Source organism: Achromobacter sp. F4_2707 (assembly GCF_047501535.1).
Lineage (GTDB): Bacteria > Pseudomonadota > Gammaproteobacteria > Burkholderiales > Burkholderiaceae_B > Yanghanlia.
The window spans coordinates 1-113994 of the sequence record NZ_JAZDRJ010000011.1 but is presented as its reverse complement, the minus strand read 5'-3'; the positions used below and the strand labels follow the sequence as shown (position 1 = coordinate 113994).

At 57.6% G+C, this 113994-nt stretch carries 106 protein-coding genes, 2 tRNA genes and 2 pseudogenes (1 of these 110 only partly in view); 54 read left to right on the top strand and 56 right to left on the bottom strand.

The window, feature by feature from the left end; translation table 11 throughout:
- A protein-coding gene (locus tag VRY85_RS11945) for an OmpA family protein (protein ID WP_414598823.1) crosses the window boundary here: on the top strand, window positions 1-203 show its 3' end. It extends 454 nt beyond the left edge of the window; only the last 203 of its 657 coding nucleotides appear in the window; its start codon lies beyond the left edge, outside the window; the stop codon is at window positions 201-203.
- A 96-nt stretch (window positions 204-299) separates the two neighbouring features.
- On the opposite strand, the gene thiC is transcribed toward VRY85_RS11945, so the two are convergent.
- Both thiC and VRY85_RS11935 read right to left on the bottom strand, forming a co-directional pair.
- Window positions 300-2213: a phosphomethylpyrimidine synthase ThiC gene (thiC, locus tag VRY85_RS11940; RefSeq protein WP_414598822.1), complete on the bottom strand. Its 1914-nt coding sequence runs from the start codon at window positions 2211-2213 to the stop codon at window positions 300-302.
- Between the two features lie 196 nt (window positions 2214-2409).
- Window positions 2410-2844 carry a helix-turn-helix domain-containing protein gene (locus VRY85_RS11935; protein ID WP_414598821.1) on the bottom strand — a complete coding sequence of 145 codons (435 nt, stop codon included), beginning with the start codon at window positions 2842-2844 and terminating at the stop codon, window positions 2410-2412.
- Window positions 2845-2937: 93 nt separating this feature from the next.
- Between VRY85_RS11935 and VRY85_RS11930 the strand changes: the two genes are divergently transcribed.
- Window positions 2938-3708, top strand: coding sequence for a helix-turn-helix domain-containing protein (locus tag VRY85_RS11930; RefSeq protein ID WP_414598820.1), 771 nt, complete (start codon window positions 2938-2940; stop codon window positions 3706-3708).
- Here VRY85_RS11930 and VRY85_RS11925 read toward each other — a convergent pair.
- The gene (locus VRY85_RS11925) at window positions 3657-4952 is read right to left on the bottom strand and encodes a D-amino acid dehydrogenase (protein ID WP_414598819.1); all 1296 of its coding nucleotides are present in this window, start codon (window positions 4950-4952) and stop codon (window positions 3657-3659) included. The two genes, VRY85_RS11930 and VRY85_RS11925, sit on opposite strands and share 52 nt — an antisense overlap.
- Window positions 4953-5117: 165 nt before the next feature.
- Between VRY85_RS11925 and VRY85_RS11920 the strand changes: the two genes are divergently transcribed.
- On the top strand, window positions 5118-5606 hold the full coding sequence (locus tag VRY85_RS11920; RefSeq protein WP_414598818.1) for an Lrp/AsnC ligand binding domain-containing protein: 489 nt from the start codon (window positions 5118-5120) through the stop codon (window positions 5604-5606).
- A gap of 71 nt (window positions 5607-5677) precedes the next feature.
- On the opposite strand, the gene proB is transcribed toward VRY85_RS11920, so the two are convergent.
- From proB to thiD, 13 genes and pseudogenes are all read right to left on the bottom strand, one after another.
- Window positions 5678-6841 carry a glutamate 5-kinase gene (gene proB / locus VRY85_RS11915; protein ID WP_414598817.1) on the bottom strand — a complete coding sequence of 388 codons (1164 nt, stop codon included), beginning with the start codon at window positions 6839-6841 and terminating at the stop codon, window positions 5678-5680.
- Window positions 6842-6919: 78 nt separating this feature from the next.
- On the bottom strand, window positions 6920-8044 hold the full coding sequence (gene obgE / locus VRY85_RS11910) for a GTPase ObgE (RefSeq protein WP_414598816.1): 1125 nt from the start codon (window positions 8042-8044) through the stop codon (window positions 6920-6922).
- Window positions 8045-8192: 148 nt separating this feature from the next.
- Window positions 8193-8453, bottom strand: coding sequence for a 50S ribosomal protein L27 (gene rpmA, locus VRY85_RS11905; RefSeq protein ID WP_414598815.1), 261 nt, complete (start codon window positions 8451-8453; stop codon window positions 8193-8195).
- Window positions 8454-8480: 27 nt separating this feature from the next.
- Window positions 8481-8792, bottom strand: coding sequence for a 50S ribosomal protein L21 (gene rplU / locus VRY85_RS11900; RefSeq protein WP_414598814.1), 312 nt, complete (start codon window positions 8790-8792; stop codon window positions 8481-8483).
- A 267-nt stretch (window positions 8793-9059) separates the two neighbouring features.
- Complete coding sequence (locus VRY85_RS11895) at window positions 9060-9263, bottom strand: YbdD/YjiX family protein (protein WP_414598813.1); 204 nt, start codon at window positions 9261-9263, stop codon at window positions 9060-9062.
- 1 nt (window position 9264) lies between these two features.
- Complete coding sequence (locus VRY85_RS11890; protein ID WP_414598862.1) at window positions 9265-9828, bottom strand: carbon starvation CstA family protein; 564 nt, start codon at window positions 9826-9828, stop codon at window positions 9265-9267.
- Window positions 9716-10582: a carbon starvation CstA family protein gene (locus VRY85_RS11885; protein WP_414598812.1), complete on the bottom strand. Its 867-nt coding sequence runs from the start codon at window positions 10580-10582 to the stop codon at window positions 9716-9718. Before VRY85_RS11885 ends, VRY85_RS11890 begins: the two co-directional genes overlap by 113 nt.
- Before the next feature lie 43 nt (window positions 10583-10625).
- Window positions 10626-10679: pseudogene (locus tag VRY85_RS11880) on the bottom strand (hypothetical protein); the annotation flags it as partial.
- Window positions 10680-10825: 146 nt separating this feature from the next.
- Window positions 10826-12052 (bottom strand): bifunctional glutamate N-acetyltransferase/amino-acid acetyltransferase ArgJ, encoded by a 1227-nt coding sequence (gene argJ / locus VRY85_RS11875; RefSeq protein WP_414598811.1) that lies wholly within the window; start codon window positions 12050-12052, stop codon window positions 10826-10828.
- Between the two features lie 170 nt (window positions 12053-12222).
- The gene (locus tag VRY85_RS11870; protein WP_414598810.1) at window positions 12223-12747 is read right to left on the bottom strand and encodes a MarR family winged helix-turn-helix transcriptional regulator; all 525 of its coding nucleotides are present in this window, start codon (window positions 12745-12747) and stop codon (window positions 12223-12225) included.
- 128 nt (window positions 12748-12875) lie between these two features.
- A complete protein-coding gene (gene hemL / locus VRY85_RS11865) occupies window positions 12876-14162 on the bottom strand; it encodes a glutamate-1-semialdehyde 2,1-aminomutase (RefSeq protein WP_414598809.1) in 1287 nt (428 codons plus the stop codon).
- 58 nt (window positions 14163-14220) lie between these two features.
- Window positions 14221-14868 (bottom strand): thiamine phosphate synthase, encoded by a 648-nt coding sequence (gene thiE / locus VRY85_RS11860; RefSeq protein ID WP_414598808.1) that lies wholly within the window; start codon window positions 14866-14868, stop codon window positions 14221-14223.
- The gene (gene thiD / locus VRY85_RS11855; RefSeq protein ID WP_414598807.1) at window positions 14865-15692 is read right to left on the bottom strand and encodes a bifunctional hydroxymethylpyrimidine kinase/phosphomethylpyrimidine kinase; all 828 of its coding nucleotides are present in this window, start codon (window positions 15690-15692) and stop codon (window positions 14865-14867) included. The genes thiE and thiD overlap by 4 nt, the downstream gene beginning before the upstream one ends.
- A gap of 96 nt (window positions 15693-15788) precedes the next feature.
- Here thiD and VRY85_RS11850 point away from each other — a divergent pair, with 96 nt between their 5' ends.
- From VRY85_RS11850 to VRY85_RS11835, 4 genes are read left to right on the top strand one after another with little or no spacing between them, the layout of a single operon-like run.
- A complete protein-coding gene (locus VRY85_RS11850; protein ID WP_102068856.1) occupies window positions 15789-15953 on the top strand; it encodes a rubredoxin in 165 nt (54 codons plus the stop codon).
- 59 nt (window positions 15954-16012) lie between these two features.
- Window positions 16013-16600 carry a YqgE/AlgH family protein gene (locus VRY85_RS11845; protein WP_414598806.1) on the top strand — a complete coding sequence of 196 codons (588 nt, stop codon included), beginning with the start codon at window positions 16013-16015 and terminating at the stop codon, window positions 16598-16600.
- Window positions 16593-17042: a Holliday junction resolvase RuvX gene (gene ruvX / locus VRY85_RS11840; protein ID WP_414598805.1), complete on the top strand. Its 450-nt coding sequence runs from the start codon at window positions 16593-16595 to the stop codon at window positions 17040-17042. The genes VRY85_RS11845 and ruvX overlap by 8 nt, the downstream gene beginning before the upstream one ends.
- A gap of 34 nt (window positions 17043-17076) precedes the next feature.
- On the top strand, window positions 17077-17802 hold the full coding sequence (locus VRY85_RS11835; RefSeq protein ID WP_414598804.1) for a lysophospholipid acyltransferase family protein: 726 nt from the start codon (window positions 17077-17079) through the stop codon (window positions 17800-17802).
- A gap of 21 nt (window positions 17803-17823) precedes the next feature.
- Here the strand turns inward: VRY85_RS11835 and VRY85_RS11830 are convergent, their stop codons facing one another.
- The 8 genes from VRY85_RS11830 to mpl form a co-directional block, all read right to left on the bottom strand.
- On the bottom strand, window positions 17824-18663 hold the full coding sequence (locus tag VRY85_RS11830; protein ID WP_414598803.1) for a symmetrical bis(5'-nucleosyl)-tetraphosphatase: 840 nt from the start codon (window positions 18661-18663) through the stop codon (window positions 17824-17826).
- Complete coding sequence (lptG, locus tag VRY85_RS11825) at window positions 18660-19838, bottom strand: LPS export ABC transporter permease LptG (RefSeq protein WP_414598802.1); 1179 nt, start codon at window positions 19836-19838, stop codon at window positions 18660-18662. The genes VRY85_RS11830 and lptG overlap by 4 nt, the downstream gene beginning before the upstream one ends.
- 74 nt (window positions 19839-19912) lie before the next feature.
- Window positions 19913-20617 (bottom strand): monofunctional biosynthetic peptidoglycan transglycosylase, encoded by a 705-nt coding sequence (gene mtgA / locus VRY85_RS11820; protein ID WP_414598801.1) that lies wholly within the window; start codon window positions 20615-20617, stop codon window positions 19913-19915.
- A 10-nt stretch (window positions 20618-20627) separates the two neighbouring features.
- Window positions 20628-21479, bottom strand: a complete 852-nt coding sequence (aroE, locus tag VRY85_RS11815) for a shikimate dehydrogenase (RefSeq protein ID WP_414598800.1) — start codon at window positions 21477-21479, stop codon at window positions 20628-20630.
- A 60-nt stretch (window positions 21480-21539) separates the two neighbouring features.
- Entirely contained in the window at window positions 21540-22421 is an 882-nt protein-coding gene (locus VRY85_RS11810; protein ID WP_414598799.1) for an energy transducer TonB, read from the bottom strand.
- 21 nt (window positions 22422-22442) lie between these two features.
- Entirely contained in the window at window positions 22443-24335 is a 1893-nt protein-coding gene (locus tag VRY85_RS11805; protein ID WP_414598798.1) for a ribonuclease catalytic domain-containing protein, read from the bottom strand.
- Window positions 24336-24374: 39 nt separating this feature from the next.
- Window positions 24375-24965, bottom strand: a complete 591-nt coding sequence (locus VRY85_RS11800) for a YqiA/YcfP family alpha/beta fold hydrolase (RefSeq protein WP_414598797.1) — start codon at window positions 24963-24965, stop codon at window positions 24375-24377.
- On the bottom strand, window positions 24962-26341 hold the full coding sequence (mpl, locus tag VRY85_RS11795; protein WP_414598796.1) for a UDP-N-acetylmuramate:L-alanyl-gamma-D-glutamyl-meso-diaminopimelate ligase: 1380 nt from the start codon (window positions 26339-26341) through the stop codon (window positions 24962-24964). Before mpl ends, VRY85_RS11800 begins: the two co-directional genes overlap by 4 nt.
- Window positions 26342-26454: 113 nt before the next feature.
- Here mpl and VRY85_RS11790 point away from each other — a divergent pair, with 113 nt between their 5' ends.
- The 8 genes from VRY85_RS11790 to VRY85_RS11755 all read left to right on the top strand — a co-directional run bounded on the left by VRY85_RS11790 (window position 26455) and on the right by VRY85_RS11755 (window position 33006).
- Complete coding sequence (locus VRY85_RS11790; RefSeq protein WP_414598795.1) at window positions 26455-26955, top strand: TlpA family protein disulfide reductase; 501 nt, start codon at window positions 26455-26457, stop codon at window positions 26953-26955.
- Window positions 26956-27036: 81 nt separating this feature from the next.
- The gene (aroQ, locus tag VRY85_RS11785) at window positions 27037-27471 is read left to right on the top strand and encodes a type II 3-dehydroquinate dehydratase (RefSeq protein ID WP_414598794.1); all 435 of its coding nucleotides are present in this window, start codon (window positions 27037-27039) and stop codon (window positions 27469-27471) included.
- 76 nt (window positions 27472-27547) lie between these two features.
- Window positions 27548-27994 (top strand): acetyl-CoA carboxylase biotin carboxyl carrier protein, encoded by a 447-nt coding sequence (gene accB / locus VRY85_RS11780; protein ID WP_414598793.1) that lies wholly within the window; start codon window positions 27548-27550, stop codon window positions 27992-27994.
- A 3-nt stretch (window positions 27995-27997) separates the two neighbouring features.
- Window positions 27998-29344: an acetyl-CoA carboxylase biotin carboxylase subunit gene (accC, locus tag VRY85_RS11775; protein ID WP_414598792.1), complete on the top strand. Its 1347-nt coding sequence runs from the start codon at window positions 27998-28000 to the stop codon at window positions 29342-29344.
- 59 nt (window positions 29345-29403) lie between these two features.
- On the top strand, window positions 29404-30327 hold the full coding sequence (gene prmA / locus VRY85_RS11770) for a 50S ribosomal protein L11 methyltransferase (RefSeq protein ID WP_414598791.1): 924 nt from the start codon (window positions 29404-29406) through the stop codon (window positions 30325-30327).
- A gap of 12 nt (window positions 30328-30339) precedes the next feature.
- Window positions 30340-31515, top strand: coding sequence for a zinc-ribbon and DUF3426 domain-containing protein (locus VRY85_RS11765; protein ID WP_414598790.1), 1176 nt, complete (start codon window positions 30340-30342; stop codon window positions 31513-31515).
- Between the two features lie 14 nt (window positions 31516-31529).
- The gene (locus VRY85_RS11760) at window positions 31530-32465 is read left to right on the top strand and encodes a carbohydrate kinase family protein (RefSeq protein ID WP_414598789.1); all 936 of its coding nucleotides are present in this window, start codon (window positions 31530-31532) and stop codon (window positions 32463-32465) included.
- 28 nt (window positions 32466-32493) lie between these two features.
- The gene (locus VRY85_RS11755) at window positions 32494-33006 is read left to right on the top strand and encodes a glycine zipper 2TM domain-containing protein (protein ID WP_414598788.1); all 513 of its coding nucleotides are present in this window, start codon (window positions 32494-32496) and stop codon (window positions 33004-33006) included.
- A 122-nt stretch (window positions 33007-33128) separates the two neighbouring features.
- Here VRY85_RS11755 and fahA read toward each other — a convergent pair whose 3' ends face one another.
- Window positions 33129-34412 (bottom strand): fumarylacetoacetase, encoded by a 1284-nt coding sequence (gene fahA, locus VRY85_RS11750; protein WP_414598787.1) that lies wholly within the window; start codon window positions 34410-34412, stop codon window positions 33129-33131.
- 43 nt (window positions 34413-34455) lie between these two features.
- Window positions 34456-35019 (bottom strand): YggT family protein, encoded by a 564-nt coding sequence (locus VRY85_RS11745; RefSeq protein ID WP_414598786.1) that lies wholly within the window; start codon window positions 35017-35019, stop codon window positions 34456-34458.
- 228 nt (window positions 35020-35247) lie between these two features.
- Here VRY85_RS11745 and VRY85_RS11740 point away from each other — a divergent pair, with 228 nt between their 5' ends.
- The 4 genes from VRY85_RS11740 to VRY85_RS11725 all read left to right on the top strand — a co-directional run bounded on the left by VRY85_RS11740 (window position 35248) and on the right by VRY85_RS11725 (window position 38935).
- The gene (locus tag VRY85_RS11740; RefSeq protein ID WP_414598785.1) at window positions 35248-36192 is read left to right on the top strand and encodes a siderophore ABC transporter substrate-binding protein; all 945 of its coding nucleotides are present in this window, start codon (window positions 35248-35250) and stop codon (window positions 36190-36192) included.
- Window positions 36193-36226: 34 nt separating this feature from the next.
- A complete protein-coding gene (locus VRY85_RS11735) occupies window positions 36227-37189 on the top strand; it encodes an ABC transporter permease (RefSeq protein WP_414598784.1) in 963 nt (320 codons plus the stop codon).
- Window positions 37190-37256: 67 nt separating this feature from the next.
- Window positions 37257-38180 carry an iron chelate uptake ABC transporter family permease subunit gene (locus VRY85_RS11730; RefSeq protein ID WP_414598783.1) on the top strand — a complete coding sequence of 308 codons (924 nt, stop codon included), beginning with the start codon at window positions 37257-37259 and terminating at the stop codon, window positions 38178-38180.
- Window positions 38177-38935 carry an ABC transporter ATP-binding protein gene (locus VRY85_RS11725; RefSeq protein ID WP_414598782.1) on the top strand — a complete coding sequence of 253 codons (759 nt, stop codon included), beginning with the start codon at window positions 38177-38179 and terminating at the stop codon, window positions 38933-38935. Before VRY85_RS11730 ends, VRY85_RS11725 begins: the two co-directional genes overlap by 4 nt.
- A gap of 138 nt (window positions 38936-39073) precedes the next feature.
- Here the strand turns inward: VRY85_RS11725 and VRY85_RS11720 are convergent, their stop codons facing one another.
- Window positions 39074-39631, bottom strand: a complete 558-nt coding sequence (locus VRY85_RS11720; protein WP_414598781.1) for a histone — start codon at window positions 39629-39631, stop codon at window positions 39074-39076.
- Window positions 39632-39850: 219 nt separating this feature from the next.
- Between VRY85_RS11720 and VRY85_RS11715 the strand changes: the two genes are divergently transcribed.
- A complete protein-coding gene (locus VRY85_RS11715; RefSeq protein WP_414598780.1) occupies window positions 39851-40327 on the top strand; it encodes a hypothetical protein in 477 nt (158 codons plus the stop codon).
- A 13-nt stretch (window positions 40328-40340) separates the two neighbouring features.
- Here the strand turns inward: VRY85_RS11715 and gltX are convergent, their stop codons facing one another.
- A complete protein-coding gene (gltX, locus tag VRY85_RS11710; protein WP_414598779.1) occupies window positions 40341-41744 on the bottom strand; it encodes a glutamate--tRNA ligase in 1404 nt (467 codons plus the stop codon).
- Window positions 41745-41844: 100 nt separating this feature from the next.
- Between gltX and VRY85_RS11705 the strand changes: the two genes are divergently transcribed.
- Window positions 41845-44307, top strand: a complete 2463-nt coding sequence (locus VRY85_RS11705) for a GNAT family N-acetyltransferase (RefSeq protein ID WP_414598778.1) — start codon at window positions 41845-41847, stop codon at window positions 44305-44307.
- Between the two features lie 5 nt (window positions 44308-44312).
- Here the strand turns inward: VRY85_RS11705 and VRY85_RS11700 are convergent, their stop codons facing one another.
- A complete protein-coding gene (locus VRY85_RS11700; RefSeq protein ID WP_414598777.1) occupies window positions 44313-44993 on the bottom strand; it encodes an alpha/beta hydrolase in 681 nt (226 codons plus the stop codon).
- Complete coding sequence (gene yjgA, locus VRY85_RS11695; RefSeq protein ID WP_414598776.1) at window positions 44990-45553, bottom strand: ribosome biogenesis factor YjgA; 564 nt, start codon at window positions 45551-45553, stop codon at window positions 44990-44992. The genes VRY85_RS11700 and yjgA overlap by 4 nt, the downstream gene beginning before the upstream one ends.
- A 135-nt stretch (window positions 45554-45688) precedes the next feature.
- Here yjgA and pmbA point away from each other — a divergent pair, with 135 nt between their 5' ends.
- The 4 genes from pmbA to rpsI all read left to right on the top strand — a co-directional run bounded on the left by pmbA (window position 45689) and on the right by rpsI (window position 49402).
- Window positions 45689-47059: a metalloprotease PmbA gene (gene pmbA / locus VRY85_RS11690; protein WP_414598775.1), complete on the top strand. Its 1371-nt coding sequence runs from the start codon at window positions 45689-45691 to the stop codon at window positions 47057-47059.
- A gap of 159 nt (window positions 47060-47218) precedes the next feature.
- Window positions 47219-48322: a TRAP transporter substrate-binding protein gene (locus tag VRY85_RS11685; RefSeq protein ID WP_414598774.1), complete on the top strand. Its 1104-nt coding sequence runs from the start codon at window positions 47219-47221 to the stop codon at window positions 48320-48322.
- A gap of 249 nt (window positions 48323-48571) precedes the next feature.
- Entirely contained in the window at window positions 48572-49000 is a 429-nt protein-coding gene (gene rplM / locus VRY85_RS11680) for a 50S ribosomal protein L13 (protein ID WP_414598773.1), read from the top strand.
- A 9-nt stretch (window positions 49001-49009) separates the two neighbouring features.
- Complete coding sequence (rpsI, locus tag VRY85_RS11675; RefSeq protein WP_414598772.1) at window positions 49010-49402, top strand: 30S ribosomal protein S9; 393 nt, start codon at window positions 49010-49012, stop codon at window positions 49400-49402.
- 193 nt (window positions 49403-49595) lie between these two features.
- Here rpsI and nirK read toward each other — a convergent pair whose 3' ends face one another.
- Window positions 49596-50768 (bottom strand): copper-containing nitrite reductase, encoded by a 1173-nt coding sequence (gene nirK / locus VRY85_RS11670; protein WP_414598771.1) that lies wholly within the window; start codon window positions 50766-50768, stop codon window positions 49596-49598.
- A gap of 205 nt (window positions 50769-50973) precedes the next feature.
- Here nirK and argC point away from each other — a divergent pair, with 205 nt between their 5' ends.
- From argC to erpA, 3 genes are all read left to right on the top strand, one after another.
- A complete protein-coding gene (gene argC, locus VRY85_RS11665; protein WP_414598770.1) occupies window positions 50974-52038 on the top strand; it encodes an N-acetyl-gamma-glutamyl-phosphate reductase in 1065 nt (354 codons plus the stop codon).
- A gap of 59 nt (window positions 52039-52097) precedes the next feature.
- Window positions 52098-52898 carry a DUF6776 family protein gene (locus VRY85_RS11660; RefSeq protein ID WP_414598769.1) on the top strand — a complete coding sequence of 267 codons (801 nt, stop codon included), beginning with the start codon at window positions 52098-52100 and terminating at the stop codon, window positions 52896-52898.
- A 78-nt stretch (window positions 52899-52976) separates the two neighbouring features.
- Window positions 52977-53345, top strand: coding sequence for an iron-sulfur cluster insertion protein ErpA (gene erpA / locus VRY85_RS11655; protein ID WP_414598768.1), 369 nt, complete (start codon window positions 52977-52979; stop codon window positions 53343-53345).
- 36 nt (window positions 53346-53381) lie between these two features.
- Here erpA and VRY85_RS11650 read toward each other — a convergent pair whose 3' ends face one another.
- Window positions 53382-54500: an anhydro-N-acetylmuramic acid kinase gene (locus VRY85_RS11650; RefSeq protein WP_414598767.1), complete on the bottom strand. Its 1119-nt coding sequence runs from the start codon at window positions 54498-54500 to the stop codon at window positions 53382-53384.
- Between the two features lie 12 nt (window positions 54501-54512).
- Window positions 54513-55862 (bottom strand): peptidoglycan DD-metalloendopeptidase family protein, encoded by a 1350-nt coding sequence (locus VRY85_RS11645; protein ID WP_414598861.1) that lies wholly within the window; start codon window positions 55860-55862, stop codon window positions 54513-54515.
- A gap of 235 nt (window positions 55863-56097) precedes the next feature.
- On the opposite strand from VRY85_RS11645, the gene tyrS reads away from it, so the two are divergent.
- From tyrS to VRY85_RS11600, 9 genes are all read left to right on the top strand, one after another.
- Window positions 56098-57327 carry a tyrosine--tRNA ligase gene (tyrS, locus tag VRY85_RS11640; RefSeq protein ID WP_414598766.1) on the top strand — a complete coding sequence of 410 codons (1230 nt, stop codon included), beginning with the start codon at window positions 56098-56100 and terminating at the stop codon, window positions 57325-57327.
- A gap of 14 nt (window positions 57328-57341) precedes the next feature.
- Window positions 57342-57974, top strand: coding sequence for a YbhB/YbcL family Raf kinase inhibitor-like protein (locus tag VRY85_RS11635; protein ID WP_414598765.1), 633 nt, complete (start codon window positions 57342-57344; stop codon window positions 57972-57974).
- Between the two features lie 177 nt (window positions 57975-58151).
- Entirely contained in the window at window positions 58152-59396 is a 1245-nt protein-coding gene (glyA, locus tag VRY85_RS11630; protein WP_414598764.1) for a serine hydroxymethyltransferase, read from the top strand.
- 24 nt (window positions 59397-59420) lie between these two features.
- Window positions 59421-59885: a transcriptional regulator NrdR gene (nrdR, locus tag VRY85_RS11625; RefSeq protein WP_414598763.1), complete on the top strand. Its 465-nt coding sequence runs from the start codon at window positions 59421-59423 to the stop codon at window positions 59883-59885.
- A complete protein-coding gene (ribD, locus tag VRY85_RS11620; RefSeq protein WP_414598762.1) occupies window positions 59882-61033 on the top strand; it encodes a bifunctional diaminohydroxyphosphoribosylaminopyrimidine deaminase/5-amino-6-(5-phosphoribosylamino)uracil reductase RibD in 1152 nt (383 codons plus the stop codon). The genes nrdR and ribD overlap by 4 nt, the downstream gene beginning before the upstream one ends.
- Before the next feature lie 11 nt (window positions 61034-61044).
- Window positions 61045-61665, top strand: a complete 621-nt coding sequence (locus VRY85_RS11615; RefSeq protein ID WP_414598761.1) for a riboflavin synthase — start codon at window positions 61045-61047, stop codon at window positions 61663-61665.
- A gap of 110 nt (window positions 61666-61775) precedes the next feature.
- A tRNA-Ser gene (locus VRY85_RS11610) sits at window positions 61776-61866 on the top strand.
- Window positions 61867-62102: 236 nt separating this feature from the next.
- Window positions 62103-62531 (top strand): anti-virulence regulator CigR family protein, encoded by a 429-nt coding sequence (locus tag VRY85_RS11605; RefSeq protein ID WP_414598760.1) that lies wholly within the window; start codon window positions 62103-62105, stop codon window positions 62529-62531.
- A gap of 14 nt (window positions 62532-62545) precedes the next feature.
- Window positions 62546-63124, top strand: coding sequence for a DJ-1/PfpI family protein (locus VRY85_RS11600; protein WP_414598759.1), 579 nt, complete (start codon window positions 62546-62548; stop codon window positions 63122-63124).
- 13 nt (window positions 63125-63137) lie between these two features.
- On the opposite strand, the gene selD is transcribed toward VRY85_RS11600, so the two are convergent.
- The 8 genes from selD to fdnG (VRY85_RS11560) form a co-directional block, all read right to left on the bottom strand.
- Window positions 63138-64199 carry a selenide, water dikinase SelD gene (gene selD / locus VRY85_RS11595; RefSeq protein WP_414598758.1) on the bottom strand — a complete coding sequence of 354 codons (1062 nt, stop codon included), beginning with the start codon at window positions 64197-64199 and terminating at the stop codon, window positions 63138-63140.
- A gap of 19 nt (window positions 64200-64218) precedes the next feature.
- Window positions 64219-64314, bottom strand: a tRNA-Sec gene (locus VRY85_RS11590).
- Between the two features lie 20 nt (window positions 64315-64334).
- Window positions 64335-66260, bottom strand: a complete 1926-nt coding sequence (gene selB, locus VRY85_RS11585; RefSeq protein WP_414598757.1) for a selenocysteine-specific translation elongation factor — start codon at window positions 66258-66260, stop codon at window positions 64335-64337.
- Window positions 66261-66262: 2 nt separating this feature from the next.
- Window positions 66263-67708, bottom strand: a complete 1446-nt coding sequence (gene selA, locus VRY85_RS11580) for an L-seryl-tRNA(Sec) selenium transferase (RefSeq protein ID WP_414598756.1) — start codon at window positions 67706-67708, stop codon at window positions 66263-66265.
- The gene (gene fdhE / locus VRY85_RS11575; RefSeq protein ID WP_414598860.1) at window positions 67705-68646 is read right to left on the bottom strand and encodes a formate dehydrogenase accessory protein FdhE; all 942 of its coding nucleotides are present in this window, start codon (window positions 68644-68646) and stop codon (window positions 67705-67707) included. Before fdhE (VRY85_RS11575) ends, selA begins: the two co-directional genes overlap by 4 nt.
- Window positions 68647-68733: 87 nt before the next feature.
- On the bottom strand, window positions 68734-69381 hold the full coding sequence (locus VRY85_RS11570; RefSeq protein ID WP_414598755.1) for a formate dehydrogenase subunit gamma: 648 nt from the start codon (window positions 69379-69381) through the stop codon (window positions 68734-68736).
- Complete coding sequence (fdxH, locus tag VRY85_RS11565; protein ID WP_414598754.1) at window positions 69374-70273, bottom strand: formate dehydrogenase subunit beta; 900 nt, start codon at window positions 70271-70273, stop codon at window positions 69374-69376. Before fdxH (VRY85_RS11565) ends, VRY85_RS11570 begins: the two co-directional genes overlap by 8 nt.
- 3 nt (window positions 70274-70276) lie before the next feature.
- Window positions 70277-73360: a formate dehydrogenase-N subunit alpha gene (fdnG, locus tag VRY85_RS11560; protein WP_414598753.1), complete on the bottom strand. Its 3084-nt coding sequence runs from the start codon at window positions 73358-73360 to the stop codon at window positions 70277-70279.
- 320 nt (window positions 73361-73680) lie between these two features.
- Between fdnG (VRY85_RS11560) and VRY85_RS11555 the strand changes: the two genes are divergently transcribed.
- Window positions 73681-74484 (top strand): YggS family pyridoxal phosphate-dependent enzyme, encoded by an 804-nt coding sequence (locus tag VRY85_RS11555; protein WP_414598752.1) that lies wholly within the window; start codon window positions 73681-73683, stop codon window positions 74482-74484.
- Window positions 74485-74524: 40 nt separating this feature from the next.
- Here the strand turns inward: VRY85_RS11555 and VRY85_RS11550 are convergent, their stop codons facing one another.
- From VRY85_RS11550 to VRY85_RS11540, 3 genes are read right to left on the bottom strand one after another with little or no spacing between them, the layout of a single operon-like run.
- Window positions 74525-75667, bottom strand: coding sequence for a CaiB/BaiF CoA transferase family protein (locus VRY85_RS11550; protein WP_414598751.1), 1143 nt, complete (start codon window positions 75665-75667; stop codon window positions 74525-74527).
- Window positions 75664-76683 carry an NADPH:quinone oxidoreductase family protein gene (locus VRY85_RS11545; RefSeq protein WP_414598750.1) on the bottom strand — a complete coding sequence of 340 codons (1020 nt, stop codon included), beginning with the start codon at window positions 76681-76683 and terminating at the stop codon, window positions 75664-75666. The genes VRY85_RS11550 and VRY85_RS11545 overlap by 4 nt, the downstream gene beginning before the upstream one ends.
- A gap of 4 nt (window positions 76684-76687) precedes the next feature.
- A complete protein-coding gene (locus VRY85_RS11540) occupies window positions 76688-77683 on the bottom strand; it encodes a Bug family tripartite tricarboxylate transporter substrate binding protein (protein ID WP_414598749.1) in 996 nt (331 codons plus the stop codon).
- A 177-nt stretch (window positions 77684-77860) separates the two neighbouring features.
- On the opposite strand from VRY85_RS11540, the gene VRY85_RS11535 reads away from it, so the two are divergent.
- The 10 genes from VRY85_RS11535 (at window position 77861) to VRY85_RS11490 (ending at window position 89453) form a co-directional block, all read left to right on the top strand.
- Window positions 77861-78760, top strand: a complete 900-nt coding sequence (locus tag VRY85_RS11535) for a LysR family transcriptional regulator (RefSeq protein WP_414598748.1) — start codon at window positions 77861-77863, stop codon at window positions 78758-78760.
- A gap of 183 nt (window positions 78761-78943) precedes the next feature.
- On the top strand, window positions 78944-79831 hold the full coding sequence (locus VRY85_RS11530; protein ID WP_414598747.1) for an SDR family NAD(P)-dependent oxidoreductase: 888 nt from the start codon (window positions 78944-78946) through the stop codon (window positions 79829-79831).
- 91 nt (window positions 79832-79922) lie between these two features.
- The gene (locus tag VRY85_RS11525; protein WP_414598746.1) at window positions 79923-80783 is read left to right on the top strand and encodes a MaoC/PaaZ C-terminal domain-containing protein; all 861 of its coding nucleotides are present in this window, start codon (window positions 79923-79925) and stop codon (window positions 80781-80783) included.
- 317 nt (window positions 80784-81100) lie between these two features.
- Entirely contained in the window at window positions 81101-81544 is a 444-nt protein-coding gene (locus tag VRY85_RS11520; RefSeq protein WP_414598745.1) for a helix-turn-helix domain-containing protein, read from the top strand.
- Between the two features lie 6 nt (window positions 81545-81550).
- Window positions 81551-82654, top strand: coding sequence for a carboxynorspermidine decarboxylase (nspC, locus tag VRY85_RS11515; RefSeq protein WP_414598744.1), 1104 nt, complete (start codon window positions 81551-81553; stop codon window positions 82652-82654).
- Between the two features lie 39 nt (window positions 82655-82693).
- Window positions 82694-83989, top strand: a complete 1296-nt coding sequence (locus VRY85_RS11510) for a saccharopine dehydrogenase C-terminal domain-containing protein (RefSeq protein ID WP_414598743.1) — start codon at window positions 82694-82696, stop codon at window positions 83987-83989.
- Window positions 83990-84235: 246 nt separating this feature from the next.
- Window positions 84236-86104: a heme anaerobic degradation radical SAM methyltransferase ChuW/HutW gene (gene hutW / locus VRY85_RS11505; RefSeq protein WP_414598742.1), complete on the top strand. Its 1869-nt coding sequence runs from the start codon at window positions 84236-84238 to the stop codon at window positions 86102-86104.
- Entirely contained in the window at window positions 86101-86826 is a 726-nt protein-coding gene (locus VRY85_RS11500) for an SDR family oxidoreductase (protein ID WP_414598741.1), read from the top strand. Before hutW ends, VRY85_RS11500 begins: the two co-directional genes overlap by 4 nt.
- Window positions 86827-86828: 2 nt before the next feature.
- The gene (locus VRY85_RS11495) at window positions 86829-87182 is read left to right on the top strand and encodes a hypothetical protein (protein WP_414598740.1); all 354 of its coding nucleotides are present in this window, start codon (window positions 86829-86831) and stop codon (window positions 87180-87182) included.
- 111 nt (window positions 87183-87293) lie between these two features.
- Window positions 87294-89453, top strand: a complete 2160-nt coding sequence (locus tag VRY85_RS11490; RefSeq protein ID WP_414598739.1) for a TonB-dependent receptor plug domain-containing protein — start codon at window positions 87294-87296, stop codon at window positions 89451-89453.
- A gap of 63 nt (window positions 89454-89516) precedes the next feature.
- Here the strand turns inward: VRY85_RS11490 and bfr are convergent, their stop codons facing one another.
- From bfr to fdnG (VRY85_RS11465), 5 genes are all read right to left on the bottom strand, one after another.
- On the bottom strand, window positions 89517-89996 hold the full coding sequence (bfr, locus tag VRY85_RS11485; protein WP_414598738.1) for a bacterioferritin: 480 nt from the start codon (window positions 89994-89996) through the stop codon (window positions 89517-89519).
- A gap of 61 nt (window positions 89997-90057) precedes the next feature.
- Window positions 90058-90978, bottom strand: coding sequence for a formate dehydrogenase accessory protein FdhE (fdhE, locus tag VRY85_RS11480; RefSeq protein WP_414598737.1), 921 nt, complete (start codon window positions 90976-90978; stop codon window positions 90058-90060).
- 8 nt (window positions 90979-90986) lie between these two features.
- A complete protein-coding gene (locus VRY85_RS11475) occupies window positions 90987-91700 on the bottom strand; it encodes a formate dehydrogenase subunit gamma (protein WP_414598736.1) in 714 nt (237 codons plus the stop codon).
- Window positions 91700-92638, bottom strand: a complete 939-nt coding sequence (fdxH, locus tag VRY85_RS11470) for a formate dehydrogenase subunit beta (protein WP_414598859.1) — start codon at window positions 92636-92638, stop codon at window positions 91700-91702. Before fdxH (VRY85_RS11470) ends, VRY85_RS11475 begins: the two co-directional genes overlap by 1 nt.
- A 56-nt stretch (window positions 92639-92694) precedes the next feature.
- Complete coding sequence (gene fdnG, locus VRY85_RS11465; RefSeq protein WP_414598735.1) at window positions 92695-95811, bottom strand: formate dehydrogenase-N subunit alpha; 3117 nt, start codon at window positions 95809-95811, stop codon at window positions 92695-92697.
- A 259-nt stretch (window positions 95812-96070) separates the two neighbouring features.
- On the opposite strand from fdnG (VRY85_RS11465), the gene VRY85_RS11460 reads away from it, so the two are divergent.
- Complete coding sequence (locus VRY85_RS11460) at window positions 96071-98908, top strand: aconitate hydratase (RefSeq protein ID WP_414598734.1); 2838 nt, start codon at window positions 96071-96073, stop codon at window positions 98906-98908.
- Window positions 98909-98971: 63 nt separating this feature from the next.
- Here the strand turns inward: VRY85_RS11460 and VRY85_RS11455 are convergent, their stop codons facing one another.
- Complete coding sequence (locus tag VRY85_RS11455) at window positions 98972-99703, bottom strand: esterase/lipase family protein (protein ID WP_414598733.1); 732 nt, start codon at window positions 99701-99703, stop codon at window positions 98972-98974.
- A gap of 189 nt (window positions 99704-99892) precedes the next feature.
- On the opposite strand from VRY85_RS11455, the gene VRY85_RS11450 reads away from it, so the two are divergent.
- Window positions 99893-101626: an alpha/beta hydrolase gene (locus VRY85_RS11450; protein ID WP_414598732.1), complete on the top strand. Its 1734-nt coding sequence runs from the start codon at window positions 99893-99895 to the stop codon at window positions 101624-101626.
- 1 nt (window position 101627) lies between these two features.
- Here VRY85_RS11450 and VRY85_RS11445 read toward each other — a convergent pair whose 3' ends face one another.
- From VRY85_RS11445 to VRY85_RS11435, 3 genes are read right to left on the bottom strand one after another with little or no spacing between them, the layout of a single operon-like run.
- Entirely contained in the window at window positions 101628-102053 is a 426-nt protein-coding gene (locus VRY85_RS11445; RefSeq protein WP_414598731.1) for a VOC family protein, read from the bottom strand.
- Window positions 102054-102086: 33 nt separating this feature from the next.
- Window positions 102087-103925, bottom strand: coding sequence for a gamma-glutamyltransferase family protein (locus tag VRY85_RS11440; protein WP_414598730.1), 1839 nt, complete (start codon window positions 103923-103925; stop codon window positions 102087-102089).
- Between the two features lie 47 nt (window positions 103926-103972).
- Entirely contained in the window at window positions 103973-104974 is a 1002-nt protein-coding gene (locus VRY85_RS11435; protein ID WP_414598729.1) for a bile acid:sodium symporter family protein, read from the bottom strand.
- 73 nt (window positions 104975-105047) lie between these two features.
- Between VRY85_RS11435 and VRY85_RS11430 the strand changes: the two genes are divergently transcribed.
- Complete coding sequence (locus VRY85_RS11430) at window positions 105048-105878, top strand: helix-turn-helix domain-containing protein (RefSeq protein WP_414598728.1); 831 nt, start codon at window positions 105048-105050, stop codon at window positions 105876-105878.
- Here VRY85_RS11430 and VRY85_RS11425 read toward each other — a convergent pair.
- From VRY85_RS11425 to VRY85_RS11415, 3 genes are all read right to left on the bottom strand, one after another.
- Entirely contained in the window at window positions 105835-106767 is a 933-nt protein-coding gene (locus VRY85_RS11425) for a cation diffusion facilitator family transporter (protein ID WP_414598727.1), read from the bottom strand. The two genes, VRY85_RS11430 and VRY85_RS11425, sit on opposite strands and share 44 nt — an antisense overlap.
- An 11-nt stretch (window positions 106768-106778) precedes the next feature.
- Window positions 106779-108845: a methionine--tRNA ligase gene (gene metG, locus VRY85_RS11420; RefSeq protein WP_414598726.1), complete on the bottom strand. Its 2067-nt coding sequence runs from the start codon at window positions 108843-108845 to the stop codon at window positions 106779-106781.
- Window positions 108846-109084: 239 nt separating this feature from the next.
- Complete coding sequence (locus tag VRY85_RS11415) at window positions 109085-109333, bottom strand: hypothetical protein (RefSeq protein ID WP_414598725.1); 249 nt, start codon at window positions 109331-109333, stop codon at window positions 109085-109087.
- Window positions 109334-109414: 81 nt separating this feature from the next.
- Between VRY85_RS11415 and apbC the strand changes: the two genes are divergently transcribed.
- The 3 genes and pseudogenes from apbC to VRY85_RS11400 form a co-directional block, all read left to right on the top strand.
- A complete protein-coding gene (apbC, locus tag VRY85_RS11410; protein WP_414598724.1) occupies window positions 109415-110500 on the top strand; it encodes an iron-sulfur cluster carrier protein ApbC in 1086 nt (361 codons plus the stop codon).
- A 3-nt stretch (window positions 110501-110503) separates the two neighbouring features.
- Window positions 110504-112279 (top strand): autotransporter assembly complex protein TamA, encoded by a 1776-nt coding sequence (locus tag VRY85_RS11405; protein ID WP_414598723.1) that lies wholly within the window; start codon window positions 110504-110506, stop codon window positions 112277-112279.
- Window positions 112279-113994: pseudogene (locus tag VRY85_RS11400) on the top strand (hypothetical protein); the annotation flags it as partial. The gene VRY85_RS11405 and the pseudogene VRY85_RS11400, both read left to right, overlap by 1 nt.

The window sequence follows — 113994 nt, the reverse complement described above, 5'->3', positions numbered from 1 at the left end:
CCGGTTCCATGCAGGTCAACCAGACCTTGTCCGTTAACCGCGCCAACGCAGTCACCAATTACCTGGCTTCGCGTGGTGTGCCTCACGCCCATGTGAGGTCAGAAGGCCGGGGCCCGAACAACCCCGTGGCTGATAACTCGACAGCGGAAGGCCGTGCTATGAACCGCCGTGTAGAGCTCTACCTCTACGCCGTCCAACAGTAATAGCAGGTTTGAACCAGGGTGCCCGCAAGCGCCCCTGGTATTGCTAAATAGACTGTAATTTCGCAGGCCCTCAGATGTTCTGAGGGCCTGTTTCGTTTAGGTCCGGTGGTATAACTGGCTGCCGCTTTCTACAAACTCCAGTGCTTTCTCTTCCATGCCCTGCGTCAGGGCTGCCTGAGCGTCTATCCCTTGCTGCCGTGCGTACTCACGCACATCTTGCGTAATTTTCATGCTGCAGAAGTGGGGGCCGCACATAGAACAGAAATGCGCTAGTTTCATGGATTGCTTAGGCAAGGTTTCATCGTGGAACTCACGAGCAGTGTCAGGATCCAGGCCCAAGTTGAACTGATCTTCCCAGCGGAACTCGAAACGTGCTTTTGACAAGGCGTTATCACGGATGGCCGCACCCGGGTGGCCTTTGGCCAGATCGGCGGCGTGCGCGGCGATCTTGTACGTAATGATGCCGTCTTTGACGTCTTTCTTGTTGGGTAAACCCAGGTGTTCCTTGGGGGTGACATAGCACAGCATGGCAGTGCCATACCAACCAATCAAAGCGGCACCAATGCCAGAGGTAATGTGGTCGTACCCAGGGGCAATATCCGTGGTGAGCGGCCCCAGGGTGTAGAAGGGCGCTTCCTTGCAGTATTCCAGCTGCAAGTCCATGTTCTCCTTGATCATGTGCATCGGTACGTGGCCCGGGCCTTCTATCATGACCTGCACATCGTGCTTCCATGCGATTTGGGTCAGTTCTCCCAGTGTTTTCAATTCAGCGAATTGAGCTTCGTCGTTGGCGTCGTAGGTTGAGCCTGGACGCAAGCCGTCGCCTAGCGAGAAAGCGACATCGTAGGCTTTCATGATTTCGCAGATGTCCTCGAAGTGCTCGTACAGAAAGCTTTCTCGATGATGAGCCAGACACCACTTAGCCATGATGGAGCCGCCGCGTGACACAATGCCCGTCATTCTGTCGGCCGTCATAGGAATGAACGGCAGGCGCACACCCGCGTGAATGGTGAAATAGTCTACGCCTTGCTCAGCTTGTTCGATGAGCGTGTCGCGGAAGATTTCCCACGTCAGTTCTTCAGCCTTTCCATCCACTTTTTCCAAGGCCTGATAAATCGGGACGGTCCCCACAGGCACGGGCGAGTTACGCAATATCCATTCACGTGTTTCATGGATGTTCTTCCCGGTTGAAAGATCCATCACTGTGTCGCCCCCCCAGCGAATGGCCCAGGTCATTTTTTCCACTTCATCGGCAATACTGGAACCCAGTGCTGAATTGCCGATGTTGGCGTTGATTTTGACAAGGAAATTGCGGCCAATGATCATGGGCTCGCTTTCTGGGTGGTTAATGTTCGCAGGCAGGATGGCGCGTCCCTGTGCGATTTCGTCGCGCACAAACTCGGGAGTGATGGTGGAAGGAATGGAGGCGCCAAACGGCTGGCCAGGGTGTTGGTGGGTTAGGCGTTCCGCCAGTCGTGCACCGTGAGGCCCACTGGCATGAAGGCTTTCAAGATACTGTTCGCGCCGCAGGTTTTCACGGATCGCGACGAACTCCATTTCAGGCGTGATGATGCCGCGCCGCGCATAATGCATCTGTGTGACGTTGGCACCTGGCTTGGCGCGTAAGGGCTTGCGGGTGAGTTCAAAACGCATTGTGTCCAGCGAGGCGTCGGCAAGGCGTTCGCGTCCGAAGGCACTGCTGGGGCCATCCAGAACAAGAGTGTCGCCTCTTTCAGCAATCCAATTGCGGCGTAGCGCAGGCAGCCCTTTGCGAATGTCGATGCTGACGTTTGGATCGGTGTATGGGCCGCTGGTGTCGTACACCGTGATAGGCGGGTTGTGCTCCCCGCCAAAGCTGGTGGGGGTGTCGTCCTGTGCGATCTCGCGAAACGGTACGCGAATATCCGGACGACTGCCGGTGACGTAAACCTTGCGGGATTGAGGAAGGGGGGTAATGGCAGCCTGATCGACCGTAGCCGTCTCGGCAATGAAATGAGAAGAAGATTTCAAGAGATGCTCCATTGTTAGATTTATGGAGCCGAGCGGGAATGGTTTCCGTCTTGAAGAAGCCGTCTGCAGAACAAAGACGACGCTCCGCCACGGGTGCGCTCCCAGCATCGGCATTATCCGTACTGGTACGAAGGGTATTTCTCAACCCGCCTGTCTGTGGCGAGTACCCCTGCGTGGATGGAAGTATACAGAAAACCTAAACGCGGTTCTTCGTCGTGCGTTTCTCAAACATGGCAATCATTGCAGCGAGCGTGCTTTCAAGCATTTCGCGCTGGTCGGCAGAGAGCGCCCAGATACGGTCAGGATCAACGCCAGGAAAGGGCCAAGATGCACTTTGCAATGGAGTATCGGCGATTCGCGACGGCGCGGCCGGCTCCATGGGGCCCGTTCCCATCGCCAGCCAAGCGGCCTCGACATTTAAGGCTTCAGCAATGCGGAAAACATCTTTTGGGCTACGGCGGCTGTCGGTTTCGTAGTTTCCGATGGCGCCTTGCGACAGTCCACACAAACGCGCCAGCTCTTGCTGGGTGAGCTGGCGTAGATTCCTAGCGAAGCGAAGACGGTTGCCAAAAGTGTTCACAATCGTGATTGAACGGGTAAATGCAAACACATTGGTGATAACTGCAATCACGTTCGTGTTTGATTTGAGTTAGAGTAATCAGCGTCATCCGACCGAGGGGCGGTTATAAGCCGCACTGACTTTTGGTATCGCAAGGAACACGGTATGGCTGCAGGGTTCATACATCTCTTTCAGGAGGTAGAAGTTGCTGCAATGCAGCCGCTACAGGCAGAGTTGCTGAGGAAAGGCCTGGGTCTGCGTTTGTATGCGGGAATAGAGGCCTTGTGCGCTGCGGTAGAAAATGCCGCCGCGTCACCGGAGCCTCAAGTGGTTGTGCTGGTGGGTGAATCAGGAGTGTGTTGCCAAGCTGCACACGCCTTGAGGGCAGCCGCTCCGGCGGCTTCCATAATGACCTTACTGCCTTCCACAACTGAGGGTTCGCTGGTGCAGTGTTTGGGTAGCAGTATTGATACCTGCTGGCCCCAGTGTGCGCCTGTCGAGCTGATAGTGTCTGCCTTGCTCAGGCTGGTGGGGCGGGCGGGCTCCACAGAGCAGCCTCCGCAGGGGGTATGGAGATTGACATCGCGGGCTTGGGTTGTCCAAGCGCCCGGGGGGATTGAGGTTGAGCTAACAGCCGCCGAACGCGCCATTATGCTGACGCTTTACCACGCGCCAGGGCGCCGTGCCAGCCATGCCAGGCTGGTAGAAGCGATAGAAGGTATCGAATCCGACGGCGGGTGTTCGGCGGGCTATGCGGGGGCGGCTGCCCGCCGGTTGAGCGTATTGGTCAGCCGCTTGCGGCGCAAGTTCATTGCGGCGGGTACCGGCACGCCGATACGCTCAGTCAGGCGGGTAGGTTACGAAATTGGCGTAGAGTTCGCTAATCAGGCAGTGGCTGTCGCACCCGTTGTTAACGTGTCGGCTCCCGGCCCGTAGTAACGATACACCGATAAGTCCTGGTGCTGGATATCGGGTGTGCGCCCCGAAATAATATCTGCTAGCAGGCGGCCACTGCCGCAAGACATTGTCCAGCCAAGTGTGCCGTGCCCGGTGTTCAAATACAGGCCCTTGATAGGCGTTGCGCCGATAATCGGCGTGCTGTCGGGCGTTTTGGGGCGCAGTCCGGCCCAGAATTCCAACTGGCCGGGCTGCCGTGCGCCCGGGAATACGTCATCGACAACCATTTCCAGAGTAGCCTGGCGGCGCGGGTCCAGTCGCAAGTCATAGCCAACCACCTCGGCCATGCCGCCTACGCGAATCCTGTCATCAAAACGAGTCAGCGCGACTTTGTAGCTTTCATCCAGAAGGGTGGAGACGGGTGCGCGAGTTTCATCGGCCAGAGGCACTGTAATGGAATAGCCTTTCAGGGGATAGACGGGAATGCGCAATACGCCCTGCAGGAATCGGCTCGACCACGAGCCCAGCGCCAACACATAGGCGTCGGCTTTGATCTGACCCGCCCCCGACTGCACGCCGGCGACTGCGCCACCTTGAGTGTGCAGGGCATCAAGAGCTGTACCGTAGTGGAAACGTACGCCAGCCTGTTGGGCGAGCTCGGCCAGACGAATCGTGAACAGGTGGCAGTCGCCGGTTTCGTCATCAGGGGTACGTAAGCCCCCAACAAACTTGTGGGCGCTGGCTGCTAAACCCGGCTCCGCCGTGATCAGCCTGGAGGAATCCAGCAGTTCGTGCATGATGCCCGCTTCTGCCAGCGCTTGCATGTCTAGTGCGGCGGCGTCCAGTTGCTGCTGGGTCCGAAATAGCTGCAAGGTGCCCTGGCGGCGTCCTTCATAGCGGATACCGGTTTCATTACGCAATTGCTCCAGGCATTGGCGGCTGTAGTCGGAAATGCGCAACAGCCTTTCTTTATTAACCGCATACCGGGCGCTGGTGCAGTTGCGCCACATTTGGAACATCCATTGCAGTTGCGTGAGGCTGCCGTCGGGGCGAATCGTGAGGGGTGGGTGTTCGGCAAACAGCCACTTCAAGGCTTTGAAAGGAATGCCCGGGGCGGCCCATGGCGAGGAATAGCCAAAGGAAATCTGCCCTGCATTGGCAAAACTGGTTTCCAGAGCCGGGCCTTCCTGCCGGTCGTAGACATCCACTTCATGTCCGGCACGAGCCAAGTAATAGGCAGTTGTGATGCCGACTACGCCGGCGCCCAACACAGCGATCTTCATGACTTTGTCTCCAAAAGGTTCTACTATCTTACGAAAAAATCCATAGTGTTTTTTCGTATATATATTGAAAAACTAGTAAAAAATACTGATCCAAACTGAAAATCAGGCAGCAAGCAGGAATTCTTCCTGCGCTGGTCAGAACCACTGAATTAAGGAGAGAAAGGCATGAGAACCCGGCCCCACGGTGAAGTGTCCCTAGATAGGGTCGACCGCCATATATTGGAGTTGTTGCAGCAGGATGGCCGGATGTCCATGACCGAGCTGGCGGATAAAGTAGGGCTGACGGTCACGCCGTGCATCGAGCGGGTGCGGCGGTTAGAGCGTGAGGGCGTCATCACCGGCTACTACGCTAAGGTGTCGCCAGCGGCGCTGGGAGCAAGTTTATTGGTGTTCGTGGAAATTTCTCTTACGCATAAGTCCAGTCGCAGTTTTGAGGACTTTCGCAAGGAAATCCTGAGTATCCCTCAGGTGCAGGAATGCCATCTGGTGTCGGGGGACTTCGATTACATGGTGAAGGCGCGCATCGGAGAAATCGGGCAGTATCGCCGTCTGCTTGGGGATATTCTGCTGGCTTTGCCCGGTGTGACGCAGACCAAAAGCTGCATTGTCATGGAAGAAGTCAAAGAAATCACCCACATCCCGACTGGCATGTAGGTCGGGCGGCGGGCTTGTTTCTCCGGGGCCGGCGTGGCCGCCCACGGGGGCTTGCGCCGCCCGTATGGCTTTTAGGCAGAGGGGTTGGAGTCGCTAGGGCGGGCAACCACCATATTGTCGCGATGTATAAGTTCGGCGTCTGTCATGTGGCCGAGAATATCGGCGATACGATGGCTGGGCTGGCGCAGGATGCGGCGGGTGTCGCCTGCCGAGTAGTTGACTAGCCCACGTGCGAGTTCCTTGCCGTTCTCGTCCACACAGGCCACAACGTCGCCGCGTTCGAAATCGCCGCTTACTGCAGTGACGCCGATAGCCAGCAGGCTTTTATGACCATCGGTCAGTGCTTTGACCGCTCCCCGGTCGAGAGTCAGATGACCGCGCAGGCGTAAGTGGTTGGCCAGCCAGCGTTGTCGGGCGGAACGGATGGGTAGAACCGCTTGCAGTTCTGTGCCAATGCGCTCGCCCGATGCCAAGCGTTCCAGCACGTCGGGTTCGCGCCCGCTGGCAATGATGGTGTGGCCCCCACTGTTGGCAGCGCGTTTGGCTGCCAGCACTTTTGTCAGCATACCGCCGGTGCCGATGTTGCTGCCGGAGCCGCCCGCCATTTTCTCTAGCTTTGAGTCGCCTGCACGGGCCACGCTAATCAGTTCGGCGGATGGGTCTTTACGCGGGTCGGCAGTATACAGGCCCGACTGATCGGTAAGAATAATCAGGGTTTCAGCCTCGATGAGGTTTGTGACCAGGGCACCTAAGGTGTCGTTGTCGCCGAGACGGATCTCATCGGTGACAACGGTATCGTTTTCGTTAACGATGGGAACGACACCCAGAGCGAGCAGCGTATAGAGCGTACTGCGGGCGTTCAGGTAGCGCTTTCGGTCGGCCAAGTCTTCGTGGGTGAGCAGAATTTGAGCTGTGCGGATACCATGGCGCGCAAACGCGGCTTCATAGCCTTGCACCAAGCCCATCTGGCCGACAGCGGCAGCGGCTTGCAGTTCATGCATGGCGCTGGGGCGCCGGGGCCATCCCAGCCTGGCCATCCCTTCAGCAATGGCGCCGCTGGAAACCAGCACAATCTGGCGGTCTTGCGCATGCAGGGCGGCGATTTGCCTGGCCCACTGTTCGACAGCCTCAAGATCCAACCCGCGGCCTTCATTGGTCACCAGGGATGAGCCGACTTTAATGACCAGACGGCGGGCGTTTGTGGCGACGGGTGCAGTGTTTTTAAGATCGGACATGGGCGCAGCGGTGTAGCAAGGTTCAGCAAGAATACGCCTGCCGCAGCCGGGCAGGCAGTGGGGGCCGTTGTTCTGGGGTTAGCTCTGAGGCTCGTTGTTATCGGGGGTGGAGCGGGCAGGGTCGAAGCGCGGGTCGTCTTCGATATGTATGCCTTCAAGTTTGTCTTGGGCGATATTGTCGCGCTGTTTCTCAGCATCCAGCCAGTCCTGCAGCGCCCAGATAAGTTGCTGCGTGCCATCACCCGTCACGGCGGAAATGCCGAATACCGGGCCTTTCCAATCTAACAATTCACACAGCCGCTCTTGGGCAGCTTGCGGGTCGGCCACCATATCGAGTTTGTTCAGTACTAGCCAGCGAGGCTTTTCATAGAGAGTGGCATCGTAGCGGCGCAGCTCTTCTGTGATGGCACGCGCATCAATGGCGGCCTGTTCAATCGCGTCGAACTCTGGGTCGGGCGATGAAACATCGACAATATGCAGCAACACTCGTGTGCGGGACAGGTGGCGAAGAAAAAGGTGGCCTAGACCAGCGCCTTCCGACGCTCCTTCGATCAGGCCAGGGATGTCGGCGATGACGAAACTGCGGCTGGGCGAGGTGCGTACCACACCTAAGTTTGGGTGCAAGGTAGTGAAGGGGTAATCGGCGATTTTGGGCCGCGCATTCGACACTTTGCTGATGAGCGTGGATTTTCCGGCGTTGGGCAGGCCCAGCAGGCCGACGTCGGCCAGCACCTTGAGCTCCATGCGCAGGCGACGCTGTTGGCCCGGTTCACCGTATGTGAACTGGCGCGGTGCCCGATTGACACTGGATTTGAAATGCAGGTTGCCCAGGCCACCCTTGCCACCTTCTGCAAGCGTAGCTTTTTGCCCATGTTGGGAGAAATCCACCAATAGTTCGTCAGTGTCGGCATCGAAAATCATGGTGCCGACAGGCACTTTCAAGGTGATGTCGGCGCCCGCTGCGCCGTACTGGTCGGAGCCGCGGCCATGTTCACCATTTTTGGCACGTTGCAGGCGAGCGTAGCGGAAATCGACCAGCGTATTTACGTTGCGATCCGCAACAGCGTGGATGCTGCCGCCGCGACCGCCGTCACCGCCATCCGGGCCGCCTTTTGGGATGAATTTTTCGCGGCGAAAGCTCGCCACACCGTTGCCGCCTTTCCCGGCAATGACTTCTATGGTTGCTTCGTCGACGAACTTCATGGGATACCCACCTTGGATAGAGAAACTATTCTAATCAAAAACAAAAAGCCTCGCCGATGACGACGAGGCTCTTTCCAAAGCTTGCCGGGAAGACCGCAATGTGGCCGCCCGGACAGGCCTTGCTTCTGCTGCTGTGTTGACGCCGGAGTTATTCGGCGGGAACGACAGAGACAGTGCGCTTGTTCAGCGCGCCACTGATGTGGAACTTGACGTTGCCATCGACCAGTGAGTAGAGAGTGTGGTCCTTGCCGATGCCGACATTAACGCCCGGGTGGAACTGGGTGCCACGCTGACGGACAATGATGGAACCAGCGGAGATCAGTTGACCACCGAATGCCTTGACGCCCAAGCGTTTTGCCTGTGAGTCGCGGCCGTTTCGCGTAGAGCCGCCGCCCTTTTTCTGTGCCATGTTTAGCTCCTGATTACCTTAGGCCGATTAAGCCGAGATGGCTTCGATGCGCACTTCGGTGAAATTCTGGCGATGGCCTTGTGTGCGTCGGTAGTTCTTGCGACGGCGCATCTTGAAGACAGTGATCTTGGGATGACGGCCTTGTGCAAGAACGGTAGCCTTGACCACGGCGCCGTCGACGAAAGGCGTGCCAACTTTGATCTGCTCGCCTTCGCCGACCGACAACACCTGATCAAGCGAAATTTCTTGCCCAATGTCTGCCGGTATCTGTTCGATCTTGAGTTTTTGGCCGGGGGCAACACGGTATTGCTTGCCACCAGTTTTTATGACCGCGTACATGGGGGGTTCCTAAATATAAATAGATAAGCCTGGCGAAAAATGCCAAGCTCTTGATTTTATACTGTAAAGGTTGTTTAGGTCAAACTACTCGGTTTGCACATCAGCAAGGTACCCACAGGCTGCGGGGCCCCGCCAATAGGTAAAGCACCAGAACCGCGCGGATTCATGCCGGGCCTCTAAGCAAAATCCTTCTCAGTAAGCCGGGCGGTGAGCCTGTATAACAGGCTCACCGTGACTTGCTCTGTGCTTTTCTAAAGCTAGCGTGGTTTAGCAGCAGCGCCCTTGAGGGTTGCGGTCTTCCCAGTCGTAGCGCTCGCGCCAGAACTCGCGCTCCGATACGGGGGCCTGGTCAGGATGGACGTTAGCCATATGCTCCAGGTACTTCTCGTAGGCGTCTGCTCGCAGAATGCCCTTGAAAAATTGGCCGAATCCTCCCAGGCGACGACGGCGAGGCTGGGTACTGGTGTACATATCAAGACCTCACCGATGCCGACGCAGGCAGGGCTTCCCATTGCGCCATGACAACTTTTTCAGACGCCGTTGGCAACATGCCGGCCGGAGCGAACAGACGCGACTCAACGCGCGGGTCTTCGGTCTCGGGCGTGGTGAGTGTGCCCTTATAAGCCTGCCAGGTCACCCGTAGCGCCGTGCCGATGACGACCAGAGCCAGGGCAACGAAGACGACGGACAACGAGCCTTGAACAAAAGTGTTGCGCACAACAGCTTGCATAGCTTCCACAGTTGTGGCGGTGCCAAAGCTGGTCTGTCCTTCTGCCAGTGCGTTCTTAAATGCCTGATGCTGCGCCCAATATCCGACAGCAGGAATTTTCGAGAAAATCTTCTGCCAAGATGCCCACACGGTGATAACGGTGATGAAGGCTAGCGGCAGGCCGACGACCCACAGGTAACGGAAGTTGCCCCGCTTAGCCACAATCGCCATGACGACGGAAAGGGCGATGGCCGCCAGCAGTTGGTTGGCGATACCGAACAATGGGAAGAAGGTATTGATGCCGCCTAAGGGGTCGGTGACACCCAGGACCAGAATGTAGCCCCAGCCTCCCACCATGATGGCGGTGCAAAGCCATGATGGCCACCATGGATTCCATCAGCATGCCGCCATAACCCAGAAAGCGGGTTTGCTTTTCCTTTTCGACCAGCTTGGGTGTGGTGCCCGATGAGATCAGGGCGTGGAAGCCCGAGAGGGCGCCGCAAGCAATGGTGACAAATAGGAAGGGGAACAGCGAGCCGGGAACGACCGGGCCATCGGCGCGGCTGGCAAATTCAGAGAAGGCGGGTACAGTGATTTCGGGTCGCACGACAACGATGGCGACAGTCAGCAGCACAATGACCCCGATTTTCATGAATGTTGACAGGTAATCGCGTGGCGCCAGCAGCAACCATACAGGCAGAACGGCAGCGATAAAGCCGTAGGCAATGATGGCCCAGGCCAGAGTCAGGCGATCGAGGTGAAAGAGCTCGGCGCCCCATGCGGATTCCGCTACCCAGCGCCCCGACACGATGGCGAACATCAATAGCGCCAAACCAATGAGGGAGACTTCCATGACCTTGCCCGGACGCAGGTAGCGCAGATAGCAGCCCATGAATATGGCAATGGGAATGGTCAGGGAGACTGAATATACGCCCCATGGTGACTCACCCAGCGCGTTCACGACCACCAGTGAAAGAATGGCGACAATGATGATCATGATGGTGAGCGTGGCAATCAGAGCTGCCGTGCCGCCGACGACGCCTAACTCTTCGCGGGCCATTTTGTCCCAGCGACCGGCCACCGCGACGCATGGAGAAGAACATCACCAGGTAATCCTGGACGCAGCCGGCCAGCACCGCACCGACGATGATCCAGATGGTTCCGGGCAGATAACCCATTTGCGCAGCCACGTCACTTCCGACGCAGTTTAGTCCTTGGATTCTTTATGGCGGTTTGAAGCCATGTCATTTGTCTCTAGTTGAAACAAAATGCTTGGGTTTCGCATAGGAAATTCAGACGATGGCTTCGTTTGGTAACGACTTAGTCAGGATCTGTAATCCGCATTGATGGTGACATACTCATGCGAGAAGTCGCAGGTGTATACCGTTTCCTGATGTTGGCCGCGGCCAAGGGCGATCCGCACGGTGATTTCAGCTTCCTGCATGATGCGTTGGCCGTCTTCCTCGGTGTAGTCGGGGTGGCGGCCGCCGTCACTCGAAACCAAGGTGTCGCCCAGCCACATGCGGGTACGGGAGACGTCGAGATCAGCAATGCCAGCATACCCGACGGCACACAGAATACGCCCCAGGTTAGGGTCGGATGCATAAAAGGCGGTCTTTACCAGTGGCGATTGCGCCACGGCGTAGGCCACTTTCAAGGCTTCTTCGGCGTTATTGGCTTCTTCCACCCGAACCGTGATGAACTTGGTGGCGCCTTCGGCATCTCGCACGATTTTCTGAGCGAGCTCCAGGGCCGCTTGAGACAGGGCGTCGAAGAGTGCAGGGTAGCGCGGGTCGTCGGTGCTTTCGATATGGGCGCCCGATTGGCCGCTGGCCATGATGATGAAAGAGTCGTTGGTAGAGGTGTCGCCGTCAACGGTAATGCGGTTGAAGGAGCGGTCGGCGATTTGGCGGGTCATGTCGGCCAGCAAAGCGGGTTCGATGCCCGCGTCGGTGGCGAGAAAGCCCAGCATGGTGGCCATGTTCGGGCGTATCATCCCCGCGCCTTTGCTGATGCCGGTAATGGTGACAGTGTGCTCGCCCAACGCCAATTTCCGCGATGCAATCTTGGGCTGGGTGTCGGTAGTCATGATGCCGTAGGCGGCATCGAACCAGTTGCCGGGAGACAGGTTGTCGATAGCGTCGGGTAGGGCGGCAACCAGGCGATCCACCGGCAGCAGTTCCAGGATGACGCCGGTAGAGAAAGGGAGGATTTGCTCAGGGGCGATGCCCAGCAGCCCGGCCAGAGCCTGGCAGGTTTGCTCTGCAGCCTGCAAGCCGGCCGCGCCCGTCCCGGCATTGGCGTTACCGGTGTTGACCACCAGTGCGCGTATGCCTTGGCCTGCGGCCAAGTGCCGTTCGCTAACCTGCACCGGGGCGGCGCGAAAACGGTTGGTGGTGAAAACACCCGCTACGGCAGTGCCTTCGGCCAGACGGAACACGGTGGTGTCTTTGTCGGCAGCTTTACGAATGCCGCTTTTGGCCGTGCCGATTTCGATGCCGGCAACAGGGTGGATATCGGATTGTGCTGGGATAGTGAGATTGACGGCCATTTTCTTCTTGCAGGCAGATAAGGAGCCCCCATGAAGGGGCGCCAGGGAATGGAACCGTTTATTCTATCCGCAACAGGCCGCAGTGTCCTGTTTGCCAGACTGCCTGAATGTCCGTGCGCGACGAGCCAAAGCGGGTGTTTACGCCTGTGGGGCGAATTGTGCTGGTGCGTCTATGCACTACCGGGCGGCGTCTGATCGGCCAGCCCGGCCGCTTTGAGTTCACCCAGCAATTCAAAGAGCAGCTGCCGGCGCTCTAAAGGCATCTTCTGGAAGGATTCGCCCACCCAATTCTGGTAAGCGTTCGCCATGCTGCGGAAGCTTTGCCTGCCTTTGGCTGTCAGGCGGATGATGCAGCTGCGCCGGTCGGTATCGACTTTGACCCGTTCGACCAGGCTGTCGCGTTCAAGCTGGTCGGTAATGCCGGTGATATTGCCGTTGGTCACCATCATGCGGCGCGACAGCTCGCTCATTTTGAGTCCGCGTGGCGCGTCGGCCAGTTGAGCCATGAGATCGAAGCGCGGCAAGGTGGTCTCGAACTGACTGCGCATCAGGCTGCGTACCCGGTTTTCCACCAGTGTGCTGCAGGTAAGAAGACGCAACCACAGGTGCAAGTCCAGCGTGTTGCTGGGCCGCGCCCAGCTTTCGCGGTCGGGGAGAGCACAGCCAACCACGCCGAGGGTGTGAGAATCTTTCATGTGCAGACCTTGTCTCCAAGAGCCAGCCAGGGGGCAGCCGGCAATGTCTGCACAGTTTAGGTATCGATAATTGACCCTGCCTTGATGTTTGGCAGGAAATCAACGATTGGCGACCGGAGTCGTTTCGTTCAAGCTGTTTTGAGCGTGGCGAATACCTTTTCGGCGATATCCAGGGTCTCGGTGATGATGGCTTCGGTGTGTGCGCCCGAGACAAAGCCCGCTTCAAATGCAGACGGGGCGAAATGCACGCCTTGGTCAAGCATGCCGTGGAAAAAGCGCTTAAACATTTCGACATCTGACTCGGAAACTTCAGCCAGCGTGGTGGGGATGCCGTCGCGGAAATACAGACCGAACATGCCACCCACAAAATCGGCGCTGAATGGGATGCCTGCGGCGCGCGCGCGTTGCTCCAAGCCTTTTGCCAATTGTGCGGAACGGGCTTCAAGGTTGTCGTAGAAGCCGGGTTCGTCGAGCAGGCGCAGCGTGGTCAGCCCGGCAGCCACGGCGACCGGGTTGCCGGACAGAGTGCCGGCCTGGTACACGCCACCCAACGGGGCGATATGGGCCATGATGTCGGCACGCCCGCCGAAGGCGCCAACGGGCATGCCGCCGCCGATCACTTTAGCCAGGGTGGTCAGGTCGGGCTGGACGCCGGTGAGGCCCTGAACGCCACGCGGGCCGGCCCGAAAGCCTGTCATGACTTCATCGAAAATGAGTACGGTGCCATGCTTTGTGCAAAGCTCCCGCAAGCCTTCCAAAAAGCCCTCGCGCGGTTTGACCAAGTTCATGTTGCCTGCAATGGGTTCAACAATGATGCAGGCGATTTCGTCCGGGTATTTGGCAAAGGCGGCGGCCACGGCATCCAGGTCGTTGAAGTCGAGCACCAGAGTATGTTGAATGAATTCAGCAGGCACGCCGGAAGACGTGGGGTTGCCGAACGTAAGCATGCCAGAACCGGCTTTAACCAGCAGGCTGTCTGCATGGCCGTGATAGCAGCCTTCGAACTTGATGATGCGCGAACGGCCTGTGTAGCCGCGAGCCAGCCGTATGGCTGACATGGTGGATTCCGTGCCGGAACTGACCAGACGAACCTGTTCCATAGATGGCAGGCGGGCAGCAATCGCTTCGGCGATTTCGATTTCTGCTTCAGTGGGCGCACCGAAAGACAGGCCGTTAACGGCGGCCTTCTGCACGGCTTCAACAACTTCCGGGTGGGCATGACCCAGGATGGCAGGGCCCCAGGAGCCAACGTAATCAATGTAGCGGGTGCCGTCGGCGTCCCACACATAGGCGCCTTGAGCGCGCTGAATGAATCGCGGCGTGCCGCCTACGGAACGGAAAGCGCGAACCGGTGAGTTGACGCCGCCGGGGATGGTCTTGCAGGCACGATCGAATAATTCAGAATTACGTGTCATATCTCGCTCGATAAGAATAAATGAGGCCGAATTTCAGGCAATAGTTAATGATAGACGATCAAATGAATAGCTCAGTGCAGCGTCGGGCTGCGGCTTCGATATCGGGCGCGAGAAACAGGCCGCTGATGACAGCGATGCTGTCGGCACCCGCTTGGACGACGGCTTGCGCGTTTTCTGCAGTAATGCCCCCAATCGCCACGACGGCGGGTCGCGCGCCTTCAGCGTTCGCGACAATCTGCTGCGCTTGGCGCAAGTGCTCGGGTAGGGCGCGCACGGCGTCGGGTTTGACGCTGGATGGGTACATGGCGCCGAAGGCGACGTAATCGACGTCGGCAAGCAAAGCGCGTTCGGCGAGCGCGGGCTCGTTATAGCAGGAGCAGCCGACAATTTTTTCCGGCCCCAGTGCAAGTCTGGCATCGGCCAGGCTGCCGTCGTCCCGGCCAAGGTGTACGCCGTCGGCGTCAATGAGGGCGGCTAGGCGCCAGTCGTCGTTGATGATGCTGATGACACCGAGATCGCGGCACAGTTGCACCACCTGGCGCGCTTGTTCGATTCGCTCATCCGGGGCGGCGGTTTTGCGTCGCCATTGAAAAGCAGACATGCCGCCGGCTGCTGCGGCGCGGATGGCGGCCAGCATTTGGTTGGTGTCGTCCCATTCGGGAGACACGCCATACAGGCCACGAGGAAAACGCAACGAGGTATTCATGTACGGCTCCGGTTTAAGATGCGCCCGCCCATGCCGGGCTGGAAAATGCGTTTGACCATGGCGTTCACAATGGTCACGCTGCGATCCACTGCTTGCTGGAGCTCTGCGCCGCGCGCCAGCTCTGTTGTCAGGACGGTCGCCAGTAGGCCGGCGCTGTCACTGACGGGATCGTTGACAGACGATGACCAGCGTGTGGTCTGGCCATGTTCGTCGCGCAAGAGATAATCGCGTTGCGCTCCTGCACCAGGCGCGCCCGATACCAGCAAGGCGCTCGCGCCGTAATCCAGCAACGCTTCCATAACGTGCTCCAGCGTGTGACCCGGCAGCAAGCCATGAGATTGCCATTGCTGCAGCAAGGTGTGGTCGGCCACCACCAGGTCGGTTTGCGGCAGTACGAGTTCCAGCAGCGCAGCCTGCGTGTCTTCGGCGTCGAACTCATCCTCGATCGATACGTGCGGCATGCGCTGCAGGTGAACAACCAGCGGAATGCTACTGTAGTCGGCCACAATCTGGGCAAGCGCGCTGACGGATTCCGTTGTATAAAGCGCACCGACCTTGATCGCATGCGCTGGCATATCCTCCAGTAGACAGCGGGCCTGATCATCCATGAACTCTGGGGGTATAGGCTCAATGTTCTCAGTGACGGCAGTATCCTGTACCAGTGAGCCTGTCAGTACCGAAATGGCGTGACAGCCCAGCTCAGCACTGGTGACGGCGTCAGCGGGTAAGCCGGTCGAACCGCTGGGGTCGAAGGGCCCGAAAATCAATATGATGGGAAGTGGCGCTGCGGACACGATAAAGGTGGAGTCAGGGGCGTTCCTCATACTGGTAGCCCCCTTGGTTTTAGTAACATTGGCCCCATTCTATAGGAAGCCGCCGCATGCCCGCACGGCTTCCCCATTAAAGTGAGCAACAAAATCATGCGAACCTGGATGTGTTTGATTTGTGGATGGATATATGATGAGGAAGCAGGTCTTCCCGAAGAGGGTATTGCCCCCGGCACACGTTGGGAGGATGTCCCCCCCAACTGGGTCTGCCCGGAATGTGGCGCCCGTAAAGAAGACTTCGAGTTGATCGAGGTCTGATCCGTGCGATGTTGCCGAGTGGCGCTGTCGCTGTTAATAGCCAAGCCAGGAGGTGAGCCATGATTGATGATTCTCAGTCCGAAAACGTTCTCAACCTGTCCCGGCAGCTGCTTGTGGCCATGCCCGGAAAAGTGGGGGGCAGTCTCGCCAATACGGTGATCTATGTGTGTGAACACACCGAGCAAGGCGCATTGGGGCTGGTGATCAACCGCCCTACCGATCTCACCGTGGGAGACCTTCTCAAACGGCTTGATCTGCCGCTATCACTAGAAATTGGCGCCCGCCAACAGGCCCCGGTGTTTTTCGGAGGGCCGGTACAGACAGACCGTGGGTTTGTGTTGCATATGCCGGCGCAAGGCTACAGCTCCAGTATCAAGCTAGGTGAGATCGCTCTTACCACCTCGCGCGACGTGTTGCAGGACGTCGCGGTTGGCAAGGGGCCGGAACACATGTTGATTACCCTGGGCTATGCAGGCTGGGGCGCCGGTCAGTTGGAAGACGAGATGTCACAGAACGCCTGGTTGCATGTGGATGCCACCAACCATATTCTGTTCGATATGGAGCCGGAAAAGCGCTACGATGCCGCATTGGCTCAACTGGGCATCACAAACCCCATTATGCTGACGGGCGACGTCGGTCATGCCTGAACAAGCCGTATCGGGCGCCTCAGGCGCGCTTTCTCAGGAAACTCTATTGGCATTCGATTACGGCGTAAAAAAAATAGGCGTGGCCATAGGCAACACACTGACGCAACACGCCAGGCCGTTGTGTGTGCTGCGTCCGGTGACACGCGTTCAGCGCTTCCAGGCTATAAGCGAGCTGTTGGATGAATGGCAGCCCGATCGCGTGGTCGTCGGTTTGCCATTGACTCCTGAAGGCGGCGAGCAATACGCGTCTTTGCGTTGCCGCCGTTTTGCCAATCAACTGCATGGGCGTTACGGGCTCGCTGTCGAGCTGGTTGATGAACGCGGCACCAGCGTTGAGGCGCAGGGCATACTCTGCACCAACGAAGATGACGATGCCGTGGCTGCCGCGCTGATTCTTCAGCGCTATTTCGACACGCTTTCCGCACAACAACAAGAGGGCTGACCGGGTGGGTTTGTTGTTATTTCCGGTTCGGCTGGTGTTGCTTGTAAGCTGGTTGCTAGGCGGGCTGTTCACCGTCATCGTGATATTTCCGGTTGTTCGCCTGAGTCAGCGGCAATGGATGATCCATCATTGGTCGCGTGTGCTAATGGCCTGTTGCGGCGTGTCTGTGCGTTACCGTGGTGAGCCCAAACTGAATGGCGCAGTGCTGTGGGTTGCCAACCATGTGTCGTGGGTCGATATTTTTGTGATGGACAGCGTGAGAGCGGTGTCCTTCATTGCCAAAAGCGATATCCGTAAATGGCCAATCATCGGTTGGCTGGTAGCGGGGGCAGGCACCCTATTCATTGAGCGCGGCCGTCGTCATGCTGTGCGGGCGGTCGGCCACCAGATGAACGAGCGTTTTGCCCGAGGCGAGGCCGTTGGCTTGTTTCCTGAGGGTACGACGTCTATGGGGCTGGATGTCTCGCCCTTCCATACCAGTCTGTTTGAGCCGGCCTTGCGTGCGGGTGTTGATATTCAACCGGTCGCCCTGCTGTTTTGGCGGCGCGGCGAGCGCACGACGCGCTACGCCTTCGTGGGTGAACAGACACTGGTGCACAATATCTGGAACCTGTTGACAGCAACCGGCACGGTAGTGGAACTGGTGTTCTGCCCCGTCATCAGCGCGGCCGAGTGTGCTGAGATGGGCCGGGCGGGGGTAGCCGGACACGCCTACGAGATGATTCGTGGCATCGTGAAAACAGACGCGGGCAGCGTCTGAGTCACCGCTGCCGACGGGCTTTCAACCCTGTGTGGCGGGCGCCCTGAAGGGGTGGCAATTCACCTGTACCAGCTTGTGGTCATGCAGACGTAAGGCGGTGAGCTGGCGGCCCCATACACAGCCGGTGTCCAGGCAGATGGCGTCGGGGCGTATCATCAGCCCCAATGTCGACCAGTGCCCGAACACGATGGTTTCATCTTCAATGACACGGCCCGGCACGTCAAACCACGGCACCAGCCCGCCTTTTGAGTCGGGAGCGTGCTTATGTGAGAAATCCATCCGACCATCGGGCGTACACATCCGCATGCGCGTCATGGCATTGACGATCACCCGCAGGCGTTTGCCGTTTTCCAGGTTTTTGTCCCAGTAGTTCGGCTCGTTACCGTAGATTTTTTCTAATGCCGTCGCCCAACGTGGGCCGCGCATGGCGGTTTCCACTTCACGAGCCAGTTCTTGTGCCTGAGTCGCGCTCCAGGGCGGCAGAATGCCAGCGTGCACCATGATGTGATTATGCTCGCGGTGCAGTAGGGGGCGATGCCGAACCCAATCTAGAATGCCTTCGGCATCGGGTGCAGCGAGGATCTCGTCAAAGGTATCGGATTTACCGGGCTTTTTGAAGCCTGCAGCAATGGCCAGCAGGTGGAAGTCGTGATTTCCAAGCACGCAGGTGGCGCGATCGCCCAGCGACATAATTGTGCGCAGGGTTTTCAGAGAGTCCGGGCCGCGGTTGACAAGGTCTCCGGCAAACCAGAAACGGGCGTTCCGGTCGGCGGCGATGTCAGGATGATCAAGCAGGCGCTGCAGGGCATCGTTGCAACCTTGCAAGTCGCCTATCATCCAGATGGGGGGGTGAGTGGTCATGCCAGAGTTTTGCTCCAGGGCACGCGGTTCTGGATAAAGCGGCGTACCCCATGTTGATTTTCCATCAGCAATAGTGCACCGAAGGCGATGGCCAAGGCTGCCAGATTGGGCACCAATGCCGTTACCCAGGGCGCCCAGCGGCTTAGCATGCCCACGTTCAGGGCAAGCTGGTTACCCATGAAGAAGCCTACACCAAGCAGAATGCCGATGAATACTTTGCTGCCGACGCCGCCCTTGCGGGTCTGCATGAAAGCAATGGGCGCGGCGATGGTCATCATCACGAAAAGGGTGAAGGGATAGGCGACCTTGCGCCATAGCGCAACAACTTGCCGATCCGTTTGCAGATTGTTGTCCGAAAGATAGTTAATGTAGTCGGCCAGATCGAGAATCGACATGCGTTCGGGCGTTAGTACCCGGGCGATCAGGCGTTCGGGCGTCAGGGTGGTGTTGAGCAGCCGCTCAGCTCGCTGCTCGACGCGCGTCACGGGCGCGGAAGGGGGGGTGGTATCGGCCAGCGCCTGTACCGAGCTTTCATCAATAATGGTTTCGGTTACGTTTTTGAGCAGCAGGGTGCCATCGGTAAACTGCCCGTGTTCCGCTTGCGATATCGAAGTCAGTTCTTGGCCGGCGCGGAACTCATACAGGGTGATCTGGCTGACCGCACCATTGGTATTCAGCTTGGAAATATTAATGATGCGGGTCCCGCCCTGGGCGTCAGTTTCTTTAAACCAGTAACCGCTGCTCATGCGCCCGCCTTCGGCGCGGCCCAGAAGATTCAGGCTGACTTCACTGGCTTTGAGTTCCGCTGCAGGCGTAATAACTTCAGAAAGCAAAAAGGCCCCCACTACCCAGGGGATGGTCACCACCCAGAGCATGCCCAGAAGCTTGAGGCCGCTAATGCCGGAGACGCGCAAAATCACGAGTTCATTGCGCTGCGCCAGCCCAGCCAAAGCCAGCACAGAGCCGATCAGAACCCCGATAGGTAATAGGTCGTACAAATAGGTGGGTAATGCCAGCGCCTGCATGTAGAACAGGTTCATCAAGGTGAACTGGGTTCCGACCTTGTCGAGCTCTTCGATCAGGGCAAAGAACGTGAACAGGCCCAGCAAGGCGATAAGCACGACAGAGCTGGATCGGTAGATCTCTTTCGCAAGATAGCGGCGGGCCGTGCGCATGAGAATTCTGAAGTAATGTTCGAAGAGCTAAATATGCAAGGTTAACATTCCTGCAATGGTCGTTGCACCGCTATTCAGGGGACTTCAACCAGCCTCATGCGTTTTTGTATGGTGGCGGTGCGTGATTGCAGATAGCGGGTGTTGCCGTTACGGTCGTAGTAAGCGGGGCGCGGCAGCATGGATGCTAGGCGTGCCGCCTGGCTTGAACTCAAATCTGACGCCTGACTCTTGTAATAATGCTGAGCCGCTGCCTGAGCACCAAAAACATTCACACCCCATTGTGCGAAATTCAAGTAAAGCTCCAGAATGCGTTCTTTGCTCATGGTGAGCTCAATCATGTACGTGATGATAAGCTCCTGCCCTTTGCGAACATAGCTGCGTGAATTAGACAGAAACAGGTTTTTAGCCAGCTGCTGGGAAATGGTGGAACCGCCGCGAATGGCAGTGCCGCCGCTGGCGGCTTGTCTGCGGTTGTGTTCCCAGGCGCGTTTAATGTCCTGCCACTCAACACCCGAATGATTAATGAAGTTCGAGTCTTCAGATGCAACTACCGCTCGCTTCAGATTAACGCTGATCTGGTCGTAGGGCACCCACTGATGCAATAACTGGGCTTCGGGGTTTTCTCGACGTAGCTCGCGCAAGGTCTGTTGCATCACGGCAGTGTTTGACGGGTTGAAAAAGCCGTACCACAGCACCAAGATGAACAGGCCGATCTGATATAGGGCAAATAGAACGACGCCGGCAAGAATAAAGATTCTGAATAGACGGAAAACCCACATGGTGTAGCGTTTAGGAAGCGCTTAACTCGTTGCGCAACATGGTCAGCACGGCTTCTGTTTCAGGGCGCACCCCATGCCAGATTTCAAAGCTGGCCGCCGCCTGACCAACCAGCATGCCCAGCCCATCGGCGCATTGGTGGGCGCCTGCAGCGCGGGCTTGTTCCATGAACGGGGTGGGTTTGCTCGCATACACCATGTCATAGGCGAGCGCTCCATCTGCGTACAAATCTTCCGGCAGAGCCGGCGCCTGACCTGACAGCCCGCCGGATGTAGCATTGATAACAATGTCCCACTCAGTGCCGGCGTCAGCCAGTGCGCCTGAGGATAGAAGGCCGGAAAATTGCGGCAGCCCGGCGGCGGTTTCGGCGTGCAGCCCGGTGGCGCGTTCAACGCTGCGGTTAACAATGCGCAGGTGGGTACAGCCTGCCTCCAGCAAGGGCAATAGTACTCCGCGCGCGGCGCCGCCTGCACCCACCAGCAAAACCCGCCGGTCGGCTGGGTCGTGCCCCAGGCGCCGTAAGTCGGCCAGCAGGCCTACGCCGTCCGTATTGCAGCCATGCAGGCGGCCCTGATCCATCCACAGTGTGTTGACGGCGCCGGCCAATTCAGCCCGGCGACTTAATGCATCGCGTGCCAGTTCGAATGCTTCTTCTTTGAACGGCACGGTCACATTCAGGCCATGGCCGCCTTGTGAGAAAAATTCGTCAACTGCTGTTGTGAAACCCTCGGGAGGCGCTAACAGTTTCCCGTATTCCAGTTCAATGCCGCATTGTTTGGCGAAAGCCTGATGAATGGCGGGTGAGCGGCTGTGTTCAATGGGGTTGCCGATAACTGCATAGCGGAGAAAGTGGGTTTCGGTCATGGGTGGGTGTGAAGTTCCAGCAGATGATTGAAGCGGTTGTACTCAGTGAGATCTTGTACTTCAGGGTAGCCGGGTTTCCAGTTGTTCGTGTGTGAAGTTCCAAGTACGGGTAATGGCGAGGATATCAGTATCGTGCGCCAGCTCGGGCGGCAAGGGCGGAAACGGTGCGGCCAGTTGCACAATACGCAAGGCCGCCTGATTGAGTACGGCATGTTCTGCGGGACGGTCGATTTCTACGCGTTCAAGCGAACCATCGCGCCGGATATAAACCGTCAATTGCAGGCTGCCGTAGATTTTCCCTCGGGCTTCCAGGGGGTAATGCTCGGTGCCCAGCAGTTCAATCTTGCGGCGCCAAGCCTCTATATAGCGTGCCTCTGGCGCTGAGGCGGCAGAAGGGCCAACGAAGTGGTGGCGCGGCCTGGCGTTGTATTGTTCGATTTTTTCCTTGAGGGCTGCGATCCGGGCATTGATAATCAGGCTTTCCTGGCGAAGCTCGTCATCGCCCGGTTCGCCGGGCGGGGTGTCCGGTTGGGGCGTGTCGGGTGCTGTCGGTGCGTCGGCGCGGGCTTGTAACAGGGCAAACAGGCGCTCCTGTTCTGCTTCCAGCTCCTTCTGGCGTTGCAACATGGCGGCCAGCACAACCTCATGAGGGGTGTCGGTGGCGGTACGCGGCAGCGGAGTGGCGGCTAGGCCGGCGGCATCGCTGCCGCCGCCATCAAAGTCATGTTGAGCCAGCACTTGGGGCCGCAGGGGTGGGGTATCGCCCTGGACATTCAGTAAAACGACTTCCATAGTGGTGTTGGGCGGCGCCACCGCTGGAGGGCCGGCAAAGCGTACGGCCAGCAGGCTGGCATGAACCGCGATGGAAATCAGCAGAGCCAAGCCGAGATAATCATCGCGGCGTCCACGTATTTGCAGAAGGCGGGCGGTGAGCACGGACATGGCAACAGACGGCTAGAGAAATCAGACAGGAGCAGTGTCGCGCAGCCTGCACTCCAGTTCAAGGGCGAGCTCATCGTAGCCGAGGATTTCAATCGTCACCTGGTGGCCGCGTTCCAGTGCGGGCAGGCCGGGCACCCGCGTCACCAGCGGTGCGCCATCCAGTCGGACCAGATCATCACGTAACACCGTGGCGGTGATCACTCGGATGTCCTGTTGTTGCAGCCACCGCAAGCACCAATAGCGCTCCATGGCGCTTTGGTAGTCTCCCCAAGCCGCGTACTGGGCATCGAAAGCGCCAATAATAGCGAAGAGATCTGCATCCTTGGGTTTGAAGGGGGCGGCAAGCCGTGCCGACACGCCGTGGCGGGCTGTTGCAATAACCTGCAACTGGTTAATCAGGTCAATATAGCGGCGCAAGGGCGAGGTGGACCAAGCGTAATAGGGCACACCGATGGCTTCATGGGGCAGAGCATGAGTGGACATGCGCACCCGGCCTGCTTGTTGTGAGCGGTAAATGCCCGGGACATCGTGCTGCGCCAGCAGCCCGCCCCACAAGTTGTTGGCCAGAATCATGTATTCCGCGATGATGCGATCCAGCGGCGCGTCGCGACGGCGCGGGACCAACTTCACCTTGGTGTCGGGGTCGTCGTGCGGGCCTTCCAGCACAAAGCTGTATTCGACCCGGCTGTTATTTTCGGGCTTGCCTCGTACGGCCTCACGCTGGGCGCTCAAATGCAAGGCATAGCGCCAAAGAGGTCGCAGCCACTCTCCGTAGGGAATGTGGGCGGAAGGGTCGGCCAGCGCCTCGACGGTAACGGCTTCATCAAGCAGGTTGTGGCGCAGATTTTCCGCCACGCGTATGCGCTCCAAGCGGGTTTCGCTGCCTAGCATTTCGCCGGTTTCCAGATTGGCGTCCACATAGAGGGAAAGCGCCGGCCGCAGTTCGCCCGCATCAAGGGAAAAAGCCGTGATGAGCGAATCGGGCAGCATCGGAATTTTGTGACCGGGTATATACACCGTAGACATTCTGGAGCGTGCCAGACGGTCGATGTCGTCATCCCGCTCAATGGCTAGACCAGGCGCAGCGATATGGATGCCCAGTCGCATGACGTTCTCGCCCAGCATAGTCACTGACAGCGCATCATCCACCTCGGTGGTGAAGCTGTCATCCATGGAGTAGGCCACAACGTCTGCGATCGGCAGGTCATCGAACTGGCTCGACGAAGCAAGCGCCAGATCGGGAAAGGTGGCGCCCTTAGGGAAATGGGTGGCCATGAAGCGAGTTTGGTGCAGGGCCAGAGGATGGGGCCAAGCGCCTACAGACAGCAGAAGTTGCTCGGGTGTGGTGCGCTTCTGCTCCACCGCAGCAGCAAAGGCTTTCCATTCATTCGAGTTTTTGTCGGGCTTAACTAGCAAGGAGGTCGCAACCTGGGCGATTTCCTCCGGCAATTCGCCGGCTAGTAGCTGATCTGTCCAACGCTGCTGCTGCTCTGCCTGCAAGCGTTTCTTTTCGATGGCGGCCAATGCGGCGGCCAGGATATCGGGTGGAGCGGGGCGATAGCGGCCTTTACCGCGGCGGTGAAAGTAGGCCGGGGCGCTATTCAGCGCAAAAATCAATGCGGCTTTTTCTACCGCACTGGGCACATGTCCGTAATAGTCTTCAGCAAAAACTGTGGCCTCGAATTCTTCCTGGGGAGCGCATTCCCACAGAAAGTCGATTTCTATTTTCTCGGCTTCCGCCTGTGCCTGGCTGAGCAACTGTGCGGGTTCGGGCGAGTCGAACTCAAATAGTACGATGGCATTCTTGATTTTGCTGCGCTTGCCCGATTCGGACTCCACCTGCATGGTGGAATCGCTGCGGGAAAAAATCCGCGCGGCCTTGAATGTGCCGCTTTCTTCGTAAAGGACGTGCATGATGTCTTTTTCAGGTGCCGCTGTGCGCGGCGGGTTTGTCTATTGAGTTCGCAGGACGCGTTCAAGAACTTCCGGCAGCCACTGCGAGAAATCGGAAATGCCGTGGTCGCTGCCTTCCAGCAGGCGTAGTTCGCAGCCTTGGTAGAACTCCACCATCTCGCGCCAATCCAAGACTTCGTCACCTTTGGCGGCCAGAAGGTAATAACGTTCGGGTTGCGCGGGGCGTGGCACGGCCATGTCGGCAAGCTCGTCTACATAGCTTGGCAGAAAATGGAAGCGCTCGTCGGAGTTCCACATGGTGTGTTCGCCCACCTGGGTGGCCAGGTCGCGGGCTGCATGCACCACGGGGTTGAAGAGCAGGGCACGGCATTGCCAGGCTTCAGCCAGGCAGGTGGCGTAATAGCCGCCTAGTGACGAACCCAGAACGACGAGCTCGGTTTTGGAGTCCATCCCTTGTGCAATACGCTGCTGGATCAGGCCGGTACAGAGTACCAACGCCTCGTGCGGGCTGGGGGGCAGCTGTGGGCAGACCCAATCTGCGGCGCGGCCGGCTTCCCGGACTGCTTGGGCCAGCATGCTGGCCTTGGTGGATTGCGGCGATGAGCGGAAACCATGCAGGTAGAGAATCATGTGGCCGCTCCGTTGTTTTTCAGGCGTTGCAAAAGACGATTATGTATTCCGCCGAAGCCGCCGTTGCTCATAACGAGAATGTGGTCGCCAGGCTGAGAGCCCGCCACAATGGCCGCCACCATGGCATCCATATCGTGCCATGTGGAAGCGCGTTCTCCCAAGGGCGCAAGCACTGCAGCGGCATCCCAGCCCAGCGCATGCTTGCCGGAGGTTTCCCCGTAGCAGAAAACGAGATCAGCTTGCTCTAACGAGCCGGGCAGGCGGGCGGCCATGGCTCCAAGCTTCATGGTGTTGGAGCGAGGCTCGACGACGGCCAGAATACGCCCCTGCGGATGTTGGTGGCGCAGCCCTGCCAATGTGGTGGCGATGGCGGTCGGGTGGTGGGCGAAATCGTCGTATACGGTGATACCGTTTACGGTGCCGCGCACTTCCATGCGTCGTTTCACGCCGCGAAAGTCATTGAGTGCGGCGATGGCTTGGGCTGGCTCAACGCCAGCTTGGCGGGCGGCGGCAATGGCAGCCAGAGCATTACGCTGATTATGGGCGCCGCTCTGCGACCAACTTACTGCGCCTGAATGCTGGCCGTTCAACAGCACATTGAAGTGGCCTGATTGCGGTTCGCCTTCCGCCTGCCAGTTGCCGCCGGGCCCGAAAGATTCAGTCGGCGTCCAGCAGCCGCGTTCGATAACGCGTTGCAGAGCGAGGTCGTCGGCTGGCAGGATGACGCGGCCCTGGGAGGGGATGATGCGCACCAAATGGTGGAATTGCGTTTCAATGGCCGCCAGATCGGGGAAGATATCGGCGTGGTCGTATTCCAGATTGTTCAGAATCGCTGTGCGTGGCCGGTAATGAACGAATTTCGAGCGCTTGTCGAAGAAAGCGGTGTCGTATTCGTCGGCCTCGATCACGAAGTGCGTGCGCTCGGGGTTGTAGCGGGCGGAGATGCCAAAATCTTCGGCTACACCGCCGATCAGGAAGTTGGGTTCCAGACCGTTGGCTTCCAGGATATGGGCCAGCATGGCTGAAGTGGTGGTTTTTCCGTGGGTGCCCGCCACGGCCAGCACATGCTGACCCCGCAAGATGTTTTCACCCAGCCATTGCGGGCCGGATACGTATGGCAGGCCCGCGTCGAGTATGGCCTCCATGAGCGGGTTACCCCGACTAACGACGTTTCCAACCACGAAAAGGTCGGGCCGCAGCGCCAGCTGGTCGGCCTCGAAGCCTTCGATGAGCTCAATACCCTGTTGCTCAAGCTGCGTGCTCATGGGGGGGTAGACACCGGCGTCGCAACCCGTGACGGTATGCCCGGCCGCTCTAGCGATAAGCGCCAAACCACCCATGAAAGTGCCGCAGATGCCAATGATGTGCAAGTGCATGATTTTCCTCCGGAGCCTATTGTAGTGGCAGCCGGCAACCGGGTTTCACCGATGACTGGTAGCCCGGGTGCTATCATCGTTTGTGATCCTTATTACCATCAAGGCACGGCAACATGAAACGGCGAATTTTTCTGCGTCATGGGCTGGCGGCGGCTGCCGCCGCGCTGGCTCCTTTGCCCTTGCTGGCTGCATCTCAGGAAGATGCGGTCGCAGTGTTTCTGGCAAGTTCTTTTCCCGATATGCAGGGCCAATCGGTACCGTTATCCACGTATGCCGGGCGTCCGCTGGTTGTGAATTTCTGGGCAACGTGGTGCGCACCTTGTGTCAAGGAAATGCCTGACCTTGATGCGTTATCGCGCAAATACACCGATATGACTTTCGTGGGCATAGGCGTAGATAGCCAGGCAAATATTGAACGTTTCTTGCAGAAAGTCCAAGTCTCCTACCCCTTGCTGGTGGCGGGGCATGGAGGCGTGCAAATCATGAAAACTCTGGGTAATCGCAAAGGTGGGTTACCTTATACAGTGATCTTCGATGCTGACTCCAAAGTCGCGCGGGACATCCTGGGACAGGTCGATCCTGATGATCTCGATGCCTATCTGGCAAGCTTGTAGGCGGCCTATGTGCAGCAGGCTTAATGGACAAACAGGGCTTTTTGGCGTAAAAAGGCGGTCTGTCTTCATAAGATTTTCATAATGGCGCAGCGCATTCTGGTTCTGCACGGCCCTAATCTCAACCTGCTCGGCACGCGCGAGCCTGAGGTCTATGGCAGGCTTGCCCTGGCCGATATCAATCAACGTCTCGAACACCTGGCGGCCGAACGGGGTGCCAGGCTGTCTGTGTACCAGAGCAACCACGAAGGTGCTCTGGTAGATCGCATACAGGAAGCGGGGCGTGACGGCACGGAATACATCATCATCAACGCGGCTGCGTATACGCATACCAGCGTTGCGATACGGGATGCGCTCTCAGCCGTTGATATTCCTTTCGTTGAAGTGCATTTATCGAATGTTTATAAACGAGAGGCGTTCCGCCATCACTCCTACCTGTCGAGTACTGCTCAGGGAGTGATAGCGGGGTTGGGAGCATTCGGTTACGAGGCGGCTTTGCTGTACGCTCTGGCCGGATAAACGCTGGCGTTTCTTTTTTCAAACATATGCATGGGCCCTGCAAAACAATGGCGGGGCCATGTTACGGAAAGTTGGTATGGACCTTAGAAAACTCAAGACCCTCATTGATCTGGTTGCCGAATCCGGCATTGCCGAACTTGAAATCACCGAGGGTGATGGCAAGGTCAGAATCGTCAAGTTCTCTGAAACCAATCAGGTGACGGTGCCGATGCAGACTCAGGTGGTTCCCGTCGCGGCTGCGCCGGCAGCCGCCGCGCCAAGTGCTCCCGCTGAACCAGCAGTGCCGGCCGGGCATGTGGTCAAGGCGCCCATGGTGGGCACTTTCTACCGCGCTCCCAACCCAGGCGCTGCACCGTTCGTGGAAGTCGGCCAGAGCATCAAAGAAGGCGACGCCCTGTGCATCATTGAAGCCATGAAGTTGCTCAATGAAATCGAAGCTGACAAAGCCGGCGTGATTAAGGAAATTCTCGTCGAGAACGGCGAGCCGGTCGAATACGGTCAACCCCTGTTTGTCATTGGCTGATCCATGTTTGAGAAAATCCTCATTGCCAATCGCGGTGAAATCGCGCTGCGTATCCAGAGGGCCTGCCGCGAACTAGGCATAAAGACAGTGGTCGTGCACTCCGAGGCCGACCGCGATGCCAAATACGTGCGACTGGCCGACGAGTCCGTTTGTATCGGCCCTGCCTCGCCGCGTGACAGCTACTTGAATATGCCTGCCATTATCTCGGCGGCAGAGGTCACAGATTCCGAGGCGATTCACCCTGGTTATGGCTTTCTGGCCGAAAACGCCGATTTCGCTGAACGGGTCGAAAAAAGCGGTTTTGTCTTTATTGGCCCACGGCCAGAGACCATCCGCGTGATGGGTGACAAGGTCAAGGCCAAGCAGGCCATGGTTGCGGCCGGTGTGCCCATTGTGCCCGGTTCTGAAGGTGGTTTGCCCGAAGACCCCACCGAAATTCTGCGCATTGCGCGCGAGATTGGCTATCCGGTCATCGTGAAGGCAGCGGGCGGCGGCGGCGGTCGGGGTATGCGGGTGGTGTACACCGAAGCGGCATTGCTGAATGCGGTGGCGCTCACTCGTACCGAAGCTCAGTCTGCATTCGACAACCCAGAAGTCTATATGGAGAAGTTCCTTGAGAACCCACGCCATATTGAAATGCAGGTGCTGGCCGATGGCGGTCGCAATGCACTGTGGTTGGGCGAACGTGACTGCTCCATGCAGAGGCGTCACCAGAAAGTTATCGAAGAAGCGCCCGCGCCCGGTATTCCGCGGCGGCTGATCGAACGCATTGGCGAACGTTGCGCTGAAGCCTGCCGTGGCATGGGCTATCGGGGCGCCGGCACATTTGAGTTTCTGTACGAAGACGGCGAGTTTTATTTCATCGAAATGAACACCCGTATTCAGGTCGAGCACACCGTGACAGAAATGATCACGGGTATTGATCTTGTACAACAGCAGATTCTGATCGCTTCTGGTGAAAAATTCACCTTACGTCAGCGCGATGTGCAGTTCAAAGGCCATTCCATCGAGTGCCGGATCAACGCCGAAGATCCCTTCAAGTTTATTCCCAGCCCAGGGCGCATCACCAATTGGCACGTGCCGGGTGGGCCAGGGGTGCGCATGGATTCGCACGTATTCTCCGGCTACACCGTGCCGCCGAACTACGATTCCATGATTGGCAAACTCATCACCTATGGTGATACTCGCGAACAAGCCATTGCCCGCATGCGTATTGCCCTGTCGGAAATGGTGGTCGAGGGGGTCAAGACCAACATCGACCTGCATCGCGAACTGATGGCGGACGCGCGCTTCATCGAAGGCGGCACGCCCATTCATTATCTTGAGCACAAGTTGTCCCAAAGGCCCTAAACAGACGGGCCTGATTGCGCAGGCCCGGGTTCGCCCCGGGCTTGTTCACGGAAAAAAACATGCGTGAACTGGTTTTAAGCTGTCCCGAGGCAGAAGCGGAATCTCTTTCAGATATTCTGCTGGATATCGGTGTGCTGGCGGTATCGGTCGAAGATGCTGACAGCGATACGCACACTGAAACGCCGCTCTATGGCGAGCCGGGCCTGGAACCTTCCGTGCAGGCATGGCGCAATAACCGTGTGGTGGCATTGTTGCCCGACGGTCTGGACCCAGCGCAAGTGCTCGAACAAATGGCCGATCTTTCCGGTGCGCCGGTCGCCGAAGGGCAATGGCAGGTACGTGAGGTTCCCGATGAAGACTGGGTGCGCCTGACGCAATCACAGTTCGGCCCCATCCAAGTGGGTGCACGCATCTGGATTATTCCAAGCTGGCATGCCAACGATCCCGAAATCACAGCCAACCACGCCTCACATAGCGGCGCCATTCGTATCGAGCTCGACCCTGGCCTGGCTTTTGGCACAGGCAGTCATCCCACCACTCATCTTTGCCTGGAGTGGCTGGCAGACAGCCTGCCCAGCGGCGCGACCGTGTTGGATTACGGTTGTGGTTCGGGCATTCTGGCGATTGCTGCATCCATGTTGGGTGCCGCTAGTGTCGATGCCGTTGATATCGACGAGCAGGCTGTGCAGTCCACCCGCGATAATGCGCTTAACAATCAGGTGAGCGTGAACGCCTGCCTGCCCGATGCGTTGGGCGAGGGGCAGTTTGAAGTGGTCGTGGCCAATATTCTTTCGAATCCCTTGAAAGTACTGGCGCCCATGTTGGCGAACCGGGTGGCGCCGGGGGGTAGCTTGGTACTTTCGGGCGTGCTGGAACGCCAGGCCGAAGAGGTCGCAGCCGCTTATGAGCCATGGCTGCAGATGGAAGTCTGGAGGGCTCGCGACGGTTGGGTCTGCCTGCACGGCCGACGCCCGACGGTTTGACCCGCAGGTAGTATGAGCATGGAGCTGACCACGCGTTGCCCGGAATGCGAAACCGCCTTCCCGGTTTCTCTTGAGCAGTTGCAGCTTCGTAAAGGCTATATCCGTTGCGTTCAGTGTGCGCATATTTTTGATGGCTTCGAGGCGGCGATGGCGAGTGGCCCTGCCCGCCCGGCAGGGCCTGGCGGTTTCAGGCAACCGGTGGTTGAGCCTTCTATGCCCGCACTGTCGGAAGCTAATGCTTCCAGCGCATTTGATCAGCCAGATTCCTCACCAAAAAAATTCATCATTCCGTCTTCTGAGCGCTTTCAGATTGATACGCCGGAACCTGCTCAGCCATTTTCAATAAGTGGTGCGGCAAGTGGCCGGCCGTCTGCCGAGCCAACCAAAGAGCCGGTTGTTCCATCCATGCCAATTCCGGGTGGTGATCTGGGTGATGATGAGCCCCGGTTGCCTTCCGTACTGCGCCAACGCGGCGGCCCGCGCGCCCATGCGACTGCGTCACCGGACTTCACAATTTCAGCGGCGACATCGCGCCCGGGCCCCCGGCACGATGCCCACGCACAGACGCCTCGGGCCGCTAGCCCGGTTGAGCAGCAGCAACACGATAACGACAGCGACGATTACCTGTTTGTCGAGCCTCACGAAGCGCGGCGCTCTGAACGCTATCAGCCTGAGTTCATGGTAGAAGCGCGTCGGCAGCGTGCATGGATGACGCCGGTTTGGGCGTTGCTGACATTATGCGGCCTGATACTGCTTGCCCTGCAAGGGGTGTACGTGTATCGGGCGCAGTTGGCGAATGCTTTTCCCGGGCTGAGGCCTTCTTTGGAAACAGCTTGTGAGCGCCTGGGCTGTGTCGTGCCGTATGAGCGCAGCATTGAGGCGATCGCCATTACCGGTTCCGCCTTGCGTGCCAGCGGCTCACCCGATGGAGAGGTATCCAAGCTGATGCTGGAAGTCACTCTACGCAATACGCACGCTCAGCCGCAGGAATGGCCGACCTTAGTGCTTGACCTTAAAGATGCATCGGGCGCCGTGGTGGTGCGGCGCAATCTGGCCTCTGATGTCTGGGTGCCTGCCGAATTACGGCAAGGCCCGTTTGCCGCGGGTAGCGAAATCAAGGTGCAGTTGCCAGTAGCGGTACGAGGCTTGCAACCCAATGGTTATCAGCTGGATAAATTCTTTCCCTGAATATGAGTGACAATATGTCTGAAAAAGTCCTGATCTGTGGTTCGATCGCATTCGATACCATCGCCGTTTTTGAAGGACACTTCAAAGAACACATTCTGGCTGACAGTATCCAGTCTTTGAGTGTGTCTTTTTTTGTTCCCAGCCTGCGCAAGGAGTACGGCGGCTGTGCGGGCAACATCGCCTATAACCTGAGACTGTTGGGCGGCCAGCCTGTGCCGGTAGGAACGGTGGGAAGCGATGCCTCCGACTATCTGGAGTACATGCAGGAACTGGGCATTGATACCAGCTTGGTGCGAGTACTGCCCGACATGTATACGCCCCAGTGCTTTATCACTACTGATCTCGATAACAACCAGATTGCTTCGTTTCACCCTGGGGCGATGGAAAAGTCGGCCGATAACGACATCAGCGGTGAACAGGCGGCCTGGGGTATTGTGGCACCTGATGCAAAGGACGGCATGTTTGCACATGCCCGCCGCATGCACGCGAGCGGAATCCCCTTTGTGTTTGACTTGGGGCAAGCCATGCCGCTGTTTGATGGCAATGACATTCAACAGATGCTGGAAATGGCTTCCATACTTTGCGTCAACGAGTATGAAGCTAGCGTGGTCGTGCAGCGTACTGGAAAGACGATGGAAGAGATCGCCAAAGGCCTGAAAGGCGTGATTGTCACGCATGGCAGCGAGGCCTCGGTGGTCTACGAAGGCGGTGAGCGTGTCGAAGTTCCCGTACTCAAGGTGGACCAAGTGGTTGACCCCACAGGTTGTGGCGATGCACATCGCGCGGGGCTGCTGCATGGCCTGACTCGTGGCTGGAATTTGCAGGACGCATGTAAACTAGGAAATATCATGGGTAGCATCAAGGTGGCCTCGCGTGGCCCGCAAAACCATCGGCCTACCCGTCAACACATTGAAGCGATGCTGCAAGACCACTACGGCATGAGCCTGTAGGGCGGCAGCGAAAGCACAGGAGCGACACATGAATACAACGTCGATCAAACAGAACACAAACCCCGGCCTGGTGTCGCGGCGCTGGCTTGCCGCACTGGCAGTCGTCGGCTCGCTAACCGTACTGGCCGGTTGTGCCCATCAGAGCGCATCCAGCTCCGTGTATACCTATGGGCAGGCGCAGCGTGAACAAATCGTACGGCTGGGTACTGTAGAAGCGGTGCGCAACGTGGTCATTCAGAAAGAACGCACGACCGGCGCAGGCACTCTGGCTGGCGGCGCGCTAGGCGGCGTGGCGGCCAGCGGCATCGGTGGCGGCAGTGGGCGAGTGCTGGCGACTATCGGTGGCGGCTTGCTGGGTGCGATGGCTGGCGATGCCGTCGAACACCAGATGGGTAAATCGGCCGGGCTGGAAATCACCGTGCGGCTGGATAACGGTGAAACACGTGTCATTGCCCAGGAGGCCGACGTAGCAATCGGCGTAGGGCAGCGTGTGCGCGTTATCAGTGGCACCGGCCCCACTCGCGTAGTGCCAATGTATTAAACACTGGGCACTGAGTACGCGCTGGGGCTAATGTTCCGGCGTGTACCTTTACCCCCGTCGCCCAACACAGGCGTCGGGGTTTTTTTCGCTACAGGTCTTTCAGTGGTGTAGTTAAAGCAACATCATGCCTGGCTGAGGGCGGGCAGTACGGTACCGCGGCATTCCCCGAACCCGATACGCCGCACGCCTTCCCGTTGGCAATATGCGCGCAGAATGATGGTATCGCCATTTTCCAGGAACGTTCGTGTCTCGCCATTGGATAGCGTGAGTGGGTGCTTGCCGCCGGTTGTCAATTCCAGCATGGAACCATATTGTTCCTTGGTTGGCCCAGATAGTGTCCCCGAGCCAAGCAGGTCGCCTGGGCGCAATGCACAGCCGTTGACGCTATGGTGGGCCAGTAGCTGCCCAACTGTCCAGTAGGCGGCCTGAGCGAAATTCGAGCGAGCAATGACATCGCCTGCGTGGCCTTGCTGCGCCATGCTTGCAGTTTGAAGCACGACTTCCATCTCGATATCAATAGCTCCTTGCGCGCGATTATCGGCAGAATCCAGGTATGGCAGAGGGTCAGGGTCACCCTCTGGGCGCACAAAAGGACGACGAAACGGTTTAAGCGCGTCCATGGTGACCATCCATGGTGAGACGGTGCTGGCAAAGCTCTTGGCGAGGAAAGGGCCCAGTGGCTGGTATTCCCAGGCTTGCAGGTCGCGCGCGCTCCAATCGTTGAATAAGGTAAGGCCGAAAACATGCTGTTCGGCCTGTTCAATGGGAATGGGCATGCCCATCCGGTTGGGTTGGCCAACGAAGATACCGAGTTCTAGTTCGAAGTCCAAGCGCGCGCTGGGTTGCAGCACCGGCTCGGATGCCTCGGGTGTTTTGACCTGGCCCATGGGGCGGTGAAATGAGCTGCCGCTGACTTGCAGGGTGGAAACCCGCCCGTGGTAACCGATGGGCACCCATTTGTAGTTGGGAAGCAGCGGGCTGTCCGGACGGAACTGGCGGCCCACTTCAGTGGCGTGATGAATGCCGATATAAAAATCGCTGTAGTCGCCGACCTCGCAGGGAAGGCCCAGCGTTACGGCGGTTTGTGGTAGCAAAGCGGCCTCAAAGAGGTCGCGTTGTGCGCTTCCTTGGCGTAAACCAGCTGAAATAGCCTGGCGCAAGGCAAGGCGCTCAGCGGGAGTGGCTTGCATCAACCGATTCATGTCACCGTGGCCGATAAGCCCCGCCTTGCGGAGATCAAGCACATATTGGCCAATTGCCACGCCGATCCGCCAGGCGCTGTCCTCAGACGTATGAAACCTTCCGAATGGCAGATTCTGAATTGGAAAGTCCGTATCAGGCTTATTGGCGGATGTCACCCAGCTCAGCAGTTCGGGCGAGAGCGTATCGTCCAGGGGTTCGTTCATTTTTGCAAGCACCTGCGCGTGTAGCTCATGTCTAATGAATTATCTACACACCGAAAAGCGTGAAAGCGAAACGCTGCAGCACCATGATGGCTATTTGAGCCAACACCAGGAGCACCAGCGGCGAGAGATCAAGCCCTCCGAGATCGGGCAAGAGGCGGCGGATTGGGTCCAGCAAAGGCGCGGTAAGCGTTTGCAGCAGGGGCATAATGGGCGCCAAGGGGTTCACCCAGGACAATATCGCCTGAATTAATGTGACCCACAGCACCAGATTGAACGCCCATTTAGCCATTGTGACGACCGCCGCTACCAGCGAGCGAGCGAGAGCCTCGCCGGAGGGGAACTGGCTAGTGAGAATCAGCCACATCAGCAGTAGATAAACCAGAGCAGTCAGCCAGCAGGCTATTAGCGAGGGCCAATCGAGCCGGTTTGAAGGCTTGATTACATTGCGCAATGGGCTGACCAGCCAGTTTGTAGCGCGCAGTACCGCTTGAGAATAAGGGTTGAAGGGATGCAGCCGGATGGCGTACATCCAAGCTCTGATGATGAGCGCGATGCCAAAGAGTGAGAACAGGACGTTGAGTACAAAATACAGCACATCGCTGAACATGATTGCCTACCGGGGAAATTCGGAATGTGACATTGTCGCATGAGATAGTGGCGGAAATATCGTTCATGTTCTTCTTGTTCATCTACAAAAATCCGTTCGTTCCGACAGAACAAATTTGATCAATGATACAATTGCTAATCGTTATCATTTGCGTACAGGGTTCGTCTGATTGCCTCGTTTTTTCAGAGGGGATCGATCGTCAGGCCACACGCTAGCAGAGAAATCAGTATGACCAAGACCAATCGCGCCCGGCGCATCATGGGTACCTTGTTCAGCGCCGCAGTGCTTTGGGGGCTGGGAGTGGCTCCCGGGGCAGCGCAGGAAATCGTAGTCAAGCACGCGCAAGGTGAACTTGTTTTGCAGGAGACACCCGAACGAGTCCTGGTGCAGGATATTGCTGTCATCGATATTCTTGACGCTTTGGGCGTGGAAATTGCCGGCGTGCCCCGCGCCGCCCAGTTGTTCCCACCGTATCTCAAGCAGTATGCAGGCAAGGAATACATCAATACAGGTACCTTGCAAGAGCCCAATTACGAGGCGATTGCGGCGGCAGGAGCCGACTTAATGATTGTCGGTGCGCGCTCGGCAGTGAAGTTTGGCGACCTGAATCGGATTTTGCCCACCATCGACCTGACGGTCGATAACGCCAACTTCCTCACTAACGTGAAGCGCAATATTTCTACCTTGGGCGACATCTTCGCCAAGCAGGAGCGCGCTGCAGAGCTGAATGCGTCTATCGATGAAAAGTTCGAGCAGTTGCGTGCGGCAACGGCAAACAATGAAAGCAAGGCCATTGTGCTGGTAACCAATGCCGGGAAGCTGGGCGTTTATGGGCCGCGCTCACGCGTCAGCTGGGTGTATTCCGAAGCCGGCTTTAAGCCAGTGTTAGAGGATATCGACGACCGTTTCCACGGCGGCGACGCTGTCTCGTTCGAGTTCATTCTTGAAACCAACCCCGATTGGCTGTTTGTCATTGATCGCGATGCTGGCATCGGGCGGGAAGGCGCGGCCAAGCAGTTGCTGGATAACGAGCTGGTGAGTCAAACCAACGCCTGGAAAAACGACCGCGTTGTCTATCTGGACCCCATCGCAGCGTATACCGTCATGCATGGTTATCACTCTGTCATGACGCTGGCTGATCAGGTTCTTGACGCCGTTTCGGCCTCCAAGTAAGCGCCGGCCTGTTGTAACAACTAAGGATTAGCGCTTGCGTTTTCTGCTGCTAGGCATCCTCTGCCTGTTAGGGCTGGGGGTCACGTCTCTTTTCATTGGAGTCAGCGACGTTTCCATCGCGTCGCTCTGGGCCTCCGGCCCGGAAAGCCGCTCGGTTCAGATACTGCTGTCCAGCCGCATTCCGCGTACGCTGGCGGTCATTCTTGCGGGCGCGTCCATGGCAATCGCCGGGCTCGTGATGCAAATGATCGTACGCAATCGGTTTGTCGAGCCGTCGACGATTGGCACGGTGGAGTCTGCAAGCTTGGGCTTCCTGACCGTGACCTTATTGGCGCCTGATTGGCCCATCACCGCAAAAATGCTGGTGGCGGCTATCTTTGCGCTGGCGGGCACCGCCTTATTTTTACGCATACTGCGTTTAGTGCCCCTGCGTGATCCGTTGCTCGTGCCGCTGATCGGCCTCATGCTGGCCGGTGTGATCGGGGCCGTCACCACCTTTTTCGCTTATCGCTTCAATATGCTGGCGTCGTTGCTGGCGTGGTCAATGGGCGATTTTTCAGGCATTTTGCGTGGCCGCTACGAATTGTTGTGGATCGGCTTCGTGGGCATGGTGCTCGCGTGGGTAGCCGCTGATCGCTTTACAGTAGCCGGGCTAGGGCAGAACCTGACAACCAGTCTGGGGCTGAACTACAACGCGGTGGTGTCGTTGGGGCTCATTATTGTGGCGGTGGTCACGGCCTGTGTGGTGGTTACGGTAGGCATGGTGCCCTTTCTTGGTTTGATTGTGCCCAATGTAGTCAGCCTGCTCATTGGCGACAATATGCGCCGTTCGGTCCCCTGGGTTGCGATTGGCGGGGCCTGTTTTGTGCTGGCTTGCGATATTTTTGGGCGGCTGGTGCGGGCGCCATATGAAATACCGATCAGCATTGTGGTCGGGGTCATTGGTAGCGGTGTTTTCATTTATCTGCTGTTGAGAAAACCCTATGACGCCCGCTGATTCAATCACTCCAACTACACATTCGGTGCGCCCGCAGACAAGTGCTCGGCCACGGCGCGCCATCGCAGTGCTGTCTGTCCTCGCACTCGTCGCCATTGTCTGCTTTATGACGATAGGCGCCAATTCCAATTGGGGTTTCATCCTGCCGTTTCGGGGTGCCAAGCTGGTGGCTCTGATCTTGGTGGGCTATGCGATTGCCGTCTCTACCGTGTTGTTCCAGACGGTGACGGCCAATCGTATTTTGACGCCGTCAATTATGGGGTTTGACGCGCTCTATATTCTGATTCAGACCTTTATCGTTTTCTTTTTCACTTCGCAGGCTCTCACTACCCTGGATGCCAGGCTGCAGTTTGTCATTGAAGTGGCGATCATGGCGGCTTTTTCCGGCATTTTGTTCCAGTGGTTGTTCTTAAGTGGAAACCGCAGTCTTCATTTGTTGGTTCTGGTGGGGATTGTGTGCGGTGTGTTTTTTCGGAGCTTGTCAGGGTTGATGCAGCGCATGCTCGATCCCAACGAGTTTCTGGTTCTGCAAGATACTTTTTTTGCAAGTTTTAATACCGTCGATAAAACCCTGCTGGGCGTATCGGCAGCCATTGTGGGCTTGGCATCACTCATCGGCCTGAGAGTCATGCCCTATCTAGATGTCTTGACTTTGGGGCGACCGGTTTCCATCAACCTGGGTGTGCCATACAAGGCGACGGTTGCCATTATTTTGGTGGTCGTAGCCATGTTGGTGGCGGTGTCTACCGCTCTGGTCGGGCCAATTACTTTTTTTGGCCTATTGGTGGTCAGCTTGGCGCACGTGATTTCGCGCGATGGTCGTCACCGGTACATTCTGCCGATTTCCATCCTATTAGGCATTATCTGCCTGGTTGGAGGCCAGACCATTCTGGAGCGGCTGTTTGAGTTCAATACCGCGCTGTCCATCATCATCGAATTTATCGGTGGCGTGGTGTTCATTATCATGGTGTTAAGAGGAGCCATGCGGTGATCGAAGTATCGAATGTCAGCAAAACCTATGGCGATACCGTAGTTGTCGATAATGTCTCGGTCACCCTGCCCAGAGGGGGCGTGCTGTCTATCATCGGGCCGAATGGGGCGGGTAAATCCACCTTGCTGTCTATGATTGCGCGACTTACGCCAATGTCGGCGGGTAGCGTAGTAGTGGATGGGATGGACGTTACGACAACCCTCACCAGCGAGCTGGCCAAGCGTTTGGCGATCCTCAGGCAGGATAACCATATCGCGGCGCGTCTGACGGTCTACGATCTCGTCAGCTTCGGTCGCTTCCCTTACTCAAAGGGTCGGCTGACGCCAGAGGACGTCAGTCACATTGAGCAAGCGATTGTTCACCTTGACTTGCAGGATTACGCAGGCCGTTTTCTTGATGAACTATCGGGTGGCCAGAGACAGCGGGCGTTCGTCGCCATGGTGTTATGCCAGGGTACTGACTACACGCTGTTTGATGAGCCTTTGAACAATCTGGATGTGCGCCATGCCACGGGCATGATGAAGATTCTCAGGCAAGCGGCGCGACATTTGGGCAAGACCGTGGTTATTGTCCTGCATGACATCAATTTTGCGTCTACGTATTCTGACCGTATCATTGCGATGAAAAACGGTCGGGTGCATCGGCAGGGCACGCCGGAAGAGATCATCCGCGCTGATGTGTTGGAGGAAATCTACTGCACACCTTTTGAAGTTCACCACATTGGCGGCAAACGTATCGTTACCTACTACGATTGAGCACTTAATTACGGTGCCGCAGAGGCTCTGTGTGAGGGGAGAAACTCGGCCTACCCGGCCGAGTTTCTCGCTTCAAGCCAAAACGCCCGGGTTAAAGCCGGGCGGGCGAAATTGGCTGTAGCAGCTAAGAAAGACCGTTTACGGGCGGTTGCCAGTCGGGAATGGCCAGGAAGCGGCAGGATTGCGCGTTTTCTTGGCAGGTGTGGCAACAGCGGACTTCTTGGCAGCTTTAGCGGCGGCTTTGCTGATAGAAGAGCTTTTGGCTGATTGGCTTTCAATAGGGATGTCAGTCATCGGGGCTTCCTTCTTGGATGACTTCGTCGCGGCTTTGGTTGCTTTGGCCGCCGTGGACTTGGCAGCTTTCTTTGCAGCGGCGACTTTTTTTACGGCTGAGGTTGGTGTGGTTTTGGCGGCAGCAGTTTTTCCGGCGGCTTTCTTGGCGACTGCTTTCTTTGCCGCTGTTTTAGCAGGCGCTTTAACCGCTTTACTTGCTTTGGTTGCGGTTTTGGCCGTAGCTTTCTTAGCGGCTGCCTTTACCGGTGTTTTTTTTGCTGCTGCTTTTACAGGTGTGGTTTTTGCTGCTGTTTTTTTAGTGGCTGTTTCGCTTGCCGCGGCCTTTACTGTGGCCTCGCCCGATTTGGCGGCTTTCTTGGCGCTTTTCTTAGTTACCTTGGCGGCCTTGGTGGCTTTGGCCATGGCAGTGCTCCTTGGAGTGTGATTCGATTTAAAGTCTAACTGAAGCAGAAACGCCTACCAAGCATTATTCCGGTTCACAAGCGCGATTAGTCGGGTTTCAGTGCCGGCTGTCTCATAAAAGTTGCGTTCTGCTGCCGGCCATTCTATCGTGCCACCATGTGATATCAAGAGCCAGATATGTTTACTTCTCAAAGGTCACCACTCAACCTGGCAATTACTATGCGCAAAGGATTTCTGTCGGCCTTGGTCATGCTAGCGGCGATAGGGCTGGCCGGTTGCACTGCGCCACGACCAGACACCGCAGAGCCTATAGATACCCGTTGCACTTCTGCTGTCGCCGATGATGCTTTGATCGGTAATTGGTTGAGCGTGCGCAAGCAGGCAGGGGTGGCAGGCGAACTGCGCACCCATATTGTGCTGCGTGCTGATGGCACGATGAGCTACGGCGAGCAACTTAGTCGCCGAGGTAAAGCGCCCCAGGGTTTGGCGGAGACCGGCTGCTGGCAGCGCGAGGGGCGAACCCTGATTTTGCGTACGGTCGAATCCAACGGCTCGCCTGTTGACCCGCAAGACCCCATTTACATTAACCGTTACCAGATCATCCAAGAAACAGGCGATAGCCTGGAGTTACAGTCATCCGACGGCGTACGCCTGGATGCCAGGCGTATGCCGCCAGACTACCGCTTGCCTTGGTAAGTAGCGGCGGGTGTCAGCCGGCCAGACGCTCCAGTACGCGTTCGCGGCCCAGAATAGCCAATACTTGGCCAATAGCCGGGGTTTGCTTCTGGCCGGTGACTACCAGGCGCAGGGGGATGCCCAGTTTGGGCATTTTTACGCCATGCGAAGCCAACAGGTTTTTAATCAGCGCATCAATGCTTTCGGCAGACCATTCCGGCAGCTCGCGGGCCTGAGCAGCGAAGTCGGCCAGCAATTTGCGGGCGTCGTCATCCACATGCTGCGCCATGAGTTCGGCGTCAGCAGGTTTATAAGGCGTGCAGAACAACAGGGCGCCTTCGGCCAGTTCATTCAAGGTTTCGGCGCGGTCTTTCAGCAGGGCCATGACGGCGGTCAGATCGGCAGCGTTCGGGTCGCCGCCGAGAGCAGCAATGCGAGGAGCGACTCGGGTAGCGAGGTCGGCGTCGTCGCTTTGCTTGATGTATTGGGCGTTCACCCAGTTCAGTTTTTTAGGGTCCCATTGAGCGGCTGACTTGGTTAGGTTGCGCGTATCAAACCATTCGACTAGTTGTTCGCGGCTGAAGATTTCGTCGTTGCCATGGCTCCAGCCCAAGCGCGCCAGGTAATTCACCATGGCATCAGGCAGATAGCCTGCCTTGTCGTACTCCATGACGCTGACTGCGCCGTGGCGTTTTGAAAGCTTTTCGCCATCGGGGCCGAGAATCATTGGCAAGTGGCCGTAAACAGGAAGCTCGGCCCCCAGGGCGCGCAAAATATTGATTTGGCGCGGGGTGTTGTTGACGTGGTCGTCGCCGCGAATCACATGGGTGATACGCATGTCCCAATCGTCGATCACCACACAGAAGTTATAAGTGGGTGTGCCATCGGGGCGGGCGATGATGAGGTCATCAAGCTCGGCGTTGTCGATAGCAATGGGGCCCTTCACCATGTCGTTCCAGGCCGTGACACCTTCTTGTGGGTTGCGGAAACGCACCACCGGCTGGCGGCCGCTGGGGATTTCGGGAAGCGTTTTGCCCGGCTCAGGGCGCCAAGTGCCATCGTAACGGGGCTTCAACCCGGCTGCGCGAGCCTTTTCGCGCATGGCTTCGACTTCTTCCGGGGTGCTGTAGCAGTAGTAAGCTGTGCCGTCTTTCAGCATTTGCTGTATGACTTCCCGGTAGCGGTCCATGTGCTGCATCTGGTAGAAAGGACCTTCATCGGCAGTCAGGCCCAGCCATTGCATGCCGTCTAGAATGGCTTGTACAGCTTCCGGGGTAGAACGTTCAAGGTCTGTATCTTCAATACGAAGCACGAAGGTGCCGCCGTGGTGGCGGGCAAAAGCCCAGGAGAACAAGGCGGTACGGGCTCCCCCCAGGTGAAGAAAACCTGTGGGCGAGGGAGCGAAGCGGGTGCGGACGGCGTTTTGTGTAGTAGTCATGTCAAAAAGAGGTCGGCGTCGCATTGCGACGACGGCAAGGTTGGCAAGGTGCTGACAGTATTTTAGAGTAAGCCTGAAAAGTCCAAAGGGAAACGAAATCATGCTGCGTCATAGGCTGGCTGCCTTGTTTGAGCCTCGCGCCATTCTGGTGGTGTCCGACCGGCAGCTTCCGGTAGAAACCGTAACGCCTGCAAGGCTGCACAACGCTGTCACCAGTGTCACCGTCAGCCAGGCGGTAAACAACGAGTGGCCGGCACAGCTGGCGGGTGTGCCACACGGTGAAAGGCTGGATCTCACCCTGGTTTGCGTGCCGCCCGGCCTGCTGCAGCAAGTGCTTGACGGCTTGCCGCGCTACCGCCCCATGATGGTGGTGGTGCTGGCGCACCCCGAACAATCTGAAGATCCGCTGCACGATCTTGAGTATGTCCGTAATTGGAGCCAGCTCCACGGTTGTTTGGTGCTGGGGCCGCGCTCCTTCGGTGTGCAGCGCCCTCATCTAGGCATGAACCTCAGCCACCATCCACACAGCGCTCTGACCGGGCGTGTAGCGCTGGTCACGCAGTCGCGCAGTATTGCGGCGGCTGTACTGGATTGGGCCGCCGATGCGCACCTGGGGTTTTCCGCAGTCATCTCAGTAGGGGATGAAGGCGCGATTGACGTGGCGGAAGTCCTTGATTACCTGGCCATGGACGCGCGCACAGACAGCATTGCGCTTTATCTGGAAGAGGCTACCTCATCACGCCGGTTCACAAGTGCGGCACGGGCGGCGGCCAGCGTTAAACCGCTGATTGTCCTGAAAGCGGAAGAACCGCTTGACCGTGATCCAGCGCATGTGGCGGCATTCAATGCCTTGTTGCGACGTGTGGGGGCGGTGCGTATCCGCTTTATGGTGCAGTTGTTTTCGGCTATTAAAGTGCTGGTCCACACCCGCCGCCCGCGAGGCAAGCGGATTGCGCTGCTATCCAATGGCGAAGGGGCGGCCCGATTGGCGCTGGACGTCATGAAGGCGAGTGATTCGGTTTTACGAGCCGAATTGACTTCTGCCAGCAAAAAAGCGCTTAGCGAACTGCTTGAGAAAGGCGCGCGTGTAGACAACCCGGTGGTGAGCTTCGCGCCTTTTACCGCGCAGGGTATGCGCCAGATGCTCGATATCCTGGTGGAAGACAAAGCCGTGGATGGTGTGCTGGTCTTGCTGTCTCCCGATCCGCTTGCCGACCTCGAAGCCGTAGTCAACGAATTGGCTGCCGTGGCGCCCGCCTCAAAGAAGCCCATCGTCAGTTGCCTGATGGGCGATGCAGTCATGCGTCGCTTGCGACATGTCTTGGACGAAGCAGGCACGCCTGCTTTCCGTACGCCGGAATCCGCCGCCAACGCCTTTGGCATACTGGCTTCCTATCATTACAGCCAAACGCTGTCGCAGCAGATTCTGCCGCCGGAGCCGCTCAGTACGCCGCCCGACGAAGCAGGGGCGCGAGACCTTGTTCGCAAAGCGCAAAGGCAGGGGCGGCTGGAATTAACTTCTGAAGAAGTCACCCAGCTGCTGGCGTGCTTCCACATTCCTATCCGGCTGGTCGAAACCGCTCCAGACACCGCGCCAGACGATTCGGCAGCGATGGCCATACATGTTCACACCGACCCGATTTTCGGGCCTTGCATCAGTTTCGGGCGTGGGTTGGAAATACTTTCGCGTGCCGAGATGGCGGTTGAATTGCCTCCGCTTAATGCCTATCTGGCACGTCAGTTAGTGCAACGCAGCGCGTACTGGGACAACACGCTGGTGCACACCATGACACCGTCGGCTTTCGAGTTTCTGCGCGAAGCGCTGGAGCGTATTTCCTTGCTGGTGTCAGATGTCCCGGCTATTGAATCTCTGAAAATCAACCCTTTGTATGTTGAAGGCGATGCGCTGGTAGCGACAAACGTCGGGGTCAAGCTGGCCAGCGCTTCCATGCTGGTGTTGCCCGAAACGACAGGCTACAGCCATATGGCGATTCACCCCTATCCGCGACATATGGTGCAGATGCGTCAAATGCGAGATGGTCGTGAGTGGATGTTGCGGCCAATACGGCCCGAAGATGCCGAACCCTTACAAGAGTTCATCCGCGGGCTTTCAGATGAATCGCGCTATATGCGTTTTGTTTCCATGCTGAGAGAACTGACACCCCGCATGCTGGCGCGTTATACCTTGATCGACTATCACCGTGAATTGGCCCTGGTAGCCACCATACAAGAGCCCAACCCCGACCAGCGTGGTCGTTTGGTCGAGCGCATTATTGGCTTTGCGCACTATTTGCGTAACCCCGATGGTCGTGGTGCGGAGTACGCGTTGGTGATTGGCGATGAATGGCAGCGCTGCGGGCTGGGCTCGCGGTTAATGCGTGGTTTGATTGAAGCGGCCCAGGAACAAGGCCTGACCTACATTGACGGTCTGGTGTTGGGCACCAACCGGCCGATGCTGGGTCTGATGTCTCATTTGGGTTTTCGTATCGACCCCGACGAAGACGACCCCAGCATGCGGCGCGTGTGGCTGGATTTAGGCGAAACCCAGGCCTGGAGCGTGTAAAGCGCTTATTTCAGAACTTCTCGCAAGAAGGCGGCGATATCGTGAATTTCTTCAAGGCAAACCGAGTGCGGCATGGGGTAAGTCTTGAAGCGCACGTCATAGTTCATCTTCTGTAAGGCTTCCAGGGTGGCCTGAGCGCGTTCGAACGCAACGACAGGGTCCATGGTGCCATGGGCCAGGAAAATCGGCGTGTTTTGGTTGGCCGGGTGTCGTTCGTTTTCAGCCATGGCAGCCAGGGGCAGATAGCCAGACAGCCCGATGATTCCCGCCAGTTTTTCAGGGTGGCGCAGGCCGGTCTGCAATGAGATGGCACAACCTTGCGAGAAACCCGCAAGCACAATACGTTTTGTTGGAATGCCACGAGCATTTTCGCGGGCGATCAAGGCTTCAATGGCTTTCTGCGAAGCGCGCAAACCTGCTTCATCTTCGCGGCGCACAAGGTCGGGCATATAGATGTCGTACCAAGCGCGCATGGACATGCCGTTATTAATGGTGACGGGCTGGACGGGCGCGTGAGGGAAAATAAAGCGCACCGGGCCGAAGTCACCCAGTTGCAGTTCAGGCACAACGGGCACGAAGTCGTTGCCGTCGGCGCCCAGGCCGTGCATCCAGATGACGGAATAGCGTGGCTCGGGGCCGGTTTCGATTTCGATATGTTCGAGCAGCGTGTTTTCAGTGTCGGTCATGGTTCCAGATTCAGGTTTTTTAGCGCCTGAAACAAGGCGCGGTAATGTTTACGTTGAGGGTCGTGGCCGGGCTGTAGGGCCGCGTTGTGTTGCGCTTCCTTGCGAGCCGCGCGGATAAGGGCGCGAAACTGTTGCACGTCGGGCACCGCACTGCTTTGCAGCAGTTCGGTTAAGGCGTTGTCATCGCTTAAAAGCAGGTCGCGCAGCGCTTCCAGGCGGTGCTGTGCGCGGGCCTCTTCGCGCGAACCATGCGCCCAAGTGTCGAGCTGTTTGCGAATCGCCGCAGCGACGTCAGCGTCCAGGGTACGCATGAGCTTGCCGACATAATGGATTTGCCTGCGTTTGCCCTCGCGGCTGTTAGTGCGCTGCGCCAGTACGATGGCGTCGTAGAGGTCTTGGGGCAGTTCCAGCTTGCGCAAGCGCTCGGCGGACAGGTCTACCAGTTGCTTGCCGAGGTCGGTCAAGGCGAGCATGTCCCGTTTCACCTGGGATTTGCTAGGACGGTCGTACAAGGAAGCGGCGTTATCCTCTTCCTGGGGATTGGGGGAAAAATGGGTCATGGCTGACTACAATACGCGTTATGTGCAGCTATGATAACTGCGAAATCCTTTACACAAGGGAAGCTTTGAGCTGGCAGGGCGGCAAACTGACGCCAGAACCCCTTCAAAGCTCCCAAGATACTGAAAAGAGCATCGATGAGTGATAAACGTGCGGCGTCCCTGCCGATAGCAGAGCAACAAGCCCATTTTCGCGAACTTGTTTCCGACGCGCTCGCGCACGCCAAAAAGCAAGGGGCCAGCGATGCGGTTGCCGAAGTCTCTGAAAGCAAAGGGTTGGCGGTGTCGGTTCGCGGTGGCGATATTGAAACTATAGAGCAGACGCGCGACAGGGGGCTGAATGTCACAGTGTATGCGGGCAAGCGTCGCGGCTCGGCTTCTACATCCGATTTTTCCCCTAAGGCAGTGCGTGAAACGGTTGATGCGGCGTGGCATATTGCCAAATTCACCGCAGAGGACGATTGTGCGGGTCTGCCCGATGGCGATCGTCTGGCCTTGGGGCCTCACCCGGATCTGCAACTGCACCATCCCTGGGATATCGGCTCCGACGAAGCTGCCGCTCTAGCCGTGCGGGTAGAGAGGGCGGCGCGCGATGAAAGTAGCCTTATCACCAATACAGATGGTGCCTCGGTCGATACCTACGAAGGACACTTCGTAATGGGAAATACCGCAGGCTTCATGGGGGGGTATCCATACAGCCGTCACAATATCGGGGTGTCGCCCATAGCCGGAAAAGGTAGCGGCATGCAGCGCGATTACTGGTACAGCTCGACACGCGACTGGCGCGTGCTAGCCGAGCCTGAGGCCGTCGGGAGTTATGCCGCAAAGCGTGCTTTGGCGCGTTTATCGGCACGCCGCATTAAAACGGGCCGCTTCCCAGTATTGTTCGAAGCCCCCCTGGCGGTGGGGTTGATCGGCTCTCTCGTTCAGGCGGCCAGTGGCGGCTCACTGTACCGCAAAGCCAGCTTCCTGCTGGATGCAGTAGGTAAGTCGGTTATGGCCGACCATCTTGATCTCTACGAAAACCCTTGGGTGTCGGCGGCCTCGGGAAGTGGTCCTTTCGACTCGGAAGGGGTACGCACCACGCCCCGCTCAGTGGTGTTGGGCGGCGTGCTGCAGGGGTATTTTCTGTCTAGCTACACCGGCCGTAAGCTGGGGTTGCCCAGCACAGGGAATGCCGGTGGGTCGCACAACCTTGAGTTGCGTTCGCGCCTCACCCGAGACAGCGACGACCTGGATGCCATGTTGCGCAAGATGGGAACCGGCCTGTTGGTTACTGAACTCATCGGGCAGGGCGTTAATTATGTCACTGGCGATTATTCCCGCGGCGCTTTTGGTTATTGGGTGGAAAATGGCCAAATTCAACACGCGGTGCAGGAAAACACCATCGCAGGCAACCTGGCCGACATGCTGCGGCAGATCGTGGCGGTGGGCAGCGATGCCTACACCCGTGGGGCCAAGCGCACAGGTTCAGTATTGATAGAGCAGATGTCTATTGCTGGAATTTGAGGGGATTTCCATCAAAATCGGCCTGCTGGTATTGCGGTATCCCCTTAGTCATGCACACAAACATCTTGTCACGGTGTAGTATCCCTGAGGTCGGAAGAGTTTCTGTGGCTTTCGCTAACAATTATCATTAAACGGATGCTGGAATAGGAGAATCAATCAATGCAGCGTCGTTCATTTCTTAAGAAAGCGGGGCTTGGCGCCGTCGCCAGCACGGCAGCTATTGGCGCGCCGGCAATCGCCCAAAGCAATCCCAAAATTAACTGGAAGATGACCACCACTTACGGGCCATCGCTGCCGGCACTGTTCGGCACTGCACAGATGTTCTGCAAGTTTGTGGAAGAAGCCTCCGATGGCAATTTCTCCATCCGCCTGTACCCGGCCGGTGAAATCGTACCGGGCTTTGAGGTGATGGAAGCTGTTGGCAACCGCACCGTCGAATGCGGCCAGACGGCTTCTTACTACTACTACGGCAAAGACCCGTCTTTCTGCTTTGATACCGGTGTTCCGTTTGGCCTGAATGCCCGCCAGATGTATGCGTGGATGTACGAAGGCGAAGGCATGGCGCTGATGCGCGAACTGTTCGGCGAACACAACATCATCAACTTCCCGTTTGGCAATACTGGCACGCAGATGGGTGGCTGGTACCGCAAAGAAATCAACTCTGTGGCTGATCTTCAGGGTCTGAAAATGCGCACAGCAGGCTTTGCGGGTGAAGTGTTGTCGCGTATGGGTGTCATTCCCCAGCAGATTCCGCCAGGCGATATCTACCCCTCACTGGAAAAAGGCACACTCGACGCCATTGAGTTTGTAGGCCCGGCCGATGATGAAAAACTGGGTTTCCAGAAAGTGGCCAAGTACTACTATGCTCCCGGCTGGTGGGAAGGCGGCGCACAGGTTTCGCTGTATGTGAACGACAGTGCTTATAACGAACTGCCCAAGGCATACCAATCGCTTATCGATATTGCGACCCGTGCGGCCGGCAGCAGCATGGTTGCCAAGTACGATTCCACCAACCCCGACGCACTGCGTCGCCTGATTGCTGCGGGAGCGGTACTGCGCAACTTCCCGCGCGACGTCATGGACGCTGCCTTCAAGACCTCCAACGAGCTCTTCGAGGAATTCAACAACCGCGATCCCCGCTTCAAGAAGATCTACGACAGCTACATGGGTTTCCGCGATAACAACATCCCATGGCATCGTGTCGCTGAAGGTACGTTCGACAATTACCTGGGTGCAGCGTTGGCAGCGCAACGCCGCTCATAAGCAGGCGGTTCCTCTCGCGGGCCAAGTAGTCGCCGTACTACCGGCCCAGCGCCTGGCTTCTGCTTTGGCCACTAGAGGGGCAAGTCTGCGTATCTGTACGCGAAACCACCCTTGCATGGGTGGTTTCGTGTTATTATTCAAGGCTTTCCCGATTTTCAGGGTGCCGGTTTTTTCGCACGGGCGGGTCACAACGCCTTGGCGTATAGGTGTTCTGGGGAAATTTTTTCATTATTTTATTTAGGAACCATCATGAAGACCTTTGTGGCCAAGCCGCATGAAGTCAAGCGTGACTGGTACGTGATCGACGCAAAAGGCAAAGTCCTCGGGCGTGTGGCCAGCGAAGTCGCACACCGTCTGCGTGGTAAGCACAAACCAGAATTCACTCCTCACGTTGACACCGGCGACTACATTGTCGTGATCAACGCCGCCGACATTGTCGTGACCGGCGCCAAAGCACTCGACAAAAAATACTATCGTCACTCCGGCTATCCGGGCGGGATCACCGAAACCAACTTCGAGAAAATGCAGCAGCGTTTTCCTGGTCGTGCGCTCCAGAAGGCCGTCAAGGGCATGCTGCCCAAGGGTCCGCTGGGTTATGCCATGGCCAAGAAGCTCAAGGTTTATGCTGGCAATGAGCATCCGCACACTGCACAGCAGCCCAAACCTCTGGATATCTAAGGACAGGTCATGATCGGTAATTGGAACTATGGCACCGGCCGCCGCAAGACTTCGGTCGCCCGCGTGTTCATGAAAAAAGGTTCGGGCAACATCATTGTGAACGGCAAGCCCGTAGACGAATACTTCGCCCGTGAAACCGGCCGCATGATTGTGCGTCAGCCTCTCACGCTCACCAACCACCTCGAATCGTTCGATTTTCATATCAACGTGCACGGTGGCGGTGAAAGCGGTCAGGCAGGTGCAGTGCGTCACGGCATCACCCGCGCACTCATCGACTACGACGAAACGCTCAAGCCTGAGCTCAAGCAAGCTGGTTTCGTGACTCGCGATGCCCGCGCAGTGGAACGTAAGAAAGTCGGTTTCCACAAGGCACGTCGCCGCAAGCAGTTCAGCAAGCGCTAATTGTCGCCTGCATGGGTACTTTGGTACCCACAAAAGAAAGAACCCCTGGCCAATGTCAGGGGTTCTTTCTTTGTGGGTTCTTTTGGCATAGCAAGACGTCAACAACGGCCAAAAAATTCGCCGACACCTGTTGGAGTGTCGGCTATCAGGGTGTTGCGGGCACCGAAGTGTGTGCTTCGGTGCCTGGCCGGCGTTAGCTGGAGATGGGGCGGGGGGCAACCACCTGAGTCATCAGGTCGTGGTTCCAATCGCCTTCTACCACCACGTGACCTGCTGCGCCCAGTTCGAAGGCTTCGATCAGGTTGTGGTTCACGTAGGCATATACACCAGGCTGGGCGAACGTGTAGATGGCCGCAGCGGAGGCACCGCCTGGGATGAACCAGGTTTCGATGTCACGCACAGGTGTGTTCGAGAACTTGCCCAGCGGCCAGAACCAGTCTGCGTGACCCCCGATAAGGTGAGGGCGTGTGTCGCGGTTGCACTGGCCATGAACGAAGAGCACCGTTTCGCCAACTTTTGCCTTCAGTGCGCCGTCGCCGGTGAGGGCGCCGACTTTGCCGTTGAAGACCACATGCGTGGGAATCAGGCCGCGCATGGCTTCGGTGGTATCGGCATAACTTTCGATCAGGCTGTTGTACTTCTTGTAGTTGCCGTTTTCATCCTTAGGAACGTACAGGTCGTGTTCGCCTATGGTGTAAATGCGGTCGTACTTCAGGGTGTTACCGTAAGCATCCTTCAGGCCGTCGCGTGGCAGTACAAGCAGCGTGCCGTTCATGCCGGTCACAACGTGCCATGGCACCATGCCTTCGGGTGCGCAGTGGTAAATAAAGGCGCCGGCGCGGTCAGCCTTGAAGCGCAGAACAACCTCTTCACCTGGGTTGACGTTGGTCAGCGCTGCACCGCCCAGGGCGCCGGTGGAGCCGTGGAAGTCAATGTTGTGCGGCATGTTATTGGTGGCCGGGTTCACCAGGGTGAGTTCGACGTAGTCGTTCTGGCTCACAACCATAGTCGGGCCAGGCATGCTGCCGTTAAAGGTCTGAGCCCAGATCGTGGTGCCCTTGTCGTCGATGACCATCTCTTTTTCTTCGATGACCATACGGAACTCAACAACGCGGGGGCCGCCGGAAGCAATCTGCTCGTGCTCATGCACAAAGGGTGGAGCGACCAGATCAACCTTGACGCGCGGCAGCTTAGCGATTTCGTCTGCGGTGTAGGAGGTGGTGGGGGGCGGTGTGAGGCTGACTGCTTTTTTGCCGTTATTGGCTGTGTTTGCAGCGGCAGCTGCGGGAGCCGCAGCGGCGGCAACAGCGAGTGAACCAGAGACAGCACCGATGCCTGCGTTTTTCAAGAATGCACGTCGTTCCATGATATGGCTCCGTTTTGTGTAAGCGTTATGCTTTTCTTAAGGGTTGCCAAGCAGGTATCCCCCTCTTGGCGTGAATCGTTGTCGATGACCTATTGAAGCGTGAAACAAATTGAGGGTCTTTGTTTCAGCGCAAACTGAAGTGCAGATACCTGATTCGTGGTGCATAATAAAACAACATCAATGTTTCATGGATTCAGGAATCACAATGATATCGGTCGCTGATTCGCGCATCAAAGTTGGAATTGTAGGGGGAACCGGGTACACCGGTGTAGAGCTGTTGCGGCTTCTGTCCCAGCACCCAAACGTCGATTTGCAGGCTATTACGTCGCGCAAGGAAGATGGCGTGCCGGTCGCTGACATGTATCCTAGCTTGCGTGGGCGGGTGGATCTTAAATTCCAGACTCCTGACACTGCCGGGCTTGAGAACTGCGATGTAGTCTTTTTTGCCACACCACACGGCGTAGCCATGGAACAGGCCGAAAAACTGCTCGCAGCGGGTGTGCGCATCATTGATCTTGCCGCGGATTTCCGCTTGCAGAATCTATCCAGCTTCGAGCGCTGGTACAAGATGCAGCACGCCTGTCCCGATATCCTGAAAGATTCCGCTTATGGCCTGTCAGAACTCAACCGAGAGCGCATCGCAAAAGCGCGTGTGGTGGGCAACCCGGGCTGCTACCCTACCACCGTGCTGCTGGGTCTGGCTCCATTATTTGCCGACGGGCATGTGCGCATTGATACCGGCCACATTATTGCCGACTGTAAGTCCGGGGTGTCGGGAGCGGGCCGCGGGGCGAGCGTAGGCTCGCTGTTTTCCGAAGCGGCTGATAACTTCAAGGCCTATGGCGTAATGGGCCATCGCCACCACCCTGAAATCTCCGAGCAATTAGAATTGCTGGCAGGTCAACCCGTGGGGCTGACATTCACGCCTCATCTGGTGCCAATGATTCGCGGCATGTTCTCTACGCTGCATGTGCGTATCAATCCCTCGGCGCTCGATACCGATTTCCAAGCGCTGTTTGAGCAGTTCTATGCGGGTGAGCCCTTTGTCGACGTGATGCCTGCTGGCAGCCTGCCGGAAACCCGCAGCGTGCGCGCATCTAACTACTTGCGTATTGCTGTGCACCGCCCCGATGGCGGCGATCGCCTCATCATTCTTGTTGTGCAGGACAACCTCACAAAGGGGGCGTCGGGCCAAGCAGTACAGAACATGAATCTTATGTTCGGCTTGCCAGAAACGACCGGCCTGGAGCATATTGCCGTTCTGCCCTAAGGCGGTTTTTTGTAGGGCTGTTACGGAACTCCAACGCCTGAGGCGGGTCTATAACCCCCATGGGACAGCCTACTCATAACGAACGTACTGCGGTGGTGGTCGCGCCGAACACTCAGGTGACGACGTTGCCAAGCAAAGGCGGCGGGCGCTTCGCAATGGGGCGTCGGCTCGCGCTCATCATTGCTATGCTGGTTGGTGCTGTGGTGGGGGGCGCCATAGTCTTCTTTATGTTTGAGCGGCCGGCTCTCGAAGCCGCTCAGGCACGCGCTCAGGCTTATGAACAGGACCTCGCAGCCGCACGTGGCAAGCTGCTGGAAGCCAACAGTATGGTTGCAGCACTTGAGGGGCGCTTATTGGTCGAGGAAAGTACCCGCCGAGGGCTGGAGAGCGTGGTTGGTACTTTGCAGGAAGATCTTGGTAAGGCCCAGAATTCGCTGGCGTTCTACGAACAACTGATCCCGCCCGGTCCGCAAGGGGCTGTTACCATACGCGCTCTTGATTTTGAGCGTGCAGGCCCCCACCTGAAGTACAGAGCGTTACTGATGCGTAGTGGCTCCAACGACACGCCCTTTGAGGGCAGCCTGCAGTTCGTCGCATCGGGTATTGCAGCGGGCGAGGAAGTCAGCGTACCGTTATCTATCGCGACGGCGCCGTCAACGGGTGACGAGCCTGATAGTGCGGCCCAGGAGTCTGACGCTGCTGCCCAGGAACCTCTGAAATTGGAGTTTTCCGATTTCCAGCGTAGCAGTGGGCTGCTTACGGTGCCTGCTGGCCTTGATCTGAAGTCTGTGACGCTGAATGTGCTGGAAGGCAATGTGTTGCGCACGTCACGTAGTGTGGATTTGCCCGTGGAAGACTAACTGCATTTGGCAGCCAGCGGGTGCTATAGTAGTTTAAGAATCAAATTTGTGCAGGCTTTAACCCTGCCGGAGTTCTCTATGAGCAATATTGTTGAATCTGTAGATCTTCAGGCGCCTCCTTCTCCCATCTTCTTTTCTGACGCGGCAGCGGCCAAAGTCAAAGAGTTGCTGGAAGACGAGGACAACCCTCAACTCAAGCTGCGAGTTTTCGTGCAAGGCGGGGGCTGTTCTGGTTTTCAGTACGGCTTCACTTTCGACGAAACCGTTAATGATGACGACACCACCATTCTGAAAGAAGGGGTCGAGCTTCTGGTTGACCCCATGAGCTTTCAGTATCTGGTCGGTGCTGAAATCGACTACAAAGACGACTTGGATGGCGCTCAGTTCGTTATTCGCAACCCCAACGCCAACACCACTTGCGGTTGTGGCTCGTCCTTCGCGCCTTGAACCAGCCGTAGCTGTTTAGCGGCGGCGTTATTGTTTTTAAGCCAGGTGCCTGCAGCCTAATATGACGGGCTTGCGGGCGCCTGTCACGTCTGGAAGGCCCGCAGGTTTTCCGGTGTCGTGGCACCAGGCCAGCCATGCAAAGGCTGCGGCTTCCACCCATTGAGCAGGTAGGCCGTGGTTGTCCGTGCTATCTAGCGAACAGGGCAGGGCGGCTTGCAGCGCCGACATCAACGTCTTGTTTCTTGCTCCACCACCACATACCAACACCTGCTCCGCTTCCGGCGCATAAGTACGTATGGCATTCGCTATGCTTTGTGTGGTCAGCGCCAGCAAACTGGCTTGGATATCGGCAGCAGAAGGCCAGGCTGCTTGATCTGCGCCAAAGCTTTCTTGCAACTTGATGTGGAGCCACTCAAGGTTGAAATCGTCTCGGCCCGTTGACTTGGGGGGAGGCAGTGCAAACCAGGGGTCCGCCAACATATTGTCCAGTAACGACGGCCGAGCTTGCCCCGATGCGGCCCAGGCGCCGTCGGCATCGTATGGCAGGCGTAAATGCCGTTGCGCCCAGGCGTCCATCAACATATTGGCCGGGCCGGTATCAAAACCACGGGTAGAGCCGTCTGTTCCCAGCACGGTGATATTGGCTATGCCTCCCAGGTTCAGGATGACCCTGGCCTGCTCCGAGGCAAACTGTGCGGCATGAAAGGCCGGCACCAGTGGAGCGCCTTGGCCGCCGGCGGCAATGTCGCGGCTGCGGAAATCGGCGATGACATCAATGCCAGTGAGTTCGGCAAGCAAGGCGGGAGCATTCAACTGAATGGTGTAGCCGAGGTCGGGGCGATGGCGTACTGTCTGGCCGTGTGCGCCTATGGCTGCGATGTTGGAAGGGGAAACGCCGGTTTTTTCCAGCAACTTTCGTACGGTGTCGGCATAAAGCCGGGCCAATTCGGCTGAAACCAGCGCAGCGCGGCCAAGTTCGTCTTGGCCGGGGGCGTTCAAAGCCAGTAACTCTGCCCGCAAGGCGGCGGGTAGAGATATTGAAGCGCAGTCAAGCGCCCGGGCGCGGCCCGAGGCATTGATCTGCAGCAGTACAGCATCCACGGCATCCAGACTGGTGCCGGACATGAGGCCGACATAGAACCGGGCGGCGCTCATGTGACAGGGTGCTTAGCGGCCGGCCAGTTGAGTGGGCTCGGCAGCGTCGTCGGCTGTGGTGGCAATGGCGGGGCCCTGAAGCAATTGGATATGGCTACGGTATTGCGCCACGGCCGTATCAAATTGCTTGCGTTCTTCCGCATTGAGCGTACGGACTACGGGAAGATCGACGGAGAGAGGGTCGACCGCCTTGTTGTTTACGCGGAATTCGTAATGCAAGTGCGGGCCGGTGGACCAACCTGTGGAGCCGACATAACCAATATGCGTGCCCTGGCTGACTTTGACGCCTTTTTTGATGCCCTTGGCAAAGCCTTTCTGGTGAGCGTAGAGCGTTGTGATGTTGTTGTGGTGCTCAATGATAATGGTGTTGCCGTAGCCGCGTTGCCAGCCTGCGAACTTAATGACGCCATCGGCAGTGGCGTGAATGGGAGTTCCGCTGGGTGCTGCGTAGTCGACACCATTGTGCTTGCGCCACCCGCCATGCACCGGATGGCGGCGACCGCCAAAGGTGGAGCTGATGCGGGTGAACTTCAGAGCGTTGCGCAAGAAGGCGCCTTGCAGGCTTTTCCCTTCGAAATCGTAGTAGCCGCCGGATGCGTCTTCAGGCTGAAACCATACCGCGTCGTAGGTATTGTTCTTGTTGAGGAATTCCAGGGCGAGTACGCGGCCTGCGCCGACATCGCGGCCTTCGCTGGTGTAGGTTTCGTAAACAATGCGGAAACGATCGCCCTTACGCAGATCGCGCATGAAGTCGATCTTGCTGCTGAGAATTTCAGCCATCTGAAAGGTGATGTGGTCGGGGATGCCGACAGCATCGGTTGCGCCGAACAAAGAGCTTTTGATTTCGCCTTCGGCTATGCGGACCTGGGTGTCGGCGACCTGTTCTCGTTCGTTAGCCTCGAAACCGCCCTTGCCGTCTGGGGTGATTTCCAGCCAGCGGCTGACATAACGCCCTTCGTCGCGGGTGCCCGGCGTGTGATCGTAGCGCAGGGAAACCAGTTTGCCTTCGTGATCGAGTGCCGCGCGGACGATGCGGCCCGGGTACAGCTTGTAAATGGAGCGCGCGGCGGGTTCCTGTACAAGGAAGGCTTGCAAACCGGCTTCTTGTACGTGGAGGCGCTGCAGCAGTGCGGCCAGGGTGTCGCCGCGCCGGATCACCGTTTCGCCGATGAATGGGTCGCTGGTTGCGACTTCGGACAGTACTTCGATTTCGGGTAGGGGGAGAACGCTTTGTTCTGTATAAACGGGGGGCTTTTCCGGGGGTTGCACCACAGCCAGCGCGCCCGCAGTGCCAAACAGGCCCAGGGCCACCAATAACAGGCTTTTGCGGACGAAGTGGAAGGGTTTGCGATGGGAGCGCATCGCAGTGCGCAAGGAGGGGGTGTCGTGGTTCCCTTTCTCGGACATGGGCGAAAGACCTGGATGATAAGATGCTGCGTTGCTGGCGTGCTTAGCCCCGAGCATGTGTTTTTGTACATGCAGGGTTGCAGTTAACACGCTATGCTATCCGATTCCTGCGAGGTTTTCGAGGCCTTTCGCGCTTTTTTTGTCCTTCAAGTCGATATCCATCAAATCTGTCTTCGCAGATCATTCACATATGCCGCTCAACGAAGCCCCCATCACTCCAGAAGTCGAACACGATCTTAAAATAGTCAAACGTGGTTGTGACGAACTGCTGGTTGAATCCGAGTTCGTGCGCAAGCTTGCCCGCAGCCGCGCCGAGAGCAAGCCATTGCGTATCAAATTGGGGCTGGATCCCACCGCGCCGGACATCCACCTTGGTCACACGGTTGTGCTGAATAAAATGCGCCAACTGCAGGATCTCGGCCACCAGGTGATCTTCCTGATTGGTGACTTTACTGCGCTGATCGGCGACCCCAGCGGTCGCAATACGACCCGCCCGCCGCTCACGCCGGAACAAATCCACGAAAACGCAAAAACTTATTACGAGCAGGCCAGCATGGTGCTCGATCCGGCGCGTACGGAAATCCGATACAACTCCGAGTGGTGCGACAAACTCGGCGCACGCGGCATGATCAAACTTGCATCGCGGTACACCGTGGCACGCATGATGGAGCGCGAAGACTTCACACGGCGCTTCAAGGGCGGTATTCCCATTTCCGTTCACGAATTTCTTTACCCCCTGCTGCAAGGCTACGATTCCGTCGAACTCAAGGCCGACCTGGAAATGGGGGGCACCGATCAGAAATTCAACCTGCTGGTGGGGCGCGAACTGCAGAGGGAATACGGCATGGAATCGCAGTGCATCCTGACCATGCCGCTTCTGGAAGGCACGGATGGCGTCGATAAAATGTCCAAGTCCAAGGGCAACTATATCGGCATCACCGAAGCGCCGGACTCCATGTTTGGCAAACTGATGTCAATCTCTGACACGCTGATGTGGCGTTATTATGAGTTGCTTTCCTTCCGTTCCCTGGAAGATATCGAAGCGTTGCAACAGCAGGTGAAAGACGGGTTAAACCCCCGTGAAGCCAAGGTGGCGTTGGCTCAAGAAATTATTGAGCGTTTTCATTCCAGGAAAGCAGCGGAAGACGCCCTGGCTTCTTTTGAAGCGCGTTTCCGCGATGGGGCTATCCCTGACGACATGCCGGAAATCACGGTTGGCCAAGCACCGATGGGTATACTCAAGATACTGCGGGAAGCCGGTCTGGCCGTCTCGGGTTCCGAAGCGCAACGCAACGTTCAGCAGGGCGGCGTAAAGGTCGATGGCCAACGAATTGAAGATAAATCCCTGGAATTGGGGGCTGGTACTTACGTGGTACAAGTTGGCAAGCGCAAGTTTGCCCGCATAACGCTAACAGTTTGATCTAGGAGTTCGCGATGAAGCTTATCAGTGAGTCGTTTACCGATCAGGGAAATATCCCCGAGCACAATGCTTTTGCCAAGCCAGACGCCAGTACGCACGTAGCGCTGGCAGGTAATGCGAATCCGCACCTTGCGTGGTCAGATGCACCGGCTGCTACCAAATCGTTCGTGGTCATCTGCCACGATCCAGATGTCCCCAGTAAACCGGATGACGTCAACCAGGAAGGCCGCGAAATTCCCGATACCTTGCCTCGGGTGGATTTCTATCACTGGGTGCTGATCGATATTCCGGCGCACACCACGCAGATCGCAGAAGGCGCTTATTCCGATGGCATCACGCCGCGAGGCAAAGCGGGCCCGCTGGCTCTTGACGGCACCCGCCAGGGTCTCAACGATTACACCGGCTGGTTCGCGAACGATCGCGATATGAATGGCGACTATTTCGGTTATGACGGCCCCTGCCCACCCTGGAATGACTCCATCCCGCATCGCTATGTGTTCACCGTCTATGCGTTGGATGTACAAGAACTTCCGGTAGAAGGGCGCTTCAACGCTAACGACGTGCTCAATGCCATGCAAGGGCATATTCTCGCGCAGGCTTCGATAACCGGGATCTATACGCTGAACCCGCGTCTCATATCTAAGTAACACCGAAGCGGGTGTAACTCACCCGTTTGGTTAGGGCAGGGCGGCTTTCCGTATGGTGGCGCCCTGCCATTTTCGTTTCTGCCTGTGGTTGCGTTTCATAAAAGGGGTTTTAAGCGCCTCACGCAGGGGAACAGGCTAGAATATTGGATTCATTTCTTGTAAAGCAAGGATCGCCCCATGTTTGACCGCTCCAATACCCTCGATAAGGTCGATGCAGAAGTCTGGGCAGCCGTTCAGAAAGAGAACGAGCGCCAAGAGCAACACATCGAGTTGATTGCCTCTGAGAACTACACCAGCCCCGCCGTGATGCAGGCGCAGGGAACTCAGCTCACCAACAAGTATGCGGAAGGGTATCCGGGCAAGCGCTATTACGGCGGCTGCGAATATGTGGATATCGTTGAACAGCTGGCGATTGACCGCCTAAAGGAAATCTTCGGCGCTGAAGCCGCCAACGTGCAGCCTAACTCGGGTTCGCAAGCCAACCAGGGTGTGTACATGGCGGTACTCAAGCCCGGTGACACCGTGCTGGGTATGAACCTGGCCGAAGGGGGCCACCTGACACATGGTTCGCCGGTTAACGCCTCCGGGAAGCTGTACAACTTTGTTTCCTATGGCCTGAACGAAAAAGAAGAGCTCGATTACGACGCGCTTGAGCGCCTGGCTCGCGAACACAAACCCAAGCTGATTGTCGGCGGAGCTTCCGCTTACGCCCTGCGTATCGACTTTGAGCGCATGGGCCGTATCGCTCGCGAAAACGGCGCCTTGTTCATGGTGGATATCGCCCACTATGCAGGCCTCGTCGCTGGCGGCCAATACCCCAACCCGGTTCCGCACGCCGACTTCGTCACTTCCACCACGCACAAATCGCTGCGTGGCCCGCGTGGCGGCGTTATCATGATGAAGGCCGAACACGAAAAAATCGTCAACTCGGCCATCTTCCCCGGCATTCAGGGCGGCCCGCTGATGCATGTCATCGCTGCCAAGGCTGTCGCCTTCAAGGAAGCGCTGGATCCCAGCTTTAAGGATTACGCCGCACAGGTCATCAAGAATGCGCAAGTATTGGCCGACACCCTAGTCAAGCGCGGCCTGCGCATTGTTTCAGGTCGCACTGAAAGCCATGTGATGCTGGTAGATTTGCGCGCTAAAGGTATTACCGGGAAGGATGCCGAAATCGCCCTTGGCAAGGCGCATATCACGGTCAACAAGAATGCGATTCCGAACGACCCTGAAAAGCCTTTCGTCACCAGTGGTGTGCGTCTGGGCTCTCCGGCCATGACTACCCGTGGTTTCAAGGAAGCCGAAGCCGAGCTCACCGCCAATCTGTTGGCCGATGTGCTCGACAACCCGTACGACGAAGCTCACTTGGCCGCTGTGCGCGCCAAGGTCAACGAGTTGACGGCACGTTTCCCCGTTTACCGTTAATCCTTCCAGGCAGCGGCCCGCGTCATGAAATGCCCTTACTGCAACCGCACCGATACCCAAGTGATCGACACGCGTGTGCAGGACGAGGGCGATGTCATCCGGCGCCGGCGTCGCTGCCCCGCCTGCGAACGCCGCTTCACCACTTTCGAGCGGGCTGAGCTGCTCATGCCCGCAGTGGTGAAGCGTAACGGCACGCGGGTTGAGTTCGATATTGCCAAGCTGCAGGCCAGTTTCAAGCTGGCACTGCGCAAACGTCCGGTCAGTACAGACCAAATGGATTCCGCCGTCGAACGCATTTGCGATCAACTGTTGCATAGCGGGCAGAAAGAAGTCACTTCGCGGTTTATCGGCGACTTGGTCATGGCCGAGTTACGCGAACTCGACGAAGTCGCTTATGTGCGCTTTGCATCGGTGTACCGCAGCTTCGAGGATGTTGGGGAATTCGTCAAAGCCATTTCTGAATTCCAATCGCCCGGAGGCTCGCAATGACGCCTCAAGCAGCCGCTGACGCACGTTGGATGCGGCACGCCCTTGCGTTGGCCGAAACCTCTCTCTACATCACTGCCCCCAACCCGCGAGTAGGTTGCGTCATTGTGCGCGACGAGGTCATTCTCGGCCAGGGTGCCACACAACAAGCGGGTGGGCCGCACGCTGAGGTTGTCGCTCTGAGGGATGCCGCTGCCAAAGGGCACGACACCCAGGGCGCGACCGTGTACGTAACACTGGAGCCCTGCAATCATCACGGGCGTACGCCGCCGTGCGTTGATGCGTTGATCAGCGCCAAGGTGGGCCGGGTGGTTATCGCCATGTGCGATCCTAACCCCCTGGTTGGGGGGCAGGGCCTGGCGCGGCTGCGCGAGGCCGGCATTGCCGTTACTCTCGGTGTTTGCGCGCAGGAGGCCCTGGCGCTGAATGTCGGTTTTGTCTCGCGCATGGTTCGGGGCCTGCCCTGGGTATGGGTGAAATCCGGTATTTCTCTCGATGGGCACACTGCTCTGCCCGGCGGGGAATCCCAATGGATTACCGGCCCTTTGGCGCGAGCGGACGGTCATCAGTGGCGGGCGCGCAGCTGTGTGGTGCTAACCGGCATCGGCACCGTGCGCAGCGACAACCCGCGCTTGAATGTGCGCGAAGTCGATACACCACGCCAGCCGATACGGGCGGTGATTGATGCCCGTTTTGAAATCGATGAAAACGCCCAGCTGTTCGATGGCGAGAAAATCTGGCTGTTTGTATGCCGCAACGACCCCGCCAAGGCAGAGCGCTTGGCGCAACGCAATATTGAAGTCGTTGTCATGCCCAGCACATCGGCGGGGGTGGATCTCCCCTCGATTATGCGCTGGCTGGCTGCGCACCAAGTCAACGAAGTCCATGTAGAAGCAGGCGCACGCTTATCCGGAGCCTTACTAGAAACAGGCAGCGTGGATGAGCTGCTGGTCTACATGGCGCCACTGTTGCTGGGTCAAGGCCGGGGCATGGCCGACATGCCAGCGGTGCCGGCCCTGGATGCCGCCGAACGTTTCGAGTTTGTCGAGGCCACGGTGGTGGGCACAGACATGCGTTTGCGCCTGCGTCATCCCGGCCACTGGGCAGCACTCACCCAAGCGCTTGATCGCATTACGCAGCGTCATCTTTGATAGGAAAAATCATGTTTACAGGTATTGTCTCCGCAGTGGGGCGCATCACTGCGGTTACACCACTTGAGCAAGGCAACGAAAATGCCGGTGTGAAACTGTCCATTCATGCGCCAGGCTTTCTGCGTGAAGATACTAAGCTGGGTGATTCCATCGCCATTCAAGGGGCTTGTATGACGGTCGTCGCCTTGCGAGAAGACGGTTTCGATGTCGATGTATCTCGCGAAAGCCTGAACCGCACAGTGGGGCTGGGCAGTGTAGGGGAAGTCAACCTGGAACACGCCATGCGCTTGGGCGACACCCTGGATGGGCATATTGTTTCCGGCCATGTGGATGGCACGGGTAAAGTCACTGCGTTTGAGCCTGTCGGCGAATCGTGGGCGTTACGTATTCTGGTATCACCCGAGCTGGGGCGCTACATGGCGTACAAGGGCTCTGTCACCGTCAACGGTGTAAGCCTGACGGTGAATTCGGTGGAAGATCAGCCCGAAGGGTGTGAGATTGGTATCAACCTAATCCCCCACACCGTGCAGGTCACCACCTTGAAATCCCTGCAGGCCGGTGCAGCGGTAAATATTGAAATTGATATGATTGCCCGCTACTGTGAGCGCTTGCTGGGCGCGCGAGCGATTTGATTACGTGCTCGACGCACACTCGCCATTTAGAGCGAGATTTGAACAAAGTTTTCTTCGTGATATAATAGTGGACTTCGCTGGCTTCACGCATGGAGCTTATCGCGATTGTAGGACAGGTGGCCGAGTGGTTGAAGGCGCACGCCTGGAAAGCGTGTATACGTTAATAGCGTATCGGGGGTTCGAATCCCCCTCTGTCCGCCAAGAATTTTTAAAGCAGTTCAAAAGACACCAGAAACCCCGTAGAGCAATAGCCTACGGGGTTTTTTGCTTGAACTCTGTCTGTGAGCGAGTGGCTGTCCCGTGCAGTTGAGAGGGCGGGCTAGGCCGCCATAGGGATGTCGCTCTGGTGCTATACAAATAGACACATGTCGGAGTGGCTTGGCAATCAGATAGGCAGTACGCTGGTCACATCGTGTGCATGCATGTAGGAAGATGGCATGAAAATGTATGTGTCTTGGCTGGCTGCAGCGATGGCAGTGTTGTCTGTGAGCTTACCTGCCAAAGCGGCGCCGCCGCATGGTAAAGGGAATCCGGGTGGCGGTAATACGGGGAAAGGGGGCGGTGTGCATGTGGAAATCGAGGTCGGCGATCTGGTGTATGCAGGCATTACCGCAGCGCTGGCACGCCAGTATGCACATGATTTTGGGCTAAAGCGCTACGGCACCTTGCCCCCGGGCATTCGAAAAAATCTGGCAAGGGGTAAACCTCTCCCACCTGGGATCGCCAAAAAAATGTTGCCCGAATCATTTCTGGCTCGTCTGCCACACCAACCCGGCTACGAGTGGCGTGCAGCGGGTGCGGACCTGATCCTTGTTTCAGTCGCGACAGCAGTAATTGCGGATATTTTGTACGATGTCTTCAACTGATTGTGGAGGGTGGTATGGCAAAGAAAATCTTGATGATCTGCGGTGATTATTGTGAAGATTACGAAACCATGGTGCCTTTTCAGACTTTGCTGGCGGTCGGGCATCAGGTGGATGCCGTGTGTCCCGATAAAAAGGAGGGGGACACCATTGCAACGGCAATTCATGATTTTGAAGGCGATCAGACCTATTCAGAAAAACGCGGTCATAACTTCACCGTGAATGCCACATTCGATGACATTAAGGTGGAAGATTACGATGCTCTGGTTATTCCAGGGGGGCGCGGGCCGGAATATCTGCGTCTGAACACCAGAGTGATCGAAATGGTGCGCCACTTCTTTGATGCGAACAAACCCGTGGCGGCAGTTTGCCATGGTGCGCAGCTTTTGGCTGCGGCAGGGGTGCTGAAAGGGCGCCATTGTTCGGCCTACCCGGCGTGTGCGCCGGATGTTGAATTGGCAGGCGGGCGTTATGCAGACATTGGCATCGCCGAAGCAGTGACCGACGGAAACCTGGTAACCGCACCGGCATGGCCTGCCCACCCGGCCTGGATGGCACAGTTTCTAAAAATTTTGGGTACGCAGATCACGCTGTAGCATCAATGAAGCCTTAGCTCACATTGACTCCAGCCGCGCCAGCACGCAGTTCTCCCACCACAGTGGCGTATTCAAAGCCTTCACTGTGGAAGATGTTTAGCACTTCGGCCGTGGCTTCCGGGGCGCATGCCACAAGCAGGCCGCCGGAAGTCTGCGGGTCGCATAGCAGGGCTTTTAAAGTGTCGTCGATGCCCGACGCGAGCTGGATAGAGTCACCATAAGATGCCCAGTTGCGGCCTGATGCACCGGTAATCACGCCTTGTTCGGCCAGTTGCCGCACGCCGGGCAGCCAGGGCAGTTCAGCGCTGGATAGATGGGCCGAAAGGCCGGAGGCGCGGGCGATTTCCAGGGCGTGGCCTAGCAGCCCAAAGCCGGTGACGTCGGTCATGGCGTGGACGCTGCCCAGTTTGGCTAGCCGGGCGCCAGGGCGGTTAAGTTGCGTTGTGCTGGCTATCATGGCGCGATAGCCTTCGTCGCTAAGGATTTCCTTCTTCAGGGCAGCGGAAAGTACGCCAACACCTAGCGCTTTACCGAGGATCAGCACGTCGCCCGCTTGGGCGTCGGCATTGCGCTTGATGTGGTCGGGATGCGCCAAACCCATGGCGGCCAAGCCGTAGATGGCTTCGACGGAATCGATCGAGTGCCCGCCGGCCACGGGGATGCCCGCTTCAGCGCAGATTGAAGCGCCGCCTTGCAGTATGCCGGCGATGTCAGCCTTGGGCAGCACGTTGATGGGCATGCCGACCAGCGCCAGAGCCATGATGGGGGAGCCCCCCATAGCGTAGATGTCAGACAGTGCATTAGCCGCGGCGATCCGACCAAACTCGTAAGGGTCGTCGACAATCGGCATGAAGAAATCGGTGGTGGCGATCAGCGCCTGCTCGTCGTTCAACCGGTATACGGCGGCGTCGTCAGAGGTTTCGTTGCCAACCATCAGAGCCGCATAGGGCTGAGTGGCGGGCATGCCTGCCAGCAGCTCAGAAAGAATGCCCGGCGCGATTTTGCAGCCGCAGCCGCCGCCATGGGAAAGCGACGTCAGGCGAGGAGCGTCTGACGTGGAAGCGTTATCTTTCATGATGGGGGTACCTGAGGGTTGGCGGAAAGCAGCAGGAGTCGAACCTACCTGGGAGCGTCTGACGCCCCCAACTGGGTTTGAAGCCCAGCCATGCCACCGGACATGTATGCCTTCCCGGGGAAACGAAACAACAACCTATGATAGCTGTTGCCAGAAATCTACGCCATCTCTGCGCAGTACGTGTTTATCCTGCACACGTCGGGTGTAACCCGCACGATTGAAAAACTCTAGAACCTGGATGGCGCGTTTGCGGCCCAGCCCTGTGAGATCGCGGAACTCCGCAGCCGCAACGCCTTCGTCTTTTGCTGCGACGTATAGCAAACGGACCAGCGCCATGACCTGATCGCGATGGTAGAAGAGGTCTTTCACGATCTGGTAGACATCTCCAGTTTTGAGCAGCTTCAGCAGCACATATCGAACCTGTTGTTCGTCTTCGTCCAGCGTGGCGGCCATGTCCCGCACCCATGGCGGGTTGAAGCCTCCCGCGTCCAACAGGGGCAGGAGTTGTTCTGCCAATTCGGTTTCTTGGGGCGTGAGGGCTACGGCATGGCCTGGCAGGTGCAACCAGGGGCCATTGCGCACTAGTCTTCCATCGGCTAGCAGGTGGTCGCGTAGTGCCAGCCAGAGCGGGTCGGGCAAGGTGGGCCAAGCCATGCGCCGCAGGCGCGTAGTGTCGACGCCAGGCTCATCAGGCCAGCGCTCATGGAAGTTGCCCAGAATGGCTAGGGTATGGTCGGCCAGAGCGTCCCAGTGCGACTGCAGTATCAGGGTACGTGGTGCTTGGCTGCTTTTGGCTGAGACCCATCGTGCACCCTGGGGGGGCGTGTCATCGACCGGGCGTTGCAACAGTCGCATGACCTGGAACTCGTCCAGGCCGTGAGGGGCTTGTCGCAATAGGTTGGATAAGCCGTCGCCGGTGTGCAAGGCGGCAATTGCTTGCAACCAGGCGAGGCGCTCGGGTGACCGGCGTTTGCGTTGCGGGGCGTTGGGGTCGAGTACGACGCCGCCGCCCACAGTATGGCGAGCTTGTGCATCGCGGGCGATGTAGCGGTCGCCGGGCATGGCGCACACAGGCTGATCGAATACCAATTGCACCCAGCCGGTTTCTCCCGCAGATAGAGAATTGCCCTCCAGAGGTACGGCGTGAGCGAGGTAATGTGAGGCACCCAGGTGGATGTGCAGCGGCGTCCAGGTGCGTATGCCCGTGGCGCACTGAGGCAGTAATTTCAGCTGTACGTCGATGTTGCGTGACGGCTGGAAGCAGCGCGCGTCAGCGATCCAGTCGCCCCGGGAGATGGAGTCTTTGTCTATCCCGCCCAGATTCAACGCACAACGCTGGCCCGCCAAAGCGGATCGTGACGGCTGGTTTTGTGCGTGGATGCTGCGTACACGCACTTTCTGGCCGCTAGGCATCAGGCGTATATCTGAAGTGTCGTCGTCAAGATGCAGTGCGCCGTCATGAACCGTACCGGTGACAACGGTGCCATGCCCTTTCAAGGTGAAAACGCGATCAATTGCCAGGCGGAACAACCCCTGGGTGCTGCGGGCAGCCATGGCTTGCGCGGCGGTGTGCAGGTGGTCGCGCAAACTGTCTACGCCAGGGTCGTTAGGGGTGGCGGCGCTGACAAAAAAGATCGGCATGTCTTGCAGGAACGTGCCGACAGTCAGTTGCACGATTTCGTTCTCGACTTCAGTCAGGCGCTGAGCATCCACTCGATCGATTTTGGAAATCGCCACAGCGCCTTGCCCAATGCCCAACATGCTCAGAATCGCCAGATGCTCATGGGTTTGCGGCATGACCCCGTCGTCGGCGGCAACCACCAGCAAGCCGAAATCGATACCACTGGCGCCTGCCGCCATGGTGTGAACCAAGCGCTCATGGCCGGGCACGTCGATAAAGCCCAGAATGTCATCATTGGCCAGAGGCGTGTAGGCATAGCCCAATTCGATGGATATGCCACGCGTTTGTTCTTCCTTGAGCCTGTCGGTTTCGACTCCGGTCAGCGCTTTTACCAGTGTGGTTTTGCCGTGGTCGATGTGGCCGGCGGTTCCGATGATCATGGTCAGTGTTCTTGTTGCAATTGCTGGAGAAAAGCCGCCTCTTCGCGCTCTTCCAGGCAGCGAAGGTCAAGATGGAAAGCGTCTTGAGCTATCCGGCCAATCACCGGGCGGGGTAATTCTCGAAAGCGTTTTTCCAATGTCTGTAAGGCGCGGCCGGGTCGGCCTGAACCGGCATGGCGCACGACCAGGCCATGGCTAGGCAATTGATCGATAGGCAGGGCGCCACTCCCAATCTGGCTGAACATAGGCTCGCTTTCCACTGCGTAAGCGGTGCCCACGAAGTGCTGCAATGCAGGCAGCAGCCGTGCAGCTTGCTGGTGCATCTGTTCGCGCGGGCGAGTGAGTAGGCGCAGGGTAGTTAATCGCTCAGCTAAAAATTCAGGGGAGCGGTACAGCGCCAGTACCGGTTCCAATGCGGCCAGGGTCAGCTTGCCCACTCGTAAGGCACGCTTGAGCGGGTTTTTCTTGATTTTTCGAATGAGGTCGGCCCGGCCGACAATCAGCCCGGCTTGTGGACCACCTAACAGTTTGTCACCACTGAAGGTCACAATGTCAGCACCTGCATCCACCGTATCGCGCACGGTATCTTCGCGCGGCAGGCCCCATTGAGTGAGGTCTACCAGCGTGCCGCTACCCAGGTCTACCGCTGTGGGCAGGTTATGGCGGCGGGCGATTTCTGACACTTCGTCAAGATTCACGCTGCGGGTAAAGCCGGTGATGGCATAGTTGCTGCAATGTACCTTCATCAGCATGGCCGTTCGCGGGCTGATGGCGTTTTCGTAATCGGCGGGGTGGGTGCGGTTGGTAGTGCCGACTTCTATTAGCCGCGTGCCTGCGCGCTTCATGATGTCTGGAATGCGGAATGCTCCGCCGATTTCTACCAGTTCTCCGCGTGACACAATGGCTTCGCGGCGATTGGCCAGGGTGTTGAGCATCAGCAATACCGCAGCGGCATTGTTGTTGACCACGGTAGCGGCCTCGGCGCCGGTGAGCTCGCGTAACAGGTCTTCGACGAGGTCGTCGCGGTCGCCACGCTTGCCGGTGGCCAGATCGAATTCGAGGTTGGCGGGCGCGCGTAGCGCCTGAATGACGGCTTGAACGGCTTCGTCAGGCAACAAGGCGCGGCCAAGATTCGTGTGCAGCACGGTGCCTGTCAAGTTGTAGACGGCACGCAACCGGGGTGCATCTTGGGCGGCGAGGCGGGCGCGGGCCTGTTCCAGTAGGTGGGGTGCAGTCAGCGCTTTCAGCTTGAGTTCGCCCGCCAGGGTTTTACCGCGAGCGTCGTCCAATACCGCGCGCAAGGTTGCTGTCAACCGGCTGCGGCCGACATCGCGAAGCAGCGCCTGGGCCTCTGGAGCAGCCAGCAGCCGCTCCAGAGAAGGGATGTCGGCTGCACGCGCAATCGTGTTTTCTTCTGTTGAACCAAATATTGCAGAGGGAGTTGTCATGATGCTTCGGTTTGCTCGTTCTGCCAGAGCAAAGGGTTGCCGCTGGAACGTGAGTATCCCGCTTCACCCATGAGCATGTCCAGTGCCAGGCTGGCCAGGTCATCCGCAACAGCGTCCGTATTCAGGACTTTTTCCTGGTAAAAAATCTTGCGATAGGTGTGGCAGTTATCGCATGATTCGGCCTTAATGCCTTCCGGGCCGTCCTCAATCTGATGGAAGGCGATACTCTTTGTGTCGTCGCAATGTGAACAGGTGACCCGCACCAGATGCCATTCGCTCGAACACAATGAGCAGCAGAGGTAGCGACAGCCATCGGCCTGACCGCCCACGCGTACGATGCTGGCGACAGGCAGGCTGCCACAAAGGGGACAGACCCCCTTAGGGCTGACGACAGGCAGATCATCCGCGTTGAAATCGGCGGCCAGACTGGTCCAATACACTTGAAGGGCGGCCATGATGAACGGAGCGGTGGCGGCATCGACATCATTTTCGCGCTCGGCCAGTAGGGCATCGGCTTGGGCTTCGATGGAATCGGGTCGACTGGCAAGGTTTTGCTCAAGAGACGCAATCACGTGTTTGGCCTGAGGAGGAATGTCAGGGCCGCTGGATATGTGTTCCAACACGGCTTTGAGAATATCGCGCCAGCCGTCAGGGCGCTCCCAGCCGTTTGCCTGCAATGGCGGCATGCCATGGGCTTGCGACAACTCGATGCGGCTTTCTTCCGCTCCGGGCAGGTTGCAATGGCGCAGCACATGGTGCTGGGCGTCTGCCAGGGCCGCCATCAGTAGCAGATAGCTGGAAAGCGGGTGACCCGGCGCCAACTGACGCAGCCGGGCTGCGCGGTCGGCGAATACCGAAGCGCGCACGGGTTGCCGCAGACGAGGGATGGAGGTGTGATCCAGGCTTTCGATTTCGCCACGCTCAAGAATTCTCTGCACCATGGGTTCTCCTCAAAAACAAGGCTGCCCTGAGCATCATGCCTGGGGCAGCCATGCAGGTAAAGCACTGTAAGGGTATGTGCTAGGTTATTTTTCGTGTGAAGGGTTATCGCGTATTTCGCGCAGCCAGGCACGATGGTGTTTCCAGGCCCAACCGTGAGTAACGGTGCCGCGGGTCATGGCTTTGACCGAACCCTTGACCCAGATCCCTGCGTAAATGTGCATGATGATTGCACAAATGATGGCAAACCCGAACAGAGCATGCAGCAGGCTTGCTACGCGGATGACTTCAATGGGAAACAAATACGAGAAATAAGAGCGCCACATGACTACGCCTGTTGCCAGCAGGCCCAGCATGAGGATAATCAGCGTGAAGAAAAGCAGTTTCTGCCCACCGTTGTAACGGCCCTGCTCAGGCAGGTTTTCGTTTTTCAGATTGAGCATGTCGGGCGATTTGCGCACCCATTCTAAATCTCGTTTTTCAATAAGATTGTGAGTGAACATGCGGGCCGCGAACACAAAGAAGCATAAGAACATTACCACCCCGATAAAAGGGTGGAGAATGCGTGTCCAGACCCCGCCTCCCAGCAGATTGCTCATCCAGTAAAACGAAGGGTGAAACAGGGCTAGGCCGGAAATTGCCAGCAAGATGAAGGTAATGGCGATGATCCAGTGATTGATGCGCTGGCTGGTGGAATAGCGCTGGATCGTCCGTGGTTCGGTCACGTTATTCATCCATGAACTCCTTGGCTTTGCGTTCGTCTTCCTCGTCCGTCTCGTTGGGGCCGGTACGGATGTAATGGAAGAAGCCGGTCAGGGCTGCGAAGGCCATGATGGCGACCCCGATGGGTTTGGCGATGCCCTTCCAGACGCCCACCATAGGGCTGATTTGCGGGTCTTTGGGAAGATCGTTGTACAGCCCGGGCCGATCGGCATGATGCAGGACATACATGACATGAGTGCCGCCCACGCCAGCTGGGTCATAAAGGCCGGCTTGATCAAAACCGCGTGATTTAAGGTCGGTGATCCGGCCTTCGGCGTGGTGAATCATGTCTTCCTTGGTGCCGAAGACAATGGCGCCAGTGGGGCAGGTCTTGACGCAGGCGGGTTCCTGGCCCACCGCCACACGATCAGAACACAAGGTGCACTTGTAGGCTTTGTTGTCCTTGTCGGAAAGCCGAGGGATATCGAACGGGCAGCCGGTGATGCAATAGCCGCAGCCAATGCAGTTTTCCTCGTGGAAATCCACAATGCCGTTGTGATATTGAACGATGGCCCCGGGTGCCGGACAGGCCTTCAGGCAGCCTGGGTCTTCACAGTGCATGCAGCCGTCCTTGCGGATCAGCCATTCCAAGTCACCTGCACTGTTCTCGTATTCGGAGAACCGCATCAGTGTCCAGGACTGGTCGGTGAGATCCGCAGGGTTGTCATACACACCCACGTTGATGCCGATGTCATCCCGTAGATCGTTCCACTCCATACAGGCCACCTGACACGCTTTGCAGCCAATGCATTTGGTGGTGTCAATCAGTTTGGCGACCCCGCCGCCCACCTGTTCCTCACGCACGCCCGGAGGCGGCGTGGTGGTGGCGGAGCGTCGCTTGATGTCCAGTGATTGCAATGACATGGTTTACGCTCCTAACTTTTCGACTTTGACCAGGAAGGATTTGAACTCCGGCGTGTAGGTGTTGCCGTCGCCCACCGATGGCGTCAAGGTGTTGGCCAGAAAGCCCGGCTTGGCTAGCCCGACAAAGCCCCAGTGCAGGGGAATGCCAACCTGATGCACGGTTTTCCCTTCTACGGTCAGCGCCTTGATGCGTTTGGTGACGACCGCCACGGCCTTGATATAGCCGCGATTGGACGAGACCTTGACGCGTTCGCCATGTGCAATGCCCAGTTCGTTGGCTAGCGCTTCGCCGATTTCAACGAATTGCTCGGGTTGCAAAATGGCGTTGAGCCGGACGTGTTTTGTCCAGTAGTGGAAGTGTTCCGTCAGACGGTAAGTGGTGCCGACGTGAGGGAAGTCTTCCACCTTACCCATGGCGGCGAGGTCTTGCTCAAAGACGCGTGCTGCAGGGTTGCTGGTTGCGAGCTTGTTGTCCGGGAACAGCGGGTTGTAGCCCACGGGCGTTTCGAACGGCTCGTAGTGAACAGGGAACGGCCCTTCGGCCATGCCGCGTCGGGCGAAGAAGCGCGCCGTGCCTTCGGCGTTCATGATGAAGGGGCCCATGCCGTTGGCAGGGTTTTCATCGGCCTTGTAGTCGGGCGTGTCGGCGCCCACCCAGGCTTTGCCGTTCCAGTACACCAGCGGCCTGCGGGGGTCGAACGGTTTGCCGGACGGGTCGGCTGAAGCGCGGTTATACAAGATGCGGCGATTGGCAGGCCATGACCAGGCCCACTTAAGCGTCTGGCCGATGCCGGTCGGGTCGCTGTTGTCGCGCCGCGCCATCATATTGCCTTCGGATGTCCAACTGCCGGAGTAGATCCAGCACCCGCACAGCGTGGTGCCATCGTCGCGCAGTTCGCCAAAACCGGAAAGTTGTTCACCCGCCTTGCGCAAGACGCGCGCCGGCCTGGAAGGGTCGGTTTCCTCGACGAGGTCGACCAGCGCCCGACCGTTCAATTCCTTGGCGAGGTCTGCCGCGGTGGGATTCATTGGCGTGGCATAAGGCCAGGACAAATTGAGGATGGGGTCGGGGAACGTACCGCCTTCTTCCTCGTACAAGGCCCGGATGCGCTGGTAGATGAGCGCCATGATTTCAATGTCGCTCTTGGCTTCGCCGGGTGGCTCCGCCCCTTTCCAGTGCCATTGCAGCCAGCGGCCCGAGTTCACCAGCGCGCCTTCTTCTTCGGCAAAGCAGGTGGTCGGTAGCCGGATGACTTCCGTTTGGATAGATGCTGTGTCTACATCGTTGTGCTCGCCCACATTACGCCAGAACTCGGAGGTTTCCGTGACCAGAGGGTCCATGATGATCATGAACTTCAGCTTGGAGAACGCTTCGATGAGCTTGCGCTTGTAGGGGGCTGCTGCCAGAGGGTTAAAGCCCTGGCAGATATAGCCCGTCATTTTGCCCTGGTGCATGAGCTCGTACGCTTGCAGCATGTCGTAAGAGCGATCCATTTTGGGCAAGTAGTGATAAGCCCAGTCGTTGCCGGCGTGCGCCGCATCGCCGAACCAAGCCTTCATGAGGCTGACGTGGAACTTGCTGTAGTTCTGCCAGTAGCTCAATTGGTTAGGGCGTAGGGGGGTGGGTGCGCGGCGGCGGATGTACTCCTCGTAAGACTGCTCGTTATCGGTGGGCAGGTTCAAGTAACCGGGTAACAGGTTGGACATCAGGCCGATGTCGGTCAGGCCCTGGATGTTCGAGTGCCCGCGCAAGGCGTTCATGCCGCCACCTGCAATGCCGATGTTGCCCAGCAGCAGCTGCACCATTGCGCCTGTGCGGATCATTTGCGAACCGACTGTGTGTTGCGTCCAGCCCAGCGCGTACATGATGGTGCCCGCTCGATCGGGGGTGGAAGTGGAGGCCAGCATCTCGCACACTTTGAGGAATTTGTCCTCGGGTGTGCCACAGATCCGTGACACCATTTCCGGCGTGTACCGCTCGTAATGTTTCTTGAGCAGTTGATATACCGAACGGGGGTGTTGCAAGGTCGGGTCGGTTTTTACATAGCCGTCTTCGCCAATCTCGTAATCCCAGGAGGAAGAGTCGTATTTCCGGAGTTCCTCGTTGTAGCCGGAGTACAAGCCGTCGTTGAAGTTGAAGTCTTCGCGGACGATGAACGACAGGTCGGTGTAATTGCGTACGTATTCGTGCTGGATTTTGTCGTTTTCCAGTAGATAGCGTATGACGCCGCCCAGAAAGACGATGTCAGTACCGGTACGAATGGGCGCGTAAAAATCCGCCACGGATGCCGAACGCGTAAAGCGAGGATCGACGACGATCAGCTTCGCATTATTGTGCGCCTTGGCTTCTGTGACCCACTTAAACCCGCAAGGGTGAGCTTCAGCGGCGTTGCCGCCCATGATGAGAATGACATCGGCGTTTTTGATATCAACCCAATGATTCGTCATCGCTCCACGGCCAAACGTCGGGGCAAGACCTGCCACCGTAGGGCCGTGTCAGACACGTGCTTGGTTATCGAACGCCAATGTGCCCATGGCACGCACGACCTTGTGCGTGATATAGGCGACTTCGTTAGAGCTTGCCGATGCCGCCAGCATGCCGGTCGTGAGCCAGCGATTGACGATTTTCCCGTCGTCGGTGCGCTCAATGAAATTGGCATCGCGGTCGTCTTTCATGAGGCGAGCGATGCGAGTGAGCGCGTCGTCCCAGGAAATGCGTTCCCACTTGTCGGAACCGGGGGCGCGGTATTCGGGGTGTGTGAGGCGGTTGGGGCTGTTGATGAAGTCTGTCAGACCCGCGCCCTTGGGACAGAGCGTGCCGCGGTTGACCGGGTGATCGGCATCACCCTCGATATGTACGATACGTGCTTTAGCATTCTTGGCCCCGTCGCCCAGGCTATACAGCAAAACGCCACAGGCTACAGAGCAGTAGGGACAGGTATTGCGCGTTTCCGTCATGCGCGCAAGCTTGTATTGGCGGACTTCAGCCATCGCCGGAGCCGGTGCTGCGCCCAGTAGCGTGAGACTGGAGCTCGCCAATGTAGAGCCTGTCACCTTGAAGAATTGCCGTCGACTTACTTTAAGCATGGGCTCCTCCGAGTGCTTGAAAGCTAGAGATGACGCAGGAGCCGTTTATTTTTATCGTATCGACCCCGTTTCGCCTGAGTATAAAGGTGAAGGGGGTTGTGCCCCATGGATTAACCATTTTCAATAAATGGAAATGTTTTCTCGTGCCATACGCTTAGTGTCAATGCTGTTGAGCGATCGTAGCGCCGGAACCGAGTAGATTTATTCAGCTTTGGAAGCCGCTACTGCCAGCATGGTGCGGCGCGATCTGTCTCGCTACTCTCTCTATCAGAGTGTGGAGTACATTGTTCCGAGGTTCGGTGAAATGAGATGGGATGTGTATGTCCGAAGATAACTCTGCGCAGCCGTTGCTGCGTCACGACCTTCATGATAAGTGGCCCCAAGCGGCAAGCGTGGAGGACTTTCAACATAACCTGGCGGCGGTACAAGCACGCATACTAAAAGCTTGCCAGAGGGTTGGCCGGCATCCTGGCGAGGTGCGTCTGCTGCCCATTAGCAAAACCAAGCCGGAAGCCGTGTTACGCCAGGCTTATGCGGCAGATTGCCGCTTCTTTGGCGAGAATAAACCACAGGAAGCCTACGGGAAATGGCAGGCCATGCAGGATCTCACCGATCTGCAGTGGTCGGTAGTGGGGCACCTGCAGACCAACAAGGCCAAGTTGGTGGCGCGCTTTGCCACTGAATTTCAGGCTTTGGACAGCTTACGCGTGGCAGAAGCCCTGGAGCGGCGCTTGCAGCTTGAAGGGCGCTCGCTTGATGTGTTCGTACAGGTGAACACGTCTGGCGAAGCCAGTAAATATGGCCTGGCTCCCGCCGAGGTAGCGGCTTTTCTGCGAGAGCTCCCCGCTTTTTCCGCCCTCAGGGTGCGAGGCTTGATGACGCTTGCCGTGTTTTCGGCAGAGACTGAACAGGTACGCAAGTGTTTTGTGCTGCTCCGGGAGCTACGAGAAAGGCTGCGGCAGGAAACACCGGCGAGCATAGGGCTGGACGAACTATCGATGGGGATGTCGGGGGATTTCGAAGTCGCGATTGAAGAGGGCGCGACGGTTGTGCGGGTAGGGCAGGCCATTTTCGGGGCACGGGCGACGCCGGATAGTTATTACTGGCCCACACAGCAGAAGTAGCCGGGGCCGTTAGCGGCCGCTATGTGGGCGGGGAAAGGCTCTAAAGGTTGAACTCTTTAATGATGGCTTCGGTATGTTGGCCCAGGGTAGGCGCCTCACCCGGCGCAATCTGATGGAAGCCGTTGCCCGGCAGGCCAGGCCACGGCAGCTCGCCGATTCCTGTTTGCGGTAGGGCGCTGAACAAGCCTGAATGCAAAGCCTGGGGGTTAGTGCGAAGGTCGCGCGGATGGTTAACGCGCCCGAACAGGACATCGTTGTCAGCCAAGGCGCGTTCCCAGTAATCCCGGCTGTTTTCCGCCAGTTTGGCGGCCACCCGTTGGTTCAATTCGGCAGCGCGAGGCATGCGCCCGGCGCTGCTTCGTAATTCAGGGTCGGACAGCCAGTCATCGAACCCCAGTGTGCTTGCCAAGCGCTGAAACATGGCGTCGTTCAGCATACTGATATACAGGGGGCCGTCCTGGGTTTCGAATATGCCAGTTGGTGCATTGAAGACAGCGGATTCCGCGTGGGGGAACATGGCATCATCCAGCACAATATAAGACTGTAGCGCTGCGCTGGCTTGCAGCATGGAGACGTGTATGTGGCGGCCCTGACCGGTTAGTGCTGCGCGATACAAGGCGGTGCCGATATTCTGGGCGGCGTACATGCCGGTAGTCAGATCAATCAAAAAGAACCCGATGCGGCGCGGCTGGTCTGTGGCGACATCGCGATTGACGTACATCAGGCCGCTGACTGCCTGCATGGTGGTATCTAGCGCGGGCAACTGAGCCATGGGGCCGTCCGGCCCATACCCTGAAATTGAAACATAGATGAGTTTCGGGTTTGCGCGGGCCAGTTCCTCGTAGCCTGCCCCCATGCGCTCTGCCACGCCCGGCCGAAAGTTTTGGATAACAATATCGGCCTTCGTAGCCAAGCGCTGCAGGGCGCTGCGACCTTCCGGTGTGCGGGTATCGAGCACCACGCTTTCCTTACCGGCGTTATACGCAATGGAAATGGCGGTGTGGCCAGCACGCGCTCGGCCCATCTGGCGGCTCCAGTCTCCCGTCGGCGGTTCCACCTTGATGACTCGTGCGCCCTGCTGGCGCAGCAGCAGGCCGCAATACGGGCCAGCGATGCCCTGGCTGAGATCGAGGACGATCAGGCCTTCCAGCAAGGGTGTTTCATCTTTACTTGCCTGCATCATGCACGGCTCCCAATATCCAGAATGACTTTTCCAACCGAACGCCGCTCCATCACCGTGTTGATGGCCTCTTCCCATTGATGGAATGGAAAGTGGTGGGTCCGGGGGGGAGGCAGCTTGCCTTCAGCCACGGCAGTCAGAATTTTTCCGACTATCTCCTGCACGCGATCGGCGTAGGTGGCGCGTTCGTCTGTTAGCCCCCAACCGATGTAATACCCGTAGTTAAAGCCGATGAGAGATACATTCTTCACCAGCAGAAGATTGGCAGCCGCGTTGGGAATGCGGCCACTGGCATAGCCAATGGTCAGCAGCCGGCCTTCGGGGGCGATACAGCGCAGCGAGGCGTCAAACAAATCGCCGCCCACTGGGTCGAAGATAATGTCCGCTCCCCCCTTCGGGCATAGCGCCTTGACGCTTTTTGCCAGTTCGTCAGCCTGGGAAGACAGGACATGGTGCGCACCGTTTTCCAGCGCGGCGGCGCGTTTTGCTTCGGTGCTGGCGGTCGCAATAACCGTTGCACCCATCAGCCGGCCAATCTGCACGGCGGCCGTGCCCAGGGCGCCGCTGGCGCCGTGTACCAACAGTGTTTCGCCGGGCTGCAGTTTTGCGCGCCACTCCAGCGCGGCCCACACCGTGCCATAGGTGATGGGTAGTGCCGCAGCTTGGGACAAATCCAGGCCTTCCGGCACGGGGTAGGTTGTATGTGCGCTGGCGATAGCTTCCTCGGCATAGGCGCCCCAATCCAGCGCCGCCACGACACGCTGGCCTGGGTGCAGATGTTGCACGTCGGGCGCGGTTTCCAGAATGACGCCCGATACTTCCGTGCCCGGTGTGAAAGGTAGCGGCGGCTTGCGCTGGTATTTGCCGGAAACGAACAAACTGACTGCAAACCCGACCCCTGCATGGTGGACACGTATCCGCACTTGCCCAGGCCCAAGAGCGGGGCGGGCAAGGCGTTGTACGGTGAGTTCGCTCCAGTGCCCCCAGTGAGTGCAAACCAGCGCTTCGATATCGCTCATGGTGTTACTGCCTTGTAATGCCGACGTCTTTAATGACTTGTGTCCATTTTGCGTAATCGTCGTGCAAGACCTTTTTGAACTCTTCGGGTGTATTGCCCACAGGTACCAGGTTGAGATCCATCAGGCGTTTTTCCATCGCGGGCTCTTTAACGATGCGTGCGATTTCTTTTGACAGAGCTTGGACGCGATCTTGCGGCACGCCTGCGGGGACGAGTAGACCCATCCAGGCATCCGGCTCAAAGCCTTCATAACCTTCTTCCAGGAAGGTTGGAACATTGGGCAACAATGCTGAACGTTGGCTTCCTGTGATGGCCACAGGTACTAGCTTGCCTGCGTCAAGGAGTGCTTTAGCCGTGCCCACAGCGATCAGGCCAATTTGCACGTGGCCCGCCACCAGGTCGGTGGCCAGAGGCGCGCCGCCCTTGTAAGCAATGTGCTCCATGTCGAGGCCGGCTTCTTTTTTCAGCAGTTCGCCCAGAATATGTCCGGTCGTGCCCATCCCGTAAGAACCGTAGGGATATTTTCCGGGGTTGGCTTTCACCAGTTCGACTAATTCAGGCAGCGTCTTGACAGGGAAGTTGGGGGATACTGCTAGTATGGTCGATGACAGCGCGACTTCGCTTACCGCTTCAAAATCGTTCAGGGCGTCGTAGCCGATATCGGGGTAAAGCGAGGGGTTCTGTACGTGGGCGGTAAAGGTCAGCAGTGCGGTGTAGCCGTCCTTGGGGGCGTTGGCCACATAGCGTGTTCCAATCGTTGTACCGGCGCCCGGGCGGTTATCGACGATGACCGGTTGATTCCAGACTTTGGTGAGCTCGTCGCCGATCAGTCGGGCGGTTGCGTCATTAACGTTGCCGGCTGCTGAGGGCACAACAATGGTTATTGGACGGGAAGGGTAGGTTTCGCTATCAGCGGCTGCAATGCCGTGAGCGCCGAGCGACAAAACAGCGCTCAGCATCCATGCATAGCGAAGGCGCGAACCTGGATTTTTCATTAACATTTTTGTCTCCGTTGTGGTTGGAAAATGAGAATCATGGTCGGGAGCGACCACTCTTTTTCATTTCAGTTTAAGAGTGAAGAGGGAGGGTATGGATTCCTGTCGAGACTTCTGTGATTCCTGGTAGGCTTGTTTTTGGGTTGGAGAGACAGGCTTTAAACAACAAGCGTGTAAACAGCAATGCGATTACAGGATTTGAGGGCTTTTCTATCGGTGGCCGAGCATGGCAACCTGCATCGAGCGGCGGAGGTGGCCGGGCTGACACAATCGGCTTTGTCAAAAGTATTGATCCGTCTGGAAGCCCAGGCCGGCATGCAGCTTGTTGAGCGTCTGCCACGTGGGGTGGTGCTTTCGGAGGCGGGTGTTACCTTGCGGCAGCATGCGCAGAAAGTTGTATTGGCCATGGACGATTTGGAAAATGAGCTGGAAGACCAGCGCATGGCCAAAGCGGGAGTGGTGCGGCTCGGAACCTTGCCTTATCTGGTTCCGACACTAATTTCCCCTCTGCTGGCAAGTTTTTTCGTTCGGCGTCCGCTGGCCACGTTCTCTATTGAAACGTCTTTGAGCGCCCGCTTGATTAGCTTATTGCGCAAGGGGCAGGCGGACCTCATTATGGCGGCCACACCCGAAAAGCTTCCGGCTGATCTTGAATACACACCGCTAGGGCCGTTAACCATGCAGATTGTGGCGCGTGTTGATCACCCCCGTCGCCACCTGTTTCATGACATGGCAGACCTAGCGCAAGAGCGTTGGGCTTTGCCCGCGCGCTCGCTGTATCTGCGTCAATGGCTGGAGGAGCGCTTTACTTCCGTGGGTTTGCCGCCTCCCAAACTGGCGGTTGAAAGCACAGCATCGCCCGTTGCTTTTGCTGAATTGCTGCGCTGTTCCGACCTGTTGGGCATCATGCCGCCGCGCATTCTTGATCAGCCTGCCGGGCAGGGCTTATCTGCTCTTTCGGGTGAGGGTATGTCATGGCACCACGAACTCGCTATTTTCTGGCGCAAGGGCGGCTATCTTTCGCCGCTTTCCCGAGATTTTCGCGAGGCCGTCATCGCCCATTTTGCTCAGGCGGGCATCTGACAAACATGCTTGTTGGTGGCGTGTTCCCCTTGTGGGAAAACGGGCTGATGTGGGCGGGCATTAAGGCATACCGAAGGCCTTATTCCAGAAAATCAACTTGTAGTTTGATGAAAACTGATCTACGTTCGAGGGTTGGATCTTCCAGCCCAGACAATATATTGACCTTGATAGGAGATTGAAATAATGAGTGGCATCGTAGCAGGCAAAGTCGCCATCGTGACGGGTGCAGGCAATGGCATCGGCAAGGGTATAGCTTTGGCGATGGCGGCTTCGGGCGCCAGTGTTGTAGTGAACGATATCAGTGCGGAAGCAGGCCAGGCGGTCGTTGATGAAATCATCGCAGCAGGTGGTAAGGCGGTGGCCAACACCGATAACGTGGCTCGCCGCGAATCTGCCGAAGGCATTGTGAAAGCTGCGGTCGACACCTTCGGTCGTATCGATATCGTGGTCAATAATGCGGGCAATCTGCGTGATCGTTTGTTCCATAAGATGAACGACGAAGAGTGGTCGCAGGTCATTGATGTGCACCTGAACGGTTCTTTTAACGTCAGCCGTGCGGCAGCTCCCTATTTCCGTGAGCAGGAATCCGGCGCTTACATCCACATGACGTCCACTTCGGGCTTGATCGGCAACTTCGGCCAGTCCAACTATTCGGCAGCCAAGATGGGCATCGTAGGCCTGTCCAAGTCTATCGCTCTGGACATGTCGCGCTTCAATGTGCGCTCTAACTGCATCGCACCTTTTGCCTGGACAGCGATGACCAGCTCGATTCCTGCCAACACCCCCGAGGAAAAAGCTCGCGTTCAGAAGCTGCAGAAGATGGAAGCAGGCAAGGTTGCCCCCATGGTGGTCTACCTGGGCAGCGATGCCGCGAACGAAGTTACCGGCCAGATTTTCAGCGTTCGCGCGAATGAGATCATGTTGTTCAGCCAGCCGCGTCCCATCCGTTCCGTCCATCTGTCGGAAGGCTGGACACCGGAATCCATTGCTGAAATTGCGGCGCCGGCCATGAAGAACAGCTTCTTCGCCCTTGAGCGTTCGCCTGACGTAGTTAACTGGGACCCGATCTAAATCGATTCGCCCGCGCTTCGGCCGTTGTGCCGAAGCGGCGTCTTTTGTCGGCCTTTGTACACCTATTTGAATAAAAAGGAGCCAGATTACGATGGCGCTTGACTACCAACTTATCAAAAACTGGACATTCGAAGACGTTCGGCAGACTTATTCTGAAAAAGACGTCATGCTTTACGCGTTGGGCATCGGCCTTGGGCACGATCCCCTCGATGAAGATCAACTGAACTTTGTCTACGAGAAGAATCTCAAGGTATTCCCCACCATGGGGTCAGTGCTTGGCTATCCTGGCTTCTGGATGCAGGACCCGCGTGCAGGCATCACTTGGGTCAAACTGGTTCACGGTGAACAGCGCATGAGCTTTCATAAACCTTTCCCCTCGTCGGGTGAGGTGATTGGTCGCAGCCGTGTGGCTCATGTCATTGACAAGGGGGCGGATAAAGGGGCGCTGGTAATTGTGGAGCGTACGCTGCACGATGCTTCGGACGATTCCGTGCTGGCTACGGTTGCTCAGACGACGTTCTGCCGTGCCGATGGCGGGTTCGGCGTTAGCGACCCAGGCCCCGAGGCGTTGCCAAAGGTGCCCGAGCGTGCGCCCGACCACGTGTGCACATTGCCCACTTTGCCGCAGGCGGCGTTGCTGTACCGCTTGAATGCTGACCCTAATCCTCTGCACGTCGACCCGCAGGTCGCTACCGCAGCAGGCTATCCAAAACCCATTCTCCATGGCTTGTGCACTTACGGTGTGGCTGCTCACGCCATCATCAAGACATTGTGCGGCTACGACCCCACCCGCCTGACGCGTTTCGACACCCGCTTCTCGTCTCCCGTCTACCCGGGCGAAACCATTGTGGTTGAAATGTGGGAAGCTGAACCGGGTATGGTGCAGTTCCAAGCCAAAGTGAAGGAACGCGATATCGTGGTATTGAGCAATGGTGTAGCGGGGATTCGCTAACTATGCAGTTAAGCTCTGGTTGTTAGTTGGTGCTTAGGAAGTCTGACAAAAAGGGCGGGGTTTTCTCCCGCCCTTTTTGTTGTTTTGAAAGTGTGAATCGTGCTGGGCTTTACTCCGGTACACACGCATCCCCTTCCAGTTTGAATCTTGGCGGGCGGAGTCTTTTACTGCTTTATGCGCCTACATCCTTGGCGTTGACAGCCAATAACGTGCAATAGCTGAAATATGCCTTTGCTTGCATATTCATTTGGGGGCATATATCATTCGTGCCTTGGCGTTATGAATGGCTTGTTTTTCAGGCGTTAACGCAAGCTTGTATGACTACCAAATCCGGTAAAAGTATGCCCAAGAAATCCCAGAAGGCGGCGGGTGTTTCCATGAATGGAACCGCATCGCACGCTCATGGAAACTCCAAGAAAACAGATGACTATGCTCATGTGCAGCCTGTTGTCGCGCCCGCTGTGAAGGTGGAAACGCTCAAGGATTTGCGCAAAGCTACGCGATACACGCAGGATGACCTTGCTCTGGCCATGGGTGTCGGTCAGGGAACGGTGTCGCGCATTGAAAAGCGGCGCGACATGCTGGTGTCCACCTTGCAGCACTACGTAGAAGGCATGGGCGGCAAATTGCAGATTCTGGCCACTTTCCCGAATCGTCAGCCGCTCGCCATCGAATCTCTTGGAAGCAAAACCACCCGGCGCACCAAAGCGCGCAAGAGAAAGTCTGCTGAAACTGGCAGCAGCCGTCAGTCCGTACCCTGATTAAAGATGCACAACTTAACTACACCGTACTACCTTATCGATAAGCAGGCTCTGCAGCGTAACCTGGACATCATGGATTACGTCCGCGAGCATTCCGGCGCCAAGGTCTTGTTGGCGCTCAAGTGTTTCGCCACGTGGTCGGTATTCGACCTGATGCGCAAACATATGGACGGCACGACCTCATCTTCCCTGTATGAGGTTAAGCTGGGCTACCAGAAGTTTGGTGGCGAAACCCACGCGTATAGCGTGGCGTATGCCGACCACGAAATCGAAGAAGTCGTCGCCAACTGCGACAAAATCATTTTCAACTCCATCAATCAGCTCGAACGCTACGCGAAGTATGCCCAGGGAAAACCTATGGGCCTGCGCCTGAACCCGGGTGTCAGCGTGGCGGGTTTCGATCTGGCTGATCCGGCGCGTCAGTTCAGTCGATTGGGCGAAGGCGACCCGCAACGCATTCTGGGCGTGATCGACCGCATAGATGGCGTGATGATTCACAACAATTGTGAAAACAATGACTTGCAACGCTTTGACGATCTGTTGTCAGCGGTGGAAGAGCGTTACGGCGACATACTAAAGCGTTTGAAGTGGGTGAGCCTGGGAGGCGGAATCAGTTTTACCGAGCCTGGCTATCCGCTTGATGCTTTCTGTAAGCGTTTACGCGATTTTTCGCAGAAGTATGGTGTGCAGGTGTACTTGGAGCCGGGCGAGGCCTCAGTGACGCAGAGCACCACCCTGGAAGTCAGTGTTTTGGATGTCGGCTTCAATGGCAAGCATCTTGCAGTCGTGGATGCTTCCACTGAGGCTCACATGCTTGATCTGCTCATTTATCGCGAAACCGCGCCGGTGGGCGATGGCGAAGGCGAGCATGAGTACATGATTTGCGGCAAGACATGCTTGGCAGGCGATATTTTCGGCGAAGGCCGATTCCGCCGGCCCTTGCAGGTGGGCGACCGCATTTCCATCGGTGATGCCGCTGGCTACACCATGGTGAAAAAGAATTGGTTCAATGGCGTCAATATGCCGTCCATAGCCATTAAGGAAGCCGATGGCTCCGTGCGCGTGGTGCGCGAATTTTCCTTTGACGATTACGTCAACAGCTTGTCCTGATCGGCGCGCTGCTCACTCAAATACTGGGGGGTTATCCACATGAAACGTAACGTACTTATTATCGGCGCAGGTGGCGTAGCGCATGTTGCCGCACACAAATGCGCGCAAAACAATATTCTGCTGGGCGATATTCACATCGCTTCACGCACGCTTAGTAAATGTGAAGCCATCATTGCTTCTATCAAGGAAAAAGGGAATCAGTGCGGCCCTGGCCTGCTCAAAGCCCACCAGCTCGATGCCATGGATGTCGAGGCGACCAAGGCTCTGATTCGCTCAACTGGTAGCCAGATTGTTCTTAACCTGGGGTCGCCTTTCCTCAATATGTCGGTCTTGCAGGCATGTATTGAAACAGGGGCCGCCTACCTGGATACAGCGATTCACGAAGACCCGGCCAAGGTCTGCGAGACGCCGCCTTGGTACGCCAACTACGAATGGAAGCGTTTGGAAGACTGCCGCAAAGCGGGCGTGACCGCGATTCTGGGTGTAGGCTTTGACCCTGGCGTGGTTAATGCCTATGGCCGTTATGGCATGGACACCTACTTCGACACCGTGGAGTCCATTGACATTATCGACATTAACGCTGGCAGCCACGGGCATTACTTTGCTACCAACTTCGACCCTGAAATCAATTTCCGCGAATTCACGGAAACCGTGTGGTCGTGGGAGGACGGCAAGTGGAAGGCTAATCAGATGTTCGAGCACCGCAAGGAATGGGATCTTCCTGTGGTGGGCAAGAGCACGGCCTATCTCACTGGCCACGACGAACTTCACTCTATGTCGAAGAATCTGGGTGTAAAGAATATTCGCTTTTGGATGGGGTTCGGCGATCACTACATTAATGTGTTCACCGTGCTGAAGAACCTGGGCCTGCTGTCTGAAAAGCCGGTGCGTACGGCTGAAGGCCTGGAAGTTGTGCCGCTCAAGGTCGTTAAGGCCGTGCTTCCGGATCCGGCCTCGTTGGCGCCGAATTACACTGGTAAAACGTGTATTGGCGACTTGCTGAAAGGCACGAAAAACGGCAAGCCTCAGGAAGTCTTTATCTACAATATTTCCGATCATGCCGAGGCTTACAAGGAAGTGGGCAGTCAGGCTATTTCTTACACCGCCGGGGTGCCTGCTGTGGCAGCCGCAATGCTGATTGCCGATGGCGTATGGGATGTCAGCCGCATGGTGAACGTCGAAGAGCTCGACCCCAAGCCCTTTATCGAACTGATGAATCGCATCGGGCTGGTTACGCGTATCCGCGATGCGCAGGGCGATCGAGTCCTTGATCCTCATGCCGAAGCAGATGCGGCCGCAGGCAAGCCGTCAACGCTTGGCGTGCAGGCAGGGTAACTAACGAAGCTGATGTGCTGGGCGGGTAGTGGCCCGCTTCACAATGCATTGGCTATAGGGCCGGACATCCTTTGATTGGAGGGCCGGCCTCTTTTCTTTGGTGCTTGAATGAATGCGGGGCCATATCTCGGGCCTTAGTACCTGCGGATTTGTACCAGCGCAAGTGACTTTGATTTTTATCATAACAATTATGAATAATAATAATTATCGTTATGGTGTAGGTTCCTATTAAAATTAAGGATGGTCATGCTGAACGAATACTTCGCACGTTATGATCACAATCCGCTGCGCAATGCATTCGCGGTTCGCCGGGCCGTACTGCCATGGCGAAACAAACGGGCAGTAACCACGACGGATGCGGCGGGGCTGTGCACGCGCTTGCATCAAGAAGTGGGTGGTTCGAGTGGTCAGCTGGCCTATATCCACGTGCCGTTCTGCGCAAATCACTGCCTGTTCTGCGGCTTTTATCGCTATGCTCACACGCCTGCTGCGGCCTCCCGGTACGCGAAATTGTTGGCAGGTGAACTGGCTTTGGGGGGCGAGGCAGCATACGGGTCATCCGCGTCTGTGGATGCCTTGTACTTTGGGGGTGGGACGCCCAGTGCTTTGTCAGCTCAAGATCTTGAGCGCGTGTTGATCGCAGCCCGTCGCCATCTGCCGCTGGCGGACGATTGTGAAATTACCCTTGAAGGCCGCATCACCCATTTCGATGATGAAAAAATAGACGCCTGCCTGGCAGCAGGGGTGAACCGGATTTCCATCGGCGTGCAGTCGTTCGATACAGATGTGCGAAGGCGCCAGGGGCGCAAGTCTAAACGAGGCGAGGTTCTGCGTTTTCTGGAAGGGTTGCGCAGCCGTGAAGGTTTTGCGTTGGTGATTGACCTCTTGTACGGACTGCCGGGACAGACGCCGGAAGTCTGGCGCCAGGATCTGGCGGCTGCCATCGCGCTGGAGCCCGACGGCATCGACTTATACGGTTTGAATTTGATTCCTGGTTCGCCGCTGCACAAAGCCGTCGGCTTGGGTAAGTTTCCCGCATTGGGCGGGCTCGACACCTTGGGCGAGATGTACGACACAGGCGCGCGTACCTTGGCCGCAGCAGGCTGGGAACAACTCAGCAACAGCCACTGGCGACGCACAAAGCTTGAACGCAACCGTTACAACCTTCAGATCAAACAGGGAAGGGACTGCTTGGCGTTCGGTGCAGGCGGCGGCGGTTCCGTCGGCATGTACAGCTACGCCGTCAACAGTGACCTGGAAGTCTATGAGGGCGCGGTAAGTCGGGGAGCAAAACCCATTGCCGGCCTCTGGATGGCAGATGTGCTTCATCCTCTGCGCTGTGCGGTGACTGCGGGTTTTGAAGTGGGTCAGCTGGACTTTGCAACAGCGACGGCTTGCCTCGATGAAGAGGTCAAGAAAAATATGATTTCCCTGGTGAAGCAGTGGCAATCCGCTGGTCTGCTGGACTGGGATGAAGGCATCATCCGCCTGACGCTGGCGGGGCGGTTTTGGTATAGCAATCTTATCTTTGCATTCGACGCCTTGCTGTCTGAAGCGCTGTCTGCAAGGAAATCAACCAAAAGGAGTTCCATTGTGACTCAGGTTTCAAATCTTCAGGCGTTGCAGGCCGAGCTGGCCAAGAATCCAGGCGGCATTCTGGAAGCCCTCGCGGCGCAATATGGGGTGTCGCAGCAGGCGGTGGTGGAGGCGCTGCCGCAAGAGATGCGCACGCGCGTTGCTGGCAGTGCCTTTGTCGATGTCATGCAGGATCTCGCAGGGTGGGGCAAGATGACTGTCATTGTTCATACTCCCGATGTCATCATAGAGTGTCATGCGGCGGTTCCCACAGGCAAACTTGGCCACGGTTTTTATAACCTGCAAGGGGGAGATGGCCCTCTAAGCGGACATCTGAGGCCAGAGCGTTGCGGCGCCATCTATTTTGTGCGACGCCCTTTCATGGGTAAGGAGACGCGGTCGGTACAGTTCTTCAACGCCGATGGCGATGCCATGTTCAAGGTGTATGTAGGGCGGGATGAAGGCCGCGAGCTTAAGTCTGACCAAGTTGAACGTTTTAATGAGCTGGAACGCAAACTCACGGTGCAGGAGGTCGCGTGAATCACAAATCTTCCGTACCCGTGCTGATTTTCGGCGCCAGCCGTGGCACCGGGCTTTTGCTTGCGCGGAGGTTACGGCGACAGGGGGTCGATGTATATGCCATGTTGCGTCCGCAATCGGACGGCACTGAATTGCATGACTTGGGTGTGCACGTGTTGCAGGGCGATGCCTTAGAACCCGATGACGTGGCGCGTGCCTTCAGTGCCGCAGGGGCCGGGTGTGATGTCGTTTCCACTCTTGGGGGCCGTCAGAACGGACGTTACGTTGACCATGAAGGTAATGTCCACGTGGCCGACCAGGCTGCGCAGGTGGGCATCCACCGCTTCGTGCTGGTTACCTCAATTGGGTGCGGCGATATGGCACCTTATCGTTCGGCAAAAGCCGTTGAGGCATTCGGCGACAGTGTCGATGCTAAAACGCGGGCCGAAAATCATCTCAGGCGCGTGCTGCCCAGCGCCACCATTGTGCGCCCGGGCGGTCTGCTTTCTGATAACGCGACAGGCCAAGGATGGCTGTGCGAGGATCCTCAGGTCCATGGTTTCATCACACGGGCGGACTTGGCCGAGCTTATTGACAGGGTGTTGCGCGACCCGGCCACCCGGGGGCGGACGTTAGCAGCGGTAGATGCGCAGCGCTTGCGTTGTGTGAACCCTGTAACGCCTTTTTCCCTGAGCCCTGCTAGAGATACCCCCGATGGCGCAAGTGTGACGGGGGTGGCATAGGCATGACCGCAACGTTTCTGATGTTGATTCTGACCCTTTCAGACGGGGGGCTTTCTGCTGCGTTCGTGAATACCCAGACTCAGGAAGAGTGTGAGCGCAGGGCTTTGTTGGTGCGCACCATTCTTCAAAGTGGTAGCGCGCCGATCGAGCGTCTTGAATGCCTCCCTTCCCACTCGCACTTTGAACCTTTCAAGCATGGTGTGACAGAACATCAGCCGGTGCACCGGTATGTCGTTCGTGTTGAATCGGGGAGGGTGAGTGTAGAGCGGCTGGCGGTTGGCGAGCCCTGCCGCGACGAGGGTGGTTCAATTTACTGCGTGACGTCCAGGCAGAAGTTGCTGGCGCCAGAATCCTAATGGTTGTTTCTTCAAGACTTGTTTCCTGTATGAGCTGCGGCATGGGGCCGCAGTCATGGGTGCGCACGCCTTTTGGCGATGGAATGACGCACTGGAGTACGAGATCTAAAAATGAAGAAATCAACACTGGCTACAACCATGGCGTTAGCGGCTTCCTGCCTGTTGCCAACCTCTGCTCAAACTATCGATAGCAGCGAACAACCGGGCTCACCTGCTGCCATGCGGCCGTCCAAGCTGGACACGATTACCGTGCTGGGAACCCGGACCGAAACTTCCGTGCAGAACAGCCCTGCCTCCGTGTCCGTGATTGATCGGTATGAGATTGAGCGGCAGGCTCCCGAAAGCATCGCTGAATTGATTCGCGATGTGCCGGGGGTTGAGGTCGTGGATGCTTCGGCGGCCGGTATGAAGCGTATCCGCATTCGGGGCGAGTCCTCGCAGCGCGTGACCATTTTGGTTGACGGGCAGGAGATCACGGATCACAGCACATTTGGTACGCCCATCCTGGTGGACCCCGCCAACGTTGAGCGCATCGAGGTGATTCGAGGGCCAGCTTCAGTATTGCACGGCGCTAAGGCTATTGGGGGCGTTGTTAACATCATCACGCGGCGCGGGGGGGATGGGCCGATAGGGCTTGAAGTGGGCGGCACGTGGTATTCGGGCTCAAACGGCTGGCAGGGGTGGAGCGCTTTATCTGGCTCTGTGGGTGACTTTGATTACCGCCTGTCGGTCAGCGGTGATGACCACAATGATCGCAAGGTGCCCAAAGGGCAGTACACCCCCACCGGCAGGCTGGATGGCACTTCCTACAATAATCGGGATGTGTCGCTGCACCTGGGCTACACCTTGGGCGCTGAACGCAACCACCATATTGCGCTCAAGGTTAATCAGCACAAGCTGGAGACAGACAGCTGGACAAGCCCGTCGACCCTGCAGTATCCGATTACGGATTTCAATATCAGCCTTCCGAAACGGGACCTGACCAAGGTTGGGCTGTATTACGATGGCGAGAACCTGAGCCCGCTGGTGCGTAAAGTCCATGTGGACGCCTATTATCAGAAGGTGGACAGGCTGTTTTCCAATACCGTAACCATGCAGCCGCTTCCCATTATGAGCGTGGGGGTGAACTCCACCTCGGATGATCGCAATGTCAATTACGGCGGCACGGCGCAGGTTGACCTGCAGTTCTATCCTTCCCACTACACCATTGCCGGCGTGCAATATTTGATGGACGACTTGGACACGGCGAAGAACTCGACAACGAGTACGACCCGATCCATCCCAATGCAGCCACCGATGAAAACGGTGAGATATAACCCGCGTCGAGACCGCGCCTCCTTGCGCACGCTGTCGGCGTTTGTACAGGATGAGTGGTCAATTACAGACGACTTCAAACTCATAGGCGGCCTGCGCTATTACCATGTGAAATCCAGCCTGGATAAAAGCAGTCAGCCGATTGAAGCAGGCCGAGGGGGGAGCACTACTGACCGCTTGGTTAAGTCTTTGGGCATGACGTACACCGGCATCAGCAATACCACATTGCGGGCGTTGTATTCGGAAGGCTACATCATGCCCACATTGCTGCAGATGTTTACTGACACGACAGCAGGTAGTGGTTCCCCGACTCACGGTAATCCGGGACTTGCGCCCGAAACGTCACGTAATATCGAGATCGGCGCCCGTTACAGTGGGGGCGGTTTGGTACTGGATGCGACGGCTTTTTATACCAAGGCCAAGGACTACATCACCACACAGCCCTGCGTAGCAGGTATCTGCCCGGCTTCGGCGGGGGCTGGCGACTATGGTTATGTCAATGCCAACAGTGCAGATTCCTTTGGTTTGGAGCTGCTAGCCGAGTATGCGATACCCGGGTCATCGTTCACCCCTTACGCGTCGGGTGCTTGGATGCGGCGCGAGGTCAATGTGGGGCCGCTTTCCACCTACAACAGTGCGACACCCGCCCTCAGCGGCCGCCTGGGTTTACGCTATGACGATACCTGGGCCGGCAACGATATCTGGGCGGACCTTTACATGCGGGGTTCGACCCATTCGCTGCAGACGGTGCGCTCCAGTGCTGGGGTGGATTCCACCGACCGCTTGCCAGGATGGGCTAGTCTGAACCTTTCCGTGGGTGCTGAAAGCGGGCGAGATACCCGCCAGCAATTTGCGCTGCACTTCAACAATATTCTTGATAAGGAATATCGGGCGTCTCGAGACGAACTGCCAGGCACGGGTCGCAACGTCGTTCTGACGTATCAGGTGAAATTTTGAGGGAATGAGAGGAGAATCCAGCGGCTTGAATGGCCGCCGGATTTAAGGCCATAGGTGGGGCCGTCAGGCTTGTTCTGAGCCCATTTGCGATTGCAGGTAATTCTGCAAGCCGATTTTTTCGATCAGGCCAAGCTGCTTTTCCAGCCAATAGGCGTGATCTTCTTCGGTGTCGCGCAGTTGGGTCAGCAACATGTCGCGAGTGACATAGTCGCCGAGCTCCTCGCAGAGTGCCATGGCGGCCTTGAGGTTGTCGCGTACCTTGTATTCGACTTCGAGATCCTTGCGCAGCATTTCTTCGACGGTTTCACCCGGGGTGAACTCGTGCGGGCGCATGTCGGGCTTGCCTTCGAGGAAGAGGATGCGGCGCAGAATGTCGTCTGCGTGCTGAGTCTCTTCTTCCATTTCATGGTTGATACGTTCGTACAAGCGCTGGTAGCCCAGGTCTTCGTATTGACGAGAATGCACGAAGTACTGATCGCGCGCGGCGAGTTCGCCACGCAACAGTTCTACCAGGCACTCGATGACTTTGGGATTGCCTTGCATTTTAGTGGACTCCAGAAAAAATCTTATAGGGCAATGTTACTGCATCCCTACTGTGTAGGGCTTAATACCCCACCAAGAAGGGGTTGAAGCCGCCTTTTGTGAAGGGGGTTTCGTTCTTCATCAGCATGTCTAGCCCCAGGCTGCCAACATCGTCGGCGATGGGTTCCAGGCTGGCATTGCGTACTTGATACAGCACTTTCACCCAGTGGTTGCATTCGCTGCAGACTTCGGCCTTGACGGTGGCATCGGCGGTTTCGGCACTACGGTAGCTGATGCCTTTGGTAGAGCCGCAGCACAGGCACTTGATGCGAACTTCATTCCATTGCGTGGCACAGCAACTGCAACTGGCGTAACGCACGTTTTCAATGTCGCGCAACCCGATGACGGACGAGGTGGCAGGACGACCGCCACAGGCAGGGCATACGCCCGTCGCCACTGGGCGCAGCGCTTCCACAGGTAAGCCCGCCGCAAGTTGCGACAGGTGCACCTGCACCGCCGCTGCGGCTAACAGGTGGGGGGCAATGCTATCTGCTGGAATGGTGTCGGCAAGCACGTTGGCCAGCAGCCAGCTGCGGTCTTCGTGGGACGCATCGAGGACGGCTTCCAGAGCCTGACGGGCGGGCTCTGGCATGGCGAGCGCCTGGGCGGCTTTGCAGAGCGCTTGAAGGCAGTCATGCAAAGATGCATCGTGAGCCAGGGAGGCGCGATTGATCAGCGGAAGGCCGCTTTCTACGGCCTGGCTGATCTGTTCTGCTCGGATGGGTGCCGGCGCGTGCTGCTGTACCAGTTCTGCCTGAATGCTGGCCAGATCGGCCAGAAACTCCAGATAGGCGGCGAGATCGCTGCTTTGCGCCAGAAAGCGCAGGCGTTCAGCTCGCTGTGTGAACTGTTGCACTGGCTCCTGGCGCAGCACGAACGGCGTCTTGGCGACGCCGCCGGTGATGAAAGAAGGGTCGGGCTGTATTGGTGTGTTCTTTCCCATGACAGTGCTCATTCCCTGCCGGACTCTGCGGCGGCATCACGGCGGGCGAGTTCGCGCAGCCATTTACGGTGGTGGCGGTATGCCCAGCCACCCGTGACCGTGCCACGTGTCATGGCGCGAATCGTGCCGCGTGTCCAAATGGCTGCATAGACGTGTGCCAGCACAACGAGGAAACAGCCCAATGCGGCAATGGCATGCACTACAACGGCAATGCGTTGTACTGGAATGGACACGATGCCGGAGAACTGCTCTTCCCAGATCATGATGCCGGTGACGACCAGAAGCAAGATGAGAATACTCATGGCCCAAAAAACGACTTTTTGGCCGATGTTGTACTTACCGACTTCCGGCAAATTGTCGCCATTGCCCCGGACGACGTCGCCGATTTTTTTGCCCCATTCCACGTCTTCCCGTCGCAACACGTTCAAGCGCCACATTTGCAAGAACATACCCAGAAAGCTGACGACCAGCACCACGCCGATCCAGGGGTGGATCCAGCGCGTGATCTGGCCGCCGCCAAACAGGTTGGTGAGCCAGTACAGCGACGGGTGAAAGAAGGCAAAGCCGCTGAATAGCAGTGCGAACATGCACAGAGCGGTGAGCCAGTGGTTGCAGCGCGTAAAGCCCCGGTACCGCATTAACAATACCGGTTTGCGGCTGACCAGTTCATCACCCGAAGCGGAATGAACTCGCTTGTTTTCGGTTTTGAGCGTAGCGGCCATTATTGCTCCTTTTCGGATTCGCGTGCCGGGGTTTGGCTAGCTGAGTCGACCAAGTCTTGTGCGGCTTCTTCTTCCTGCTCGCTGACCCTGTTGGCTCGCGCGATAAGGCCGTGCAACACGGCGCCTGCCGTCGCGATGCCCGCCGCAACCAAGCCTGCCTTCTTGGCGGGGCCTTTCCAGAATTCCACCGCGGGTGAGATTTCTGGGTTGTCGGGCAACCCGGCGTACAACGAAGGTTTGTCGCGGTGGTGCAGAACATAGCGGACATGGGTGCCGCCCACCCCTTCGGGGTTATACAGCCCGGCGTTCTCGTAGCCGCGTTCCTTGAGGTCTTCTACTCGCTCAGCCGCCAGCGCGTCCATTTCTTCTTCGGTGCCGAAACTGATGCACTCGGTGGGGCAGGCTTTAGCACAGGCTGGGCCTTGGCCGACCGCGACGCGATCTGAGCACAGCGTACATTTCTTGGCGACCTGCGCGGTTTTGTGGATGCGGGGGATGTCGAAGGGGCACCCCTTGACGCAATAACCACAGCCAATGCAGTTTTCAGAAATGAAATCGACAATGCCATTGGAGTACTGCACGATGGCGCCGGGGGCCGGGCAAGCCTTGAGACAGCCCGGGTCGACGCAGTGCATACAGCCATCTTTGCGAATCAGCCATTCCAGGTCGCCGGTTTCAGGGTCTTCGTACTCCGTGAAACGCATCAGGGTGAACATGTCCGGCGTGAGATCGTGTGGGTTTTCATAGATCCCCACGTTCTCTTCCATCTCGGGCTGGGTATCGTTCCACTCGATACAGGCCGACTGGCAAGCTTTGCAGCCTATGCATTTAGACACGTCGATCAGTTTGACGACTGGAGTCAGTTGGCGCGTGGGCGGCGGCACGTTGGCCGTCGCCGAGGCGCGCACGACGTCAGTGGCGTTCAAGTTGGACGCCATGGGTTGCACCGGCGGGTTGGACGCCGCCGTGCGGGGTTCGGGAGCCTGAGGGTTGCTCATGTGGTCAGCCTCCTGATATCGGCCTCGCTGGCCGGTTCAATGTTGACGAGAAACACCTTGGATTCGGGGGTGTCGATGTTGGCGTCACCCGCGAACACAGTGAGGCTGTTCGCACCAAACCCTTTGCGTGCAGTGCCGGTAAAGCCCCAGTGAATAGGGACGCCGACTACATGGACGTCTTTGCCGTCACACACGAGCGGACGAATGCGCTTGGTGACGACGGCTTTCGCCCAGATCTCGCCGCGTTTATTCCAGACACGAACACGACTGCCCTTCTTGATGCCGCGCAAGGCCGCGAGCTCTTCGCTGATTTCCACGAAGAAGTCGGGCTGTAGCACCGAGTTGATGCGGTTGTGCTTGGTCCAGGTATGGAAGTGCTCGGTCAGGCGGTACGAGGTGCCCACGAAGGGGAACTCGTCGCTGGTGCCCAGCTGCTCCACGTCGCGTTCAAAGATGCGCCCCGCCGGGTTACCGCGCAACTTTTTGTTGAACGGGTTTTCAACCGGGCTTTCCCACGGTTCCATATGCGTGGGGAAGGGGCCGTCGCGTAGCAGCCTGCGTGCGAACAGTCGCGCCGTGCCTTCTTCCGTCATGATGAAGGGCATGACGACTTCCGGCTTGGCGGTAGGCGAGAAGTCCGGCACATCGTAGCCTTCCCAGCGCTCCTTGGAGGCATTCCATTCCATCAGCTTGCGGCGTGGGTCCCACGGCTTGCCTTGCAAGTCGGCGGACGCACGGTTGTACAAGATGCGGCGGTTGGCCGGCCAGGACCAGGTCCAGTTCAGATAAGTGCCGATGCCGCCTTCGTCGTGATTGTCGCGGCGGGCCATCATATTGCCGTCTTCCGTCCAGGAGCCCGCGTAAATCCAGCAGCCGGACATGGTGGACCCGTCGGCGCGCAATTCACCAAAGCCTGCGTGTTGCTCGCCTGCCTTACGCACCAACTTGCTTGGGTCGTTCAGGTCGTAGACGTTCTTCAACGCGCGGCCATTCATCTCGCGTGCCAGTTCGGCAGGCTTGGGGTTGGCCGGGTCGGCATATTCCCAGCTCAGATTAAGAATGGGCTCTGGGCAGACACCACCTTCCTTACGGTAGAGCTCCTGCACGCGGCGGAAGATACCGGCCATGATCCAAGTATCGTGCTTGGCTTCGCCCGGGGGCGTGGCGCCGGTCCAGTGCCATTGCAGCCAGCGACCCGAGTTCACCGTAGCGCCTTCGTCTTCGGCGAAACAGGTGGAGGGCAGCTCCAGCACCTCGGTCATGATTTCCGCCGGGTTTACATCGTTGTAAATGCCGTGGTTCTGCCAGAAAGCGGCGGTCTCGGTTTCGAGCGGGTCGATGGACACCAGCAGCTTGAGCTTGGACAAAGCATTGCTGAGTTTGGCCCGGTTGGGGAAGGCCATCAGGGGGTTGAAGCCCTGACAGAAGTACAGATTGACTTTGCCTTCCTCCATCATGGTCATGGTGCGCAGGATGTCGTAGTAAGGAACATCCAGTTTGGGCAGCCAGTCGTAACCAAAGTCATTTTCCGGCGTGGCAGCATCGCCCCACATCGACTTGAGGAAGCTCACGAAGAACTTGTCCGTGTGCTGCCAATAGCTGGTCTGGCCGGGGAAAAGCGGCGGGTTCTTGCGAGTGGACAGGTACGAGGCAAGATCCGGCTCGCTGTCCTTAGGCAAGGTCATATAGCCCGGAATCATGTTCGAGAGCAGACCGATATCGGTCAGCCCCTGAATGTTGGCGTGGCCGCGAAGCGCGTTCACACCGCCGCCGGGCAGGCCGATATTGCCCAGGATAAGCTGCAGCATGGCCATGCCGCGGATATTCTGAGCGCCCTTGGAGTGTTGGGTCCAGCCCAGCGCATAACAGGCCGTCATGACCTTATCTGTCGCCGAGGTTTCGCCAATCATTTCACAGATCTTCAGGAAACGGTCTTTGGGCGTGCCACAGATGTTTTCCACGAACTCAGGCGTATACGCCTCGACGTGTTGCTTGAGCAGGTTCCACACACAGCGCGGGTGTTCCAGCGTGGGGTCGGTCAGTGGTTGACCATTCTCGTCGAACTGGTATTCCCACTCTTCGGTGTTGAACGCGCGAGCGTCTTCATCGTAGCCGTTGAAAAGGCCATCCTTCCAGCCAAAGCCGTCCTTCACCAGATAACTGGCGTTGGTGTAGTGCTTGACGTATTCCCACTGCACCTTGCCGTGGGTAATGACGTAGCGAATGACACCCATCAGGAAGGTGATGTCGGAGCCCGGCCGGATCGGCGCGTAGTAATCAGACACCGCAGCCGTACGGTTAAAGCGCGGGTCAACGACAATCAGCTTCGCTTTATTGCGATGCTTGGCTTCAGTCACCCATTTAAAACCACAGGGGTGAGCTTCAGCAGCGTTACCGCCCATGACGATAACGAGGTCGGAGTTCTTAATGTCTGTCCAGGCGTTGGTCATAGCGCCACGGCCAAATGTCGGAGCCAAACTGGCCACCGTGGGACCGTGTCAGACGCGTGCCTGATTGTCGAATGGAAGAACGCCGAGTGCGCGAACAGTTTTGTAAGTCAGCCAGCCGTTTTCATTGGTGCCGCCGGAAGCTGCGAGGAAGCCCATTGAGGTCCAGCGGTTAACGGTGGTGCCGTCTGCGTTTTTCTCAATGAAGTTGGCGTCGCGATCGTCCTTGATATGGCGGGCGATCTTATCGAGGGCGAAATCCCAGCTGACTTCCTGCCATTCGTTGGAACCCGGTGCGCGGTAACGCGGCACCCGGGTACGAGTTTCGGAGTTAATGAATTCAGATAGCGCGGCGCCCTTGGGGCACAAGGTACCCTTGTTGGTCGGGTGGTCGGCATCCCCTTCAATATGGATGATGCGGGCCTTTTCGCCGGCGTTGACGTCGCCCTTGGAATACATGATGATCCCACAGGCGACCGAGCAATAGGTACAGATGTTGCGGGTTTCGGTGGTGGTTGTCAGCTTGAAGCTGCGAACCCCGGCAGCAGTTTGGGCTTCAGCCTCGCTGAAACCCAGCGCTGTCAATGACGTGGCCGCCGCGCCGGCACCTGCCAGCTTCAGGAAGCCTCGCCTTGAAAGGCGCGGGAAAGAGGTTTCTTTTTGCATATTTTATCGCGCAGTCTCTACAGACATGGATAGGTGAGCCAACTATGAAAAGTTCAGGCAAAAACCTTCCTATTGTAAGGTGTTTTGAATTTGACAGCGCTTAGCCGGAGGGCTTGCACATACCAATGCGTGCTGAATGAGTGCGGGAACCAAGGGGTTTTTCAGCTGTCATAAATTTTTACGACGACAGCCGTAGCGTTGCTGATACAGTGGTACGAAACCGTATCGATGAACCGATCTTTCCAAGGAGTGCGGAACAATGAGCAAGATTGATACTTTCAAAGCCAAAGGCGTGTTGGACGTTGACGGCAAGTCGTATGAAATCCATAGGCTCAGGGCGGTGGCTGATGCGGGTTTTGATGTCTCCAGCCTTCCCTACAGCTTGAAGATTCTGCTTGAGAACCTGCTGCGTACAGAGAACGGCACCGATATCACCGCCCAAGATATCGAAGCGCTGGCGGGCTGGGACCCTGCCTCGGCAACCAGCCGGGAAATCTCCTTTACGCCAGCGCGTGTGTTGCTGCAGGACTTCACCGGCGTGCCTGCGGTGGTCGACCTGGCCGCAATGCGCGAAGCCATGGAGCAGTTGGGCGGCGATGCCAATCGGATCAACCCGCTGGCTCCTGTAGAACTGGTGATTGACCACTCTGTAATTGTCGATGCGTTCGGCAACGAACAAGCCTTTGCGCGTAACGTTGAAATTGAGTATGAGCGCAATATGGAGCGTTACCAGTTCCTGCGCTGGGGCCAGACGGCCTTTAACGATTTCAAGGTAGTGCCGCCGGGCACCGGCATTGTTCACCAAGTTAATTTGGAACACCTCTCAAGGGTGGTGTTCACCCAAGAAAAGGATGGCGTAGTTGCCGCCTACCCGGACTCTTGCGTCGGTACCGACTCGCACACGCCCATGGTTAACGGCCTGGGCATCGTGGCTTGGGGGGTGGGCGGCATTGAGGCCGAAGCCGCCATGCTGGGGCAACCTATTTCCATGTTGATCCCCGACGTTGTCGGTTTCAAGCTCACCGGTTCGCTGCCGGAAGGCTCGACAGCCACGGACTTGGTATTGACCATTACCGAAATGTTGCGCGAGCATCGTGTGGTGGGCAAATTTGTTGAGTTCTACGGGCCGGGCGTGTCGGCCGTTCCCCTGGCCAACCGCGCCACCATCGGTAATATGAGCCCGGAGTACGGCTCTACATTGGCTATCTTCCCGATTGATGATGTCACCCTGCGCTATATGGCCTTGACAGGTCGTTCACAGGAACAGATCGCTCTGGTTGAAGCTTACGCCAAGGAACAGGGGTTGTGGCACGACCCGCAGGCAGAGCCTCGCTATACCGAAACGCTTGAACTCGACCTTTCCACCGTTGTGCCCTCTATTGCCGGACCGAAGCGTCCTCAAGATCGTATCCCGCTGGCCGATTCGAAAAAAGCCTTCCGCAACAGCTTGTCCGCGTTGATCAGCGAGGCGCCGAAACCGCTTAAAGGGTATGACGCAGCGGTGGAAGGCACTTTCCCGGCGTCTGATGCACCCTCGCACGAACAGCCTGCCAAGGTTTCCGCCGCACCCAATGAGTATCTGGAAGCCAGCCCCAGTGATGCACTGGACGGTAATGCCGTGGCGGCAACCAAGCCACGCGAACCCATTACCATTACGCTGGCGGATGGCACGAACTGCAGCATTGACCATGGCGCCGTGGTGATTGCGGCCATCACATCGTGTACCAACACGTCCAATCCGGAAGTCATGATGGCGGCGGCCTTGTTAGCCAAGAACGCCGTCGAGAAAGGGCTGGAGCGCAAGCCCTGGGTCAAGACCAGCTTGGCTCCGGGTTCGAGAGTGGTGACTGACTACTACGAACGCGCCGGGTTGACGCCTTACTTGGAAGCATTGGGTTTTAACTTGGTCGGCTACGGCTGCACCACATGTATCGGTAACTCTGGTCCGCTGATTCCTGAAGTCAGTCAGGCCATTAATGAATACGATCTGGCTGTGACTTCGGTCCTGTCGGGTAATCGTAACTTCGAGGGCCGCATTCACGCCGAAGTCAAAATGAATTACCTGATGTCCCCGCCGCTGGTCGTCGCGTACGCCCTGGCGGGCTCAATGGATATTGATCTGTATAACGAGCCGTTGGGCACTGGGAAAGACGGTCAGCCGGTGTATCTCAAGGATATCTGGCCGACGGCAGCCGAGGTGGCGGCAGTGGTTCAGGCTTCTATTGCTTCCGAGATGTATACCTCGGGCTATGCAGATGTCTTTGCGGGCGATGAACGCTGGCGCTCCCTGCCCACGCCGGAAGGTGCGCTGTTCGACTGGGATGAGTCTTCGACCTATGTGCGCAAGCCGCCGTACTTCGTTGATATGCCCCGCCAGCCGCAGCCTGTGGGCGACATTCTCGGGGCCAGGGTGTTGGCCAAGCTGGGTGATTCTGTCACGACTGACCACATCAGCCCGGCCGGCTCCATTGCGCCAAACTCGCCTGCGGCCCAGTACCTGATCAGCCATGGTGTTGAACCCAAGAACTTCAACTCTTATGGTTCGCGGCGCGGCAACCACGAGGTAATGATTCGCGGTACCTTTGCCAACGTGCGTTTGCGTAACCAGCTTGCACCGGGCACCGAAGGGGGGTTCACCCGCGACTTTACCCAGGCAGGCGGCCCGGTGAGTTCCATTTTCGATGCCTCTCGCAACTATCTGGAGTCAGGCACGCCGTTGGTTATTCTGGCCGGTAAGGAATATGGCTCGGGTTCGTCACGCGACTGGGCGGCCAAGGGTACGGTCTTGCTGGGTGTGCGTGCCGTCATTGCGGAATCGTTCGAGCGCATTCACCGTTCCAACCTGTTGGGCATGGGTGTGCTGCCGTTGCAGTTCAAGGACGGTCAGAATGCCGACAGCTTGGGCCTCACCGGTGAAGAAACCTTCGACATTATGGGCGTTACGCAGTTAAATGCGTCCGACACGGTGAAAACCGTCAAGGTCAGGGCGGGTGCGGTCGAGTTTGAAGCGTTACTACGCATAGACACGCCTAGCGAGGCGGCTTACTACCGCCATGGCGGCATTATGCAATACGTGTTGCGCAGCTTGCTGAACTAAACACCGCAACCATTGCTGTTGAAGGCCTCGCTGGCGCTACTGTATATGAGCGCCGGCGGGGCTTTATTTTTCCAGTGCCTGGCTGAATAGGCCTTGCAGCGTCAGCTCATGGTCGAAACTGCCGTATTCGATGAAGCGCAGGGTCTGGGCGATGGTAAGCGGGTTATTCATGATGAAGGTGTGGCTGGTATGCAGCACAATATGGTCGGCCATGCCGTCCAGACGCGTGCTGGCTACCGATACCTTGCCATCGTTGGGGCCGCTGAAGGCGGCTGAAAGTATCGGGTTGGATGATACATCGCCCGCTATGATGCCCAGTTCGAAATCCGCGTAGCCCAAAGAGTTGGGCGTACTGTCCGGGGCCGTGCTCAATTGCTGCCCGGCTGGGCCGTTGACGAGTTCAAAGAGCGCATCGTTGCCATAGGCATCCACGAGCTCTGAACCATGGTTGGGGGGTGCCAGCATGACGACCCGGCCCAGATTGGCCGGACGTTGATCTTTCAGCCAAGCACGCAGGACAATGCCGCCCATGGAGTGGGTTACGAAATGGACGTTGGGGCTGTCTGCACAACGTGCAGCCGCCACGGCAACCGAGTCGATCAATTGCTCGATGGGCGCGCGCGTAGAAGGGTAGCCGTCATTCACCACCTTAAAGCCGGAACTCTCCAACACTTCTTCCATCAATAGTAAAGAGGCTTCCGTGCGGGCCAGGCCATGCAGCAGCACAACGCAATCCTGAGCGGCAGCAATGGGGGACAATATGGCAAGAAGAAGGGCTGTCAGGGTGTGGCGCATCGAGTTTTCAGGCTACAAATAGAAGGGTCAGACATAATGTGGCTGTGCAGTACTGGGCGCCGAATGCGACCCATATTGCCAATTCAATCATGATACAAGCCAGAATAAGTATGGAAGTGCCAGAAGGAAGTCGGGTTGTGTCACAACCTTCCCAGCAGTCTGTCAGCCGTGAAATAGAGGTCGACACTGGTGTCTAGCGTTTTATCCGGTGTGGTGTGGATGCGGGCAGTGGTGGTTCGGTTCGCCACTGCACTTTCGGGCGTCGGCCTGCTGCTTGGAACTTTGTTTTTCGCAGCCTCTCTTACGCCTACGCTAGTCCCCCGCACCTATGTCCTGCAAGGGCTGTTGGCGGGTATTAGTTTTGCCACAGGCTATGGGCTAGGGGTCATGTGGCGCTGGTTGTGGGCGTACATGGAGCTCCCCGAGCCTGGCGCGCATATGCGGCGCAGTGTCAATATGGCTGTGTTTGGCTCTTGCATGGTGGTGGCGGGGCTCTTTCTATGGCAGGCGGCGGATTGGCAAAACTCCATACGTGTGCTGATGGAGATGGAACCGGTAGATAGCGCCCACCCGCTGAAAGTCTGCATTCTTGCAATTGCGACGTTTGTTGTGCTGCTGGGGCTGGCCCGCTTGTTCGGGCGCGTGGCGGATGCCGTCTCGCAGCGTTCACATCGCTATGTGCCGCGTCGCCTTGCTAATGTGCTAGGCCTGGCTGTCGCCGCCTTTCTATTCTGGTCGTTGGCCAGTGGGGTGTTCTTCAGGGGGGTACTGTTGATGATGGATTCGTCCTATCGGCAGCACGATGCCCTGATAGAGCCCAGTCGGCCCAGGCCTGAGTCGCCTTATCGTAGCGGCAGTGAAGCATCATTAATGAAATGGGGCGAGCTGGGGCGCGCAGGGCGTGAATTCATCGCTTCCGGGCCTTCAGCGGCCGATATCTCCACCTTTACCGGGCGCCCTGCGCTGGAACCCATTCGGGTCTATGCCGGGCTACGTGCGGCGGAAAGCCCCCAGCAACGGGCACGGTTGGCGTTGCGGGAACTCATACGAATGAACGCCTTTGAACGCTCCGTGTTGGTTGTGATCACGCCGACAGGCACGGGTTGGGTCGACCCGGCAGCGATGGACCCGTTGGAATACCTGCACGATGGCGATGTGGCCAGCGTGGCGGTGCAATACTCTTATCTTTCCAGTCCTCTTTCTCTCATCGTAGAGCCGGAGTACGGCGTCGATGTCGCGCGTGCCTTGTTTGTGGAAATTTATGAGTACTGGACGCGTATGCCCAAAGACAAGCGCCCGCGTCTTTACTTACATGGCTTGAGCCTGGGTACTTACAACTCTGAACGGTCTGCGCAGCTGTTCGAGATGATTGCGGACCCAATAGATGGCGCTGTATGGAGTGGGCCAACGTTTCAGAACTGGCTGTGGCGTTCCGTCACCGTCGAGCGTAACGAGGACAGCCCGGCTTGGTTGCCGGAGTTTCATGATGGGTCTTTGATTCGTTTCATGAATCAGGACGGCAGTACGGTGCACGATGGCACCCCTTGGGGGCCGATACGTGTGGTGTATCTGCAGTACGCCAGCGACCCTGTGACGTTTTTCGACCCAAAAGGTTTTTATCGCCCACCGGCGTGGATGGTGGGGGAGCGCGGCCCGGATGTCTCGCCTGAGCTGCGCTGGTACCCGATTGTCACGATGCTGCAGCTGGCATTAGATATGTTGCTGGCGGGAACCACGCCCATGGGCTACGGCCATGTGTTCGCCCCCGAGCATTATTTGCCGGCCTGGGTAGAGGTGACGGCTCCTCAGGGCTGGACGGCGGAGTCGTTGGCTGCCTTAAGCCGCCACCTCAGCGACTCCATGGCCCGCGCCCTGTCGGAAGAGCCGGACGAAGAAACGGCTTTTGCTAACCGGGGCGGGTAAGTTATTTCGCGAACAGTTGCCCCATGTCCTTGAACGCCTTGAATTCCAAGGCGTTGCCGCAAGGGTCGAGCAGGAACATGGTGGCCTGTTCGCCGACCTGCCCTTTAAAACGGACATAGGGCTCAATCACAAACTGGGTGCCAAACGACTTCAGGCGTTCAGCCAGCGCCTCCCATTCCTCCCAACTCAATACGATGCCAAAGTGGGGCACGGGCACATCATGACCGTCGACGGCATTGGTACCCGCTTGCTCCTGATAGGGCATTTTTGGGTGCTCATGAATGACCAGTTGGTGACCATAGAAGTTGAAATCCACCCAGTGCTCTGAGGAACGGCCTTCTTCCAGGCCGAACACTTCGCCATAGAAGCGGCGTGCAGCTGGCAAATCGTGAACGGGAATCGCCAGATGAAAAGGGGAGAGACTCATGATGATAGTTCCTGTATTCGTGCGGATTTCGTTTTAGCGGCCGACAGCGTAGCCCTGCATGCCGCGGGGATTAGCACCTGCTTTAAGAATAATACGGCCTTCCCTGTCACGTTCGCGACTGCAAGCAGCCATGCGGCTTTCCGACCAAGGGTCGCCTACTTTGACTTCATGGCCAGCTGCTTGCAGGGCGTCAATGGTTTCCTCTGGAAAGCGTGATTCCAGGGAGATGCGATTCAATGTCGTCTTACGCGGCCAGAATGAAGCGGGGAAGTGATCCACATGCCAGGCGGGCGCGTCGATGGCTTCCTGCAGGTTCATGCCATGGACGATGTGGCGCAGGAAGAAGGAAAGTGACCATTGATCCTGCTGGTCGCCGCCAGGGGTTCCGAACACCATGTAAGGTTCGCCATCGCGCAACGCCAGAGAAGGCGATAAGGTGGTGCAGGGGCGTACTTTGGGTGTAACGGTGTTGGGCAAGCCCTCATCCATCCAGGTCATTTGCAGGCGGGTGCTGATGGCAAAGCCCAGGGCGGGAATTGCCGGGCTGGAGGACAGCCAGCCGCCTGATGGGGTGGCGGAAACCATGTTGCCGTCGCGGTCGATCACGTCGATATGGCAGGTGTCGCCCACAAAAACTTCTTTTTCAGCCCATTCCTGGACGGGAGGCAGGGCAGCGAACGTGGGTTCGCCAATGCCAAAACGGGCATCGGCAGTGAGTAGCGTACGTTCGGCCACTTGAAGATCTGGCAGGCGCGGACCCAGCCCCAAGGGGCGGCCCGGAAGTAGGGCGGCTGAGGCAGTGGCGCTTGTCAGGTTCCAGCGTGCACGCAAATATTCGTCGCTCAACAGCGCAGCTTGAGCTTGACTGTTGGCGTGTGGGGCGTCGCCATACCAGGCTAGACGGTCGGCCATGGCCAGTTTGGCTGCTTCGGTAATACGGTGGACAAAGCCGGCGGTATGCGGTGCGTGGTTTTCCAGTTCGGCATGGCGCAACATGCCCAGTTGCTGAAGAAAGACTGGGCCCTGGCTCCAGAAACCGCACTTGGCGACAGTGTAGCGGCCGTAGTCGAGAGTGAGCGCGTTTTCAATGCCTGCGCTCCACCCGGCCATATCTTCGTAGCGCAGTAAGCCGCTGTGCGACTCACCACTGCTGTCGCGGATTTTTTCATTGCGATAGTAGGCGTCAATCTCCTTGGCGACAAACCCCTGATACCAGCAGCGCAGGGCGGCATCGATGACTTCTGTACGAGTGCTGCCTTCTGCCTGTGCGGTACGCAGCACGCGCTCGTAGGTGTTGGCTAAGCCGGGCAGGCGGAATAGGGCGCCAGGGCGCGGGACTTTACCGCCGGGCAACCAGATGTCTGCCGAGCTTTGCCAGTGTTGGCGAAACAGATCTTGCACGGCATAAATGGCTTGCACGCCGCGTGCAACCAGCGGGAAACCGTTGCGCGCGTAGTCAATGGCGGGCGCCAGTACATCGGCCAGGGGCCAAGTGCCGTAGTCGCGCAACATGGTCAGCCAGCCGCCGAACGCGCCCGGTACAGTGGCGGGCAAGAGCCCGATGCCGGGCACTTGCTCAAAGCCTAAACGGCGAAAGGCTTCAACGGAAGCTTCTGCCGGTGCAGGGCCTTGTCCTGAAATGGCGCGAACCTTCTTGTCTTTCTCACTCCAGAGCAAAATAGGCACCTCACCCCCGGCGCCATTCAGATGCGGCTCAACGACTTGCAGCACAAAGCCCGCTGCAGCCGCTGCATCAAACGCATTGCCGCCGCGCTCCAGAACGCTCATAGCGGTCTGCGACGCCAGCCAGTGAGTGGATGAAGCAACACCGAACGTACCGGTGATTTCTGGTCGAGTAGTGAAATGAGTCATGATTTCCTTCTTTTGGGGTCTGTCCCCATTTCAGGTGTTTGTCAGGTTCAAGGGGTGGCGATGATGGGGTCTGTCCCTATTTCGGGGTCGGGGCGTTGTCCGTAGCGTTTGGCCAGCATGGCGCAGACCATGAGTTGGATTTGGTGGAAGATCATCAGGGGCAGCAGCAGGGTGCCCATGGAGGCGCCGCTGAATATGACTTGCGCCATGGGTACGCCGGTGGCCAGACTTTTTTTGGAACCTGCAAACAGAATGGTAATGCGGTCTTCAAGGCTGAAGCCTAGCTTTTTGGCCAGCAGGTGCACGATGAACAGGACGAGCGCCAGCAGCAGGCAGCATGCCAGGGTGAGGGTGAGCAGTTGCCAGAGCGGTAATTGATGCCATATTCCTTCTACAACGGCGCGGCTGAAGGCTGTGTAGATCACCAGATAGATGGAACCTTGGTCAACGAATTTCAGCCAGGCCTTGTTGCGATTCACCCAGTTCCCTATCCAGGGGCGGGAAACTTGGCCGGCAATAAAGGGAACTAGCAGTTGTAGTGTGATGTTGCCGATGGCCTCGCCCACAGGCATGCTTTGCACGGCGGTGCCCAGCATGAAGAGCACTAGAACAGGTGTGATGAAAATGCCCAGTAAGCTGGAGGTGGCTGCCGAGCAGATAGCCGCAGCTACGTTGCCGCGCGCAATCGAGGTAAAGGCGATGGCGGATTGAACCGTAGCGGGCAGAGCGCACAAGAACAGCATGCCAATGTAAAGTTCTGTGCCGATCATGGGCTCTAGCAAGGGCCTGAGCACCAGCCCGAGCGCCGGGAATAGCAAAAATGTGCAGGCGAATACCAGCCCGTGCAAGCGCCAGTGCGACAGGCCGCCGATAACAGCCTGGGTGGAGAGTTTGGCGCCGTGAAGGAAGAACAGCAGCCCGATGGCTAGATTGGTGAGGAGATCGCCCACTGGAACCGCAGCGCCCCGCACAGGTAGAACGCTGGCCATGACGACCAAGCCAATCAAGATAAGCGTGAAATTATCGGGTATGAAACGGGGACGCCGCATGGTGAAACCTGATGAGAGACAGAGGCGTACACTTTAGTATGCTCAAGTTTTACGTGCTAACGACATAGCGCACATGAATATCGCTGAAACGACAACCTCGAACCGTCTTCATTATCGAAGCGTGCCGGCGCTGCACGACTTGCCCCGCCCGGTGTATGCCCGGGTAGAGGACATCGCGCAGCCTAAGGCCACTCAGCCTCATAGCCACCCCTGGGTGCAGTTGTCGTATGCCAGCCGCGGCGTGTTGCAAATTCGTACTGCCGAGGGGTGGTTTCTGGCGCCGCCGCAATGGGCCATTCTTGTGCCGCCCAGTGTTGAACATGCGGTATTCAATTCACCCGGCACGGAAATGCGCAGTTTGTATATAGCCACCGATGCCCTTTCGGAGGTCGGTGACACGTGCCAAGTGTTGGCAGTGTCAGGCCTATTGCGCGAGATGATCCAGCACTTTTCTCAACTTCCCGCCGAATATGATGAAGATGGCGCCGAGGGCCGTTTGGTGAGCGTAATGCTTGATCTCGTTTGCGAGGCGCCCCGTGAGGCGTTTTCTCTGCCGTGGCCCGTGGAACCTAGATTACGAGATATCTGTAGCGCCATTCTTGAGTCTCCAGAGCGGCCTTTACGTATGGAGGAATGGAGCGCCCGCGCGGGTGTGTCGGTGCGTACGCTGGAGCGACAGTTCTTGCAGCAGACAGGTTTGAACTTACGGCGCTGGCGTTTGCGCGCCCGGCTGTTGCGTGCGTTACCACTGTTGGAACGCGGCGATAGTGTGACGGATGTGGCGCTGGATTGCGGTTATGAGTCCACATCGTCCTTCATCGCTGCGTTTCGCCAGTTCTTTGGTGTCACGCCGGGGCGTTTTACGCCTCAGGGTCCAAAGAAACAGGGTCGAAGTGGGTCATGACATCCAGCACGGCTTCCTGCTGCATGACCCTGCGCCGGGCTTCGGCTGCAATCTCGTGACCCGTGTGTATGGTCAGGTTGCCGTCCATTTCGAGGTCGACCTCAACCCAGATCATGTCGCCCATTTTGCGTGTTTTCAGGCCATGTATGCCCAGCACGCCAGGAGTGTCGAGTAACAGGGTGCGTATGCGCATCTCTGTTTCCGCGTCGACACTGCTGTCCATAAGGTCGTTGAAAGCTTCGATGAAAAATTTCCAACCCATGCGAGTGATCATCAGGCCGACAATCAACGCGGCAAGTGGGTCAGCCAGGGGGAACCCGGCCAGGCTGGCGCCGACGCCAATGGCCACCATCAACGAAGACGCGGCATCTGAGCGAGCATGCCACGCGTTGGCAACCAGCATGGTGGAGCGAACGCGTTCCCCCACACGCAGCAAATAGCGAAACAGCAGTTCCTTGGCCAGCAGGGTGAAAAGAGCAGCAAACAGCGCCACTTTGTGTACTGGCGGCAGTGCTTCGGGCGCTGTGAGTTTGGGGTGGCCCGACCACAACATACTCACCCCAACAATGATGAGCAGGACGCCAATCGCCAGTGAGGCGGCTGTTTCAAAGCGGTGGTGCCCGTAGGGATGCTGGTCGTCAGGCGCTTTGGCGCTGTGTTTGTTCGCAACCAGGACGATGAAATCGGACAGCAAGTCCGACAGCGAGTGAATGGCATCTGCGACCAGCGCGGCCGAATTGGCCAGTACGCCAATGAAAAACTGAGCGATGGATAGCAGAGTATTGACAGCCACGCTCACCAGAGTGCTGCGTAATGCGGCGGCCTGGCGCTCGCCGGCGCCAGGCCCCTGATCACTTTGCAGCGGGAGCGGACCTTTTGGTATTGGCATACCAGCCTAGGTCAACTGACACGCATGCCCGGCTGAGCGCCAGGCCAAGGGTGCAGAACATAAATGCCAGGGTTGGCTTTTTCGTCAGCATGGCTGGCTGCCAGCACCATCCCTTCAGACACCCCAAAGCGCATCTTGCGAGGCGCGAGGTTGGCCACCATTACAGTGAGCTTATCGACGAGATCGGCAGGCTGATAGCTGGCCTTGATACCCGAAAAAACCTGGCGATGGCGGCCTTCGCCGACATCCAGGGTGAGGCGCAGCAGCTTGTCCGAGCCTTCGACTTCCTCGGCGGCCACAATGCGGGCGATGCGCAGGTCAATTTTGGCGAAATCCTTGATGTCGATGGTGTCGGAAATGGCTTCGCCCCCCGGTGTTACGACGGGTTCGGCTGGCGGCTCGAAAAGCTGGTCGAGCATGGCGGGGTCGACGCGCTGCATCAGGTGTTTGAACGGGGCGACGGTAGTGGGGAGTACTGCGGCATCGCTCCACTGGTAATTGCGGCTTTCACCGAAAAGTTCCTGAGCGACACGCTCGGTGAGCACCGGTAGAACAGGCGTCAACATAACGGACAAGGCTTTGAAACCCGCCAAGGCCCGTGAACAGATGTCTTGCAGCTTGGCGCGAGTGGCGTCGTCGGCCGTTTGAATGCCTTTGGCCAGTACCCACGGTTGTGCGGCGTCAAAAGCCTGATTGATGAGATCGGCCTGCGCCATGATGCGGCGGATGGCGCGGCCATATTCACGGTATTCGAAATCGGCTCGCACCTGTTCGGCCACCGCTGCGAATTCGTCCTGCATGGCCTGGGTGTCGCCCTGATACGCCAGTTTGCCGTCGAACAGCTTATTGATAAAGTTGGCGGCACGGCTGGCGATGTTTACATATTTGCCGATCAAGTCGCTGTTGACGCGAGCGACGAAGTCGTCCGGGTTGAAGTCGAGATCCTCAACATGGGAATTCAGCTTGGCAGTGATGTAGTAGCGCATCCACTCGGCGTTCATGCCGATTTCCAAGTAGCGCATTGGAGAAATGCCCGTGCCGCGGCTCTTGGACATTTTTTCGCCGCTGACGGTAATAAAGCCATGGACGTTCAGTGCATCGGGCGTCTTGAGGCCGGCGAACTTCAGCATGGCCGGCCAGAAGAGGGCGTGGAAATAAACAATATCCTTGCCGATAAAGTGAACTTGCTCCGTGTTGCTTTCAGGGTCGAGCAAAGCGTAGAAATCCAGTCCGGTTTTCTCGCAATAGGCTTTAAGCGATGCAAGATAGCCCACGGGCGCATCCAGCCAGACGTAAAAGTATTTGCCTGGTGCGTCGGGGATGGGAATACCAAAGTAAGGCTCGTCGCGCGAAATGTCCCAGTCAGCCAAATTGGCTTCAGTGTCGGCGTCGCCTACCCATTCCCGGGTTTTGGCCAGCACTTCCGGTTGCAGGCGCTTGTCGCCATTGGCATTGCTGCCCGCTGTCCACTCGCGCAGGAATTCGACACAGCGCGGGTCGGACAGGCGAAAGAAAAAGTGTTCGGAACTACGCAGAACCGGTGTGGCTTTGGTGAGGGTGGAGTATGGCTCGATCAGTTCTGTGGCGGCATAGGCTGTGCTGCAAACTTCGCATGCGTCGCCGTACTGGTCTTTCGCGTGGCACTTAGGGCATTCGCCTTTTACGTAGCGGTCGGGCAGGAACATGCCCTTGATTGGGTCGTAAAACTGTTCGATCTCTTTGGTGTAGATGAACCCGGCTTCTTTCAGCCGTCGGTAAATCCGTTGTGAGAGGTCTGTGTTTTCAGGCGAGTCAGTGGAGTGCCAGTGGTCGAAGGCAATATGAAAGCCGTTGAGATACTGGGGGCGTTCGGCCGCATAGCGGGCGACCAGTTCCTGGGGCGTTATTTTTTCGGCTTCCGCCTTAAGCATGATAGGTGCGCCGTGGGCGTCGTCCGCTCCGACGAAGTGCACCGTATGGCCCGCCATTCGCATGGACCGCACCCAGATGTCGGCCTGGATGTACTCCATGATGTGGCCGATATGGAAGGAGCCGTTAGCGTAAGGCAGGGCGGTGGTAACGAATAGGGTTCGGGACATATTGGCTGAAAAAAGGTCAAAAGACGAGAGACAAAGGACCAATTTTAGCCAAGCTGGCGCGGGGAGGGGGGATACCCCGGCCGGAACGCGGGGCAAGCGGAGTGAATAAGCGCACTCCCCTTATAGTGTGACGAACCGTGGAAGTTGGTTTTTCTTTGTAATACGGCGGGCCGCCAACAGCTGCCAGCCGTTAGCCAGACGTGTACGATTTCCCTGTATTCAGACGGTTTCGCAACGTTTTAAGGGATTTCGCGCATCTCGATGTCAGTGACGTCTTTGTTACGGAAGGACTGCTTGGGCTGGTAAGGGCGACGACGCTCTTCCCAGTAAGCCCGTACGCCGAAGGGGCGACCCTTGATGCGCGCCACTACGTACAGCAGGCCTACTGCAATAGCGGTAGAAACCATAAAAATGGCGGCCGCTATCATGCCGAAGATGGCCAAGACGAAAAACAGGATGCCGCGGATAATTTGATTAAATGTATTCATCGTATCGTTTGAGAAACCTTCTTGGGATAAAAGTTCCCCGATCCGGTATTCTTGAGCCCGTTCTGAACAGGAAACGTTTCTATGACTGTGAACCCCGACCGAGTTGCTGTTGCCCTGGAAAAGGTGTTGGACCCCAATACCCGCAAGGCGCTGGCCGTGAAGCCCGAAGACTGCGCCATTCGTATTGATGGGCAGCGCGTATCTTTAACTGTACCCCTGGGATACCCCGTACACAATGGCGACCCTGAATTATTGAAACGAATTGAAACTGCGTTGCGCGACGAAGGCATGGAGCCTGGCGATATCCGTCTGGCCACGAAGATTGCCTCGCACGCGGTACAGACGGGTCTGCGGCCCTTGCCCAATGTGCGCAACATCATTGCTGTGGCGTCCGGCAAGGGCGGTGTGGGTAAAAGCACGACCTCAGTCAACGTGGCACTAGCCCTTTCGCGTCAAGGTGCGCGCGTGGGTTTGTTGGATGCGGACATTTACGGCCCCAGTGTGCCGATTATGTTGGGCGTTTCCGAGCGTCCCGCCAATATCGACAACAAAATGATGGGCCCCGTGACAGGCCATGGCATTCAGGCTAACTCCATTGGCTTCCTGATTGATGAAGACGCCCCCGCCATCTGGCGTGGCCCCATGGTGGTGCAGGCCCTAACTCAATTGCTCGAACAGACCAAATGGGATGAACTGGACTACCTCATCATCGACATGCCTCCGGGTACCGGCGATATTGCGCTGACGATGTCACAGAAAGTGCCGCTGGTGGGCGCCATTATCGTCACCACGCCGCAAGACCTTGCTCTGGCCGATGCCAAGCGCGGCCTGCGCATGTTCCAGAAGGTGAATGTGCCGGTTCTGGGAATTGTTGAAAATATGTCCGTCCATGTGTGCTCGAATTGCGGTCATTCAGAGCCCATTTTCGGTGAGCATGGCGGGCGTGATATGGCCAGCCAATACCATGTACCTTGGTTGGGAGCGCTGCCACTGAAAATGAGCATTCGCAGCCAGACAGATTCCGGCACCCCGACCGTGGTGGCCGATCCCGACGGTGAGCCGGCCAAGGCTTATCACGCCATTGCACGCGCGCTGGCCGCGCAGGTGGCCACCCTGCCGCTGGATCGTTCCGCATTCACGCCTATGGTGGTGGCACGTAAGGTCTGATCCATGCTGCAGCGCGCCGCCTGCCTCCTTGTATTTCTGGGTGTGTCCACTGCGACGTGTGCGAATACCCGCCCGGAAGTCGTTATTGACCCGGGCGGCGTGCCGCCTGCCGCGCTGGCGGCAATTAATGGAGCCGTAGACGCGATTACCCGGCTGGCGGAAGACCAGGACGGGGGAGAGGTCGAGCGCCTGCGGCGGCGGGCGCATGACGCCACCGTTTCTGCTCTGGAAACCCAGGGGTATTTTTCGCCGGTAGTGACCCTTGAGGTTGGCCAGGACTACATGGGCGAGACCTGGGACATCATTATCGAGCCGGGGCCGCGCACTGATGTGCGCGACGTGGACCTGCGCTTTACGGGGCAAGTCGCTACGCCAGAGTTTGAAGACAGGCTGGATCGTGCACGAGGCGCGTGGCCTTTACGGGTCGGCGACCTGTTTATCAATGACCAATGGAGCAGCGCCAAGACGACGCTGCTCGATGAAATCAATACTCGCGATTTCTATTTTGCCCGCATCACGCATTCGCAGGCCACGATTGATGCCGAGGCGGCAAAGGCTGATCTGGCAGTGGAAATCGACAGCGGCCCGCGCGTGCGAATGGGGCCGATGAAAGTCCTGGGTTTGCGGCGAGTGCCTGCCAGCCTGATCGAGCGCTATGTGCGGTATTCCGAAGGAGATCCGTACGAGCAGGCGCTTCTGGACGATTGGCAACAGGCGCTGCAATCCACCCGGTTCTTTCGGGGCGCGTTTGTAACGCTCGATGCGGAAGGCTCCGACCGCCGTGACCTGCCCAATGGCGAAGTGGAACTTCCAGTGCGTGTGCAGGTATCCGAATCGCCCGCCCGCCGCTTTACCTCTTCGCTCGGGGTTGACAGCGATCACGGGGTAGGCGCAGAAGCTCTGTTTCAGCAGAATATATTTCTGGGCTTGCCGGTCGCGATAGAAACGGGCGCTGGCGTCAACAGGCATCACCAGCGGGCGTTTTTTGATGTGCATCTGCCGCCGACGATCAAGGGCTATCAGGACAGTTTCGGCTTACTCTACGAACATAATGATGTCGAAGGTGTCGACAATCAACGTTATGGCTTGGGCTGGAAGCGGCGTCAGGAAAGAAAAGGGGCGGGCGACAGCAGGGTTGAGTATGAAACCCAATGGGCGCTTGTGGCCGCGCATGACAGTACAAAAATTGATGGTGCCGAAAATTTCACGGTTCCGACTATGGTGGGGACTTGGCAATGGCTGCGGCGTGACGTCGATTCCAAGTACGACCCGCGCGAAGGGTTTTTGCTGGATTTTGGGGTGGGTGCGGGTGTAACTCTGGATAAAGGTGAACCTTTTTATCGCGCCAGCCTGCGCGGCCAGCAGTGGTGGACAGTGGGCCGCCGCGATGTTCTGACCTTGCGCGGCCAGGTGGGCAAAGTATGGTCCGATACAGAGCGCTTGCCACAGGATTTCGGCTACCGCGTTGGCGGCGCGCGTTCGGTCCGTGGTTATAAATACGACAGCATTGGCGTGCGGCGTGGTGATGCGACGTATGGCGCGCCCGCCATGGCTGTAGCTAGTCTGGAATATATTCATTACTTCAACGAACATTTGGGGCTGAGCACTTTCATTGATGCGGGCGACGCGGCGGAATCCTTTGGCGCCATGGATCTGCATCTGGGCTATGGAGTGGGCGCTGCCTTTGTGACGCCGGCTGGGCCGTTTTATCTTGACTTGGCTTGGGGGCAGAAAGACCGCCGTCTGCGCCTTCACTTTTCTCTGGGTATTGCATTCTGATGCGCGTGTTTCGCTGGCTGGGTCGCAGCACCATGGTTGCCGGTCCCCTGATCGTCATATTGGTCTTCGTGCTGGTGGCGTTCTTGATGTGGGTACTGGTGACAGCACCGGGAACGCGTTGGGCGCTAACCACCGCTATTGAGGCCATGGAGGGCGAAATACGGGGGGTAGAAGGCAGTATCTGGAACGGCCTGAAGGTTGAGGACGTATCGCTTGAGCTCCCTGGAGTGGCGCTGCGTCTTGAGCAACTGGAGCTTGAGGCGGATTGGCGCCGTTTGCTAGACCGGCAACTGCATGTGCGTACCCTGAGTGTGGACACGGCCTGGGTCGACCTCTACAGCGCACCAGAAGAACCCGAAGAAGATACGGCGAGCGAGCCGTTTTCTATGCCTAGCCTGCCGGTTGGCATCAGGGCTGACAATATCGCTTTTGCAGAACTCATTTTGACGCAGGATGGTAAGCCGCTGCCGGTGACCTTGCGTCGCTTTGCATCCGGGCTGGCGCTTGGCCCGGAGCATGGCCAATTATGGCTGCGGCAGTTGTCGGTGGACACCGACAGCCTTTCGGCGCAGCTAGAGGGTGAAGCGAATGTGCAGGCTCTGAGCCATCCGTGGCCGGGGGAGATCGACCTCGATGTGACGGTTAACGGGTTGAGGCCGGGTGCGCCCGTGTGCTTTCATCAAATGCTGCCTTCTCTGCCCGTCGCCCCAGAACATAAAAACATTCTTGCAGGGGTGTTGGCTGGCGTTGCTGCGGATGCATGCCCGTTGCAGCTTATGGCACAAGTTAAAGGGTCGCTGGACAGCGCCTCTCTCTCCTTGAAGGGGGGAGGTCAGGGCATGGCGCTGGATTTAAACGCCGAGCTTGCTCCGACGGCGGGCATGCCCCTGCGTCAGGCAGAAGTCGCTTTGGTGTTGCCGGATGGGTCTTCCCTGACAGGTAAGGCGGCTTGGGAAGCATTGAGTCATGAGTCGGCAGAACGCGTCGCGGGGGCGCCTAGTGGCACGGCGATCACATCCTTACTAAGGGGCGAGTTGGCGGCCGAGAAGTTGGATGTCGGTCATCTGGCGGGGGGAGCCATTCCGCTGGCGGTTCTGGGTTTTGATAGCCGGTTTGAATTGCAGTTGAATGCCGCCCAAGTGGTGCGCGATGTGGATTTCTCTCTGGAATTCCATGAGGGTTCGCGATGGAACGAGCAGGCCCTGTCTGGCCAAATGGCGGTGGCTGCGACTTTGCCTGCCTCTTTTTGGGGCACGCCGTCGCAGGTAGCGGGCGAGGGGCATGACGTCACGGTTGACGATGCGGCAGAGCACGACGCCAACGAGCACAGCGACACAAAGCATACGACCATAGAGCACGATGTAGCCGTCGTGCCGACGGCGCCGTTACTGCCGCCGGGAGTGTCCGAGCTGGCTTTGCATCGCCTGGACCTTGACATTACCCTGGGAGACAACCGCATTCACACCGAAGGAGGTCTGGGTGCTGCCGATAGCCGTCTGATGCTCGCCGTGCAGGCCGCACGGCTGGCGGACTTCTGGCCCGGGCTGCCCGGCGGCGTTCGCCTTGAAGGGCATGTGGCAGGCGGTGTCGCTCGCCATCATATTGATCTGCAAGGCCGCTATACGCAAGATGATGCGAGCAGTCAGGATTTAGGCCAGGCACCGGTGGCGCTGGTGCTGAAAGCTGATGGGGGCTGGGGGGGAGAGCCCGAAGGC

Bases quoted from the DNA above. Each gene is read 5' to 3' on its own strand.
- VRY85_RS11930 (WP_414598820.1), top strand. From the start codon at position 2,938: ATGGCTGCAGGGTTCATACATCTCTTTCAGGAGGTAGAAGTTGCTGCA.
- VRY85_RS11925 (WP_414598819.1), bottom strand. From the start codon at position 4,952: ATGAAGATCGCTGTGTTGGGCGCCGGCGTAGTCGGCATCACAACTGCC.
- VRY85_RS11920 (WP_414598818.1), top strand. From the start codon at position 5,118: ATGAGAACCCGGCCCCACGGTGAAGTGTCCCTAGATAGGGTCGACCGC.
- proB (WP_414598817.1), bottom strand. From the start codon at position 6,841: ATGTCCGATCTTAAAAACACTGCACCCGTCGCCACAAACGCCCGCCGT.
- obgE (WP_414598816.1), bottom strand. From the start codon at position 8,044: ATGAAGTTCGTCGACGAAGCAACCATAGAAGTCATTGCCGGGAAAGGC.
- rpmA (WP_414598815.1), bottom strand. From the start codon at position 8,453: ATGGCACAGAAAAAGGGCGGCGGCTCTACGCGAAACGGCCGCGACTCA.
- rplU (WP_414598814.1), bottom strand. From the start codon at position 8,792: ATGTACGCGGTCATAAAAACTGGTGGCAAGCAATACCGTGTTGCCCCC.
- VRY85_RS11895 (WP_414598813.1), bottom strand. From the start codon at position 9,263: ATGTACACCAGTACCCAGCCTCGCCGTCGTCGCCTGGGAGGATTCGGC.
- argJ (WP_414598811.1), bottom strand. From the start codon at position 12,052: ATGGCCGTCAATCTCACTATCCCAGCACAATCCGATATCCACCCTGTT.
- VRY85_RS11870 (WP_414598810.1), bottom strand. From the start codon at position 12,747: ATGAAAGATTCTCACACCCTCGGCGTGGTTGGCTGTGCTCTCCCCGAC.
- hemL (WP_414598809.1), bottom strand. From the start codon at position 14,162: ATGACACGTAATTCTGAATTATTCGATCGTGCCTGCAAGACCATCCCC.
- thiE (WP_414598808.1), bottom strand. From the start codon at position 14,868: ATGAATACCTCGTTGCGTTTTCCTCGTGGCCTGTATGGCGTGTCTCCC.
- thiD (WP_414598807.1), bottom strand. From the start codon at position 15,692: ATGAGGAACGCCCCTGACTCCACCTTTATCGTGTCCGCAGCGCCACTT.
- VRY85_RS11850 (WP_102068856.1), top strand. From the start codon at position 15,789: ATGCGAACCTGGATGTGTTTGATTTGTGGATGGATATATGATGAGGAA.
- VRY85_RS11845 (WP_414598806.1), top strand. From the start codon at position 16,013: ATGATTGATGATTCTCAGTCCGAAAACGTTCTCAACCTGTCCCGGCAG.
- ruvX (WP_414598805.1), top strand. From the start codon at position 16,593: ATGCCTGAACAAGCCGTATCGGGCGCCTCAGGCGCGCTTTCTCAGGAA.
- VRY85_RS11830 (WP_414598803.1), bottom strand. From the start codon at position 18,663: ATGACCACTCACCCCCCCATCTGGATGATAGGCGACTTGCAAGGTTGC.
- lptG (WP_414598802.1), bottom strand. From the start codon at position 19,838: ATGCGCACGGCCCGCCGCTATCTTGCGAAAGAGATCTACCGATCCAGC.
- mtgA (WP_414598801.1), bottom strand. From the start codon at position 20,617: ATGTGGGTTTTCCGTCTATTCAGAATCTTTATTCTTGCCGGCGTCGTT.
- aroE (WP_414598800.1), bottom strand. From the start codon at position 21,479: ATGACCGAAACCCACTTTCTCCGCTATGCAGTTATCGGCAACCCCATT.
- VRY85_RS11810 (WP_414598799.1), bottom strand. From the start codon at position 22,421: ATGTCCGTGCTCACCGCCCGCCTTCTGCAAATACGTGGACGCCGCGAT.
- VRY85_RS11805 (WP_414598798.1), bottom strand. From the start codon at position 24,335: ATGCACGTCCTTTACGAAGAAAGCGGCACATTCAAGGCCGCGCGGATT.
- VRY85_RS11800 (WP_414598797.1), bottom strand. From the start codon at position 24,965: ATGATTCTCTACCTGCATGGTTTCCGCTCATCGCCGCAATCCACCAAG.
- mpl (WP_414598796.1), bottom strand. From the start codon at position 26,341: ATGCACTTGCACATCATTGGCATCTGCGGCACTTTCATGGGTGGTTTG.
- VRY85_RS11790 (WP_414598795.1), top strand. From the start codon at position 26,455: ATGAAACGGCGAATTTTTCTGCGTCATGGGCTGGCGGCGGCTGCCGCC.
- aroQ (WP_414598794.1), top strand. From the start codon at position 27,037: ATGGCGCAGCGCATTCTGGTTCTGCACGGCCCTAATCTCAACCTGCTC.
- accB (WP_414598793.1), top strand. From the start codon at position 27,548: ATGGACCTTAGAAAACTCAAGACCCTCATTGATCTGGTTGCCGAATCC.
- accC (WP_414598792.1), top strand. From the start codon at position 27,998: ATGTTTGAGAAAATCCTCATTGCCAATCGCGGTGAAATCGCGCTGCGT.
- prmA (WP_414598791.1), top strand. From the start codon at position 29,404: ATGCGTGAACTGGTTTTAAGCTGTCCCGAGGCAGAAGCGGAATCTCTT.
- VRY85_RS11765 (WP_414598790.1), top strand. From the start codon at position 30,340: ATGAGCATGGAGCTGACCACGCGTTGCCCGGAATGCGAAACCGCCTTC.
- VRY85_RS11760 (WP_414598789.1), top strand. From the start codon at position 31,530: ATGTCTGAAAAAGTCCTGATCTGTGGTTCGATCGCATTCGATACCATC.
- VRY85_RS11755 (WP_414598788.1), top strand. From the start codon at position 32,494: ATGAATACAACGTCGATCAAACAGAACACAAACCCCGGCCTGGTGTCG.
- fahA (WP_414598787.1), bottom strand. From the start codon at position 34,412: ATGAACGAACCCCTGGACGATACGCTCTCGCCCGAACTGCTGAGCTGG.
- VRY85_RS11745 (WP_414598786.1), bottom strand. From the start codon at position 35,019: ATGTTCAGCGATGTGCTGTATTTTGTACTCAACGTCCTGTTCTCACTC.
- VRY85_RS11740 (WP_414598785.1), top strand. From the start codon at position 35,248: ATGACCAAGACCAATCGCGCCCGGCGCATCATGGGTACCTTGTTCAGC.
- VRY85_RS11720 (WP_414598781.1), bottom strand. From the start codon at position 39,631: ATGGCCAAAGCCACCAAGGCCGCCAAGGTAACTAAGAAAAGCGCCAAG.
- VRY85_RS11715 (WP_414598780.1), top strand. From the start codon at position 39,851: ATGCGCAAAGGATTTCTGTCGGCCTTGGTCATGCTAGCGGCGATAGGG.
- gltX (WP_414598779.1), bottom strand. From the start codon at position 41,744: ATGACTACTACACAAAACGCCGTCCGCACCCGCTTCGCTCCCTCGCCC.
- VRY85_RS11705 (WP_414598778.1), top strand. From the start codon at position 41,845: ATGCTGCGTCATAGGCTGGCTGCCTTGTTTGAGCCTCGCGCCATTCTG.
- VRY85_RS11700 (WP_414598777.1), bottom strand. From the start codon at position 44,993: ATGACCGACACTGAAAACACGCTGCTCGAACATATCGAAATCGAAACC.
- yjgA (WP_414598776.1), bottom strand. From the start codon at position 45,553: ATGACCCATTTTTCCCCCAATCCCCAGGAAGAGGATAACGCCGCTTCC.
- pmbA (WP_414598775.1), top strand. From the start codon at position 45,689: ATGAGTGATAAACGTGCGGCGTCCCTGCCGATAGCAGAGCAACAAGCC.
- VRY85_RS11685 (WP_414598774.1), top strand. From the start codon at position 47,219: ATGCAGCGTCGTTCATTTCTTAAGAAAGCGGGGCTTGGCGCCGTCGCC.
- rplM (WP_414598773.1), top strand. From the start codon at position 48,572: ATGAAGACCTTTGTGGCCAAGCCGCATGAAGTCAAGCGTGACTGGTAC.
- rpsI (WP_414598772.1), top strand. From the start codon at position 49,010: ATGATCGGTAATTGGAACTATGGCACCGGCCGCCGCAAGACTTCGGTC.
- nirK (WP_414598771.1), bottom strand. From the start codon at position 50,768: ATGGAACGACGTGCATTCTTGAAAAACGCAGGCATCGGTGCTGTCTCT.
- argC (WP_414598770.1), top strand. From the start codon at position 50,974: ATGATATCGGTCGCTGATTCGCGCATCAAAGTTGGAATTGTAGGGGGA.
- VRY85_RS11660 (WP_414598769.1), top strand. From the start codon at position 52,098: ATGGGACAGCCTACTCATAACGAACGTACTGCGGTGGTGGTCGCGCCG.
- erpA (WP_414598768.1), top strand. From the start codon at position 52,977: ATGAGCAATATTGTTGAATCTGTAGATCTTCAGGCGCCTCCTTCTCCC.
- VRY85_RS11650 (WP_414598767.1), bottom strand. From the start codon at position 54,500: ATGAGCGCCGCCCGGTTCTATGTCGGCCTCATGTCCGGCACCAGTCTG.
- VRY85_RS11645 (WP_414598861.1), bottom strand. From the start codon at position 55,862: ATGCGCTCCCATCGCAAACCCTTCCACTTCGTCCGCAAAAGCCTGTTA.
- tyrS (WP_414598766.1), top strand. From the start codon at position 56,098: ATGCCGCTCAACGAAGCCCCCATCACTCCAGAAGTCGAACACGATCTT.
- VRY85_RS11635 (WP_414598765.1), top strand. From the start codon at position 57,342: ATGAAGCTTATCAGTGAGTCGTTTACCGATCAGGGAAATATCCCCGAG.
- glyA (WP_414598764.1), top strand. From the start codon at position 58,152: ATGTTTGACCGCTCCAATACCCTCGATAAGGTCGATGCAGAAGTCTGG.
- nrdR (WP_414598763.1), top strand. From the start codon at position 59,421: ATGAAATGCCCTTACTGCAACCGCACCGATACCCAAGTGATCGACACG.
- ribD (WP_414598762.1), top strand. From the start codon at position 59,882: ATGACGCCTCAAGCAGCCGCTGACGCACGTTGGATGCGGCACGCCCTT.
- VRY85_RS11615 (WP_414598761.1), top strand. From the start codon at position 61,045: ATGTTTACAGGTATTGTCTCCGCAGTGGGGCGCATCACTGCGGTTACA.
- VRY85_RS11605 (WP_414598760.1), top strand. From the start codon at position 62,103: ATGAAAATGTATGTGTCTTGGCTGGCTGCAGCGATGGCAGTGTTGTCT.
- VRY85_RS11600 (WP_414598759.1), top strand. From the start codon at position 62,546: ATGGCAAAGAAAATCTTGATGATCTGCGGTGATTATTGTGAAGATTAC.
- selD (WP_414598758.1), bottom strand. From the start codon at position 64,199: ATGAAAGATAACGCTTCCACGTCAGACGCTCCTCGCCTGACGTCGCTT.
- selB (WP_414598757.1), bottom strand. From the start codon at position 66,260: ATGATCATCGGAACCGCCGGCCACATCGACCACGGCAAAACCACACTG.
- selA (WP_414598756.1), bottom strand. From the start codon at position 67,708: ATGACAACTCCCTCTGCAATATTTGGTTCAACAGAAGAAAACACGATT.
- VRY85_RS11570 (WP_414598755.1), bottom strand. From the start codon at position 69,381: ATGAATAACGTGACCGAACCACGGACGATCCAGCGCTATTCCACCAGC.
- fdxH (WP_414598754.1), bottom strand. From the start codon at position 70,273: ATGTCATTGCAATCACTGGACATCAAGCGACGCTCCGCCACCACCACG.
- VRY85_RS11555 (WP_414598752.1), top strand. From the start codon at position 73,681: ATGTCCGAAGATAACTCTGCGCAGCCGTTGCTGCGTCACGACCTTCAT.
- VRY85_RS11550 (WP_414598751.1), bottom strand. From the start codon at position 75,667: ATGATGCAGGCAAGTAAAGATGAAACACCCTTGCTGGAAGGCCTGATC.
- VRY85_RS11545 (WP_414598750.1), bottom strand. From the start codon at position 76,683: ATGAGCGATATCGAAGCGCTGGTTTGCACTCACTGGGGGCACTGGAGC.
- VRY85_RS11540 (WP_414598749.1), bottom strand. From the start codon at position 77,683: ATGTTAATGAAAAATCCAGGTTCGCGCCTTCGCTATGCATGGATGCTG.
- VRY85_RS11535 (WP_414598748.1), top strand. From the start codon at position 77,861: ATGCGATTACAGGATTTGAGGGCTTTTCTATCGGTGGCCGAGCATGGC.
- VRY85_RS11530 (WP_414598747.1), top strand. From the start codon at position 78,944: ATGAGTGGCATCGTAGCAGGCAAAGTCGCCATCGTGACGGGTGCAGGC.
- VRY85_RS11525 (WP_414598746.1), top strand. From the start codon at position 79,923: ATGGCGCTTGACTACCAACTTATCAAAAACTGGACATTCGAAGACGTT.
- VRY85_RS11520 (WP_414598745.1), top strand. From the start codon at position 81,101: ATGACTACCAAATCCGGTAAAAGTATGCCCAAGAAATCCCAGAAGGCG.
- nspC (WP_414598744.1), top strand. From the start codon at position 81,551: ATGCACAACTTAACTACACCGTACTACCTTATCGATAAGCAGGCTCTG.
- VRY85_RS11510 (WP_414598743.1), top strand. From the start codon at position 82,694: ATGAAACGTAACGTACTTATTATCGGCGCAGGTGGCGTAGCGCATGTT.
- hutW (WP_414598742.1), top strand. From the start codon at position 84,236: ATGCTGAACGAATACTTCGCACGTTATGATCACAATCCGCTGCGCAAT.
- VRY85_RS11495 (WP_414598740.1), top strand. From the start codon at position 86,829: ATGACCGCAACGTTTCTGATGTTGATTCTGACCCTTTCAGACGGGGGG.
- VRY85_RS11490 (WP_414598739.1), top strand. From the start codon at position 87,294: ATGAAGAAATCAACACTGGCTACAACCATGGCGTTAGCGGCTTCCTGC.
- bfr (WP_414598738.1), bottom strand. From the start codon at position 89,996: ATGCAAGGCAATCCCAAAGTCATCGAGTGCCTGGTAGAACTGTTGCGT.
- fdhE (WP_414598737.1), bottom strand. From the start codon at position 90,978: ATGGGAAAGAACACACCAATACAGCCCGACCCTTCTTTCATCACCGGC.
- VRY85_RS11475 (WP_414598736.1), bottom strand. From the start codon at position 91,700: ATGGCCGCTACGCTCAAAACCGAAAACAAGCGAGTTCATTCCGCTTCG.
- fdxH (WP_414598859.1), bottom strand. From the start codon at position 92,638: ATGGCGTCCAACTTGAACGCCACTGACGTCGTGCGCGCCTCGGCGACG.
- VRY85_RS11460 (WP_414598734.1), top strand. From the start codon at position 96,071: ATGAGCAAGATTGATACTTTCAAAGCCAAAGGCGTGTTGGACGTTGAC.
- VRY85_RS11455 (WP_414598733.1), bottom strand. From the start codon at position 99,703: ATGCGCCACACCCTGACAGCCCTTCTTCTTGCCATATTGTCCCCCATT.
- VRY85_RS11445 (WP_414598731.1), bottom strand. From the start codon at position 102,053: ATGAGTCTCTCCCCTTTTCATCTGGCGATTCCCGTTCACGATTTGCCA.
- VRY85_RS11440 (WP_414598730.1), bottom strand. From the start codon at position 103,925: ATGACTCATTTCACTACTCGACCAGAAATCACCGGTACGTTCGGTGTT.
- VRY85_RS11435 (WP_414598729.1), bottom strand. From the start codon at position 104,974: ATGCGGCGTCCCCGTTTCATACCCGATAATTTCACGCTTATCTTGATT.
- VRY85_RS11430 (WP_414598728.1), top strand. From the start codon at position 105,048: ATGAATATCGCTGAAACGACAACCTCGAACCGTCTTCATTATCGAAGC.
- VRY85_RS11425 (WP_414598727.1), bottom strand. From the start codon at position 106,767: ATGCCAATACCAAAAGGTCCGCTCCCGCTGCAAAGTGATCAGGGGCCT.
- metG (WP_414598726.1), bottom strand. From the start codon at position 108,845: ATGTCCCGAACCCTATTCGTTACCACCGCCCTGCCTTACGCTAACGGC.
- VRY85_RS11415 (WP_414598725.1), bottom strand. From the start codon at position 109,333: ATGAATACATTTAATCAAATTATCCGCGGCATCCTGTTTTTCGTCTTG.
- apbC (WP_414598724.1), top strand. From the start codon at position 109,415: ATGACTGTGAACCCCGACCGAGTTGCTGTTGCCCTGGAAAAGGTGTTG.
- VRY85_RS11405 (WP_414598723.1), top strand. From the start codon at position 110,504: ATGCTGCAGCGCGCCGCCTGCCTCCTTGTATTTCTGGGTGTGTCCACT.